Source organism: Mycobacteriales bacterium (genome assembly GCA_035533475.1).
Lineage (GTDB): Bacteria > Actinomycetota > Actinomycetes > DATLTS01 > DATLTS01 > DATLTS01.
In genome coordinates this window covers 57,275-169,685 of record DATLTS010000018.1, presented here as the reverse complement: position 1 = coordinate 169,685, position 112,411 = coordinate 57,275, and the positions used below count along the sequence as shown (strand labels likewise).

Genomic DNA, 112,411 nt, shown 5'->3' with positions numbered 1-112,411 from the left:
ACCAGCACCGCCGTCGGGAAGGGCGCCACGGTGCCCCAGGTCGGCAGCTGGCCGGCCAGCACGACGTAGGCGGACACCCGCCGGTCCCGGTCCGCGGGCACGACGAGCATGGCGGCGACCGTCTCGGCGCCGTCCGAGTGGCCGACCACGCCGATCAGCGCCGGGTTGACCGCGCCGGCGAGCCACCCGCCGGGCCGGCCGGCGTCGAGCATTGCCGTGATGACGACGGACAGGTCGGCGGGCTGGTTCGGCAGGTCGTCTTCCCGGGCCGGCCCGGGAAGACCGGCGCCGCTGATCGGGAACAGCGGGGCCGCGACGACGTAGCCGTCGGCGGCGATGTCCGCCAGCAGGAGCCGGTAGGTGTCGGGGGTGACGTCGAAGCCGTGCGCGAACACGACGAGCGGGAACGCCCGGCGCAGCGGCACGGTGCCGGCGATCGGGTACCAGACGGTGGTCGTGAGGGTCCGGGCCGGATGGGCGCCGGACGGGCCGCGGGCGGGCGTCGACCTGGTCGGGTCGACGATGGTGACCGTGCGGATGCCCACCGCGAACGGCGGCCCCAGCCGGGGCGGGGTGGGTCGTGGCGGGGCGGCGGGGCTGCGGGTCACGGCGGGGACCGGCGTCGCGACCGGCAAGGGCAGCGCCCGGGGTGCGCTTGCGCAGGCGGTCGCCGTCACGGCCAGCACGCCGACCCCGGCCGCGCGCCGGATCAGCCGGTCCACGGGTGGGTTGGCGCGGTCCGGTTGTCCGGGGCGAGCAGGTCGAACCCGTCCGGGGTGTGCAGCAGGCCCGGGCCGGCACCGGGATGGTCGTCGATCCCGTACTGCCACACGATCGTCATGGTGCGGGGATCGATGATGACGACCCGGTCCCGGTAGTCGTCGTTGGCGGCGATGAAGCCGCCGGGCAGCATCTCGGCCAGGCTCGGATGGTTGAGCATGCCGTGCCCGGCGACCGGGCGGTAGGTCCAGAGGATCTGGCCTTCGCGGTTGAACTCCAGGATCGCGCCGGGTTTGGCGTAGTCGGCGATCAGGTAGCGGTCCGGGCCGATCTGCTGCGGGTCCGACGGGTAGGCGATCGGCAGGTGCACGGTCCAGCGCAACGCGCCCTGCGGGGTCAGGTCGGTGACCCAGGACCCGATGATCTCGGAGACCAGGATGTCGCCGTCGGCCAGCGGCGTGTCGCCGTTCGGGTAGCCGAGGCTGGTCGGCGGGTCGTGCACGCAGCTGCCGTTGCCGACCTGGCGGACCGGGTGGCCGCTCGGGTCGATCCAGAGGATCCGGCAGTTCAGCGCGTCGGCCACGATCACGTCACCGTCGGCGAGCAGGAAGGCGTCGTCGGGCTGGTTGAGGTAGCCGGGCGCGCGGCCGGCCACCCGGGGGTGCCCGTAGCTCCAGAGCACCCGCCCGGAGGGGAAGCCGAGCTCGACGATCGTGTTGTTCTCCTCCTCGTTGGAGATCAGCCCGGTCGCCTGCCGGATGAAGAACGCGTCGTCGGGGAAGTAGAAGCCGCCGGCCGGGGCCGCCGCGCTGTGCGAGGGGAAGACCCACAGCACGCGCTTGCCCACCGTCACCTGTAGGAGCCGGTTGTTGCCGCGGTCGGCGATCAGCAGGGTGCCGGCGAACGGCACCGCGTCGGTCGGAACGAAGGCCGGGCTGGCCGACCCGCTGGGCCGACCCGCCCCGTGGTGCGCGGCGGCCGGTGTCGCCCCGGACGCGCAACCGGCGACAGCGACCGCCCCCCCGAGCAACATCGTCGCCAGCCGGCGGCGGGTGGATCCGTTGGTCTCAGTCGACACGGATGTTCCCGTCCACGATGTGGACGGGAATGCTCGGCAACGGGCTCGGCGGGGGACCGGCGATGACCTGGCCGGTGAGCGCGTCGAAAACACCCCCGTGGCACGGGCATTGGAACTGCAGGCTGGGCTGGTCGAACTGTACCGAGCAGCCGCCGTGCGTGCAGACCGCGCTGAACGCGACGAACTTCACCCCGGACGGATGCACGATCCAGGCCGGTTGCCCGGACGCCGGGTCGGTGAACGAGGCGGCCTGGCCGACCGGGACCTGGCTGGTCCGGCCGATCGCGGTGCCGGGGGCGTTAGCCGATCCGCTGGCGGGTGGGCTCGACGGCTGCGCCGATCCGGTGGCGGCGGGAGTCGACCCGGGCGGGTTCGCCAGCGGGTTCCCGAGCGCGCTGCCCCCGTGCGTGCCGCCGAGCACGCGGCCGGCGGCAGCGGTCAACCCGCCCAGGACGACGCCGGCCCCGGCCACGACCGCGGCCAACTGGCCGCCGCGCAGCAGCGTCCGGCGGTTCACCTCCAGCGCGAGGTCCGCGCGGAGCGTTTCCGGATGTCCGAGGACCGGACAGCGGCTGACCCGGTTGCAGCTGCCGTCCCGGCCGAGGCCGCAGTGCTCCTGGCGGGGGCAGATCTCCCGGACCCGGGTCGCGGTCAGTCCGATCACCGCGGCCTCCGGGCGCAGCTTGAATTCGCGCCGGGCCCGGGCGGCGACGACGGTGTCTAGCGAGAGCACCCCGGCCGCACCGGTGACGATGAAGGGGGTCCAGGCGAACAGGAAGACGATGTCCGCCCCGTAGTAGTACGGCGTCGCGTTCCAGCTCACGGTGAGGAAGAAGGTCAGCGAGAGCAGCGCCCCGGCGACCGCCGCGGCCCGGGCCCACAGGCCGAGCGTCGTGGCCAGCCCGACCGCGAGCTCGCCGACCGCGATCAGCAGACCGAGCAGCGCCGCGTGATGTGCGGCGATGCCGACGAGGCCCCCGATCGGGCTGTTGTGCTGGAAGGAGCGGGTCTGGGCCTGGATCGAGGTCGGGTCGTGCGCGTTGAAGAAAGCCGGGTTGGCCAGTTTCTGCAGCGCGGCCACGGTGAACGTGACGCCGAGGAAGGCACGCAGCGGCAGCAGCAGCCAGCCGGCCTGCCGGAAGCCGCGGGTGCGCCACTCACGGCCCAGCAACCAGTCGGGGGTCATTGCGCCAGGCTCCCTGTCTTCGGGTAAAGGCTCGGTCTACGGCGGGCCAAGCGCCGCCCAAGCGCCGCTCGGCCGGCTAGGCCCGGGCCGGCGGGCGGTACTGCCGGCGCCAGCGGCCCCGGTGGCGGACGAAGCCGAGCCGTTCGTGGCGCAGCTCATCCTCCTCGGTGTCGTCGAGCGGGGCGAGCGGCCCGAGCACCCGGGCGAGGATCAGGTCGGCCAGTGCCGGGTTGCGGGCCAGGGCGGGGCCGTGCAGGTAGGTGGCGACGATCTGGTCCTGGGTGGCGCCCTCGCCGCCGTCGCCGTTGCCGATCCCGCGCTCGACCCGGGCGAGAGGTCGGGCCAGCGGTCCGAGCGTGGTCCGACCCCCATGGTTTTCGTACCCGGTGAGCATCGGCAGGCCGGCCTGGCGTGGGCGGGCGAGCAGTTCGCCGACCGCCCGCGGGCCGGGCAGCCGGTCGGTGCGGGCGTCGAGGAGACCGAGCCCGGGGTGAACCGCGCCGCTCCCGTCGAGGAAGGTCTCGCCGAGGATCTGGAATCCGGCGCAGACCGCGAACACCCCCGCGGTGGTCCGCCCGAGCGTCCCATCGGCGGCGAGCCGCGCGACCGCGATCGTCTGCGCGGAGTCCTCGCCGCCGCCGAGAACGTAGATGTCGGCGGACGCCGGCAGCGGGTCGTCGACGTCGACCGTGACCACCCGGCCCGGCGTGCCGCGCCACTCGGCCCGCCGGGCCAGCACGCTGGCGTTGCCACCGTCCCCGTAGGTGCCGAGCAGGGTGGGGTAGATCAGGGCCACCGCCAGCTGCGAATCAGCGCGCATCCCGCACGACCCGTCGCAGCTGCTGGAACGCCGTGTAGTTCCCCAACGCCTCGATCCTCGTGCCGTCCGCGGCGGCGAGAGCGCGTCGGAGGTCGTCGACGCGCTCATGTTCCACCCCGGCGTAGCGCAGCCGGACGGCGACGTCCCGGGAGCGCTCCCCGCTGGCGATTACCGGCCGGCCGGCGAGCGCCTCGAACGGGACGTCCCAGAGCCACGCCGGGTCCCGGCCGTCGGCCGCCCGGGCGTTGACCGCGACGACCAGCCCGGCCGGCGCCGGCCTGAGGTGCGACAGCGCCTCCTGCCAGCCGGCGGGGTTCTTCGCGAGCAGCAGGCGCACCAGGCGCCCCTCGTGCCGCGTTTCGACATAGCGCCCCTCGACACCGGCCACCCCCGCGATCGCCGGCAGCGCCGTGGCGGGCGGCACGCCGAGCTCGGCGGCGGCGGCGGCGGCGAGCGCCGCGTTCCCGCGGTTCGCCGCTCCGGGCAGTGCGAGGCGCAACGGGTGCTCGACGCCGGCCGGGTCCCGCAGGCCGGTCGCGGTGAGCACCCAGGCCGGTTCCGGACGGCGCAGGCCGCAGCCGCTCGACCAGCCGGCCCCGTCGGATCTGATCACGTCGCCGCAGGCGGGGCAGGCCACCGCGTCCTGCCGCCAGGCGAGCCCGGCCCCCACCCAGCGCACCGCCGGCGCCACCTCGGCGGCCCAGACCACGAGCGGGTCATCGGCGTTGGCCACGACGACCGGCACCGCGGGCACCGCGCTGCGCCAGATGCCGGCCAGCCGGCGGACCTCCGCGTAGCGGTCCAGTTGGTCCCGGGTCAGGTTGAGCAGGACGGCGACCCGTGGCCGGACCGCTGCCACCACCGCAGGCAGGTACGGCTCGTCGACCTCCAGCACACCGAGCGGGCTGATCCGGTCCGCCGTGAGCGCCGCCACCAGCCCGGATGGGAGGTTGGCGCCACCGTCGTTGGAGACGACTGTTCCGTTGGTGCGCAGGGCGGCGACGAGCAAGGTGCGGGTCGTGGTCTTGCCGTTGGTCCCGCTGACGACCGCGAGATCGCGCCCGGCCGCCGCGGTCCGCAACGCGTTCGGGTCCAGGGCGAGCGTGATCCGGCCGCCGACCGTGGTCCCACCGCCGAGGCCGGCGAGCTGCGAGGCGCGACCGGCCGCCCGGCCGAGGGTCCGCGCCAGGGCGTGGCGTGCGGACGACGCCATCTGCGGCTAGCGGTTGATCCGGGCGAAGTAGACGAGCACGCCGAACGCGGACAGGGTGGCGGCGGCGATCAGCGGGAAGGCGAAGCGAACCACCGAGTTCGCCGCGGTCGACAGCCATTTCCCGACCACCACGCCGGCGACGAGGACGCCGAGCGACAGCAGCAGCAGGGCGATCGACGAGACGGTCTCCGGGGCGAGCGCGAGCACGGTCACTCCTTCCACGTTCCGGACCAGCGACAGCCTAGTGTCGGCGCGGCCGGCCTCAGCCCTCGGTCCGCTTGCGGTGTTCCACATGGTGCGGCGGGGCGGGACGGTGGGTGCGCCCGGAGCCGGCGCCGTGCCGGGACATCTGCCTGGCCGTGCTCACCAACCCGACGTGGCTGAACGCCTGTGGGGTGTTGCCGAGCTGGCGACGCCGCTCGATGTCGTATTCCTCGGCCAGCAGGCCGACGTCGTTGCGCAGGGTCAGCAGCCGTTCGAACAGCTTCCTGGCCTCTCGGCGCCGGCCGATGAGATGCAGGTCGTCGGCCAGCCAGAACGAGCAGGCGAGGAAGGCGCCCTCCTGCCCGGCCAGGCCGTCCAGGCCGGACGAGGTGTCGTAGCGGCGGACGAAGCCGTCGACGTAGAGCTCGTCGAGGATCGCGTCGACCGTGCCGACGACCCGTTCGTCCTTGGGCGGCAGGAAGCCGACCTGCGGGATCAGCAGCAGCGCGGCGTCGAGCGTCTTCCCGCCGTAGTACTGGGTGAAGGTGTGCCGGTCCGCGTCGTAGCCGTTGCGGCAGACGTCGTCGTGGATCTCCTGCCGGATCGCGCGCCAGCGATCGACCGGCCCGTCCAGGCCGCTGGCTTCAACGGTCTGGACCGCACGGTCGAAGCCCACCCAGGCCATGACCTTGGAGTGCACGAAATGCCTGGGGTCACCGCGGATCTCCCACAGGCCCTGGTCGGCTCGCTGCCAGTTGCCCTCGAGAAAGTCCAGGATGTAGCGCTGAAGCGTCCAGCCTGAGGCCAGCGGCGCTACGCCGGAACACCGGGCCGTGTGCAGGCCGTCCAGGACCTCGCCGTAGACGTCGAGCTGGAACTGGTCGGAGGCGGCGTTGCCGACCCGGACCGGCGTCGACGCCTCATAGCCGGACAGCCAGTCGATCTCCCGCTCCACCAGGTAGCGCTCGCCGGCCAGGCCGTACATGATCTGGAGCTTGGCCGGGTCCCCGGCGATCGCCCGCAGCAGCCACTCCCGCCAGGCCTTGGCCTCCTTGATCAGGCCGGTGTAGAGGAAGGCCTGCAGCGTCATCGTCGTGTCGCGCAGCCAGCAGTAGCGGTAGTCCCAGTTGCGGGACCCGCCGATGGATTCGGGCAGCGAGCTGGTGGCCGCCGCCACCACGCCGCCGGTCGGCGCGTAGGTGAGCGCCTTCAAGGTGATCAGCGACCGGATCACCGGCTCGCGCCATTCGCCGTCGTAGTGGCAACCGCGGATCCAGTTCGACCAGAACCGCTGGGTGTCCTTGAGTGCGCGCTCCGGGTCGACCTCGGTCGGCACCGGGAGGTGCGAGGCCCGCCAGGTGAGCACGAACGGCACCCGCTCGCCCTTGCTGACGTCGAACTCGCTCACCGTCGTGAAGTCCTGACCGCGCAGTGGCGCCGGAGTGCGCAGCGCGACGAGATTCGGTCCGGCGATCGCGACGATCCGGTGGTCCTGGCGGCGCACCCACGGCACGACGGATCCGTAGTCGAAGCGCAGCGCGAGCTCACCGCGCATCGGGACCCGACCGGAGACCCCTTCGACGATCCGGACGATGTCCGGCGCCTCGCCGCGGGGCGGCATGAAGTCGATGACCCGGACGGTCCCGTCGGGGGTGTCCCACTCGGTTTCGAGGATCAGCGTGTCGCCGCGGTAGCGGCGCCGGGTGCAGCTGCCGCCGCGGGCGGGCGCGAGGGTCCAGTGCCCGTTGTCCGCCTCGCCGAGCAGCCGGGCGAAGACCGCGCTCGAGTCGAACCGCGGGACGCAGAGCCAGTCGACGGCGCCGGTCTTGCCGACCAGCGCCGCGGTTTGCATGTCGCCGATCAGGGCGTAGTCCTCGATGAGCTCGGCCACCGGTCCTCCCCTGGGTGCGCGGCCTACCCTAGAGGTGTGGGTCTGCGGATGGTCGTCGGCGCGGTGGCCCTGGGACTGCTCACCGGCGGCTGCAATTCCCATCTCACCGGCGGCCTCGGGATGCGCGAGGAGGTCGTCTATTTCGCGCCGTCGGCCTCCCCGGCGGATCACGTGACCGCGCTGCGCCGGTGCAGCGGGCTGCCCGGCACCACCGCCGAGCCGCTACCGGGTCCCGGCGCGCCGAGCTCCAGCCGGTACTACGACGTGCGGTTCCGGGTCGACCACGCCAACGACTTCCAGCTCAACCAGCTGTTCGAATGCCTGTACCGGCAGCCCGGCGTCGTCGGCGTGGGGGAGTCGAACCCGACTGAATAGCTCAGGACACGCGGCGGGCGCGGACCAGCGGCTCGCGCTGTTCCGGCGTCGTCCCGCCCCACACCCCGTACTGCTCGCCGTTGTCCAGCGCGAGGTGCAGGCAGTTCGCCTGCACCGGGCAGGATTCGCAGACCAGCAGGGCTCGCCGGCTGCTGACCACCCCGCCGCCACCGGGTGGGGCGAAGAAGAGCTCGGTGTCCATGCCGCGGCAGGCGGCCTCGTCGATCCATGCGTTCACGGCGACCAGCCTGCGCCGCCAACCTGACCCGAACCTGAACGGGCGGGCCTCCCTTCGACGCCGCCCGGGTTCTTCCTTCCGCCGGATGTACCAACCCGATGGCGCCCGGATTGCGCCGGATACCGGATCGGGGCAGCGGCGCGCAACGGTTACCGTTAGCGGGAACGCCGGCGAACTGTCGGTGGCAGGGCGGCCGACACGCCGCCCTGGGACGCTGTGATCCGAACGGTCCTCACCGGCCGGCCATCGGGAGAGACCCGTGGTGCGGCGCGGAGACATCCGGTTGCCTAGACCGTTCGGGGAGCGAGTGGCGAGCCAGGCCCGCCCGTTTGGCTGTGCCCGCCTGGCCGCGGGTCGGCCCCCTGGTCACCGGGAGCACCGGATGTCCGAGCTGGACGCGAGCGCGGCGCCGCCTGCCGACCTTGTACTGGCGACGATGCCGCAGCTGCTGCTCGCCATCGACAACCGGGGCCGGATCGTCTTCGAGACCTTGTCGGCGCGCCGGCTGCACCCCGGCACCCTGGTCGCGACACCGCTGATCGACGTCGTCGTCGTCGAGGATCGCCCCCGGCTCGCCCAGCTCGTCCTCGCCGCCTGCGGGCAGCCGGGCAGCGGGGCCCGGGGCCGGCTGCGGTTCCGGATGCACGACGGGCCTCCGCGGCACCTCGACGTCGTCCTCTACGACCACGCCCACAACCCGGACGGGCTGCTGCACCTGCACGCCTGGGACATCACCGATCTCGCCTGCGAGCTCGAAACGATCCGCCACCGAGCCCTGCACGATCCGTTGACCGGGCTGGCCAACCGCGCCCTGTTCCTCGACCGGCTCTGCCTCGAATTGCGCCGCCGCCGGCGGACCAGGACGCCGCTCGCCGTGCTCTACGGCGACGTCGACGCGATGAAGCAGGTCAACGACCGGTTCGGCCACGCGGCCGGTGACGAGCTGCTCACCCGGCTGGCCGGCCGGTTGACCAGCCATCTCCGCGCGGCCGACACCGCCGCCCGGCTCGGGGGCGACGAGTTCGCGATCCTCTGCCCCGACCTGGCTGCCCCGGCCGACGCGCATCTGCTCGCCGGGCGGCTCGTCACCGCACTCGCCGAGCCGATGCTCTTCGACGACCAGGAGGTCTTCGTGACCTTCCCGGTCGGTATCGCCCTGGCCGACGACGCCGATCCCGACGACGGGGCGGCGCTGCTGCAGCGCGCCGACCTGGCCATGTACCGGCACAAGCGGGAGCAGGCCCGTGGCAGCGGCCCGAAACGGGGCACCTAGGGGTTGTCCACCTCTCCGTGATCCGGCTCGAGGCTCGCTGCATGGCGACGCCGTCCCGACGGATTCGCACGCTGGCAGATGCCCCACCTGGCCGGCCTCGGGGCGCCGCGACCGGTCCGGGCGAGCGGGGCTTTCCACGTCGAGCCCGGTTGACGGCGCTCGCGCCGGGGGAGGAACCGGGTATGGCAACCGATCGCGCCCCCAGTCCCGCCGTGGCGGAACGAAATCAGCGTCGCAAGCTCGCCTTCATCCCGGTCTGGCCGGTGGTCGCGGCGATCATCGTCGTGGTCGCGTTCGTGCTGTTCGGACACTGAGCTCGGCCGGCGCCGCTGCGCCGTTGGGCCGCAGCGCCCAGGTCACCGACATCTCGGCGGTCGTGTTCCCGGCCAGGTCCCGGATCGTCACGGCGACCGGGATCCGCGGCGGCTTGCCGGTCCCGGCCGCGGCCGCATCGAGTTCCGCGAGCACCTCGGCGCGGCCCCGTTGTGGCACCGCCTCGGCAGTGACCTCCCCCTGGGCGATCGCCCGGTACCGGATCTCCCCGCCCGCCGCGACCGGGAGCGCCCGCTCGATCAGGTCCGCATAGGCGGCCAGGATCACCGCGCCGGAAGCCGTTTCGCCCAGCGAGAACAAGACGCCGGCGTGCGGGCCACCGACATGGTTGTGCAGGTCGGTGCGGTCGGGGAGCCGCGCCACCGCTCGCCCGGCGGAGACCTCGTCGAAGCTCACCCCGAGGGTTCGGGCAAAGGGCACCAGCGAAAGCAGCATCTCCCCGGGGTTGCTCATGCCGGCCAGCCTAGGCCTGGCCGGCCGGCGGCCCGCTCAACCGAACGCCAGCGAGCTGGCTGGCCTGGCCGACCAGCCGTCCCGAGCTGTCCCAGATGTCGCAGACCTCGTCGACGTACCCGGACTGCACCAGTCGGGCCCGTTGCCGGACCCGCAGCGGTCCGGGTTGCGGAAGCGCCCGGATGTAGCAGGTGAGCTCGAGGGTCGGCACCCAACCGGTCGTGCCGAGCTCGAGGGTGGCCGGCGGGAGCCCGTCGAGGGCCATCAGCAGCCCGAGCGGGTCCGGGGCCCGGCCGTCGGCGAAACCGAGCCAACCGCGCATCTCGGGCCGCCCGGTGGGTCGACCGGAGGCGAAGCCGAGGCAGGCCGGATCGAGCCACTGGTCGACGACCTGATGGATCGCCAGCTCCACCCCGATCCCCGGGCCCGGCGCCGGCAGGTGCACGCATTCGGCGAGCGGCGGCAGTTCGACCGCCGGCTCGTCCACCCACCACGGCTGGTCCGACGGTTCCAGCCGGCCCATCGTGAACAGGGCCTCCACGCGGGTGCGGCCGCCCTGGCTCAGCCGGGCCCGAAGCTGGCTTGCCGAGCGCCCGACCCGCAGCAACTCGGTCTCGATCTCGGCCGGCCCGGCGGCCGGCGAGGACACGTAGTGCGCGCTCCCGGCCCAGGGATGCGGATGCTCGGCACCGGCCGCGGCGAGCGCCGACCCGGCGGCCCGGCCGAGGACCGCTAGCAGATAACCTCCGTGCGGCCGGCCGCCGATCGACCACTGCGGGTCCAACTCGGCCAGGTAGCCGCCGCCGGACGTGGGGCGAACCGCGGTCGCCGCATCGAAGTTCACCGGGGAAAGCGGGATGGGTCAGGCCACGGAATCGGGATCGATACCGCCCTCGGCAACGACTTGTTGCAGCGCGGCCCAGGCCACTTCCTCCGAACGCCGCAACTCCGCCACCCGCACGAACACCGTGCGGGTTGACCCGCGGTCGGCGAGGAAGTCGTCGAGGGCGTGATCGAGGGCGCGGCGGGCGCCCTGCCATTGCTCGAAGGCCTGTCCGGCGTCGTCGGTGGACACCGATTCATCATGCCCTACCACCGTGGGTCAGCCGCGATCACAGGCCGAGGCCCCGGCCCACTATCTCTTTCATGATCTCCGTCGTGCCGCCGTAGATGGTCTGCACCCGGGAATCGACGAACGCTCGGGCGATCGGGTATTCGAGCATGTAGCCATAGCCACCGTGCAGTTGCAGGCAGCGGTCGATCACCTTGAGCTGCAGCTCCGTACACCACCACTTGGCCATAGCCGCGGTCTCCACATCGAGTTCGCGGGCCAGGTGCGCGCGCAGGCAGTCGTCGAGGAACACCCGGGCGATCCGCACTTCCGTGTGCAGCTCGGCGAGCAGAAATCTATTCGCCTGAAACGAGCCGATCGGCCTTCCGAACGCCGTGCGCGACTTGACGTATTCGAGGGTGCGCTCGAGGACGTTCTCCGCGCTCGCGACCGCGGCGACCGCGATCGTCAGCCGCTCCTGCGGCAGGTTCCCCATCAACGCCAGGAAACCGTCGCCCTCGCTACCGAGCCGGTTGGCGACCGGCACCCGGACGTCGTCGAAGCTGAGCTCTGAGGTGTCCTGGGCGTGCATCCCGATCTTTTCCAGGTTGCGGCCGCGGACGAACCCGGGCATGTCGCGCTCGACGACCAGCAGGCTGAGCCCACGGTGGGGTTCAGCGGGGTCGGTCCGGGCGACGACGATGACGAGGTCGGCGAGCTGCCCGTTGGAGATGAACGTCTTGGCCCCGGACAGCAGATAGCTGTCGCCGTCGCGGACCGCGGTCGTCCTGATGCCGGCGAGATCGCTGCCGGTCCCCGGTTCGGTCATGGCGATCGCGAGGATCGCCTCGCCGGCGGCGACCGCGGGTAGCCAGCGGGCCTGCTGTTCCTCGGTCGCGTATGCCAGCAGGTAGGGCAGTACGACGTCGTTGTGCAGGGTGAACATCACCCCGGAGGCTCCGGCCCGCACCAGTTCCTCGCCGATGATCGCGTTGAAGCGGAAGTCGTCGATCCCGGCGCCGCCGAATCGCTCGGGGATGGCGATCCCGAGGAAGCCGGCGGTGCCGGCGGCCCGCCATGCGGAGCGGTCGACGATGCCCGCCGCCTCCCAGGCCCGATGGAACGGGGTGATCTCCCGCCCGACGAAGTCGCGGAACGACTCGCGGAACAGCCGGTGTTCGGGCTCGAACAGGCGCCGTTCCGGGGATTTCATCCGACCTCCGGGGTCGAGGCTATCGATGCCGCGGACCGGTCTGCGACGCTGACCGGGTGCGGAACCTGGACGTGGCTGTGGTCGGCGGCGGCCCGGCCGGTCTGTCCGCGGCCCGGGCGGCCGCGGCCGGCGGCCGGCGGGTGGTCGTGTTCGAGCGTGGCTCCGCGATCGGCGAGCCGGTCCGGACCAGCGGCGGGAGCTTCATCGGCCCGCTGCGCCGGCTCGGTGTCCCCGCGGAGTGCTGGTGGCCGGTGCGGCGGATCAGGATGGTCGGGCCGGGCAGCCAGCTGGTCATGAGCTACCGCCGGCCGGTCGCCTGCGTGCTCGACGTCCGGCGCACCTACCAGTGGCTGGCCCAGCGTGCGCTCGACGCGGGGGCGGGCATCCGGCTCCGCGCGCACGTCATGGGGCCGCTCGTCGAGGCCGGCCGGGTGCGCGGCGTACGGGTACGCGATCCGTTCCACGCCGCGGAGGACCTGCCCGCCCGCACCGTTATCGATGCGAGCGGTCAGACCGGCCTCGTGGCGCGGGCGGCCGGGCTGCGCGGGGTGGCGGCGCGCAGCGCGGTGGGGATGGAGGTCGAGCTGCACGCGCCGCGCTACGACCAGGACGAAGCGATGCTCATCGTCGGGGACGAGGCCGCCCCCTCCGGGTACGGCTGGGCCTTCCCCTGCGGGGCCGGGCGGGTCCGGGTCGGGGTCGGCGTCCTGCGTCCGGACACCGCGGCCGAGCCCCGCGTTCTGCTGGATCGGCTCCTGGGCCGGATCCCGGCACTGGCGGCGTCGGACTCCGGCCCGCTCGAGTTGCACAGCGGGCTGATGCCGGTGATCGCGCCTGGGGCGGCCGGGCTCGTCACTGACGGCGTGCTGGCCGTCGGGGATGCCGCCGGGCAGGGCTCCGCGCTGGTCGGGGAGGGGATCCGCTACGCCATCCTGGCCGGGCAGCTGGCCGGAAGAGCGGTCGCGGCCGGCCGGGAAGCCGAATACCCGGCGGCCTGGCAGCGCGCCGTGGGCCGCGACCTGGAGCTCGCCTATGCGCTGCACACCCGGATCAGCGCATATCGGGACGACGACTGGGATCGCGCCCTGGCACTGCTCGGGCGGCTCGGCCCGCGCCAGTTCAGCCAGGGGCTGGCCGGCCGATTCACCCTCGGTTGGGCGCTCGGCGTGCTGGTGACCAGGCCCCGGCTGGTGCTGACCGGTGGGCGCCCGCTCGCGCGGGCCGCCCTGGCCCGGCGGGCTTGACGGTCGTGGACATTGTCGACCTCGGGGATGCCCGGCCCGTCCGGTCGGGACCGGTCCGCCCGATCGCCGCCCTCTGCTCGCTGACGCTGCTGGTCGCGCTCGTCAGCCTCGGGGTACGGCTGGAACGGCCGGATCCGCCGGACACCTCCCCGGCCGCCGCCGTGTCACTGCGGACCGCGCTCTGGCGGAGCTTCGCCGGGTCGTTCCATTTCGTCTCGACGGTGACCACGACCTTCCCGACGGCCGGCCCCTCCGCCGCCGGTGAGCCGGCGCCGGTGCGGTCCAGTGGCGACGTGGACCTCCTGGCCGGCAGCCTGCGGATCGTCGAGCGGGTCGGAGGCGCCGCGGCGACCGAGCAGCGGGTGGTGGGCAACGTGTACTACAAGAGCATCGATCCGGGCCTGCGGGCCACGTACGGGCTGGCCGCCGATGCCCGCTGGGTGCAGGTCGGGGTCGCAGATCCCGGGGCCGTCGTCGGGTCGGTCACCGGCGACTTCGACGCGATCCCGATCGGGATGGTGAGCCGCACCGGACGGCGCTACCTGGTCCCACCGGCGGCTCCGACCGGGCCGGCGGTCCCGGGAATGGCGACCACCACGATGATCATCGATCTCGACGGGTCGGCCCTGGTGCGGCGGATCCTGGTGGTCCAGCGGATGCCCGGCCCCACCGCGGGGGCGGTCACGGTGTCGACGGACGTGACGATCAGCCGGATCGGCGAGGCGGTACGCGTCTCGCCGCCACCGCCGGATCAGACGATCAGCGAGGCGGAATACCAGGCGGCCCAGCGGCGGGCCGCCCCGCTAGCCCCGGGCCTGGGCTCCGGCTGCCCGGCGGAGCCCATGCCGGCGGGTTCGACCTGCACGTCGAATGTCGGGTTCCTGCGGTTGTCGGGCGGTCTGCGCCCCGCCTCGGCCGAACGGACGGAACCTGCTCCTCCCTTCGGTCACTGAAGACCGGCCCCCCCGGTTGTCGATGAACAATTAAGTCCCCGGGGTCGACCTTGGGTCAGGAGGCTTTCCGTGCTGCGTCGCCGTCTGCTCGTGCTGCTCACCGCCCTTGCCGCCCTCGGGCCGGCCGTTGTCTCGCTGGCGCCCGCCGCGCACGCCAGCGGCTGCGCGGGGTCCAGCGGAAAGCGCCTGTCCGGGATCCTCGCCGGCCAGGACGGTCGGGACATCAACGCCCAGGTCGGGTTCGACATCGTCGACAGGTACAACCACAAGATCGGGTTGAACGGCTGCGCGACCAGCGCCTACGGAATCGATCTGTGGTTCAACAAGGGGATCTCCGGGCAGGGCGTGCCGAACCCGCCCGGCAAGTCGCAGTCCTGGATCACTCCACCGCTGCCGTCGAACGCGGCCGCGGTGTGGATCGAGGTATGGACCCGCACGAACCAGCCGAAGAACTGCGCCACCTGCGACGGCCCGATCGACACCAGCCGCTACGGGTTCGTCAACCGGCGTGCGATCAAGCCGGGCACGTCCAACATCCGCCTGCTCGCGCCGCTGAAGTGCGGCGTCAGCGGCGGCACCGCCGGCACTGTGCAGGGCAAGCTGTACGACTTCTCCGGCCACCCGACCTCGAGCGGCTGGACCATCTACGCGTGGAGCCAGCTGACCCCGGACGGCTCGAAGCCGTTGCAGGGCTGGGGCGTCGCACAGATGTACGGCGACGCGTACATGATCTCCACCCTCGCCTCGGGCCAGCCCTACGTGCTGTGGGCCACCTACCACGGGGTCACCCAGAAGCACACCTTCACCGTCAAGTCGTGTCAGAACGTGCCCGGGAGCATGCGCGCCTGAGTGGGGTCGGCCCCTACCAGTGCACGCCGGGGAGCAGCCGGATCAACGCGTGCGCGGCCCGCGGCATCGTCGCGGCCGGCGGGCGTCCGGCCGGATCCCCGGTGGCCGCCGCGGAGTCCGGGAAGGTCCGGTACGCCACGTGGAGCACGGCATCGACCGCCCGCGGTGCGAGCGCGTAGAGCACCTCGGCGGTCGTCCCCAGCTTCGTGCCGATGTGCTTGGGACGTCCCACCAGGGCATCGAGGACCAGGTCCGCCGCCTCGTCGGGGCTGATCGCCGGGAACGCGTCGTAGAGCTTGGTGGGGCTGATCATCGGAGTCCGGACCAGCGGCATGTGCACGGTCGTGAAGGTGATTCCGTCGCCGTAGGTCTCGCTCGCGACCACCTTGCTGAAGGCGTCGAGCGCCGCCTTGGAGGCCACGTAGGCGGAGAACCGGGGCGGATTGGCCTGGACCCCGATCGAGGAGATGTTGACGACGTGGCCGAAGCGGCGCTGGCTCATGTGCGGGAGCAGGCCGAGGATCAGCCGGACCGCCCCGAAGTAGTTGAGCGACATGGTGCGCTCGTAGTCGTGGAAACGATCGTAGGACAGCTGGACCGAACGCCGGATCGACCGACCGGCGTTGTTCACCAGCATGTCGATGCCCTCGTGGTCGGCGAGCAGCTCCTTGAGCAGCGCGTCGACCGACTCCGGCTGGGTGATGTCGCAGGAGTAGACGTAGGCACGCCCGCCGGACCGCTCGATCTCCCCGCGCACCTCCTCGAGCGCTTCGGTCCGCCGGGCGACGAGCAGCGGCACCCCGCCAGCGCTGGCCACGCCGAGCGCGGCGGCCCGCCCGATGCCGGACGAGGCGCCGGTGATGATGACCGTGCGCCCGGCGAGCGGGCCGCCCGGCCGGCGCCGCCGGGCCCGGTCCGGATCCAGATGTTCGGCCCAGTACCGCCACAACCGGTCGGCGTAACTGTCGAGTTCGGGCACCCGCAAGCCGCTCCCGGCGAGTGCCCGCGCGGTGGCCGCGGTGTCGAAGTCGGACGGGAAGGTCAGGTGGGGGAGGACCTCAGCCGGGATGCCGAGTGCGTCCACGACGAGATCGGCGACCAGGTCGGCACCGGGCAGCGCGGCGACGCCACCGGCCAGCCCGCCGACGATCCGGCCGAGCCCGACCCGGTCGGCCAGGGTCCGCGCGGTGCCCACCGCCCGGCCCCCGATCCGCACCGCGACCCGGGGCGCGCCGGCCGCGGCGGCGAACGCGTTGTAGACGTCGAGGAAACTCTGCGCTCGCGGAGCGACCAGGTGGAAGGCGCGGCCGTCGAGGCCCGGTTCATGGATCAGGTAGTCCATCGCGTCGGCCACGTAGTCGACCGGGACGATGTTGGTGTTCCCGATCTCCGGGAGGACCAGGGGCAGCCGGCCGGGGAGCCCGGCGAGCCGGCGGAAGGTCGGGAAGAAGTAGTACGGGCCGTCGATCTTGTCCATCGCCCCGGTGTGGGAATGGCCGACGACGATCGCGGGGCGGTAGACCCGCCAGGGAACCGTGCCCTGCTCGCGAACCAGCCGCTCGGCCTCGAACTTCGTCCGGTGGTAGGCCGAGGGCAGGCCCTGCCCGGTGTCGAAGTCGGCCTCGGAGAAGCGGCCGCGGTGGTCCCCGGCGACGGCGACCGAGGAAACGTGGTGCAGGCAGCCGACCGCGAGCCGCGCGGCCACCTCGACGACCCGTCGGGTGCCTTCGACGTTGACCCGCTCGTTCGTCGCGGTGTCCTGGGTGAGGTCGTAGATGGCGGCGAGGTGGACGAAGTGGTCGACCTGGCCGGTGAGCCGGCCGAGGGCGGCCCGGGTCAGGCCGAGCTGCGGCTTGGTGAGGTCCCCCTGAAGGGGCGTGACCCGCTCGCCACCCGGCCAGCCGCGGGCCAGTTCGGCGAGCCTGGTCCGGGATCCGGCGCGGACGAGGGCGATCACCTCGGCGTCGTCGCGGCCGAGCAGGCGTTCCACGAGATGCCGGCCGACGAATCCGGTCGCCCCGGTCACGAGATAGCGCGCCATGCTCGTCCTCCCATCGATCGGCGCATCGTCCCACTAGTCGGCGCATCCTGTCCGGGCCAGGGCGCCGCCGAGCTATTGGAAGCCGACGTCGACGGTTTCCTCCGCCGTTCGCTCCTCGACCTTGCCGTAGCTGGTGAGCGCCGCCTCGTCGGTGCCGGTCCGGGCCGGTCCGAGGAAGGTGCGCGGCCACAGGCGCCGGGTGCGCACCACGTCGATCTGGACCGCGTACAGGGTGAGCTGGGCCTGGATGTACATCCACGACATCAACCCGAGCACCAGGCCGAACAGTCCGTAGACCTCGCTGGCGTGCTTGAGGTAGCGCGCGACGAGGAAGGCGCCCAGCCACTGGAGGACCTGCCAGACCACAGCGGTGAGCAGCGCTCCGAGCCGCAGGTCGCGGGTCGCCACCTCCGGTGCGGTTGCCAACCGGAAGGCGAGCAGGAACAGCCCGACGTTGAGTACGAAGGCCACGGCGACCGCGCCGACCCGCAGACCCACCCCGAACGTTCCGGAGCCACCGCCGAGCCCGGACAGCGCCGTCGTCACGATGATTCCGACGCCGACGATGAGAACGAGCGCCACCGAACGCAGCAGGTTCTTCGGGAAGCCCGGGCGCTGCTTGTAGGGGACCTCCCAGATGCTGTTGAAGGCGTTCTGCGCCGCGTTGGCTATGCCCCGGGCCCCGATGAAGGTGCCGACCAGGCCGACCGCGAGTCCGAACCCGGCCCGGTTCAGCGAGTGGATGTTGTTGTGCAGCTGCGTACCGATGATCGGAAAATGCACGAAGGTCGAGTGGAGCACACTCGCCTGGAGCCCGGGATCCCCGCGCAGGACGATGCCCAGAACGGTGACCAGGACGAGGAGCAACGGGAACACCGATGCCAGCGCGTACCAGGCGAGCAGCGCCGCGAGGTTGCCGGTCTGGTCGTCACCGTACTTCTTGATTACGGCGAGCGGGAAGCCCAGCGCCGGATGCGCCTTCTGGAACCCGTCGACAGCGCCGAGCACCCGGTCCACGCGCTTCATGCGGTGGGTGTACCCCGCTTACGTCGGGGTGTACTCCTGCGCGGGCTCGCCGTTCAGGCTCACCGCCGGTTTCACCGGCGGCGCGGTTCCACCGGCGGCGCGGTCGAGGAAACGCAGCAGCTCCACCGGGAACGGCATCACGAGGGTGCTGTTCTTCTCGGCCGCGACCTCGACCACGGTCTGGAGCAGGCGGAGCTGGAGCGCGGCGGGGTCGGCGGCCATCGCCGCTGCCGCCTGGGCCAGCTTTTCCGAGGCCTGGAACTCCCCGTCGGCCGCGATGATCCGGGCTCGCCGTTCCCGCTCCGCCTCCGCCTGGCGCGACATCGACCGCTTCATCGTCTCGGGGAGGGCTACGTCCTTGAGCTCGACCCGCTCGATCTTGACCCCCCAGGGCCCCTCGGTCGGCGCGTCGATGATGGCGGTCAATTCGGCGTTGAGCTTCTCCCGGTTGGACAGCAGTTCGTCCAGCTCGCTGCGCCCGATGACCGATCGCAGTGAGGTCTGCGCTACCTGGGAGACCGCGTAGAGGTAGTTCTGGACGTTTACCAGCGCCTTTGCGGCGTCCACCACGCGGAAGTAGACGACCGCGTCGACGCGGACGCTGACGTTGTCCCGGGTGATGCCGTCCTGGGCCGGGACGCTCATCGTCGTGATCTGCATGTTGACCTTCTGTAGCCGGTCGACGAACGGTGCGATGACCGCCAGCCCCGGCTGGCGGACGCCCTCACGGAGCCGACCGAGCCGGAAGACGACGCCCTGCTCGAACTGTTGGACGACCCGGACCGACAGCGCGACGCTGATCAGGCCGATCACCGCGAGCACTCCGATGACGATGCCGATCGCGAGAATTGCCAAGTGCATGTCCATCACCCTCGGGCCGGGATTCGGATCCGGCCTGCTCCAGCATGCGCCGTACGTCCGGAGAACGCCATAGCGGTCGGCCTCCGCCGGGCCTCAGGGGGATTCCACCCGCAGCAGGAAACCCCGCGCGCGCAGGAATGCGCCGAGTGACGCGCGGTGCTCGTCGCAGGCGCCCCAGCGCTTCTCCCGACCGGCGGTGTGCAGCCGGGGGTTCCGCCAGACCAGCCACCAGGTCGCCGCGGCTCCGCAGCCGCGTGCCGAGCACACCGGCGACGTCGTCACCGGTCCAGTCTGTCAAGCGGCCGGGCGGTGTCGGGCGGCCACGGGGGCAGCCGCCCGACACCGCGTCCGGGGGTCGGGCGGCACTGAGACTTTTTATACACGGCGCCCCGGGCCCCGTACAGGGCAGCCGGGCAGCCGGTAGCGTCCGGTCCTCTACCCCAAGGCACATGGAGGTGTCCGGTGAGCAGCCATACCTACGGCATCACGGAGATTGTCGGGACCAGCGAGGAGTCGCCCGCGCAGGCGATCCGCAACGGCGTCGCCCGGGCGTCGCAAACCGTCCGCAACCTGGACTGGTTCGAGGTCGTCGCGACCCGCGGCTACATCCGCGACTCCGAGGTCAATCACTTCCAGGTGCAGCTCAAGCTGGGCTTCCGGATCGAGGACACGGCCTGAGCCCACAGTTCAGTCGGTCGCCGGGCGCGGTGCCGGAACAACCTCGGCCGGCTCGAGGTCAGGGAGCTCCCCGTCCAGGCCCAGCTCGGACAGTCGGGCGCTGACGATCGTGGAGGCGGCGCTCAGGGTGAACGTGGCCTCGTTCTCCTCGATCCAGACCAGGCCCGCCCACAGCAACGCCAACAGGTCGTCGGTGAGACCGGTCACCTCGGCCGCGTCCACGATCACCTCGGCTCCGCGCGGATGAGCGCCGAGCAGCGTGCGACGGAGCAAGTCGAGGTCGTCGCCCGCGTTCACCTCGCCACGGAGCTGGACGAAGGTGCCGTGCGGGCGCTCTTGGATTGACACTGGGGCGCGGCTCGGGCTCATGGTCGGGGTCCTTTCTGGGGGCTCACCTTGGTTTCGGCGGGGCCACGGCCGGGCGCGGAGATCCGGCCGGCCGCAGCCGTGCCGCCGACCGGAGGGGTCCGCGGGGGGCGCCATTCGGCGGATTCCGCGGATCGAAACCGTCCGGGCTGTCCCGATCCGCTCCGGTTGGTCACCCCCCGGATGCCGCGCGGCAGCCGCCGGATGGCCGCCTAGACTCCGCCCGGTGGGACAACGCTCGGTGCTGGTCACCGGAGGCACCCGGGGGATCGGCCTCGCCGTCGCCCGGGCCTTCCTGGCCCAGGACGACCTGGTGACGGTGACCTACCGCGACTCGGCGCCCCCCGATGGGCTGCCCGCGGTGCGCTGCGACGTGACCAAGCCGGACGAGGTCGAAGCCGCCTTCGCCGAGGTCGAGGCCGGGCAGGGTCCGGTGGAGGTGTGTGTCGCCAATGCCGGCGTCACGGACGACAGGTTGCTGCTGCGGATGACCGAGGCGAGCTGGGCCGCCGTGCTCGACACCAACCTGTCCGGGGCCTACCGGGTCGCGCAGCGGGCGGCAACCCGGATGCTCCGGGCCCGCTGGGGCCGGCTGCTGTTCATCTCCAGCGTCGTCGGACTGTCGGGCTCCCCGGGGCAGGCCAACTACGCCGCGAGCAAGGCCGGCCTGGTCGGTTTCGCCCGCTCGCTCGCCCGTGAGCTCGGCTCCCGCTCGATCACGGCGAACGTCGTGGCGCCGGGTTACGTGGACACCGCCATGACCGCGGGGCTGACCGCCTCGCGCAAAGCGGAACTGCTGGCGTCCATCCCGCTCGGCCGCTACGCCACCCCGGCGGAGGTGGCCGGAGTGGTCACCTTCCTGGCCAGCGACGCGGCCGCCTACATCACCGGTGCCGTCGTCCCGGTCGACGGCGGTCTGGGCATGGGGCACTAGACACACGGAAGGAACCCGCACGTGGCGTTACTCGAGGGCAGGCGGCTGCTCGTGACCGGGGTGCTCACCGAGGCTTCGATCGCGTTCGGGGTGGCCCGGATCGCGCAGGAGCAGGGGGCGCAGGTGCTGCTCACCGGGTTCGGCCGGGGCCTTTCGCTCACGACGCGGGTGGCCCGCCGGTTGCCCGAGCCCACCGAAGTGCTCGAACTGGACGTGACCGACGGTGCTCAGTTGGACGGGCTAGCCGACGTGCTGCGGGCGCGCTCGTTCGCTCTCGACGGGGTCCTGCATGCCATCGGATTCGCGCCGGACACCGCGCTCGGCGGGAACTTTCTGCACACCGGCTGGCCGGACGTGGCGACGGCGGTCCACGTGTCGACCTACTCCCTGGTCGCACTGGCCCGAGCCTGCCTGCCGCTGCTCGGCCCCGGCTCGTCGCTCGTGGGGCTGGACTTCGACGCCCGCATGGCGTGGCCGGGGTACGACTGGATGGGGGTCGCGAAGGCCGGACTCGAGTCGACCGCGCGTTACCTGGCCCGGGAGCTCGGGCCGCGCGGGATCCGGGTCAACCTGGTCGCCGCCGGGCCGTTGAAGACGATGGCGGCCAAGAGCATCCCCGGATTCGAGCAGTTCGAGGCGGTGTGGGGTGAGCGCGCCCCGCTGGGCTGGAACGTTGCCGACACCGGGCCGGCGGCGCGGGCTTGCGTGGCCCTGCTCTCCGACTGGTTCCCGGCCACGACCGGGGAGATCGTGCACGTCGATGGCGGGGTGCACGCCGTCGGCGCCTGAGCCCGGCGCCGTCGGTTGGACTACTCGCCGCGAACCTCGTACAGGGCGACGGTCGCCGAGCCGCCCACCGCAGCGAGCTCGCCGGACGGGATGAAGATCGTCAGCCGGGCCCCGGACACCCGGTCGGCGGCCGGCACCACGAGCCCGACCCAGCTCGGTCCCGGGGTCAGGTCGATGACACCGAGCCGGACCCGGCTGTTCGGGGTGGCCAGGTAGACGATCGCGGGGAGCGCCACGTGCCGCGGGTCGCTGGCCGCGACGTGCAGGCTGAGTGTGCCCCGGCCGGTGAGGTTCATCGGGTCGTGACCGAGGAAGGCCACCCCGCCGGTGCGGCCGGCCCGCATCGCCCAGCGAACCGCGGTGCCCAGGGTGGTCGGAGCGAAGTACGGCTGCGTGCTGGTGGCCCCACCGCCGGCGAGGGTGCTGAACTGGGCGATCCCGGCGCGCAGGTCGACGATGTCGCTCGCGCTGCTCGCGGCGCGGGTGGCGAGCGGGTTCTCCAGGTTGACGCCCGGGCCGCTGTAGCTGTCGACGAAGTCGAGCGTGTTGAACTCGGTGGCCGCGCCGTCGAGGTTGGTGCTCACCGCGCCGACGCCGAGGTAGCGGGCCTGCGGGGCGAGGATGTTCGCCCGGTGCGGCGCGGAGTTCATGTAGGCGGTGAAGAGCGTGTCGGCGCTGCTCGCCGGGCCGAAGCCGACGTTCTCGGCGGCGAAGGTCCAGTTCGGCGAGCCGTGGCTCGCCAGGTCATCGACCAGGTTCGGGTTGTGCGACAGCGCGCCCGCCGCGGCTAGCTGTCCGGTCCACGTGCGGGCGACCTCGGTGGTCCCCCCGGCGACCGTCAGCGGCGGCAGACCCGCGTGGGCCCGGGCGGCGTTGACGTCGACGACGAGGCGGGCTTCGAACGGGTTGAGCGTGATCCCGGTGGCGGCCGCCGCCGGCAGCGCGCTGGCCAGCGTCGGCGCCGCGACGAGCGCGGCGGCGGTGGCGAGTCGGGTGAGGCGCCGGAATCGCATGGGCCGGGAGTCCTAACGCTGGGTGACTATCCGTCACTCCGCGTCATCGACCGCTGACCCGTGCGCTTGAGCGCCCCGGTGGTTCTTCGGACGAAAAGGACCCGAAAGGGCTAACGCCGGCTGCCCCGCTCAGTCGAGCAGGTCGGGCTGCTCCCGGACGATCAGGTCGTACAGGGGCTGGAACTGCACCCAGCCGGCGAGCTCGGTGCCGACCTGCGTGTAGGTGAGCTTCGCCTGATCCGGGTCGATGTGGACGACCTGTCCGGCCGCCTTGGCGAGCAACTGGGCCTGGCAGGACCGGTCCATCGTGATGAACCACCAGACCGTCGAGTCGACCGACTCGCCGACGGTGAGCAAGCCGTGGTTGCGCAGGATGACCGCTTTGTTCTCGCCGAGCGCGTGCGCGATCCGCTTGCCCTCCTCGACGTCGAGCACGACCCCGGTGTAGTCGTCGAACAGTGCGTGGTCCTCGTAGAACGCGCAGACGTCCTGGGTGATCGGCTCGAGCTTCTGCCCGAGCGTGGACAGCGCTTTGCCGGCCATCGAGTGGGAGTGCGCGGCGGCGACCGCGGTGGGCCGGGCCTGGTGGATCTGCGAGTGGATGGCGAAGGCTGCCGTGTTCACCGGGTAGCGCCCTTCGACGACCTCGCCGGTGTGGTCGACCAGGATCAGGTCCGACGCCTTGACATGGGCGAACGGCACCCCGAACGGGTTGACCCAGAAGTGGTCGGTGCGCTCCGGGTCGCGGGCGGTGATGTGCCCGGCGACCCCCTCCTCGTAGCCGAACTTGGCGAAGAGCCGAAAGCCGGCGGCGAGCCGTTCCTTGCGGTACTGGCGCTCCATCTCGACGGACTCGAACGTCGGCGGTAGCCGGAAGATCAGATCGACCATGACGGGCCTCCTCGGCGGAGCGGACCAGAACACCACCGTACCGCGCGTCGGGCCGGCCGTCAGGGCTGGTTGGGCAGCGGGCGGGGGGAGCCGGACAGCGTGGCCCGGGGGCACGTCGCCAGCGACAATCCGGCCAGCGCGAGGGCCGGCGGCTCCACGCCGTAGCCGAATGGGTAGGCCGTGGTACTGGTCTTCTCCGATCCCGGCCGCCTAGCCTGCGGGCGATGACTCTGTGGCTACGGCGGCTCGGGGCCGCCTGCGCGCAGCACCCGTGGCAGACGATCGGCGGGTGGCTGGCCTTCGCCGTCCTCGTAACCGTCGTCGCGGCTGTCTACGGCGGCTCCTATACGACCGGCGGCTCGCTACCCGGGTCGGCTACCCAACGCGCGGACGCCTTCCTGGCCCGCCACTTCCCGGGCGCGAACGACGAGAGCGCGATCGTCGTCGTGCACGCCGCCCGCCCGCTCGGCGGTTCGGCCGGGCTCGCCGCGGTGACCGCCGCGGTGCGCCGGCTTCCGCTGGTGGCCCCGGGCGGCCTCGGCGTCGAGTTGAGCGGGGACCGGCGGACCGCGCTGGTGTCCGTGCCGTACACCAAGCCGCGCTTCCAGGTACCGGACAGCGCCCTGGCCGGTCTGCAGCGGGCCGCCGACGCCGGTCAGGCCGACGGCGTGCGCGGATACGTGACCGGCTTGCTGGCGTATGACCTCGCGTCGGCTCCGACCGGCACCGCGGAGATCGTCGGAATCTGCATCGCCCTGCTGGTCCTGGCCGCCGGCTTCGGCTCGGGGGTGGCTGCCCTGCTGCCGATGGTCGCGGCCGGATTCAGCATCACGGTCGGGCTGGCCCTGGTCCGCCTGCTCGCGACCGGATACATCGTCAACGACGCCGCCCCGTCGCTGGCGACGATGATCGGGCTCGGGGTCGGCATCGACTACGCCCTGTTCATCGTCACCCGGCACCGGGAGTCGCTGGCTGCCGGAAGCCCTCCGATCGAAGCGGCTGCGGCGGCGACCGCGACCGCCGGCAGCTCGGTGCTCTACGCCGGGATCACCGTGATCGCGGCGATCGTCGGGCTGAGCTTCGCCGGCATCCCCGTCGTCACCAGCCTCGGTGCCGCCGCGGCGCTGGTCGTCGCGGTGACCGTGATCGCCGCCCTCACCCTGCTGCCCGCGCTCCTCGCCCTGGCCGGCCACCGGATCAACGCCCTGCGGCTCTACCACCTGCCGTTCGTGCACCACCGGGACGCCCGGCTCCCGACCCCCAGCTGGTGGGGCCGCTGGGCTCGCCACGTGGAGCGGCGGCCCAAGCGCTACGCCGTCGCCAGTGCCGGGTTGCTCATCCTGCTCGCCCTCCCGCTCGCCGCGATCCGGCTCGGTCAACCGGATGGCGCCAGTGCTCCGGTTGGCAGCGCGGACCGGACGTCCTACCAGCTCGCGGTGGCCAACTTCGGGGCCGGCGCGCTGGACCCGATGGCCCTCGCCGTCGCGCTCCCGGGCACCGGACGGATCCCGGCGATCCTCACCGAGATCCGGCGCGGCGTAGCCGCCGCACCGGGCGTCGCCTCCGTCGGGCCGGCCCGGCTCGACGCCGCCGGCGACGCCGCGCTCATGTCCGTCCAGTCCGCCACGTCGATTGCCGCGCAGGCCAGCCTCGACCTGGTGAGCCGGCTGCGGGCCCAGGAGTTGCCGCGCCTGGCAGCGGCCACCGGTAGCCGGCTGTACCTCACCGGCCGGATCGCCGGCCAGCGCGACATCGCCGCCCAGGTGGGCCGCCGCCTGCCGCTGTTCGTCGGCGTCGTCCTCGCGGTTTCCTTCCTGCTGCTCCTGATCGTTTTTCGTTCCGTCCTCGTGCCGCTGAAGGCCGTCGTTATGAATGTATTGTCCATCGCCGCGGCCTACGGGGTCACGGTTGCGGTGTTCGAATGGGGCTGGCTGCGCGACGTCGTCGGACTCTCCGCACCGGTGCCGATCGTGCAGGTCGTCCCGATGTTCATGTTCGCGATCGTCTTCGGATTGTCGATGGACTACGAGGTGTTCCTGCTCTCCCGAATCCGCGAGGAGTGGACGCACAGCCGGGACAGCCGGGGAAGCGTCGTGATCGGACTCACCGCCACGGCGCGGGTCATCACGGCCGCCGCGCTCATCATGATCACGATCTTCTGCTCGTTCATCACCTCGACCGAGGTCGTCGTGAAAATGATGGGCTTCGGGCTAGCCATCGCGGTGCTCGTGGATGCCACGGTCATTCGGCTGGTCCTGGTGCCGGCGACGATGGCCCTGCTCGGCGACCTCAACTGGTGGTTGCCCGGCTTCCTGGACCGGATCCTCCCGCACGTCGACATCGACGGCTCCGTCCCGATCACCTACCCGCCGGGCGTGGCGGATGGCATCCTGGGTGCGGATCGATCCGTCGAGGAAGGGGTGCCGCGGTGACCACTACCGAGACCGAGCAGGTCACCGGGACCGGTGATGCCACCGAGGTCGAGACCGCACCGCGGACGAGTCACGGCGGCGGAGACCACGACCGGTTCTCGCACTACGTGCTCAAGGACAAGATCGTCGAGAGTGCGGTGACCGGCACGCCGGTAACCGCACTCTGCGGCAAGGTCTGGGTTCCCAACCGGGACCCGCAGCGCTACCCGGTCTGCCCGGAGTGCCAGCGGCTGCACGATCTCGGGCCGGAGGGCCGCCGCCGGGAATGGGACGAGCGCGCCCGGGAAACCCCCCGCTGAGCACCGACCGGCCGCCGGTGGCCGTCGTGACCGGCGCCGGTGCCGGGATCGGGCGGCAGGTCGCCGCCCGGCTCGCCGCGCGGGGCTACCTGGTCATCGCGACCGATCGAAACGGCGCGGACGTCGAGCTCGACGTGCGCGACCCGGCGGCGCACCGGGCGGTGGCCGAGCGGGCCGCGAAGGCCGGCCGGTTGGCCGTGTGGGTGAACAACGCCGGCGTGCTCTGGGTCGCCGACGGGTGGGGCGGCGAGGACGAGCAGGTCCGCGCGATGGTCGAGGTCAACCTGCTCGGCGTCATCCATGGCTGTCGGGCCGCGCTCTCGGTGATGACCGGGCGCGCGGACGTCGTCAACCTGGCCTCGATGGCCGCCTTCGGGCCGGTCCCGGGGCTGGCCGTCTATGCCGCGACCAAGGCCGCGGTGGCGAGTTACACGGTGTCCCTGGCGGCGGACCTGCGGGCGGTGCGCTCCAAGGTCCGGGTCCACGCGCTCTGCCCGGATCCGGTGGACACCGGGATGGTCCGCGCCGTCGCGGGAAACCCCAAGGCCTACCTGCAGTTCAGCGCGCCCCGGATGCTGGCCGCGGAGGAGGTCGCCGAGGCGGCGGTAGGCCTCGTCGGTAGTCGGCGGATCGTGCGCAGCCTGCCGGCCTGGCGCGGCGCGGTCGCCCGGGGGAGCGGGCTCGCCCCGCGGTCGGCGATGCCGTTGCTCCCGGTGCTGCGGAAGATCGCCGAGCGCCGGGCGGCGCAACGACCGTGAGAGGCTGACCCGGTGCGCCCGACCGCTGCTTCGATGCGCCGCTCCCTGCGCCGGGCCCGCGACGGGATGGCGCTCGACGGGGTCGAGGCCGAGGTCCTCCTCCATGCCCGCGAGGACGATCTCGTCGACCTGTCGGCGAGCGCGGCGCGGGTCCGCGACGCCGGCCTCGAAGCCGCCGGACGGGCCGGTGTAATCACCTACAGCCCGAAGGTCTTCATCCCGCTGACCCGGTTGTGCCGGGACCGCTGCCACTACTGCACGTTCGCCACGACACCGGGCCGGCTGACCGCGCCCTTCCTGTCCCCGGAAGAGGTCCTCGAGATCGCGTCCGCCGGTCAGCGGGCCGGGTGCACCGAGGCGCTGTTCACCCTCGGCGACCGGCCGGAGGCCCGCTGGCCGGCGGCGCGCGACTGGCTCCACGAGCGGGGTTACGACGACACCCTCGCCTACGTCCGCGCGACGGCGATCCTGGTCCTGGAGCGCACCGGCTTGCTGCCGCATCTCAATCCCGGGGTGCTGTCCTGGGCCGACTTCCAGCGACTCAAGCCGGTCGCGCCGAGCATGGGGATGATGCTCGAGACGACGAGCCGGCGGCTGTTCGAGACACCGGGCGAAGCGCACTACGGCAGCCCGGACAAGGATCCCGCGGTCCGGCTGCGGGTGCTCGAGGACGCGGGACGTTCGGCGGTCGCGTTCACCACCGGGATCCTCGTCGGGATCGGGGAGAACTACGCGGAGCGCGCCGATTCGCTGTTCGCCATCCGCCGGATCGCCCGGGCCTACCACGGGATCCAGGAGGTCATCGTCCAGAATTTCCGGGCCAAGCCGGATACCGCCATGCGGCTGGCCCCGGACCCCTCGCTCGAGGAGTTCCTCGCGACCGTCGCCGTGTCCCGGCTCGTGCTCGGGCCGCGGATCCGGCTCCAGGCGCCGCCGAACCTGCTCGACCCGCCGGGATGTCGCCGGCTGCTCGACGCCGGGATCGACGACTGGGGCGGGGTCTCCCCGGTCACTCCGGACCACGTCAATCCCGAGCGCCCCTGGCCGGCTCTCGACGCGCTGCGCGAGTTGACCGAGCAGGCCGGGTTCCGGCTGCGCGCGCGGCTCACCGCCTACCCGGACTACCTCGGCGAGCCCTGGCTCGACCCGCGGCTCGCCGCGCACGTCGGGGCGCTCGCCGGTGCCGACGGGCTGGTCCGCGACGACGTCGCCCCGGTCGGCCGGCCGTGGCAGGAGCCGGACGGCGGGTGGGCGCCGACCGGGCGGATCGACCTGCACGCGGCGATCGACGGCGCCGGCCGGTTGACCGAGCGCCGGGCCGACTTCGGCTCGGTGTACGGCGACTGGGAGGCGGTCGCCGAGCAGGCCCGGCGGACCGCCGTCCCGGCCCGCTTCGATCCCGACGTCGCGGCCGCGCTGGGCAAGGCCGCGGCGGACCCGGCCGGCCTCTCCGACGCCGAGGCCGTCACCCTGTTCGCCGCCCGGGGCGCCGAGCTCGACGCGCTCGCGCGCCTCGCCGACGACCTGCGCCGGGACGCGGTGGGCGACGACGTCACCTACGTGGTCACCCGGAACATCAACTTCACCAACGTCTGCTACACCGGCTGCCGGTTTTGCGCGTTCGCCCAGCGGCGCAGCGACGCCGACGCCTACACGCTGTCCGTGGAGCAGGTCGGGGTCCGGGCCGAGGAGGCCTGGGCGGCCGGCGCGACGGAGATCTGCATGCAGGGCGGGATCCACCCGGACCTGCCCGGCGACGCGTACTTCGCGCTGGCCCGCGAGGTGAAGCGGCGGGTGCCCGAGCTGCATCTGCACGCCTTCAGCCCGATGGAAGTCGTCAACGGCGCGACCCGCAGCAACCTGTCGATCGGCGAGTGGCTGACGGCGGCCCGTGAGGCCGGGGTCGACTCGCTGCCCGGCACGGCGGCCGAGATCCTCGACGACGACGTCCGGTGGGTGCTCACCAAGGGCAAGTTGCCGGCCGCCGCCTGGGTGGAGGTTGTGACGACCGCGCACCGGCTCGGCATCCCGACCACGTCGACGATGATGTACGGGCACGTCGACAACCCGGCGCACTGGGTGGCGCACCTGAGGTTGCTCGCCCGGATCCAGGCCGAAACGGGTGGCTTCACCGAGTTCGTCGCGCTGCCCTTCGTCCACCACAGTGCGCCGCTCTACCTGGCAGGGGTGGCCCGGCCCGGGCCCACGCTCGACGAGAACCGCGCGGTGCACGCACTGGCCCGGGTGCTCCTGCACGGGTGGATCCGCAACATCCAGTGCTCCTGGGTGAAGCTCGGGGAACCCGGCTGCGTCGAGGTGCTGCGCGGGGGTGTGAACGACCTCGGCGGCACCCTGATGGAGGAGACGATCAGCCGGATGGCCGGCAGTGAGCACGGCTCGGCGAAGCCGATCAGCGAACTCGAGGCGCTCGCCGTCGCGGCCGGCCGGCCGGCCCGGCAACGCACCACGCTTTACGGCAGCCCCGCCGCGGAGCGGCTCGTCGCTGGCCGGGCGAGCGACGGGGTGCTGCCCCGCGGGCCGCTCGCCCTCCGCTAGCGCCTCGAACCGTGGGTCCAAACCCACCGGGGCGGTCGGCTGACCGGGCCGCACCTTGATCACCGGCGAGTGTGCAATTTCCGACGGAATTCCGGTCGCTCCACGCTCGGCCCGTGTCGGAAATTGCACACTCGCCTCCTGCGGGAGGGGGCACTCGCGTCCTGCGGGAGGCGGGCCGGGCCTACTCGCCCGCCCAGGCGGCCAGCTCCTCGAGCCGGCCCTGCAGCCGCCGCCCGGGCGGGGAGAGCCGAAGCTGCCCGCTCTCGGGTACCTGCTCGACCGCACCGAGCCGGCGCAGCTCCTCCACCCGCTGGCTGACCGTGCCGGGGGCGAACCCGGGCAGCCGGCGGACCAGCGCGCGCTCGGCGAGAGGCCCGGCCTCGAGCGCGTGGAACACCTCGAGCGCTCCCCGGCGGCCGAGAAGGTCCAGCAACCGGGCGAGCGGTTCGGGGGAGACGGAACGGCTCACGGCGGCACCCTACGCAGCAATGCCAGCTGACCGGATCCGGCCTATGCTCGACAGGTGATCTTGGCGTTGTTCGTCGTGCTGGTCGTGATCTTCGTCGTCCTCCCGCTCGCCGGTGCCGCACTCGCCGAGCTGGTCAGCACGCTCGTGGTCGGGCTGTTGATCGGGGCACTCGGCAGATTGCTCGTTCCGGGACGGCAGCCGATCGGGCTGATCGCGACGGTTGTCGTCGGTCTGGTCGGCTCGATCCTCGGTACCTACCTGAGCCATCTGTTCGCGGTCGGGCAGCTCGCCCGGATCCTGCTCGAGATCGGGGTCGCCGGGCTGCTCGTCGCCGGGCTGGTGGGGGCGAGCCGCAGCCGCCTGGTGTCCCGCCGGCGCAGCCTCCGAGGTTAGGGCGGATTCGGAAGTTCATCCCTTCTGCCCTAAAGGCGCGCAATCGTTCCGCCGAATGGATGAGGGTGGCTCCTCCGAACGGTGGCCGGGATTTATCGCCATTCGGGCGTGCGGTGGGTTGGCTACGCCGGCACCGCCCCGAGCAGTCAACGCCCGGGGACGAGCCCGGCACTACCCCCCCGGACAGCCGGATCGTGCTCGGCGGGTACCTCGACCTGGCCGCCGCCGGGCGCGTCCGGGCGCTCGCTTCGACGGGCGCGCACCGGATCGTTCTCGACGTCGGTCAGCTCAACGGGTTCGATTCAGCCGGTCTTGACACCCTGCTCCAGTTGCAGGCTGATCTCGGCGCGGAGCGGCTCCGGATCGACGGTCTCGAGACCGCCACCTCCCGCATCGTCGGCCTCGACCCCGCCCCGATCGACCTCGACGAGCCAGCGGGCCGAGCGGCTCGGGTGCGGGTGAGCGTCCTCAACCATGTCGCCGTCGTGCGGCCATCGGCCCACGCCCCCTCCGACGGCGCGCTCGCGGCGGCGTTGCGCGACGCCACCCGGCCGCTGGTGACGACCGTCGTCCTGGACCTCGTCGACGTCACGACCCTCTCGCCGAGCGCGCTGTGGGAGGTGGCGGAAAGCGCGGCGGAGCTCAGCCGCCGCGGCCGGCACGTCCTGATCGTCAATGTGGCCCCGGCGCTGATCGGGGTCCTGAACAACACCGCCATGCCGGCCGACGTCTATATCGCCGCCGGCCCCGACAGCTGACCCCGACAGCTGCTCCGACAGCTGACCCCGACAGCTGCTCCGACAGCTGCTCCGACAGCTGATCCCGCCCCGGTGGCGTCCCGCGCGGGCGCGTACACGAGACTGGGCGGGCACAGGACGGGGAGCGGAGGAGCGGTCGTGGCGGATGCTTTCATCGTCTCGGCGGTGCGGTCGCCGGTAGGTCGCAAGGGTGGTGGCCTCGCCGAGGTGCACCCGGCGGACCTCGGGGCGCACGTCCTGAAGGCGGCGGTCGATCGGGCCGGGGTCGATCCGGGCGCCGTCGAGGACGTCATCTTCGGCTGCGTCGACCAGGCCGGGGCGCAGTTCGGCAACATCGCGCGCACCGCCTGGCTCTCCGCGGGTTTCCCGGAGGAGGTCCCGGGGACGACGATCGACCGCCAGTGCGGGTCCTCGCAGCAGGCGGTGCACTTCGCCGCGCAGGCGGTGATGTCCGGGGTGCAGGACCTCGTCGTGGCCGGCGGGGTGGAGGTCATGAGCCTGGTGCCGCTCGCGAGTCCCGGCATCCTCGGCGCGCAGAACGGGCTCGGTCTGCCGTTCGACGGGGTGGGCTGGCGCGACCGGTACGGCACGCAGGAGATCTCGCAGTTCCGGGGTGCCGAACTCATCGCCGAGCGATGGGACATCTCCCGCGCCCGGATGGAGGAGCTAGCGCTGGCGAGCCATCAGCGGGCGCTCGCCGCGTGGGACGCCGGCGTTTTCGAGGCGGAGGTCGCCCCGATCGCGGGGGTGGTCCGCGACGAAGGCCCACGACCTGACACGTCGCTGGAGAAGATGGCCGCGCTGCGGACGATCACCGATGGCGGCCGGCTGACCGCGGCGGTGTCGAGTCAGATCTCCGACGGCGCGGCGGCGCTGGTGGTCGCGTCCGAAGCGGCGGTGCGCCGCCACGGCCTGACCCCGCTGGCCCGGGTGCACACCATGACGGTCGTCGGCGCCGATCCGGTGTTCATGCTCACGGCACCGATCCCGGCGACCCAGCTGGCGCTGAAGAAGGCCGGCCTCGGCGTCGACGAGATCGGCCGCTACGAGATCAACGAGGCGTTCGCCCCGGTCGTGCTCGCCTGGCTTGAGGAAACCGGGGCGAGCTGGGAGGCGACGAACGTCAACGGCGGCGCGATCGCGCTCGGGCACCCGCTCGGCGCGACCGGTGCCCGGCTGATGACCACGCTCGTGCACGAGATGCGCCGGTGCGGGATCCGCTACGGCTTGCAGACGATGTGCGAGGGCGGCGGGATGGCGAACACGACGATCCTCGAGCTGAGCTGACGGCTTGAGCGTGCCGGGGCTTCGGATCGCTCTGCTGTCCTACCGGAGCAAGCCGCACTGCGGCGGCCAGGGCATCTACCTGCGCTACCTCAGCCGCGAGCTGGTCCGGCTCGGCCACCGGGTCGAGGTGTTCTCCGGCCAGCCGTATCCGATCCTCGACCCGGGGGTCACGCTGACCCCGGTCCCGAGCCTCGACCTCTACCGCGAGCCGGACCCGTTCCGGGTGCCGCACCCGCGCGAGTTCCGGGACCTCATCGACGTCCTCGAGGTCGCGACGATGTGGACCGCCGGTTTCCCCGAGCCGCTGACGTTCAGCCTGCGGGCGGCGCGCGAGCTGGTCCGACGGGCCGGCGACTTCGACGTCGTCCACGACAACCAGTGCCTGGGTTACGGGCTGTTGCGGATCCGCCGGCGGGGCCTTCCGGTGGTCGCGACGATCCATCACCCGATCACCGTCGACCGTCGGCACGAGCTTGCGGTGGCGACCCGGTTGAAGCGGATCACCACCCGGCGCTGGTACGGCTTCGTCCGGATGCAGCGTCGCGTCGCCCGCCGCATCGACCACGTCATCACGGTGTCCGAGAACTCGCGCCGGGACCTGGCCCGGGACTTCGGAATCGACGAGCAGCGGATGCGGATCGTCCCGGTCGGGGTCGACACCGACGTGTTCACGCCGGCCGCTGCCGGTGAGCGCGTCCCGGGCCGGGTGGTCGCCATGGCGAGTGCGGATGTGCCGCTCAAGGGCACGGCCAGCCTGCTCGAGGCGCTGGCCAAATTGCGGACCGAACGCGACGTCCGACTCACCCTGGTCGGGCATCCCCGCCGCGGCGGACGCACCGAGCGCCTGGTCGCGGAGCTCGGCCTCACCGACGCGGTCGACTTCGTCTCCGGGCTGTCCGACACCGAGCTTGCCTGCCTGCTCGCCTCCGCCGAGGTGGCCGTGGTGCCGTCGCTGTACGAAGGGTTCTCGCTGCCCGCGATCGAGATGCTCGCCTGCGGCACCGCGCTGGTCGCGACCGCGGCCGGTGCGCTGCCCGAGGTGGTCGGGGACTGCGCGCGGCTCGTGCCACCGGCGGACCCGGAGGCGCTGGCGGCCGCGATCGGCGATCTGCTCGACGATCCGGCGGCCCGCGCCCGGCTCGGCACGGCGGGGCGGGACCGGGTTCATGAGCTGTATTCCTGGCGCAGCATCGCCCTGGCTACCGCGGAGTGCTACGCGGCCGCCATCGCGTCCGCGGCGGCGCGCCACGAGGGCCGGGGCGCACGAAACGCGGAAGCCGCTCTGGACGGCGCATGCTGACCGTCGACTTCAACAGGCTGCCGCTGCGCGCGGGCGAGAACGTCCTCGACCTCGGCAGCGGCAATGGCCGGCACGCCTTCGCGGCGTTGCGGCACGGGGCCGATGTTGTCGCCTGCGACCACGACCCGGCCGGCCTCGCCGAAGTCGCGACGATGTTCGCGGCCATGCGGCTGGCCGGCGAGGTGCCACCGGAGGCTCGGGCCACGACGGTGTGCGCGGACGCCCGGCGCCTGCCGTTCGCAACGGCCAGCTTCGACCGGATCATCGCCGCGGAGGTGCTCGAGCACATCCACGACGACGAGGTTGCGATGCGCGAGCTGTTCCGGGTGCTGCGCGAGGGCGGCCTGGTGGCTGTCACCGTCCCGCGCTGGTTCCCGGAGCGGGTGTGCTGGGCCCTCTCCGAGCAGTATCACCGGGTCGAGGGCGGTCACGTCCGGATCTACACCCGGCGCACCTTGCGCCGACGACTCACCGCGACCGGCCTGGTCGGCTACGCCCGGCACCACGCGCACGCCCTGCACTCGCCGTACTGGTGGGTGAAGTGCGCGGTCGGCGTCGATCGCGACCACGCCCTGGCGCGGCTCTACCATCGGCTGCTGGTCTGGGACATCGTGCGCCGGCCCTGGATCACGCGGACCACCGAGCGGGCGCTCAACCCGATCCTCGGCAAGTCGCTGGTCGTCTACTTGCGCAAGCCGGAAGGGGCGGGGCGTGCGGCCTGACGTCCCATCCCTGCCCGGGCTGCTCACCGCCGCGCAGGTCGCGGACACCGCCGCGACCATCGCCGCCGTCCAGGAGCCGTCCGGCGCGATCCCGTGGTTCACCGGCGGTCACGTCGATCCCTGGGATCACATCGAGTGCGCGATGGCGCTGACCGCCGCCGGGCGGATCGAGGAAGCTCGCCGGGCCTATGCCTGGCTTCATTCCACTCAACGAGCAAACGGCTCCTGGCCCGCCCGGGTCCGCGCCGGCGTGGTCGAGGATGCCGGGGGCGAGACGAACCAGTGCGGCTATCTCGCGGTCGGCTTGTGGCACTACCGCCAGGTCACTGGCGACGAGGCGCTCGTCCGGCAGCTGTGGCCGACGCTGCGCCGGGCGGTGGACTACGTCGTCGACCTTCAGGGTCCCGGTGGGGAGATCGGGTGGCGCCGCGACGAGGCGGGCGATCCGGTCAGCGACGCCTTGCTCACCGGATGCTCGAGCCTGCACCAGAGCCTGCGCGCCGCGGTCGCGGTGTCCCGGCTGGTCGGGGAGGAACGGCCCGACTGGGAGCTGGCCGCCGGGCTGCTCGCACACACCGTCGCCGAGCACCCCGAGGCGTTCCTCGACAAGTCGCTGTTCTCCATGGACTGGTACTACCCGGTGCTCGGCGGGGTCGTTCGCGGACCGGCCGGTCGGGCCCGGATCGACGGGCGCTGGTCCGAGTTCGTCTACCCCGATCTCGGGGCGCGCTGCGTCGCCGACCGGCCGTGGGTGACCGGCGCGGAGACCTGCGAGCTGGCACTCGCCGTCGACGCGCTCGGTCAGGCGGACCGGGCCCGCGACCTGCTGGCCTCGATGCAGCATCTGCGGGCGGACGACGGCTCGTACTGGACCGGCTACGTGGTCGACAACGACGTGCGCTGGCCGGCCGAGCAGAGCACGTGGACCGCGGCGGCGGTCATTCTCGCGGTGGACGCGCTGTCGGGGACCACGCCCGGCAGCGGGGTGTTCCGGGCGAACGACCTGCCCGAACCGATCCGGATCGAGTCGGACAGCTGCGGGTGTTCGCGCCGGTCAGCCGACGCCGTCGGAAACCCGGCGGAGCACCCTTAGCGATCCGGTCTGCTCCTCGTCGACGAACCGACCGCTGTCCAGCGCCCGGCAGTAGATGCCGAACGGAGCCTGTCCGCCGTCGGCCGGGTCCGGGAAGACGTCGTGAATGGCGAGCCGGCCGCCGGGCATCACCCAGCCGGACCACTGTTCGTAGTCGGTGTTCGCCTCGGCCTCGGAATGCCCGCCGTCGATGAACAGGAAGGCGAGCGGCGTGCCCCAGAGCCGGGACAGCGTCGACGAGCGCGCCACCACGGTGACCACGTGCTCCTCGAGTCCGGCATCGTGCAGCGTCGCCCGCAGGAACGGCAGCGTGTCCATCCGACCCACCCGCGGGTCCACCAGGGACGGGTCGTGGTGCTCCCAGCCGGGCTGGTTCTCCTCGGACCCCCGGTGGTGGTCGACCGTGACGAGCAACCCGCCGCGCTCGGCCGCCGCCGACCCCAGGTAGACCGCGGACTTCCCGCAGTACGAGCCGACCTCGAGCAGCAGGCCGGCCGGCGCCCGGTGCGCCGCGGCATACAGGGCCAGCCCTTCGACCGGCGGCATGAAGCCGATCGCGGCCTCGGCGAGCCGGCGCCGCTCGGCGGACAGCATCGCCACCGTCAGGCGCTCGTCCTGAGTCAACGTGGTTCTCCTTCGTGGTGGCACCCAACCCTGGCACCTGACCCTGAATCCGTCGAGAAAGCGGCCTGGACAGCGGGGCGTCGCCGAGGCCAGACTCGGCGGACCGACCGACGAGGGGAGACAGCATGTCTGCAGGTGTTCAGCGGGTGCCGATCGATTCCGGGGAGACGAGACGGTTCGAGGGTGGCAGTGGTCAGGTCGAGCTCGTCGAGACCGACCGGGGCGTGGTGGGGCGGGCGACTTTCCAGCCCGGCTGGCGCTGGTCGCAGCACGTGAAGCCGGTGGCCGGCACGGAGTCGTGTGAGGTGGCGCACGCCGGGTTCGTCATCTCGGGCGCGATGACGGTGCGGATGGACGACGGCACTACGGAATCGTTCGGGCCGGGCGACGTTCAGATCGTCGGCCCCGGTCACGATGCCTGGGTCGACGGAGACGAGCCGTGCATCCTGCTCGACTGGCAGGGGATGGCCGACTACGCGAAGGGCTGACCGGGCGCGACTTGCCCGCCGGTAGGTCCGGGTCTACCTTCAAGGAAGCAAGCAAGAAGGTCCAGGTCCCGACTGTGCGCCGTGGACTCCCGCTCGGAGTCGAAGGTGCGTGCGCGATGGTCGTCGATGTCGAACCCAGACCGGCGGAGCTCATGCCCCGCGGGCAGTACTCGTCGGATCGACCGTTCCCGGACCCCGGATGCGTCCGTCGCAGCTTCGCCCAGCGCCTCCAGGTCGGGATCACCGTCCTGCTCGTCGTCGGACCGCTGGTCGGGCTCGGCGTGGCGGTGTGGTGGCTCTGGGGGGCCGGGGTCAACACCACGGACCTCGTGCTGGCAGCCGCCCTCTACGTGATCACCGGGCTCGGGGTGACGGTGGGTTTCCACCGCTACCTGACGCACCGCAGCTTCACGGCCGTCCCGGCCCTGCGGTGGGCGCTGGCGGTCGCCGGTTCGATGAGCTTCGAGGGCGACGTGATCGGTTGGGTGGCCGCCCACCGGCGCCATCACGCGTTCACCGACGAGCCGGGTGATCCGCACTCGCCGTACCGGTACGGCGTCGGACCCTGGGCGCAGCTGCGCGGGCTGCTCTTCGCGCACGTCGGCTGGCTGTTCCGCAACGATCCGACACCGGCGCGGCGCTACGCCCCGGACCTGCTCGCCCGCCGGGACATGCGGGTGATCTCCCGCGCCTTCCCGGCGCTGTGCGTCGCGTCGCTCGCGCTGCCGTTCGGGTTGGGCTGGGCGTTGGCCGGCGGCTGGCACGGGGCGGTCGGGGCGATGATCTGGGCGGGCCTGGTGCGGGTCGGTGTGCTCCAGCACGTGACGTGGAGCGTCAACTCGCTGTGCCACGTTCTCGGGACCCGCCCGTTCGTCACCCGACGCTTCGACCGGGCGACCAACCTGTGGCCGCTGGCCCTGGTCTCCTTCGGGGAGAGCTGGCACAACGGTCACCACTCCGACCCGAGCTGCGCTCGGCACGGGCTGGACCGCTGGCAGGTCGACGTCTCCGCCGGGCTGATCCGCCTGTTCGAGCGGATCGGCTGGGTCCGCGACGTCCGGTGGTCGAGCCCCGCCCGGGTGAACGCGCGCCGGCAGCCGCAGCCCGGCTGATCCTCCGGAGGACCGTCCCGTGGCGGCGGGCACATCGGTCACCATGCGCAGCCGCGGGAGCCCTACCCGTCCCGGGCAGCCGCCTCGAGTGCGGTGACGTCCGGCCGCCGGCGGTGCGCTCGGGCGGCGACGGCGTCCGGGACGTCGATGTCCATCCGCAGCAGCGCCCCGCCCAGGGTCTTCCCGAGGGCGTCCGAGCGCAGCGAGCGGGGACCGCCGCCACCGAGCGCTCTCGTCATGACGAAGTTGAGCGCCAGCACGTTGGGCGCCTCGTAGCGGGTGACCGAGCCCAGTACGAGGTCCCCGAGGAAGGCGGCCACCCGCTCGGCGGTCAGCCCCGCGACCAGCGCCGTGTAGGTCTCCTCGTCGTAGCCGAAGATGGCCACGTTCGACGTGTCGCCCTTGTCGCCGGCGCGGGTCGCGGCGCAGTCCCGGAGCTGGATCCGCGCCATCTCAGGTCCGCACGATGTCGATCGCGACGTGTTCGTCGACGAAGCCCTTGGCCACCAGGCACGGCCACAGCCCGAGCAGCTGCGAGGGGCGGTTTGCGCCGCCCCGCCCGGTGGTCGTCATTCCCCAAGGGGGCGCGGACAGGCTCAGCGGGACCAGTTCGCGGGCGACCCTCCCCGCGACCGCCGGATCCGCGCAGCGCCAGGCGACCCGCAGGATCACCTCCGGCGCCTCGTCCGCGCCGTCCAGCGGCACCACCGGCCCGTGCAGGGCGTTCACCCCCCAGTACTCCTCGAGCCACTCGTCGGTCGCGAGGCCGGCCATGCGCACCCGCCGCGCGAAGATGGCGGCCGTGGCCCGGGCCTTGGCCCGGGCGTCGGGCCAGCCGAACGCGACCCGGGCCTCACCGGACCAGCCCGCCGGGTGCGCTACCAGCGCCTTGTAGGTCGTCGTCGCCGGTCGCCCGCGGACCCCGGAGATCCGCACCCGGTCCGCCCCGAGGTCCTCGAGCCGCACCGAGGTGAAGTCGGCGGTCACGTCGGGGGTGAGGTAGCTCGTCGGATCGTGCACCTCGTAGAGCAGCTGCTGGCGGACGGTGTCCACGTCGACCCGGCCACCCGTGCCGGGTGGTTTGGTGAGGATCGCGGTGCCGTCCGGTTCGCACTCGGCCAGTGGGTAGGCCAGATCCCACGGGTTCGGAACGGTCCACCACTCGCCGGAGAAGTTGCCGCCGGTCGACTGCCCCGAGCACTCGCAGAGATGCCCGATCACGATCCCGGCGGCCAGCCGGTCCCAGTCGTCGGCGGCCCAGCCGAACTCGTGGATCAGCGGGGCCAGGAACAGCGATGGGTCGGCGACCCGGCCGGTGATCACGACGTCGGCCCCGTCGGCCAGGGCGCGGACGATCGGCGCCGCCCCGAGGTAGGCGCTGGCGAACAGCACCTCGCCGGGGAACTGCGACCAGGCTTCCCCGGTGTCCAGGTTGTCCAGCGCCGTGAGCTCGCCCAGCCGGCCGGTCAGGTCGTCGCCCACCACGGTGGCGATCCGCAGCCCGTGCAGCCCGAGGTGCTCGGCGACCCGGGCGGCCGCCCGGCCCGCCGCGACCGGATTGATCCCCCCGGCGTTCGTGATGACCTTCGTCCGCCCGTCGGCGACGTACGGGAGCGCGAGGCCGAGGTAGTAGGGCAGGTCCTTGGTGTAGCCCTGGGTCTCGTCCTTCGCCCGATCCTTCGCGAGGATCGCCAGGGTCAGTTCGGCGAGCGCCTCGAGGCAGAGGTAGTCGACCCCGGCGTCGAGCAGCGTGCTCGTCGACGTCACCGAGTCGCCGTAGAACCCCTGTCCGCCGCCGAGCCGGACAGTCACCGGTTCCCCCCCGGGCCGGGTGGTACCGGGGAATTACGCTGCCGGGGATGCCGACCTTGCTGATCGTCCACCACACGTCCTCCCCGGCCCTCGAGGCGATGTTCGACGCCGTGGTCGCGGGTGCGGGCGACCCGGAGATCGAGGGGGTCGACGTGGTCCGCCGCCCGGCTCTCGCGGCGACCGCCGTCGACGTGCTCGCCGCGGACGGGTACCTGCTCGGCACGCCGGCGAACATCGGCTACATGTCGGGCGCGTTGAAGCATTTCTTCGATCAGGTCTACTACCCGTGTCTCGATGCGACCGGTGGGCGCCCCTACGGCTGCTACGTCCACGGCAACCTCGACGTCACCGGTGCGGTGCGCGCCATCGAGTCGATCGCGACCGGGCTGGCCTGGCGACGGGCCTGCCGCCCGGTGACGGTGCTCGGGGCGCCCGGACCCGCGGACCTGTCCGCCTGCCGGGAGCTCGGGGCCACGTTGGCCGCCGGCCTGACCCTCGACACCGGCAGGTCCTAGACCATGCCGGCGGCGGTGAGCACGACGACCTTGCCCTTCGCCCGGCGCCGGCCGAGCTCGGCGATGGCCTCGGCACCGCGCTCGAGCGGGTACGTCGCGCTGACGTGCGGATGGATCGCCCCTTCGGCCCACCAGCGGCGGAGCTGCTCGACGTTCTGCCGGTTCCGCTCCGGCTCCGCGGCGGCGAACGCGCCCCAGAAGACCCCGACGATCGAGCAGCCCTTGAGCAGCGCCAGGTTGAGCGGGATCCGCGGGATCTCCCCGGCAGCGAACCCGATGACGAGGAAACGGCCGTTCCAGGCCATCGATCGCAGCGCGGCCTCGCTGAGCGAGCCACCGACCGGGTCGTAGACGACGTCGACGCCGCGGCCGCCGGTCAGTTCCTTGAGCCGGGACCGCAGGTCCTCCTCCGCGTAGTTGATGGTCTCGGTCGCCCCGTACTCCCGGCACAGCGCGAGCTTGTCCGCGCTGGACGCGGCCGCGATGATCCGGGCGCCGAGCACCCGGCCGATGTCGACCGCGGCCAGGCCGACCCCACCGGCGGCGCCGAGGACGAGCAGGGTCTCGCCGGAGGCCAGCTGCGCCCGGTTGACCAGCGCGTGCTGCGAGGTGCCGTAGGCGTAGAGGAACCCGGACGCGGTGGCCAGGTCCATGCCGTCCGGCACCGGCTGCACCGAACCGGCGGCGGCCACGACCTTCTCGGCCAGCCCGCCCCAGCCGGTTGCCGCGATCACCCGGTCGCCGACGGCCAGCCCGCCGACGGCCAGCCCGCCGACGTCCGGACCGAGCGCGGAGACGATCCCGGCGACCTCGCCGCCCGGCGAGAACGGCAGGTCCGGCTTGAACTGGTACAGATCCTGGATCATCAGCAGGTCCGGGAAGTTGACGCCGCAGGCGTGCACGTCGATGACGACCTGACCGGGCCCCGGGATGGGGTCGGGCACCTCGTCGACGATCAGGGACTCGGGCGGCCCGAAGGTCGTGCACAACACCGCTTTCACGGGGGCAGCCTACGGGTGGGGCCGGCGGCGCCGAGCGAGCAGCCCGAACGCGGCCAGTCCGAGCCCGGCCAGCGCCGCTCCGGCCGCGCCGGTCCGCCAGCTGCCCCCGGTGTCCGCCAACGTCCCGGCCGGGCCGCCGGCACCGACCGCCCGTACGGCGCCGGACCCCCCGGACCCCCCGGCCCCCCCGGCCCCGCCGGACCCGCCGGCGGCGGAACCGAGCGTCACCACGTACCGGCCGCCGGTGGGATAGACGTACGCGATCCGGCCGGCGCCGTCGGACACCACCGTGACGGTGGCGCCGGTGGCGACGAGGGCACCACGCGACCTCGGTGGCACTTGGAGAACGGTGGCCCGATCGGTCGCCCCCGGCCGCACCGCAGGTGACGTGGCGACCAGCGTGAAGTCGCCGCTGGGCGGGTCGTAGCTCAGCCGTTCGAGGACCCCCGCGGTCGCCACCGGGTAGGCGCGATCGGTGAACTCCACGCGGCTCGGGAAGGGCGCGCCGACCCCGAACGGGCCGTGCTCCACGCTGAACTGCGCCGAGGTGTCCGCCTTCCACACCCACAGCGAGCTGCCGATCCCGAGACCGTCCTGGTTGGTGTAGTGCGCGGCGAGTTGCACCGGGTCGTCGGGGACGCCGTTGCCGAACTCGCCGACCCACAGCGGCAGGCCGAGCGCCTTCGCGTCCCGCACCGCACTCGCATAGCCCTCGGACATCGGCAGGAACGTGGGGGTACCCGCCGCCGCGTTCAGGTCGGCGTCCGGGGTGAAGACCCGGGTGTACACGTGGGGTGCATACACGACGTTCGGGTAGCTGCTGTAGACCGACCACGGAGCGACGATCAAGCTCTGGTCGGTGACGTCTCGGGTGATGTCGGGCTCGACGAAGAACAGTTGGCGAAAGCCCGGGCTGCTGGCGGTCACCGCGGCGATCACCTTGGCGTAGAAGGGAAACAACTCGCTGGCGTCCATCACAGCCGGTGCCATGAAGCCGGGGGAGGGCTCGTTGAAGAGCTCGTAACCGGCCACCGCAGGATTGTCGTGGAACCGTTGCGCCAGCGCGCGGACCACGCCGGCGAAGTGTTCTTGAAGGCCGATCCCGTCCGGCCCGGCGGTGTCGGACCAGAACCGCTGGAAGTCCTCCTGGACGGCGGCATCCAGCTCCCGGACACCGTGCAGCGCGCACACCGGCGCATCGTGGGCGCTTGCCCAGGCCGGCGCGCCGTCCGACTCGTGGAACCCGCTGACCCCGGTGAATGGCGGTGGGCAGAGCGCTCCGCTCGGCGTGTAGAGGTATTTGCTCCACGCGTCCTGATGCAGGTCGAGGATCGAGTAGATGCCCTGACCGGCCAGCCAACCGACCGCCTGCGCGATTCGGTCGACGTATCTCGGGTCGATCCGTCCGGGGGTTGGTTCGAGCAGCGACCAGCTCACGGCGAGCCGCACCGAGTCGTAGCCGAAGGCGTGCAGCTGGGGCGCGTCCAGGGCACACAGCGCCATGGACTCGACCGCCGGGTCGCGACTGGGGCAGCGGCCGCCGGCATACGCCGCCGGATCGCTCGGGTACGGGACGGCCAGCGGGGTGGACGAGTCCTGCCAGTAGTCCTCGAGACCGTTCACGTTGACGCCGCGCAGCATGACCTCGCGGCCCTCGCCGTCGAGGATCTGCGGCAACCCCGCCGGTCCGGCGGCCGGTCCGACATGCAGGAACGACAGCGGGGGTGGGGGCGCCGCCGCGGCGGCCCCGGCCGGACCCGCGCCTCCGGCCAGCGCGACCAGACCGGCGGTCAGACCGGCGACCAGACCGGCGACCACACCGGCGGCCAGCGCAGGTCGCCCCAGCCTCGGTCCGGCCATGACCGGCAGGTTACGCGGTCACCGGCAGGACGAGCGTCGCCACCGCACCTCCGTCCGGGGCGTTCGCCAGGTGCACCGACCCGCCGTGGTTGTCGGCGAACTGCTTGACGATCGCCAGCCCGAGCCCCGACCCGGGCAGCCCGCGAGCCTCGTCGGCCCGGTAGAACCGGTCGAACACGTACGGCAGCGCGTCCGGCGGCACGCCCGGTCCGTGGTCGCGCACGGTCAGCCGACCGTCCGCGGTCAGCCGCACCTCGACGACCCCTGCGGGCGGCGAGAACTTGGCGGCGTTGTCGAGGAGGTTGGTCACTGCCCGGTCGAGGCGGGCGGCGACCGCGGCCACCGTGACCGGCTCGACCTCGACCGCGAAACGAACCTCCGTCCAGTTCCGGCGCCCGCGCTCGACGGCATGGTCGACGAGCCGATCCCAGCCGACGTCGTCGAGATGCTCGGGATGCTCGTCGCCTCGGGCGAGCTCCACCACGTCGGAGACCAGCGCGGTGAGCTCCTCGAGCTGCCCGACGATCCCGCCCAGCACCTCCTCGCGCTCGACCGTGGAGAGCTCGTCGACCCGGCGCAGGACCTCGACGTTGGTCCGCAAGCTGGCCAGCGGCGTGCGCAGCTCGTGCGAGGCGTCGGCGACCAGTTGCCGCTGCGCGGTGACCGAATGGGCCAGCGCGTCGAGCATCTTGTTGAAGCTCGTGGCCAGCCGCCCCAACTCGTCGTCGCGGGTCTCGCTGATCCGGGTCGTCAGGCTGCGGGTCGCGGCGATCTCCTCCGCCGTTTCGGTGAGCTTGCCGACCGGGGACAGCGCCCGCCGGGACAGCAGCCCGGCCAGCCCGGAGGAGAGCGCGACCGCGGCTAGCCCCAGCCCGAAGAACGCCAGGGCCAGTCGATGCAGCTGCCCCTCCATCGAGCCGGTCGGCAGGGCCACCTGGACGGCGACGTCGGGGACCACCTGGCCATTGAGGGACAGCTGGGTGGTGAGGATCCGCACCCGGGTGCCGGCGATCCGGCCGTTTTCGAAGCTGGCGTCACGCCGGCGATCCGACGCGATCGCCGCGTCGCTCGCACTCACCGGCAGGATGACCGCCTGGCCGAGCGGCTGCTGGGTCTGCCCATCGGCCGAGACGAGCTGTATCCAGCCCCGGGTCTGCCCGAACGCCTGGGTGTCGATCCGCAGGTGGCCCAGCGGGTCGAGGTGCGCACCGGTCGCCGCGGTTTGCAACTGGCTGTCGATCTGGCCGATCAGTTCGTGCCGGACGGCGAAGTAGGAGATGCCCACCGCGGCACTCACCGCGAGGAGGACGGCGAGCCCGACGGTCCCGACCAGCCGCCAGCGCAGCGGCCGCTCGCGCCCCCACCCCCGCGCCTCCGCCAGCCAGGACCGCGACGGGCGAAACAGATTCACGGCCGTTCGCGCAGCTGGTAGCCGATGCCGCGCACCGTGTGGATGAGCCGTGGCTCGCCGCCGGCCTCGGTCTTGCGCCGCAGGTATCCGATGAACACCTCCAGCGAGTTCGAGGCTGGCTCGAGCTCGTAGCCCCAGACCCGGTCCATGATGACCTCCCGGGTCAGCACCCGGCCGGCGTTGCGCAGCAACAGGTCGAGGAGCGCGTACTCGGTGCGGGTGAGATCCACCTCGCGCTCCCCCCGACGCAGGCTCCGCGAGGCCGAGTCGATGGTGAGGTCGCTGTAGCTGAGCACCTCACCCGGTTCGCCCACGGGAGGGTCTTTGGCCCGGCGCAGCAGCGCGCGCAACCGGGCGAGCAGTTCCTCCAGGGCGAATGGCTTGACCAGGTAGTCGTCGGCGCCGGCGTCCAGGCCCTCCACCCGGTCACTGACCTGGTCGCGCGCGGTGAGCACCAGGATCGGTGTCCGGTCGCCGGCCGCCCGCATCCGCCGGCAGACCTCCAGACCGCCGACGAAGGGCATCATCAGGTCCAGGACGAGAACGTCCGGTGGCGTTTCCGCGACGAGATCGAGGGCCTTGGACCCGTTCCCCGCCGTGAAAACCACGTAGCCGTCGAGCTGGAGCGCTCGGGTCAGCGCCGCCCGCAGCGCCGGATCATCATCTACAACGAGCGCCGAGGCTCCCCCGGCCTCGGGCCCGGAACCCATGGTCGGGTTCAGCCCTGGCTCGACGCCGAGTTGCCGAGGCGAACCGTGAAGGTGCGCTGGGTTCCACCCCGGATGACGGTCACGGACACATTCTGGCCCGGTGCGTCGCTGCGGATCGTGGCGATCAGCGCATCGGAGTCGGCGACCGGGTGTCCGTCGAGTCGCACGATGAGGTCCCCGGTCCGGATCCCTGCGCTCGCCGCGGGGCCGCCGGGGGTGACCGCCTGCACGAGCACCTGGGTCAGCCCGCTGTTGTCCGTGGCGTCGGTCACCGACACACCCAGGATCGGGTGGCTGGCATGCCCGGTGGCGATGAGCTGGGCGGCGGTGGTGCGGGCCTGGTCGATCGGGATCGAGAAGCCGAGCCCGATGTTGCCGGACTGGCCCGTGACGCCGCCGTTGACCGTGGCGATCGCCGAGTTGATCCCGATGACCTGGCCGGCCATGTCGACCAGCGGCCCGCCGGAGTTCCCCGGGTTGATCGGCGCGTCGGTCTGGATCGCGTTGATGACGGTCGCGGTCGCGCCGCCCTGGCCGCCGCCCTGGCCGCCGAACGGGCTCGCGGACTGCGAGGTCTGCACCGGCCGGTTAAGCGCGGAGATGATGCCGGACGTCACGGTCCCGGACAGCCCGAGCGGAGACCCCACGGCGAGGACCGGGTCGCCGACGCGCACCGTGGACGAGTTGCCCAGGGTGGCGGCGTCGAGACCGGTCCGGGCGACCTTGATGACGGCGAGGTCGTAGGCGGCGTCGTAGCCGACGATGGTCGCGGGTGCGGTCGAGCCGTCGTTGAACGTGACGTTCACCGATCCGCTGTTGTCCTCGTCGGCGGCCACCACGTGGTTGTTGGTGAGAATGTATCCGTCGGCGCGCAGGATGACGCCCGAGCCGGTGTCCTGCTGGTTGTCTCCGGTGACCGTGATCGAGACCACCGACGGCAGCACGTGCGCCGCGACCGCGGCGAACGAGGTCGGGTTGCTCGCCGGCGAGACGATCGCGCCGGTCGAGCTGCCCACCTGGACGACGGTCTGCGGGTTGGCGAGGCTCGCCCCGATGGCGACACCGGCCGCCCCGCCGACCAGCGCCCCGACGGCCACCAGGGCGACCAGGCGCAGCCCGCGCCGCGGTGAGCCGCGGGTCGGTTCGGGGGTCACGGGCGCCGGATCCGGTTGGTCCGGCCAGCCGGTGGGCTCGGCCGCCGCAGCGGGCAGGCCCTCGCTGGTCAGCCAGCCGGGCAGATCGTCATTCGTCGGGTTCATCGGTTCCTCCACGGTCCGTCCCGACCAGACTGACCCGGGCAGATGAAGTGAAGCTGAACCGGGGCTCGGTTACGGGTCCACCACGCGGTGCCCGGAGGGCAGCAGCTCGCCGGGCGGCGCGTCGGCACCCTGCCCGCAGCGACAGTCGCCCGGGGCCTGCGCCGCGACGGTGAACCAGACGCTCTTCATGTTGTCCTGGCGGGAGACCCCCCAGCTGTCGGTGAGCTCCTCGACCACCAGGAGCCCGCGGCCGCCGGTGATCGGCCCGGATGCCCCGACGTGCGACCCCGGATCCCGGTCGTCCGGGGGGTCGGCCGCCGCCGCGCGCAGGCTGCTGTCGATATCGCCCAGCAGGTCCAGCCGGCCGGGTCTCGGGTCGGGCCGGCCCGGCCCCCGGTCGGCGACCGCGACCTCGAGTATCTCGCCCACCTGGCTGACCGTGACGCGGCAGTCCGTCCGGGCGTACAGCACCGCATTGGTCACGAGTTCGGAGACGGCGACGACCGCCGCGTCGGACGCTTGGGTCTGCCCCCAGTCGGCGCAGGCCCGGGCGACGAACTGCCGGGCGCGGGCAGCGGACTCCGGGCGCGGGGGGAGCTCGAGTGCCCGGTGGTGGCACACCTGGGCCTCCTCTCGCTAACGCCCTCGCCCTGGTCATACCCGGCCCGGGGTCCGCTGATCGCAAACAGCCCGACAAATCGGACTCCCTATCGGGGTCCGGACACCACTAAGGCCGGTGCCGTACGGCACCGGCCTTAGTGGTGCATGGCTCAGATGACTTCGCGGTCCCGGACAACCGTGCGCTCGGTGGTGTACGGGTCGGCCGCGACCGCCGTCCCCACCCGCCGGCGCGGCATGAAGATTGCCATGTCGATGACCAGGCCGAGCGCGCCGACGATCATGAGGATGACCCCGACCGTCGAGATGCTGATCCCGGACACCGTGGTGTGCACGGCGAACGTGAGCACCGCCCCGACCGCGAGCAGGAAGATGCCGATGCCGATACCCATTGCGAGCCTCCCAGTCGTGTCCGACCTCTCCGGTCGGTACTGACTCGTCTATACCCGGATCGCGGCTGTTTCACGCCTCGTCGCGGTCGGGCACGACCGCGGTTACCCGGAGGACGTTCGGCGGTGCCAGGGTCGGTCGGCCGTTCGGGTGTCGACGGCGATGTGCGCGAGGTTCCGGGTCAACGGCAGGGGTCCGGGGCGGCTGAGGTGAAAGCCCTGCCCGTAGTTGACCTGCAAGTTCCGCAGGGCGTCCAGCTCGGTTGCGGTTTCGACGCCTTCGGCGACGATGGTGGCGTCGATCTCGGCGGTGAAGGTGAGCAGGGCGGCGGCGAGTGCCCGGCGCACCGGGTCGGTGTCGATCCCGCGGGTGAGGGCGATGTCGAGTTTGACGATCTCCGGACGAAGCCGCAGGACATGTTCGAGGCTGGCGAAACCGGCCCCGGTGTCATCGATGGCGAGCCGGATCCCCCGCTCGCGCAGCGGGCCCATCGCCTGGATGATCGCCGCATAGTCGTCGACCGGGGCGTGTTCGGTGAGTTCGAGGACGAGCCGATCTCCGGGCTGGCCGGCCAGGACGGGGTGGATCGCGCCGGAGAGCAGCGCCGCGGGTGAGGCGTTGACCGAAAGGTAGGTGCCGGGGGGGAGCCGATCGAGCTCGGTGACGGCGGAGCGGATCGCGGCGAGCTCGAGTTCGACGCCGAGGCCGACGCTGGCCGCCTCGGCGAACCATAGGTCCGGGGCGCGCGGCGGTTCGCTGGGGAACCGGGCGAGAGCTTCCGCTCCGACGACCTCGCCGCTGCGCAGGTGCGCGATCGGTTGGAACACCATGTGAACCGCGGAGCGGTCGAGCACCGATTGGATCCGTCGGCGTCGCTCCTGATGTTCCGCCACCGCCCGCCGCCGCGATTCGGCCTGCTCGCGGAGTTCGTCTTGGAGTGCGCGGTTGTGGTAGCTCAGCCGTTGGTGCAGGAATCTGGTCTCGAGCAGGTTGGCGATCCGGAGCAGGACCTCCGTGCGGTCGAAAGGTTTGGTCAGAAAGTCGTTCGCACCCGCTTGCAGCGCCCGGTCGCGGGCGTCGGTGGTGATGTCCGAGGTGAGCACCAGGATCGGGACGTAGCCGTCGACCGCGGTTGCGGTCTTGAACGCCGCGACGACCGCGAACCCGTCGAGGTACGGCATCTGGAGGTCCAGGAGGACCAGGTCCGGGGAGAACGTGTCGTACAGCTCGGCCGCTTGCCGGGAGTCGGAGGTCGATTCCAGCCGGGTGTACCCCTCGCGGTGCAGGATCCGTTCGAGCAGGGTGACGTTGGCCGGTTCGTCGTCGATGATCAGGATGCGGGCGGCGGTTCGGATGATCGGCGTCATAGGGCGGCGCCCGCGGTCAGGATGGCTTCGATCACGTCGACGAGCCGTGTCAGGTCCAGTGGCTTGGTCAGGTAGTCGGAGGCACCGGCGTCGAGCAGTCGTTGGATCTGGCCGGCGCTGGCGTCGGCGCTGAGCACGACCACCGGTGTCGCCGCCGTGTCGGGCTCGGAACGGAGCCGGCGGAGCACCTCCTGCCCGTCGATGCCGGTCAGGTGCAGGTCGAGCAGGACCAGGGCCGGGCGGTGGCGGCGGACGAGCTCCCCCACCGGCTCCCCGGCGGCGGTGGCGACCACCCGCAGGCCGCGGGGGACCAGCAGGCGTTCGACGAGGCGTTGGTTGGCCGGGTTGTCCTCCACGTGGAGGATCGTGCGGCCCTTACCGGTCGGCCCGCGTGTGGCCGGGGGCCGTTTTGCCTGTGCCTGAGTGGGGAGGTGGAAGGGCGCGGCGGCCTGGCTGAGCTCCAGGGTGAACGTGCTGCCCTGGCCGGGACGACTCTCCGCGGTGAGGCTGCCGCCCATCGCCTCGGCCAGCCGGTGGGCCAACGCCAACCCGATGCCGGTGCCTTCCACCGCGGTCTGCTCGGCGCCGAGCCGATCGAACGGGACGAAGAGCCGCTGCATGTTCTCCGCCGCGATGCCTGGGCCCGTGTCGGTCACCGCGATCGCCAGCCGATCCTCGCCATTTTGCCGGCAGGAGACCGCGACGGTGCCTCCCGGACGGTTGTATTTGATCGCGTTGGAGACCAGGTTGAGCAGGATCTGCTTGAGCCGCTGCCGGTCCGCCTGGACCAGCCAGGGACCTGAGTCCGGGGCTTCGAGCCGGAGCCCCGCTCCGCCGGCCAGCGGCCGAAGCAGATCGAGGGTCTCGGCGAGCAACTCGGCCACCGCCACCGGCTCGGCCGACAGCGTCAGCTTGCCGGTTTCGATACGGCTGATGTCGAGGACCTCGTTGATCAGCGCCAGGAGGTGCCGGCCGCCCCGGTCGATCTGCTGCACGCTCTCCCGCTGGTCGGCGGTGAGCTGGTCCAGTTGCAGCAGTTGGCCGAAACCGAGGATCGCGTTCAGCGGCGTGCGCAGCTCATGGCTCATCCGGGAAAGGAACTCGCTCTTGGCCCGGTTGGCCCGCTCGGCCTCCAAGGTGGCCTGCTCGGCCGCCTGCCGGGCCGCCTCGGCATCCATCGTCGCCCCGTGCAGGGCCGACTCGATCCGCTTGCGGTCGGTGATGTCTTCGGAGATCCCGAGCAGGTAGGCCGGGTTTCCCTCGGCGTCGAGGATCGCCACCTTCTTGGTGTGCAGGATCCGGGTCTGCCCACTGGCGTCCTGCATCGGCTCCTCGGCGATATCCACCAGCGTCCCTTCCGTGAGCACCTGGCGGTCCTTCGCCTCGAAGAACTCGGCCTGGTCGGCCGGGAACAGGTCGAAGACGCTCTTCCCGAGCAACTCGGCGGCGGGCACCCCGACCAGCTCCGTACCCGCGCGATTGAAGAGGGTGAACCGCAAGTCTTCGGCGTCTTTGGCGAAGACCATGTTCGGAAGGTTCTCGACGACCGAGTGGAGGAACGCCTCCGAGCTGCGGCGCCCCCGCTCGCTCTCCGCGAGCAGCGTGTTCACCTCGGCCAGGGTCCGGCCCAGCCGGCCCAGCTCGTCGGCGCCGGCGATCGGCAGCAGGTCCACGCCCTGGTTCAGCCGCCGGGCGTTCTCGTCCAGCCGGCGCACCCGCCGGAGGACACCGGCGCTGAACAGCAATGCCGCCAGGCAGCCGCCGACGAGTGCGATCAGGCCGCTGCTCGCGGCGGCGATCAGTTGCCGGTGCCGCAGGACCGCGTCGGAACGGGTCCGGGCCAGTAGCAGCTGGTGCTCGACCTGGTCCATCGCCGCCAGCCCGGCCCGAATCGAGGAGGTGCCGACCCGCAGCCGTCCGAGCAGGGCGCTGCCAGCCCGGCTGGGGACGCCCGGGGTTCGGGCCGCCAGCACCTCGCCGACCAGGGCGAGTTGCCTGTTGACCAGGCCGCTGAGCAGCTTTGCCCGGGACGCCTCGGCCGGATTGTCGCGGACCAAGCTGGCCAGAACGGCGACCTCTCCGGGCAGGCTTTGCGCCGTCTGGCGCGCCTGGAGCAGCCCCTGGGCATCCCCGGTCAGCAGGTAGCTCTGCGCGCCGGTCCCGGCAGCGCTTACTGCGGCGTCGGCCGTCGCGATCGTCTCTCGCACCTGAAGGGTGTGCTGCACCCACTTTTCCGCCCGCAGCGCCTGGGCGTTGACCCAGACCGCCGAGCCGCTCGCGACCACGACACCGAGCAGCGGCGTCGCCACGACCAGGAGCACCTTGGCGCGCAGCGACCGGCCGTTCCACCAGCTCGACACGCGCCGTTTCGGACCCAGACTCATCGGACAACCCGGCTCTTTTGAGGGAGATTCCACCCGGATCATCGGCGGCTCGGACTGAGCGCTTGAGCTGGCCGGACGTCCGGGCACGCTCACTCCGCCGCCACACCCGGTTGGCGCCGGCGGCTCAGAACGGGCCGGACTCGGCGAGTTCCCGGACGTACAGGCCGTACCCCGAGGAGCCCAGCTGGTCGGCCAGGACGGCGAGCTGCGCGGCGTCGATGAAGCCCATCCGGAACGCGATCTCCTCCACGCACGCGATCCGGATCCCGGTGCGGTGGGTGAGCACCTGCACGAACTGTCCGGCCTCGAGCAGGCTGTCGTGGGTTCCGGTGTCGAGCCAGGCGGTGCCCCGGCCCAGGTCGACCAGCCGGGCCCGGCCCTGCCGGAGGTATTCGAGATTGACGTCGGTGATCTCCAGTTCCCCCCGCGGTGAGGGCCGGAGCTCCGCCGCGATGTCGAGGACCGCATTGTCGTAGAGGTACAGGCCGGTGACGGCGAGGTTGGACGGCGGGACGGCGGGCTTCTCTTGGATCTCGAGCAGCCGTCCGCCCGGGTCGAGCACGGCGACCCCGTAGCGCTGCGGGTCCTTGACCCGGTAGCCGAACAGGGTCGCGCCGTCGAGGTCGGCGACCGCCTTTCCGAGCAGGGCGCCGAGACCGTGCCCGTGGAAGATGTTGTCACCCAGGACGAGGGCGACGGAGTCGTCTTCGACGAACCCCCGGCCGACCCGGAACGCGTCGGCCAGCCCGCGGGGCTCGTCCTGCGCGGCGAAGCCGAAGCGCAGGCCGAACTGGTCCCCATCGCCGAGCAGCCGCCGGAACAGCGGCAGGTCGTCCGGGGTCGAGATGACCAGGATGTCGCGGATCCCCGCGAGCATCAGCACGGACAGCGGGTAGTAGACCATCGGCTTATCGAAGACCGGCAGCAGCTGCTTCGACACGACCTTGGTGACCGGATGCAGCCGGCTGCCGCTGCCTCCCGCGAGGATGATTCCTTTCACCGGCCGACCCTATTTCGCCCGGATCCCGCGCGGCAGGTGGTCGGTGACCTCCACCGCGAACACCCGGGATCGCCGGGTGCTGATGGCGAACAACGCGTAACGGCCGGAGCCGCTGGCGCCGGAGACCTGGCCGGCGGCGTATGGCCCCAGGTAGACGACGAGACAGATCGTGGGTGCCGCGGCGGCCCGGGGCGTTCGGCGAGCATGGTTCTTCAGCGCCGGGAAGTCCGCGATCAGCTGGGTCCGGTCGATCTGGCGGATGTAGATGACGTGGCCGCGGTCGTGCACGGCGTCGGTGGTCAGCGGCACGACCGGGACGCAGATGTCGACGGCGCGGTGCACCGGGCCGCCCCGCGGCACGGCGCAGCCGGCCGAGAGCAGCAGCACGCCCAGGGCCGCGGCCATGCCGAAGTTCAGAGGGCTCCGCCGGAGTCGGTTCATGTCGGCACCACCACCGGATCCTCGGCCGCGGCGGCGGATGCGTGTCGCCGCCGGATGAGCAGATGGGCGGTCAGCCCGGCCGGGAACACCGCCCAGTAGCTGAACAGCCGGTAGAGCAGGACGGCGGCCAGGGTGTTGCCCTCCGCGCCCCCGAAGATGACGAGGGCGGCGGTGAGGCTCTCCTCCACCACGCCGAGGCCGCCGATCGAGATCGGGATCACGTTGGCCAGCTGCCCGGCGCAGTAGGCGAGCAGCAGGCCGCGCATCGGCGGGGCCGAGCCCACCGCCAGGAAGCCGGCGGCGAGGCAGCCGCAGTCGAGTACCCAGCTGCCGCCGGTCCACAGCGCGGCGGAGACCCATTCGCCACGAGTCGGCGACAGCTCGCCGGCGCCGGCGATCATCCGATCGGCCGCCGCCGGATCGGAGGCGATCCGCCTCGCCAGCCAACGCCAGGCCCGCAGGTCCGCCCCGCGCCGGTGCAGCCAGGCCCCTGCCGCGATGACCAGCACGGTGAGTCCGAGCAGGCCGAACGCGATGTACTGGAGGTCGGGGATCTGCTGCACGGTGCCGCCGCTGCCGGCGATCTCCGCGCCGGCCAGGGCGAGCACCGCCAGCGTGGCCATGTACAGCAGGGTCTGGGCGATCTGCACCTCCCCGCTCACGAGCACGCCGATCCGGCGGCGGAGCAGTTGGCGGAAGGTGTAGATGGTCGACGCGGCGATCCCCGCGGGCAGGCAGTTGGCGAGCGCCTGGGCGGCGGTCACGATGCCGGTCATCGGCAACAACGGCACCGCGCGCCGGGCCGCCCGAAGCAGCGTCCGCTGGCCCTGCGCGTAGGCGACGAAAGAGGCGGCCTCGGCCGCGGCGGCGAGCCCGAGATAGCCCGGCTCGATCCGGGTCAGCGCATCTTTGGCCTCGGTGAGCTGGCTGGTGCTTCCCGCGATGGCCCAGATCGCGAGGCCGAGCAGTCCCGCCAGGCCGATCGCGTACAGCAACCGCCGCCAGCGACGTTGACGGAGCCAGCCCGGTGCCACACCGGCAGTCTGGCCTACCGGAACTCCGGCCGGGCTACTTGCTCAGGCCGGCCACCAGATTGATGGTGATCGCGACGATGACCGCGCCGAACAGGTAGGACAGCAGCGCGTGCCGGAGGGCGGTGGCCCGGATATCGGTGGCCTCCAGGTTGGTGTCCGAGACCTGGAACGTCATTCCGATGGTGAACGACAAGTAGGCGAAGTCGGCGTAGCGGGGCGGCGCGTCCTGGTTGAAGTTCACCCCGCCCCGCGCACCGGTGTAGTACAGCCGGGCGTAGGACAGCGTGAACACGGTGTGCACGACAGCCCAGGCGAGCACCACGGACCCGACGCCCAGGGAAACCCGGATGATCTCGTGGGTCCCCCCGCCGTGACCGGCCCGGAAGATCACGGCGCCGACGGCGATCAGGCTGGCCACCGCCGCGGCGAGCAGAACGGCGTCCGTCCACCCCCGCGACGGATCCTCGCGGACCGCCCGCGCGGCGGTGCCCACACCGTCGAGCGGCCAGACCCGGCTCCAGGTCCACACCAGCAGCACCGCGGCGGCCACATCCCAGCCGACCAGCGGGGCCAGGCCGGGGGAGCCGAGCAGCGCGGTCAGGGTCGCGACCGCGACGAATGCGCCGGCGGCGACCAGCAAGCGGGTCCGGGTCGGCGACCCGCCCCGCGCCCGCGGCCGGGTCGCGGTCGTCGTCATGGATGGGCATGTACCCGCTGGGGTCGGTTTCGACCGTCGCCGAGCGGCGGGCCGCCCCAGGCCTCGCCGCCCCCTACCTGCGTTCCCGGGCCGGACTGCGCTACTTCGCGCCGCTGTGGGAGTTGCGGAGCCAACTCTGAGCGGGCTCACACCTTCCGGAACCGGGCCTCGAAGCAGAGGTAGATGCCGTAGGTGAGAAGCCCGAAGGCCACCGGGAACAGCAGGTACGGTCCGAACCATTGCCGGGCGAGCAGCCGGAGGGAGCCGTCGACGCCCTGCCCCCTTGCCGGGTTGCCGGTAACCGCGGCCGAGAAGATCACCGCACCGACGATGAGGAACACGACCCCGCGGGCGATGTAACCGACGGTCCCGAGGACCTGGATGACCAGCCACGTCCGGGCCCCGATCCGGCGCCGCGGGAAGCGCTCGTCGAAGCTCTCCGTCAGCGCGTTGTGGACGAGGATCCCCCCGGCGACCGCGATGACCACGCCGAGCAACCCGACGAGTTCCGGGCCGAGCGGCCAGGACAGCAACCGGGCCGTCCAGCCGCTGCTGGCCTGCTGCGACCGGGCCGAGCTGCCCTTCGACGACGGGGACGCCACCACCGACGCGCTCCAGCCGGCGAGACCGCCGTAAAGGCCGGCGGCCCCCAGCGAGCGCAGGCGCAGCACCCAGCGTTGCATCGGTGAGGGGTCGTCGTTGTGGTGGAGGACCGCGTCGATCACGCTGAAGACCGCGTAACCGACCAGCCCCACCACCAAGATTGCGAGCCCGATCCGGCCGCCGGGCTCGTCGGCCACGGTCCGCAAAGCGCCTTGGGGACTGACCCCCCTAGACGTACTGCCCTGGCGGTCGCCCGAGGAATCGAGCGCGAGCCCGACGACGAGGTAGCCGAGGATCAGGTACACCGCCGCCCGGGTGGCGATCCCGAATCGGGCGAAGCCGTCGCCCCACCTGTTCCGCGCCACCCGCGCCGTGGTCCGGCGGCCGGCCCGCATCGTCTTGCGGGTGCCGGTGGCGGTCATGGCCGAAGTCTGCTCAGTCTGGAGCGTGGTAAGCCTGCCGCCATGGACAGTTTCGATGTCGTGGTGCTCGGTGCCGGTTCGGCCGGCGAGCTCGTCGCCGGCGAATTGGCGAGGGCCGGCCGGCAGGTGGTCGTCGTGGAGGCCGCCCGGGTCGGCGGGGAGTGCCCGTATGTGGCCTGCATGCCGAGCAAGGCGATGCTGCGCAGCGCGGAGGCCCGCAGCGAGGCCCGCCGACTCGTCGAGCTGGGCGGCAGCGCGACCGCCCCCAACCTCGGCGACGACACCGCCGGATTCGCCCGGGCGGTGGCCCGGCGGGATGCGATCGCCGAGCACCGCTCCGACTCCGGCGCCGCGGATCGCCTCCAGCGGGACGGCGCCACGCTGATCCGCGGGATCGGGCGGGTGGCCCGCCCGGGGGTCGTCGACGTCGACGGCCGGCGCCTCGGCTACCGCGATCTGGTCGTCGCCACCGGCTCGAAGCCGGTTCGCCCGGACGTCCCCGGCATGGACGAGGTCCCGATCTGGACGAGCGACGAGGCGCTGTCCAGCCCGCACCGGCCGGCGACGCTGATCGTGCTCGGCGGCGGTGCGGTGGGCTGCGAACTCGCGCAGGTGTACGCCCGGTTCGGGACCGGGGTGACCCTGCTGGAGACCGCGGAGCGGCTGCTCGGCCCGGAGGAGGAGAGCATCGCCGCGCTGATGGCCGAGGTCCTCGCCGCGGACGGGATCGACGTCCGGCTGGGGGTGGACCTGACCGACGGCCTGCCGATCAGCGCTGAACGGCTCCTGCTCGCGGCCGGTCGTTCGCCCGACACCGGCGACCTCGGCCTCGACCGGCTCGGCGTCGAGCCCGGGGACAAGGGGGAACTGCGCACCGACGGGTACTGCCGGGTGGTCGGCCAGGAGCACGTCTGGGCGGCCGGCGACGTCACCGGAATCGCCCCGTTCACCCACGGGGCGAACTACCAGGGCCGGGTGATCGTCGACAACCTGCTCGGCCGGCCGCACCGCGCCGACTACCGGGCGATCCCGCGCGCGGTGTACACCGACCCGCCGGTGGCCAGTGTCGGGGAGACCGCCGCGAAGCTGCGCGGCCAGGGCCGGCCGGCACGCTCCGCCGCGATGGATCTCAGAACGACCGCGCGGTCGGCAAGCGACGGGCAGGGCCTCGGCCGGCTGGTGCTCACCGCCGACCCGGTGGAGCGGGTCCTGCTCGGAGCCGCCGCGATCGGGCCGCGCGCCGACGAGTGGCTGGCCGAGGCGGTGCTAGCGATCCACGCCCGCATCCCGCTCGAGGTGCTGACCGAGGTGGTGCACGCCTTCCCGACCTTCGCGGAGGCCTACGAGCCACCACTGCGCGAGCTGCGCGCGGCGTGCGGGCCGGTGGCCGGGTAGGCTCCGATGTCGCGTCATTCGGCGGGGTCGGGCGCGACAGTCGACCGGCGGGAGGCGGCAGGATGAGCAAGACGGCGGGGGCCCCGGCGCCATGGAAGGCATGGACGGTCGCCGTGCTCGTGATCATCGGCTTCACGGTCGGCGGCTGCGGGGTGATCTTCGGCTGGCCGATGTTCTGGACCGGCGTCGCCATCATCGTCGCCGGCTTCCTGCTCGGCTGGCGGGTGCGGATCATGGCGTTCACCGAGGAGTATCTGGTGGCCGGCGAGCGAGCCGAGCCGGAGACCCGGGCGCTGCACGGCTGAGCCGGGCACTCCCGGAAACTAAAGCGGCGGTGGGAAGCGCTCCATCGCCACCAGGTCCGGACCGGCCGCCACGTGCAGCACCCAGAACCCGCCCTTGCGAAGGGTCGCCTCGTCCGGGGCCGGGGCGCCGAGCCGCTCGGCGAGCCCGGTGATCAGGCCGGGTATGGCCTTGCCCTGGCTACAGACGACGGTGGCTTCCGCCGTCGCGCACACCTCGACCATCCGGTCGAGCGCCGGTCCAGGTGCCATGGCGTAACCGCTCTCCGACACCAGGGGCTCGCTGGTGACCGTGTGCCGGAACTCGCGGGCGTACGGGGCCACCGTCTCCAGGCAGCGTGCCACGTCCGCGGAGAGCACCCGGGTCACCCCGAACGCCGACAGCAACGGCGTCAGCGCATGCGCCTGGCTGCGCCCGGTCCCGTCCAGCGGGCGGTCCCGGTCGTCCCCTGTCCACCCGCCTCTCTCGCCGGCACTGCCGTGGCGGACCAGGATGATCGGCCAGGTCGGCCGGGTGTCCTCGGCGTAGCCGGCCAGGATGGTGCGATCCCGCTCGGGCAGCAGGTGGAGTTGTCCCTCCCGCGGCGGTAGCCACATCAGCTGGTCCACCTCGAGCGAGGATTCGAATCGCCCGCCGACGACCTCGCAGGCCCAGTACCGCACCCGCTTCGGCAACCCGTCCTTGAGGTAGCGGATCTCTCCGAGCGGTCGACCTGGGTGGGCCGCGAAACCGGTCTCCTCCTCCACCTCGCGAAGCGCGCCGAGCAGCGGGTGCTCGTCGCTGCCGAGCTTGCCCTTGGGCAGAGACCAGTCGTCGTATTTCGGCCGATGGACGAGGCAGACCTCGACGCCGACCGGTCCGGGCGCGGAGCGCCAGAGCACTCCGCCGGCGGCTTCGATCGGCCGCGTTTCCGTCGAGGCCATTCGTTCAGCCGTCGAGCCACTGCCGCAGGGCCGGCTGGCTCACCTTCGGCCACTTGCCGGCGAACTCGCAGCGGGCCCGTTTCGCGGCGTCGAGCTGGCGGGCGCAGAGCAGGCCCAGGGTGAACGTTGCCGCCCGGCCGCCCGGCGCGCTGGCCAGCCGGCGCAGCAGGGCCGCGGCGACGACGGCGTCCTGGTGCTCGCCGAGGATGTCCTGGATCGACGTGATCGCGGTGGCCAGCCGGCGGGCCGGCTTCCCGAAGACCGGGGCGGCCGCCTCGACGGCGTACCGCGCGTGCTTGGCGGCGATCCGGGCCCGGTGGTACTCCTCGGCCGGGCCGGCCGGGTCGAGCGCGGACACCCGGCGGGTAAGCCGGCGCCAGCCCTCGGCGACGAGCCCCGGGACGATCTCGGCGCAGGTCCCCGTCCCGAGCATCCGCGGGAAAGTCGCGCCGTCGACCCCCCGCTGCAGCAGGGCGATGTAGCGCTCGGACCCGAGAACCTCGTCCACCAGCGGGGTGACCCGGGCGAGTTCGGGGCCGAGCTCCGCTTCGATCAGCTTCCCTACCGGTCCGCGGACGTCGGTCGGGTCGAGCCGCTCCACCTCCGCCGCCAGCCGGGCCAGGAGCACTTCGGCGTCCCGGGCGGGGGAAAACTCCCGGGCCAGCCAGCCGAGTTCCTCGCGCAGTCCGGCGACCCACTCCGGGTCGAGCACCGGCGCGAAGGTCTTCAGACCGCTGCGCAGCCGGCGGGTGGCGACCCGCAGCTGGTGGACGGAATCCGGTTGACCGCGCCGGATTCCGAGGTCGGCCCCCATCAACGCCCGCACGTGCCGGCGCAGGAAGGCGGCGATCGCGTCGGTGACCGGGTCGTCCGGACCGACCGGGCCGGGGACCGGCGGGTCGGGCGGTGCGCTGGCCCGCGGCCCGAGCGCCCGCACCGCCTTCGGCACGAACTCGCCGCCCACCGCGCCGGCACCGCTGAGGACCCCTCCGACGAGGGTGAGCACGGCCTGGCCGCCGCCTTTGTCCTCCACCTCGATCTCGCGGAAGCGGGCCACCGCGTGGTCCCCCTCGCGCACCTCGACCCGGTCGTCGACGAGCTCGGCGACGAGCTCGCCCGCTGGGCCGAGGAGCGGGAGCAGATGCCGGTCGGTGACGAGCGTGGCAACCGGGAGCAGGGGGGCGAAGCGGGTCCACGCGGTCACCAGCGCGGTGAGGGCGCCGGGCGGGCTCTCACCGGGATCGGGGTCGTGCAGCTCGTCGCGTACCCCTTCGCCGGCATCGAGGACCGGCAGCTTCAGCTGCCATCCGTCCTGGCCGTCTCCGACCCGTCGGCGCAGGGTGATCCCGTCCCGGGCGAGTCGCAGGTCGCCGGTGTCCACGTACTGGGCGACGAGTTCGTGATGAGCCGGTGGGCCGGTCCCGGACAGCCCCGCTATCCCGGTCAGCTCCGGAAGCTCGAAGTTCGGGTGCACCCGGAACTTGACCTCTACCTCTCTCACGTGCGGGCGCCTTCCGCCGCCCGTTCGATGGCCAGCCGGTTCTCGCGGATCAGGTCCAGCTGGTAGTCCACGGCGCCGGCGCCGCAGTGCCGCACCCACCGGCCGTCCGGGCCGAGCGCCCAGGCGGCGACGTCTTCGGTCAGGGCCAGGTCGAGCAGGTTGGCGAGCATCCGGCGGGCTGCGCGGTCGCGCACCGAGACCAGCGCCTCGACCCGGCGGTCGAGGTTGCGGTGCATCATGTCGGCGCTGCCGATGTAGTAGAGGTCCTTGCCGCCGGCGACCAGATGCAGGATCCGGGAGTGTTCGAGGAAGCGGCCGAGGATGCTGCGAACCCGGATGGTGTCGGACAGGCCGGCCACGCCCGGCCGCAGCGCGCACATCCCGCGGATGACGAGATCCACCGGCACCCCGGCTCGGGACGCCCGGTAGAGCGCGTCGATGATTTCCTCGTCGACCAGGCTGTTCAGCTTCATCCGGACCCCGGCCGGGTCCCCGGCCCGCGCGTGCTCGATCTCCGCGTCGATCAGCCCGACGATCGCCGGCCGGAGCGCGTCCGGCGCCACCAGCAGGGTCCGGTAGCTCCGCCGCCGGGTGTATCCGGACAGGTGGTTGAACAGGTCGCTGAGATCGGCCCCCACCTCGGGGTCGGCGGTGAGCAGGCCGAGGTCCTCGTAGATCCGCGCGGTCTTCGGGTTGTAGTTGCCGGTGCCGATGTGCGCGTAGCGACGCAGGCTGCCGTCGGCGAGCTGGCGGACGACGAGGCAGAGCTTGGCGTGCGTCTTCAGCCCGATCACGCCGTAGACGACGTGGCAGCCGGCCTGCTCCAGCGCCCGGGCCCAGCGGATGTTCGCCTGCTCGTCGAACCGGGCCTTGATCTCCACCGAGACGAGGACCTGCTTGCCGCATTCGGCGGCGTCGATGAGCGCGTCGACGATCGGCGAGTCGCCGCTGGTCCGGTAGAGGGTCAGCTTGATGGCCAGCACCGACGGGTCGGCGGCGGCTTGTTCGACGAAGGCCTGCACGCTGGTGGAGAACGAGTCGTAGGGATGGTGGACGAGCACGTCGCCACCGTCGAGCACCGAGAACAGATCCGACGGGGTCGCCGTGTCCAGCCCGCGCAGCCGCGGATGGGTGGCCGGCACGAACGCCGGGTATTTGCAGTCCGGCCGGTCGACGTCCGCGAGCGCGCTCAGCCCGGACAGGTCGAGCGGGCCGGGGAGCCGGTAGACCTCGGTCGCGGTGACGCCGAGCTCGCGGACCAGCAGGTCGAGCACCCGCTCGCTCATCGACTCGTCGACCTCGAGCCGGACCGGTGGGCCGAACCGGCGCCGGGACAGCTCCCGCTCCAGTGCCTGGAGCAGGTCCTCGGCGTCGTCCTCTTCGACCTCGAGGTCCTCGTTGCGGGTGACCCGGAAGGTGTGCGTCTCCACGACGTCCAGACCGGGGAACAGCTGGGGCAGGTGCTCGGCGATCAGGTCCTCGAGCGGGAGGAAGCGTCCCGGATCGACCGGAAGGAACCGTGGAAGGAGCGGGGGCACCTTGACCCGGGCGAAGCGGTCCTCGTCCTCCGCCGGGTCGCGGACGACGACCGCGAGGTTGAGCGAGAGCCCGGAGATGTAGGGGAACGGATGCGCCGGATCCACGGCGAGGGGCGTGAGCACCGGGTACACCCGGTCCCGGAACAGGATGTGCAGCCGCTCCCGGTCGGCGTCGGCCAGCTCGGCCCAGTGCACCAGCCGGACGCCGGCCTCGCCGAGCTGCGGGGCGAGCCGTTCGGCGAAGACCATGGCATGTTCGGCGACCAGGTCGTGCGTCCGCGCCGCGATCAGCTCGAGCTGCTCGCGGGGGGACAGGCCGGTGGGGGTGGTGACCGCGATCCCGGTCGCGATCCGCCGCTTGAGCCCGGCCACCCGCACCATGAAGAACTCGTCGAGGTTCGTCGCGAAGATCGAAACGAAGCGGGCCCGCTCGAGCAGTGGCACCTCCGGGTCGGCGGCCAGCGCCAGCACCCGGGCGTTGAAGTCCAGCCAGCTCTGCTCGCGGTCGAGGAAGCGATCGCTCGGGAGCGGGTCGCCGCCGGCCGGGACCGCGATCCGCTCCGCCACGCCGATCGTCGGCCGCGTCTCGGAAGGGAACGGGGCCATGCCCTGAATACTGCCCGAGCCGGAGGGCTCACCTCGGGCCGGGGCTGGCGCCGCGTGCCGCGATTCGGCAGAGTGCGCGGGATGGAGTACGGCGGACAGATCGCGGTCGTCACCGGCGGGTCGTCCGGGCTCGGCCGGCGACTCGCGTTGGACCTGGCCAGGGCCGGCGCCGACGTCGTCGCGGTAGCTCGCCGGGAGGACCGGCTCGCCGCGCTCGCCGAGGAGATGCGGGCGGCCAATCCGCGCTGCCGTTACCAGGTCTGCGACCTCACCGATGTCGCTGCATTCGTGGCGCTGCTCGGCGACGTCGAGCGCGACCGGGGCCGGATCGACATCCTGCTCAACATCGCGGGCATCGGGGGTATCGACCGCACCCAGGAGCCGACCCTCGACGGTCTGCGCGAGGTCCTCGAGATCAACTTCGTGGCCCCGTACGCGGGCATGCTGACCGTCCTGCCCGGCATGCGCCGGCGCCGGCACGGGGTGATCGCCAACATGAGCTCCGACGACGGCCGCGCCCCGGGCCCGGGCGCCGGGGATTACGCGGCGAGCAAGGCCGCGCTCTCCGCCGCCACCGAATCCATCTTTTACGACACCCGCTCGGACGGCGTGACTGCGCATGTGATCTACCCCGGTTGGGTCCCGACCGAGATGGGTCTCGAGGCGGTCCGCGAGGGTGGCATGCCGATGCCGCCGCGGGCGGTCCGGCGCAGCGAGGAGCAGGTGTCGTCCCTGGTCCTGCGCCGGCTCGGCGCTCCCCGGGTGGAGATCAACGCGGCGGCTCTCCCGATGCTGGCGCCGCTGCTCCGATCCGTGGCGCCGCGCAGCTATCACCGGCTGCGGGCCGCGCGCTGAGCCGGCCGCTGGTCCGTTCGGGCTAATCACGTTGCGCCCTCCGGCCGCTTGGCCGGTGGGGTCCTCGCGTCACGGGGCATGGCCCGGACTGATCATTTCTGCTCAAAGCGGTGCGCTTCGGGCTTGGCGCGGCCGATAGTGCCTGGGATAACGATGCATGCTGCCCTCCGACCGTCGCGGGGCGCCGCATCCTGGGGGACCGCAATGCGTATAGGACTGGGGCGCTTCGCCCCGCTGGTGGCGGCCGGCGTGCTTGTCGCCGGGTTCGGCGCCGCCGCCATCGCCGCCCAGCTGGCCGCGGACCACCGGGTCGCCTCTGTGCACCAGGCGGACCGCACCGGTGAGCAGCTGGTGCTGGCCGGGCTCACCCAGCAGTACCTCGAGTTCACCGAGCTTCAGACCGCCAACGCGACCGCCGGCTCCTGGCGGCTCTCACCCGGCAACGCCGCGGACCGGGCCCGCCTGGCGGCGATCGTCGCCGGTTCGCCGTTGACCAACCTCGGCGCGGCCCTGGTCAGCCTCAACGGGACACCGCTCACCGTCTACCCGAACGCTTCGGTCGCCCCGTCGCCCACCGATCCGGGGCTGCTCCCGCTGGAGAGCGGCCTGCTCCACGGCCAACCCGGGCTGTCCTCGGTGATGCTCGTGCACGGTCGGGCGGTGGTGGCCTTTGCGGTGCCGATCGGCTCGGCGGGAAGCTACCGGGCCCTGCTGGTCACCTTCGCCGACGCCCGCACCTGGCCGCTAGAGGGCTACACCCAACGGCTCACCCTCGGCGCGACGGCGAGCCCGCTCATCATCGACTCGTCGGGCACGGTAGCGGCCGCGCTCGACCCGAGCCTGGTCGGGCACCCGGCGCCGGCGAGCCCGGGCGTGCGCGCCGCGCTGGCCGGGCACTCCGGCTTCGCCACGTTCAAGCGCGGATCCACGGACTACATCGTTTCCTACGCACCGGCCGGGTTCGGCGGGTGGGCGGTGCTCACCGAGCAGCGGGTCGGCGCCTTCTCCGGCGCGCTTACGGCCGACCTCACCCGAACGGTGTTTGCCCTGCTCGCGTTCCTCGTGGTCGCGGTCGCCGGGCTCTTCCTGCTCAACTTCAAGCGCCAGGAGGCCCTGAGCAAGCTCGCCGACGAGGCGCTCTACGACCCGCTCACCGGCCTGGCCCAGCGCCGGTTGTTCACGATCCGCTACGAGGACGCGCTTGCCCGGCACCGCCGTACGCATACGTCGCTGGCGCTGCTCTACTGCGACCTCGACTCGTTCAAGCAGGTCAACGACCGGTTCGGGCACAACCGGGGCGACGAGCTGCTCACCACGATCGCCAAGCGGCTGAGCGAGACGGTGCGCGACACCGACCTGGTTGCCCGGCTCGGCGGCGACGAGTTCGCGATCCTCTGCGAAGCCGGCACGGACCCGCAGACGGTCCTCACGCTGGCGCGCCGGCTGCGGAGCACGATCTCGGCGCCGGTTCAGCTCGGCCCGTCGTCGTACACCCCGTCGATCAGCGTGGGCGTCGGAATCCTCGGCGCCGACGCGTCACCGGACTCGGATCTGATCCAGACCGCGGACTTCGCGATGTACGAAGCGAAGGGAGGCGACAGCGGGATCGCGGTGACCGTGATCGGCGGCTCGCCCGCTCCGCAGGCAGTGACCGTCCCCAGCCAGGACGAGCGGGCGACCACCAGCTGAGCCGGCGGCCTGGGCGGTTCGGGACGAGAACCCGGCCCTTCAGCCCCGGAGCACGGCCTCGAGGCCGTCCTCGATCATCGTCCTTGGTCTTGCCCACTTGCGCAGGAGCTCCGGAGAACCCACGCGGCACTCCTCGCCCGATGGCTTACTCGCGTCGCCAACAATCCGTGGGCTGTACTCCATAATCTTGGCCGCGAGCGTGGCGACGGCATAAAAATCCGTCCCGATCCCGGTGCACAAGTTCATGGCGCCGCCGAGCGTCGCCTGGTCATGGGTGGCCAGGATTCCGGTCACCGCGTCGTCGACGTGAAGAAAATCCCGCACCATCGGGTAGTCGGCGTCCTGGCCCGGTCCGTAGACGGTGAAAGGTCGGTAGCAGATCCTCGAAATCCCGAAGCGATCCGCGACGGTCTGGGCCAACACCTCGCCGGTAAGTTTCACCCATCCGTAGATCCCATCCGGCCGCCCATGTGCCACGGTGACTTTGCCGCCTGCCAAGGATTCGCCCCGAATGGGATCGTTCTGCCGTCAGGGAACGCCCTCGATCCCGCGGACGTGGAGTCCATCGCCAGCGCGATACTGGCCTACCGGTAGATAGAGGTGCCCCGCACTCTCAGACGGAACGCAGCGCGACGCCGACCTGCTCGGCGGCCTCCCCGCGGCCGAACGGGCATTCGACCTGCGTTATCACGCCGCCGCCCGGCTGTATCTCGATGCGATCCGACCGGAACGGCGCGCGACCGTCGTCGTCGACAACGACGATCTCGACGCACCGACCGTCCATCTGCGCCGACGGGTCTACCCAGTCACCTCCGCTGGGCAACACCGGGGTGGGCACGGCATGATCGGGACATGCCCGATGTCAGCGTGAGCCAGTCGATCGCCTGTGACCCGCAGACCGTCTACCGCTTGGTCAGCGACGTGACGAGGATGGGGGAGTGGAGTCCGGAGACGGTTTCCTGTCGCTGGCTGGCCGGCGCTCCCGGGCCGGTCGTGGGGGCACGCTTCAAGGGCACCAACCGCAAAGGGTTCCGGCGCTGGTCGACCACCTGCACCGTCACCGAAGCCGAGCCGGGCCGGCAGTTCGCGTTCCGGGTGGCCTCCGGTCCGATGCCGGTCGCCTTGTGGAGTTACGAATTCGCTGACGACGGTGCGGGTTGCCGGGTCACCGAGTCGTGGGTGGACCGGCGGCCGTCCTTCCTGCGCCGCCTTGCCGGTCCGGTTATGGGTGTCCGCTCCTACCCGGAGCACACCGAGCGGGGGATGCGGAGCACGCTCGCCGCGCTCGCGCGGGCCGCGGAATCCACCCGCGGGTAGCCGGCCGCGATGACCGGGGCCCAGCGGAGGAACACCGACGCGCTAGGCCGCTTCGAGTTGTTCCTCGCGCGAGATCGTCCTGCGCCGCGACCTCACCGACGCCCAGCGCCTGGACATCGGGGCGACCGCGGTCTCCGACCTCGCGCTCGGGCAGCTCGACGCCGACTCCCGCCGCCGGGCGCTCGATGTCCTCGACGGGGTCGCGGGGCATCCGCAGCTGACCGCGGCGGTGCGGAGCGCGTTGCTCGCGGAATCGCCGCGGACAGCCGGACCGGAAGGGCGGATCACCCGGCTGCGGGACGCCTTGGGCCATCGGATCCGCGCCGCCACCGTGCACCCGCGGTTCACCCACGGGCTCGTCGTCGTGTTCCTCGTTCAGATCGCCGGGATCCTGACCGAGCTCGCGCTGGTTCTCTTCCAGCCGCACGCCGGCCGGAGCGCCGGCTCCACCGTCACCGACTGGGGGGCCGGGCTCTGCACCGGACTCAGCGCCGCGTACACGACGTTCGGCGCGGTGCGGCTGCTCCGCGGCAACCGGGCCGGCGCGCTGCGGGTGCTGTTCCGCTCGGTGCTAGTCACCGTCCTGCTCACGCAGATCTTCGTGTTCGCGAGCTACCAGACGAGCGGGCTGATCGGTCTCGTGTTCGAGCTGCTGATCTTGGATGCTCTGCGCACGGCCGCCGAGGCTGACCACGAGGTCTTCCAGGTGCCCGCGCAGCCCGGTCAGTCGTCCCAGGGGCCGTAGTCGTCGATATCCATGACGCCGTCCTTTCCTGGCGTCTGCCGGGTGCTCCCGAAGGGCACTCCATGGAAGACGCCGATGTCTGAGGTCCGCCCTGTGGCGGAGCAATCGGGAACCGGTGCTGGAACCGCGACCGGACGGCCACTGGCTGGGCCGTGACACCAGGATAGCGCAAGGCGTGATATGACCGTCGGCGTGAAACCGCGAACCGTCTCAGCAAACGGCGTCGAGATCGCCTACGAAACGTTCGGTGCTGCCGAGGACCGACCGTTGCTGCTCGTCATGGGGCTGGGCACGCAGATGCTCGCCTGGCACGACGACTTCTGCGCCGACCTGGCCGCTCGCGGCTTTCGCGTCGTCCGGTTCGACAATCGTGACTGCGGTCTGTCCACCCACCTGCACGCGGCCGGCGCGCCCGACCTCGAGACGCTGCTCGCCGATCCCCGATCGGTCGCGACCTACACGGTCGAGGACATGGCGGACGACGCCGCCGGGTTGCTCGAGGCACTGGGCATCCCGGCGGCGCATGTCGTGGGGGCCTCGATGGGCGGGATGATCGCCCAGGCGCTCGCCGCCGGGCACCCGGACAAGGTCCGGTCGCTCACCTCCATCATGTCGACCCCGAGCCCCGCGATCGGAGCGCCGACCCCGGAGGCGATGGCGGCCCTGCTGGCCCCGCCGCCGACCACCCGAGCCGAAGCGGTCGAGCGGGCCGTGCTCACCTACCGGGTCATCGGCTCGCCCGGCTTCCCGTTGGAGGAGCCATGGCTTCGCGACGTAGCCGCCCGGGCCTTCGACCGCAGCTTCGACCCGGCCGGGGTGGTCCGGCAGCTCGCCGCGATCCAGGCGTCCGGGGACCGGACCGAAGCGCTGCGGGCGATCGCGGTCCCGACCCTGGTGGTGCACGGTGACGCCGACCCGCTTGTCCAACCGGACGGTGGCCGGGCCACCGCGGCGGCCATCCCCGGGGCGGAGCTCATTGTGATCCCCGGCATGGGCCACAACCTGCCCCGTGAGATCTGGCCGGACCTCGTGGCCCGGATCGTCAAGACCGCCGACGCGGGGGACGCCCGGTCGGGCTGAGTCCCGCTCAGGCCACCCGGCTGGCCGGGCCGGCCTGGGCGTAGCGGCGGTCGAACCACGCCTTGTGCACGGCGCAGAGCGCGATCGCCACCGGCCCGAGGCGCACCGTGGGCGCCGGCCGCCCGCAGTCGGGGATCAGGCAGTGCGGGTGGGGACGGGCCGGGCTGGCCGCCTGACGCAGCTGGCACTCCTGACGGCGGGCCTGCGCCCGACGCTCGACCCGTTCGGTTCGGGAAGACATCTGCGTTTCCTTCCCACGGCCGGGCGTAGTTATGCCTCGTCCGGTGAACCGAATCGCGCCGGCCGGCGTCATATCGGGGACTGCGGACCGGGGAGGGCGCGTGGACGAGTTGGCGAGCTGGGTCGGCGACGGCTACCCGATGGCCTTTCGGACCGCCTGCCTCATCCTGCGGAACCCGGCCGACGCCGAAGAGGCCGTCCAGGAGGCGTTCCTTCGCGTGTGGCGCTTCCGGGCGGCGATCCCGCCGCCACCGGCGCGGAACGCGTGGCTCTACCGGGTGGTCGTGAACTCCTGCCTGTCCCGGCTGCGGGCCGACGCCCGCCGGCCGCGGACCGGGGACGGCGCGGAGGTGACTCACCTGCCGGCGCCGGATCCCGACCCGGGGCAGGCGGCCGAGCACGCGGGCCTGGCCGCGGCCGTACTCGGCGCGCTCGCCGACCTCCCGGAGCACCTGCGCGTGCCGTTGGTGCTCCGCTACTACAGCGGTCTGGCCGAGCGGGAGATCGCCACGGCGATCCAACGCCGCCCCGGCACCGTGAAATCGCGGCTGGCCGAGGCTCGTCGCCGGCTCGCCCTGGACCCGGCGCTCGCCGCCTGGGTGCAGCCCGAAGAGGAGGCTCGATGATCAGCGAAGATGTGGTGCGCGAGGCCCTGACGGCGGCCGCCGAGGGCTATCCGGTCCCCGCGGACGGTGCCGAACGGATCATCGAGGCGGCGGCGGGGCACGCCACGCCGGCGCGGGCCACCCGATCCCGACGCCCGGCCCTGCTCGCCGCCGCGGCGGCGAGCGTCGTGCTCGCCGTCGGACTCACCGCGCTCGGGTCGTGGCACGGCTCGCCGCGTCCGGCCGGCGGAACCGAGCTGGGGGCCACGACAGCCGGAACCGGCGGCGCGACCGGCCTGTCACCCGGCGCCGCCCGGTCGGACATCAAGGGTGCGTCGCCCCTGTCTTTGGTCGGCGGAAGCGCCGGCGTTGAAGCGGGCGCCGCCCCCGCGGCGCCGCTGCCGGGAGCGGGCACCGCCGGCGGCGGTGGCAACTCCGGCGCGGGCCCCGGCTCGGTCTCCTCCGTGCCGGTGGCGGGGCCGCGGGTCGTGAAGACCGGAAGCGTGGATCTCACGGTCGGTCGGACCCAGGTCGGGCCGACCCTGACCCGGATCGAGTCGGTCGCCGCCGGCGACGGGGGCTACGTCGCCTCCAGCGACAGCCAGGAGGGTGGCACCGACCCGTCCGGGCAGGTCACCTTGCGGGTCCCGGCCGGGCAGTTCGAGTCGGCGGTAGCCGCGATCCGCGGGCTCGGGAAGGTCACCTCGGCCGGGGAGTCCGGGCAGGACGTCACCGCCCAGTACGTGGACCTGGGGGCCCGGATCTCCGCGCTGCAAGCCAGCCGGAGCACCTACCTGGAGATCCTCGCCAAGGCCACCACGATCGGCGACATCCTCGCCGTCCAGCAGCAGATCGACGCCGTGCAGCAGCAGCTCGAGCAGCTCCAGGGGCAGCAGAAGCTGCTCGGCGACCAGAGCGACTTCGGGACCCTCACGGTCTCGGTTTCGGTCGCCGGCACGGCCCCGGCCGGCCCCCCGTCCGGGCTGCACAAGGCCCTCGACCGTGCCCTGCACAGCTTCGTCGTGGGCCTGGAGGACCTCGTCGCGGCGCTCGGCCCGCTGCTGCTCGTCCTGCTCGGCCTCGCCGCCCTCGCCCTGCTCGCCCGGATCGGTTGGCGGGTGACCCGGCGCCGACTCGTGTAGGCGGCCCCGGACGTACCCTGGACCGCGACACCAACCCGGGGTGAGGAGGGGGCCATGCCGCCGACGCCGGTCCCCCGCCAACCCGGCGGGTACACCGCGCCCGGGCTGACCCTGGGCCCCGCCGCCCGGATCTTCCTCCGCTACCGCAACATTCAGCTGATCGCGCCGCTGGCGCTGCTCGCGCTCGGAGCCCGGCTCGCCCTGGGGCACTGGCAGCCCGGCGATCTGCTCGTCGCCGGAGTCGTCGTCGGGCTGGAGTCGTTCACCGAGTGGGTCATCCACGTGTTCGTGCTGCATTTCCGGCCACGGCTCGTTGCCGGGCGCCGCTTTGACCCGCTGGCCGCCCGCAAGCACCGGGCGCATCACCGCGACCCGAAGGTGATCGAGCTGGTGCTGATCCCGTTCCCGGTGCTCGCCGGTTCGTTGGCCGTCGCGGCCGTCGGGTTCCTGTTGGCGATGCCGACCTGGCAGCTCGCCTGCACCGCGATCGCGGCGACGTTCACGATGCTCGGCGGCTACGAGTGGACGCACTTCCTCATCCACTCGAGCTACCTGCCGCGCTCCCGCTACTACCGCTACATCTGGCGGGCGCACCGGCTGCATCACTTCCGCAACGAGCGCTACTGGTTCGGGATCACCGTCCACCTCGCCGACCACCTGCTCGGCACCTTCCCGGACCGGGACGCGGTGCAGGTTTCGGCAACGGCCCGCACCCTCGGGGTGGAGCAGCCGGTCGGCCCGGTCGGGCAGTTCAGTCGATGACCGGCTCGTCTTCGCTGTCGTCGAGGTCGACGCCCGCCTCGCGCGCTTCGGTCCGGTCGAGCGTGAACAGGTCGCCCAACTCGCCTTCGTCCCCGGCGGCCTCCTCGGTGTCGCGTAGCGAACCCGAACGGTCGCTGTCGGGCGGATCTTCTGGGGAGTCGGTCATCCGGGAAGTGTGCGGGTCCGGATCCCCCCACTGTCAAATGTGAGGGGCGGCGCGGCATGGCGAAGGCATACGTGATCTGCGATATCGACGTCACGGACCCGGCGGCCTACGAGGAGTACAAGGCGCTGTCCGGGCCGGCCCTCGAGCTCCACGGCGGCCGATTTCTGGTCCGCGGGGGCGCGGTGGCGACCCTGGAAGGCGACTGGTACCCGAGCCGGGTGGTCGTCGCCGAATTCGCCGACTCCGACGCCGCCCGGCGCTGGTGGGAATCTCCGGAGTACGCCGCTGCGCGCCGGGCCCGGCAGTCCGCCGCCATCGCCCGATTCGTCCTCGTCGAGGGCCTCTGAGCTCACCACGAACACCACGGTTGGGCTGCCTTTCCGGTGGGTAGACGCACAATCGGATCACCAGGGGTGTCACCTCGCGCTCGGGAGGGTCGCGGCGTGCGACCCTGGAGATCCGCCCGGTCGGCTGTCGGCCGGGCAGCGCGGAGCCGCACCGAGGAGGACCGCGTCCCAGCGGTGAGCCGATGACCAGCGTGACAGCTGCCCGCACCGAGGCTGGCGAGTTCAGCCACGAGGCGCTGCTCTACCGGGGCGAACGGGAGTTCGTCGACGGGACGGTGTCGTTCCTGCGGGACGGGATCGCGGCCCAGGAGCCGACGCTCGTTGTCGTCGGCGCCGAGAAGATCGAACGCCTGCGGGCCGAGTTGGGCCCGGACCGTGACCGCGTGCAGTTCGCCGACATGGCGGAGGTCGGGGCCAACCCGGCGCGGATCATCCCGGCCTGGGAGCGGTTCGTCAGCGACCACGCCCGGCCCGGCCGCGGTCTGCGCGGGATCGGCGAGCCGATCTGGGCCGGCCGCACCCCGGCCGAGCTGGTCGAGTGCCAGCGCCACGAGGCGCTGCTGAACCTGGCGTTCGCCGACACCCCGAACTTCCGGTTGCTCTGCCCGTACGACACGCGCGCCCTCGGCGGCGACGTCATCGAGGAGTCGCACCGAAGCCACGCGCTGATCGCCGAGGGCGGCCGGCGGCGGGGAAGCGTCGCGCTCCGCGACCTCGGCGAGGTGGCCGCGCCGTTCGACCTGCCGCTGCCGGAGCCGGTCGCCGCGGAGGAGATGCCGGTGCTTCCCGGATCACTCGTCGCGGTCCGCCGGTTCGTCGCCGACCGCGCCACAGCCGCCGGGGTTCCCGCCCACCGGGTGGCGGATCTCGTGCTCGCGGTCAACGAGCTCGCCACCAACAGCCTTCGCCATGCCGGCGGGAACGGCACATTGCGCATCTGGACCGAGCCCTACACGATGCTCTGCGAGGTCCGCGACCGCGGCCTCATCGCCGATCCGCTGATCGGCCGGCGCCGGCCGCCGCGCGGGCAGGAGGGCGGCCGGGGGCTCTGGCTCGCCAACCAGCTCTGCGACCTGGTCCAGGTGCGGTCCGGACCGAACGGCAGCGTCGTGCGGCTGCACCTGCGTCGCGCCTGAGCGCGGGCGCGCCCCGAGCTAGAGTCCGGCGTACTGGGCCAGCAGGGCCACCGCCGCGGCGGCCATCAGGCCGAAGGCCAGCCAGCCCACCACATTCGCAAGGCGCCCGTTCGTCGCCTTGCCCATGATCGAGCGATCCCGGGCGATCAGCATGACCAGCACGAGGAACGGGGCGGCGGCGATCCCGTTGATGACCGCGACGATCACCAGCAGATGGATCGGGTCGGAGGCGGTCAGGCTCAGCACGGTTCCGCCCAGCGTGCCGGCGGCGAGCAGGGAGTAGAAGACCGGCGCCTTGCGGACCGACCGGGAGAAGCCCCACCGCTTGCCGAGCAGCCCGGCCATCCCGGCGGCGCCGGAGCCGGCGAGGACCGGGATGGCGAGCATCCCGGTGCCGATGAAACCGAGGGCGAACAGGCCCGCCGACCAGTGCCCGGCCACCGGCCGCAGCGCGGCCGCCGCGTCGGCGGCGGTGTTGATCGTCTTGCCGTGCAGGGTGATCGCGGTAGAGACGATGATCGCGAACATCACGGCGTTGGAGAACGTCATGCCGGTGAACACGTCGCCGCGGCTGGTGCGCTGCTTGTGCCGGGCGGCGGCCGGGCTGCGGCCCTTCAGCGGCACCGCCCGGTCGCCGCCCTCCGGTTCGGCGCGCAGTTCCTCCAGCCGGTGCGCCGACTGCCAGAAGAACAGGTAGGGGCTGATCGTGGTGCCGAGCACCGCGACCAGCAGGGCCAGGTATGCCTTGCTGAAGGTGAGCTGCGGGATCAGGGTGTGCTCGGCGACCTGGCCCCACTTCACATGCACCGTGAACAGCACCACGAAGTAGGCGAACAGCGCGAGGCAGAGCAGCTTGAACACCCGGGCGATCACCGCGAAGCTGCCGAGCAGCAGCAGCCCGGTGAGGATGCCCCCGGCGATCAGCGCCCACAGCCAGGTCGGCCCGGCGTGCAACAGGTTCATCCCGCTGCCGACCGCCACCAGGTCGGCCGCGATGTTCAGGGTGTTCGCGACGATCAGCGCCCCGATCAGCAGGACGAGCAGCGGCCGCGCGCGGCCGGTGAACCGGCTCGCCGCCAGCTCGCCGAGCCCGCGCCCGGTCGCGAGCGCCGTGCGATCGCAGATCTCCTGGACACCGGCCATCAGCGGAAGCGTCACCAGCGACACCCAGAGCAGGCCGAGCCCGAACTGGGCACCCGCCTGGGAATAGGTCGCGATGCCCGACGGGTCGTCGTCGGAGGCCCCGGTGACCAGCCCGGGGCCGAGCGCCCGCAGGTAGCTGCGCCAGCCCCGCGAGGCCGTGCTGGACGTGGTGTCCAACTGCGACGGCCGTGCCCCCCGGGGTGCTCGCTTCGGTCTCGCATGCTTGACCGCGGACACCACGGCACCGTGCCCGGCGGTAGCCGGTTGCAAACGCAGGGTGTCCCCGGGTTCAGCGCCCGGTCAGGAAGGCGGTGAGGCCGGCGGCGATTCCGCGGGCGGCGGACTCCCGCCACGCGGGGTCGGTGAGCCGGGCCGCGTCCGCCGAATTGCGCATGTTCGCGCATTCGATGAATACCTTCGGCACGGTGGACAGGTTGAGCCCACCGAGGTCGGTCTCCGTGGTGTACCCGGTGCCGCCCCCGAGGTAGCTCGCGAACGGCTCGCCGGCCGCCGCCCGGAACGCGTCGTGCACGTCCGCACCGAGCCGTCGCGACGGGGAGATGATCGCGGCGTTGGGCCCCACGTCGCCGGGCAGGATGACCTGGAAGCCGAGGCCGTCGGCCGGGCCGCCGTCGGCGTGGATGCTGATCGCGGCGTCGGCGTGCGCCTGGTTGGCGATCGCGGCCCGCTCGTTTATGCACGGCCCGACCCCGTCGTTGGAGTCGCGGGTGAGGATCACCCGGGCTCCTTGGGCGCGCAGGATCGCCGCGGCCCGCTCGGCGACGTCGAGGTTGAACGCGGACTCGGCGTAGCCGGCGTCGGTCGCCGTCCCGGTCGTGTCGCACGCCTTGTAGCCGTTGACGATGTAGACCTGCCGGTTGATCTGGTCCGGGTGCGCGTAGTTGTCACCGTTGTGTCCCGGGTCGAGGACGATCACCCGCCCGGCGAGGGAGCCATCGGCGAGCGGGACGGCGGGCGCTACGGTGCGGGCCGCCGTGGCCGAAGGGGTGGGCCCCGAAGGCCGCGCGGAAGGCGACGGGGAAGGCGACGCGGTGACCGGCGCCGGGGTGGTCGTCGGCCGCGACGCCGCCCCACACCCCACGACGCCGAGCAGTGCTGCCGCCGCGATGGCCAGACCGCGTCCCATCCGGCCAGTCTGGCAGCCTGGGTGGGCCCGCCGGGCCAATTTAGACTCGGCGCCTCGGGTCGGGCGGAGGAGCAGACGTGAACCTAGGCGTGGCGGCCGCGGTGTTCCCGGTGCTGTTCCTCGGCGAGCTGCCGGACAAGACGATGTTCGCCAGTCTGGTGCTCGCCGCCCGCGGGCGGCCCGGCGCGGTCTGGGTCGGCGCGGCCGCCGCGTTCGCCGTGCACGTGGCGATCGCCGTGGCGCTGGGTGGGCTGTTGGCCCTCGCACCGCGCCGCGTGGTCGACGCGGTCGCGGCGGCGATGTTCCTGGGCGGGGCGGTCTACGCCTTCCGGACCACCCCGGCGGAGGAGGCGGCGGTCGCCGGGCAGGAGGTCGCGCGCGCCCCGCGCTGGCGGCACAGCGCACTCACCGCGTTCGGGGTGATCTTCCTGGCCGAATGGGGCGACCTGACGCAGGTGCTCACGGCGAACCTCGCGGCGCGCTACCGGGACCCGCTCTCGGTCGCCGTCGGGGCGCTCGCCGCGCTGTGGCTGGTGGCCGGGATCGCGGTGGCCGGCGGCCGGCTGCTCACCCGGCTGCCGCTGGGCCTGGTCCGCCGGGTGACCGCGGCCGTGCTGCTCGCCCTGGCGGCGATTGCCGCGCTGGACGCGGCGACCGGGGCCGGGGTCGGCGGCCTCTAGCCCGGCGAACCAGGACGGCCACAGCTCGCTGGGGTGCCGCCCCAGCGCGCACGCGACCCGGTCGGCGGTGGCTGCGCGGAGCAACACCCCCTCGAGGCAGTGCCGGACCACGCCGCGCGGGAGGCCGAGGCTGGCGGCGACCTCGGTGATGGACAGGCGGCGTTCGGCGGCGTAGCGGCGCAGCGCTGCCGCCGCCGGGCCGGTCGGGAAGCTCGAGGTCATCGGGCCACCGTGCCCGGCCGAACCGTGCCCGCGCCGTGCGCGTGCCGTGCGATCCGCACAGGTCCGCACAGGTTCCGCACAGGTCGGCGGGGGCGCCCCCCGAACCGCCCGGAAACCGGCCAACCGCGGGGCATGCTGCACGTCCCCCCGTCGGAAGGAGCCGCGCCGTGTTCGACCCTTGGGGCGCCGCCGGTGCGGCGCTGACCGCGCTCCGGCTGGGCCTCACCCGGGCCCTCGCCGGGCCGCTCGCCGGCTACCTGCTGCACACCGGGAACCTCACCGCGGACCCGCGGCTGGTCGGGCTGTGGCGGACCAGCCTGGCTTGCCTGGCCGCGTGCCTGGTCGTGCCGCTCGCCGTGGCCGGACTCGCCCTGATCAGCGGGCACCGCGGCGGCGCCTCCGCGCGCGAGGCGCTCACGCCGACCGGGCGGCAGCTGGCGCCGCTGGCGACCGCGCTGGCCGCGCTGCCGGCCACGGCCCTCGAGGTGGGGCTGGCCAACCGGCTCGTCGACGCGCTGCTGCCGGCCGGGGAGCAGGACGGTCTGTGGCAGCGGATGGCGCTCGGCGGCCCGACCGGGAACCTCGCGGTCGCCGTCGGCTCAACCCTCCTCGTCGGCATCCTCGTGGTCGTCGCGGTTCTCGCGCTCGCCCGCTGGGCCACTTTGTGGCTGCTCGTCGCGCTGGCGCCGATCGCCATGGGATTCGCGCTGCTCCCGGGGCCCGGGGCGGCCCGGCTGACCTCCACCTGGTGGCGGTTGCAGGCGGCGGCGGTGTTCCTCCCGGTCGCGCAGGCCACCGCGCTGGCGGCCTACGTCGCGATGTTCCTCGGCTCGCGTGACCCGGTCGCCGGTGCCTTCGCCGGCGTGGCGGTGCTCGTGCTGGTCGCGAAGCTGCCGTCCTGGGTGGCCGGGGTCGCCGCCGGAGCCGAGTTCCGGGACTTCACGCTGCGGCTGCGCGGCACCTATCTCGCCGGGCGGGCCGGCCGCGACCTGGTGCGGCCGTGAGCGCGCTGCTCGCGGCCGGTGGCATCGGGCAGGTCGCCGCGTTCGCCGGCCGGCTGGCCGGCGACGTCGCCGCCGTCGCGGGCAGCATCGCGGTGCTGTTCATCGCCGTCAACGGGATCCGTTGGGCGGCCTCGAACGGGAGCCCGCACCGGCAGGCCGAGGCCAGGGCCGGGCTGGTCGCGGCCGGGATCGGTCTCGCGGTGACGCTGTCCGCCGGCCTGATCGCCGGGCTGGTCACCGGGGCGCTGCGATGACCGACGGGCCGGTGGTGGCGGTGCCGGCCGACCTCGCGGTGCGCGACCGGCTCACCACCTGGTGCACCCTGGGCCAGGCCGGTCATCTCAGCGTCGCCGCGGCCGGTCTCGCGCTGGCCACCGCCGGGCCGCGGGCCGCGCTGGTCCCCGGGGTCCTGCTCGCCCTCGCCGCGGTCGGCGGCGGCTGGCTGCGTCCGCAGGGGCGCTCGCTGGCCGGCTGGGTCGGACCGTGCCTCGGATTCCTGCGCCGCCGGGTGACCGGGTGATCCGGACGGTCGCCCTAGAACTGCGGGCCGGGCCTCGGCTGCTCTCCGAGCCGGAGCGCGCCCGGTTGGCCGCGTCGCTGACCGCCGCCGTCGCCGGGATCCGCGCACCGGTCCGGGTCTGGCACGGCCCGCGGGCCGGCAACGCCGGGCGGGGGACCTGGCTCACCGGGGCGGCGCTGCCGGCCGCCGGTCCCGACGGCGATCTGGTCCGCCTGGTCACCGACGGGCATCTGCCGGGGCTGCCGGCGGTGTGCGGCGAGAACCGCGGATCCGTGCGCCTGGCCGGCGGCCGGGCCGGGCGGCTGCTCTTCCTGGACGGCTGGCCGGCCGCCGTCGGGCTCGACTGGCTCGCCCGGCTGACCGCGGACCCGGCCCTGGGTGCCCTGGTCGTCGCCCTGCTGCCGGTGCCCCCGATCGCCGCGGAGCGGATGCTGCGCCGCCGGCTCGCCGCCCTCAGCGCCTCGGCGCTGCTCGCCGACCGGGCCGGCCGGCTGGCCGATCCGCAGGTCGACCGGGCGATCACCGCCGCCGGCGACCTGCGCGCCCGGCTGGCCGCCGGCGAGACCGCGCTGATCGGGGTGCGCGTCACGGTCGCGCTGGTCACCGAACCGGGCCGGCTCGACGACGCGACCGACCGGACGGGGCGGCTGCTCGCGTCCTCCGGTCCGGCGGCGCGACTGCGGGTGTGCAGCTACGAGCAGCGACCGGGATGGGCCGCGTTGACCGGCCCCGAGCGAGCCGGCCGCGGTCGCGGGGTGCGGTTCGTGGACGCGGAGACCGCGGCGATGACGATCCCGCTCCCGCATCCTGCCTTTCTTCCCTTCAACGAGCCCCTCCTCGGCACCGACCCGGACAGCGGAGCCGTGATCGGCCATGACCGGTTCGCCGAGCCCAACCCGACCCGGCTCGTCGTCGGTGCGTCCGGGGCCGGTAAGTCGTTCGCCGCGAAGCTCGAGGTGAGCCGCTGGCTGGACCGGGGGGCGGCGGTGCTGGTCGTCGACCCGGAGGGGGAGTTCGGTGCCCTGGCCGCCCACCGCGGCGGGCTCGTCGTCGACGGCGGGATCGACCCGGTGCGGCTCGCCGCCGACCCGCGGCTCCCGGCCGGCGAGGCGCTGGAACTGCTGGCCACGGTCGTCACCGCGCTGCTGGGTCGACCGCCCGGCCCGCGGCGGCTGGCCGAGCTCGACTCGGCGCTGACCCGGCTGCGGTCCGATCCGGAGGGTGCGGTCGGACTGATCGGGCTGCTGGGCGTTGCCCGGGCTGGCAGCGTTGACGGCACCGTTGCTGGGCTGTTCCGGGCCGACCCCCGGCTCGACGATCCGCCGCCGCTGGTCGTGAGCGATCTTCGGGGCACCCCGGCCCGGTTGCGTGCGGCGGTGACCGCCTGTGCGCTGGCCTGGGCCTGGACCGGGGCAGCCGCGCCCGGGCCGGGGCCGGTCCGGGCGCGGCTGGTCGTTATAGACGAAGCTCACCTGCTGCTCGGGGACGCCGCCGCTGCCGAGGTGCTGGCCGGGTTCGCCCGGCGAGCCCGCAAGTACGGGGTGGGGCTCGAGCTGGTGACCCAGCGGCTGTCGGATTTCCTCGCCGGCCCGTCCGGTCAGGCCGTGCTGGCCAACGCTGCGACGCTGCTGCTGCTCGGCGCCGCGGAGCACGAACGGGCGGCGACCGCCGACGGCCTGGGGCTGTCCCCCGGGGCGGCCCGGCTGCTCGTGGCGGGCACCCCCGGGCTCGGCCTGCTGGTCAGCCGGCGCGGCCTTCAGCCGGTGCTGGTGACCGCGGCCCCCGGCGAACATGCGCTCGCGGCGGCCGGGCCCCGGCGGATCGGCGGGGTGTCGTGCTGAGGACCGCCGGGTTGGTGGCGCTCGGGCTCGCCGCCGCCGCGCTGTCCGCGGTGCCGGCCGGCCCGACCGGTGGCGCTCCGGGCGTGCCGGTGCCGTACCGGCCGTGGTTCGCCGCGGCGGCGGCCCGGTTCGGCGTCCCCGCGCCGCTGCTCGAGGCGGTCGCCGAGGTCGAATCCGGCTTCGACCCGGCGGCCGTCGGGCCCCCCACCCGGTACGGCCGGGCGGAGGGGCTCATGCAGTTCCTGCCCTCGAGCTGGCCGCTGTTCAACGTCGTGGCCGGGGCGACGCCGTTCGAGCCGCGCCCGGCGATCCTCGCCGCCGCGCACCACCTCGCCTACTCCGGCGCGACGCCGACCGGCTTCGATCCGGCCCGCGCGCTCTACGGCTACAACCACTCGTCCGCCTACGTCGCCCTCGTCCTTCGGGTCGCGGCCGGCTACGGCTACCACCCGCCCGGAGGCGTGACATGACCTGGCTCACCGTCCTGGCCCCGAGCGGGCCGACCGAGCCCCCGGAGCTGGCGGCCGGCCGGCTGGCCCCGCTGCTCGCCCTGGCCCGCTCGGCGGGACCGGTGCAGCTCGCGCTGGTCGGCCGGCCGCGGCGGGTCGGCCTGCACGCCCGCGCCGCGGCGGCCGGCCCGCTGGCGGGCCTGCTACGCGCCGGGTACCCCACCGCGGACGTCGCGCCCGGCGCCGAGCCCTTCGACGACGATCCGCCCCGCCACGCGGTGGGGGCGAGCTGGTGGCTGCCGGCCGAACGCGCGCTGCCCGACCTGCTGCCCCGGCTGCTCGCCGGGCTGGCGGAGGTCGGGCTCGGGGAGTCGGGCGTGGTCTCCGCGGTCATCGAGCCGGCTCCGGCCGCCGCCGTGCGCCGGCTCGCCGCCGGCGCGGCCCGGCTCGAGGCCGGTCTCGGCGGCGCCGAACCGCTGTGGTCCCGCTGCCTGACCGCGCCCGCCCTCGCCCTCGGCGAGGTGCTGTCCGCGGCGCTCTCCGCGGCACCGGCCGGGCCGGCCGCCCGGCCCCGCCCGCGGGCGACGGCGAGCGAGCTGGCGGCGGCCCGGGTCGCCCAGGCCAGGTTGGCCGGCGGTTGCGCGGCGGTGACGCTGCGGACCGGGTGGGCGGCGACCGATCCGGACCGGGCCGCCGCCGGTCACGCCACGCTCGCCGCGGTGCTGGCCGCGGGGGGCCTCGAACGCACCGGAGCGGATGGGGCGAAGGTGTGGGCGGCGATCCGGTCCGGGCGGCCGGAGCGGCGGGCCCGGCGCCGATGCGTGCTGGGTGCGGCCGAGATCGCCGCGCTGGTGCGCCTGCCCGGCGCCGACGAGCCGGTGGCGCCGCTGGCCCGGGCGGGCTCCGCCCGGCGACCGGCGGCCCGCCCGCTCGACCCGGCGGGTATCCGGCTCGCCGTGTCGCACGGCCCCGGCGCCGGCGAGCCGGTGGGGGTCAGCGTGGCGCAGCTGATGACCCACGCCTACGTCGTCGGCCCGTCCGGGACCGGGAAGACCGCGCTGCTCACCCGGCTCGTCCTCGGCCTGGCCGAGCAGCGGGTCGCCGCCGTCGTCCTCGACCCGCACGGCGACCTGATCCGCCAGGTCCTGAGCCGGCTCCCGGACGCGGCGCTGGGTGCGACCAGCGTGCTGAACCTCACCGCGACCCGGGGGCTCCCGACGCTGAACCCGCTCTGGGTCGACCGGGGCCCGGACCCGGAGCTCGTCGAGCGGTTGCGCACCCGGCGGGTCGACGCGGTGGTCAAGGTCTTCGCGGACCTGTGGGGGTTGAACCCGGCGAGCACGCCGAACCTGCTGCACTTCCTCAAGGCCGCGCTCACCGCGCTGGTCGCGACCGGCTCCGGATGCCTCGCCGACCTCCCCCGCTTCCTCACCGATCCGGTGTTCCGCGGTTACGTCCTCCAGCTCGCGGACAGCCCGCGGGCCACCGCCCGGTGGGCCGAGTTCGACGGCTTCGACCGCGGGGAGAAGACCCGGACGGTGCGGGCGATCCTCAACAAGGCCGCCGCCTTCGACTCCGATCCGGTGCTCGGCACCGTCTTCGGCGATCCCGGTCCGGGCCTGCGGCTGGAGGACTGCATCGACCACGGTCGGCTGCTCCTCGTCGACCTGCCCCGCGGCCTGGTCGGGCCGGCCACCGGCGCGCTGGTCGGCAGCCTGCTCGTCACCATGCTGCACCTGACCGTGCTGGCCAGGGAGGAGCTGGCGCCGGGGGAGCGCCGGCCGGTGGTCGCGGTGATCGACGAGTTCCAGGAGTTCTCGCTGACGAGCTTCGCCGAAGTCGTCACCTCGGCGCGCAAGTACGGGCTCGGTCTGGTGGTGGCCAACCAGAACCTGGCCACGGTCGCCGCGTTGAACCCGACCGTGCTCGAGACGCTGCTCGCCAACGCCGCCACCTACTGCGCCTTCCGGCTCGCCGCCGGGGACGCGGCGCGGCTGTTCCGGTCCTTCCCGGGGCTGCGGCCGGAGGACCTGGCCGGGCAGGGTTCCTTCGAGTGCTACTGGCGCCATTCCGGGCCACGCGGCCCCGAGGTGACCAGCGCCCGCACCGAGCCGCTGGTCCCGCCGGTCCGGGACCACCCGGCGCTCGCGGGGCTCCGGGCCGCCCTGCGCCCGGCGGCGGTCGCCGGGCCGGCCCGGCTGTCGCTGCCCACCCCGGCCGCGCCGCAGGACGACTGGTGATGCGCCGCTACGTCGAGGACGTGGCGATCCTGCGTGCCGTCTGGTCGTTCGGGTGCCTCACCCGCCGGCAGATCGCCGGCCTGGCCGGGTTCACGGAGCAGACGGCGCAGAGCCGGGTCCACCCGCTCTGGGTGGCGGGCGCCCTGCGGCGCGACCGGCCGCGCTACCACGGCCCGTACCTGTACCGGATCGGTCCGGCGGTGGACACGATCGCCGCCGAGCTGGGGCACGGCTGGCATCCCCGTCCCGGGCAGATCCAGCACACGATGCTCACCGCCGACCTCGTCGTCGCTCTGCTGCGGCGGTGCTCGGTGCCGGTCACCGGTTGGGCCGGCGAGGCCGAGCTGCGCACCATGGCGACCGCCGGCGAACCCCGCCCGGATGCGGCGCTCACCTGGCGGTTCGGGGAGGCGTCCGGCCGGTGGCTGCTCGAAGCGGATCGCGGCACCGAGAACCACCAGATCTGGCGCCGGAAGCTGTACGGCTACCGGGGCCTGCGCCCGGACGAGGTGGTCCTGGTCGGGGCGCCGAACCGGCACCGGGCGGGGCGGATCGCCGCGGCGGCGAACCAGGCGAACGTGGCGCTGTTGGCGGCGGTCAGCGCGGACCTGCTGGCTGGTGGCGACCCGATCGTCTACGACGCCCGGGTGCACCGCCGCCGCCCGCTGACCGAGGCCAGCACCGGCATTGTCGCGAAGGTCTAGTTTGCGGCACCCTTCCCCCATGCGGATCCTCGCCGTCGACGACCACCCGCCCACCCTCGAGTTTCTCGACATCTACCTCGGCCGGCACGGCTACGACGTGCTGACCGCCGCGTCCGGGACCGAGGCACTGTCGCTGCTCGACCGCCAGGGGGTGGATCTCGTGGTCCTCGACCTCGGGCTGCCGGACATCGACGGGCTGGCCGTCTGCCGGGAGTTGCGCCGTCGACCGGGCTACCTGCCGGTGCTCATGCTCACCGCGCGGGACACCGTCGCCGACGAGCTGTCCGGCTTCGCCGCGGCGGCCGACGACTATTTGCGCAAGCCGGTGCTTCCGGAGGTGCTGCTGGCTCGGGTCCGCGCGCTGGAGCGCCGCGCCGTCACCCGCGACGTGCTCCGGCTGGTCGAGGGCTTCGAACTGGACCTGGCGATGCGCGAGCTCCGCCGGGCCGGCGAGCGGGTGCGGCTCACCCCGCGGTCCTTCGACGTGCTGCGTTTCCTGTGCGAGCACCCCGGCCGGTTGTGGAGCAAGAACCAGCTGCTCTTCCACGTCTGGGGGGCGGACGGGCCCGCCGATCCGTCCGCCGTCGAATGGCATGTCGCCCGGATCCGGGAGGCGCTCGGCGACAGCGGCCGCGAGTTCCGCTTCGTCCTGACCCGGCCGCACGAGGGATACGTGATGCCCCGGGAGGTGGTGCTCTCGTGACCGGAACCCGGATCGGGCTGCTCGCCGCGTGGCTCGTCCTGCTCGCGCTGCCCCTCGGCTGGTGGCTGCTCCGCAGCCGGGGCCGGGTCGACGTCTGGCGGCATCTGCCGGTGCCCGGCGCCGTGCTCGACCGGGAGGGGCGGGTCCGGGCGCGGGGCGGCCCACCGGGGCCGGTGAGCTGGCCGCCGGCGGACCGGTTGCCCGCGCCCGGCGCGATCCGCCGCACGGCGGGACCGGACGGAACGCCGGTGGCGCTGGCCGGCGTCCCGGGCGGCGCCCTCGCGTTCGCCGTCGAAGCCGACCCCGGTCTGAGCCGGCGGCACCGGCAGGTCACCACGTTGGTGCCGCTGCTCCAGCACGAGATCCGTGGGGGCCTGCAGGGCGTCCTCGGCCACCTCGGCCTGGTCGCCGAGGCGGGGCTCGACGAGTCCGGGCGACGCTCGGTGGCCCGCTGCCAGCGCGAGGTCGGGCGACTGCTCGAGGTAGTGGACGGGGCCGAGCTGCTGGCCCGGATCGCCGGCACGCAACCGGCCCGCGAGGTCGTCGAGGTCGGCTACCTCCTCGAGGAGGCCACCGCCGGGCTGGAACAGGTGTTGCTCGACCTGCCCGAGGCGACGGTCCGGGTGGAGGTGGTGGCCTGGCAGCTCATCCGCGCGCTGCGCAACCTGGTCGAGAACGCGCTGCGCCACGGCGCGCCACCGGTCGCCGTCGCCGCGCGGGTGGTGGGGGAGGAGGTGCGGTTCACGATTCGCGATGCCGGGTCGGGCATCCCGGCCGCGGACTTCGAGCGGCTGGCCGCGCCGTTCGCCCGCGGGGCCGGGGGGGCGCCGGGCAGCGGCCTCGGCCTGACCATCGCGGTCGAGGCGGTGTCCGCGCACGGCGGGGCCCTGGCGACGCTGCCCGGCGGGGCGCTGGAATTCGGCCTGCCCCGCGCCCCGGCGTGACCCCCCGCCTGCGGCCGGGGCCGCTCCGCCGACCGGTCGTGGCCGCCTGGGCGTTGCTGGTCGCCGGGCTCGGGCTCGCCCTCGCGCTGCTCGGCCCGCCGCCGCCGCCGCCACCGGGCCTGGGACCCCGGACGGTCCTGGCCGCGATGCGCCAGCGGCTGCCGGCGGCGGCCGCGGACATCCGGGTCGCCGAACTGCTCGGCTGGCAGGTGGACGGCCGCTGGCGGTTCACCGGCACTTTCGTGTACCGATCCGGCCGCGGGCTGGTGAAGGTGTCGGTGACCCTTCCGGCGCCGCTCGACCCGGCCGCCGCGGTGTTCCCCTGGCCGGGCCGGGTGACCGACGCCGGGGCCTGGCCACTGAGCCGGGTCGAGGCCCGGCTCGCCCGCGATTCGCCGTCGGCGACCACGGTCACCTTCGAGGCCTGAGTCAGACCCCCAGCTCGTCGAGCTCCTTGCCCATCCACTCGAGGAACGGCCAGACGTCGCTGATCTGCCCCCGGTCCGCCACCACCCCGATGTCCATGCTTCCGCAGTAGCTCATCACCGTGATGTTGAGCCCCATGCCGTGGGTGATCACCGAGATCGGGTAGTTGGCGACCAGCCGGGCGCCGGCGCAGTAGAGGTCGAACTGCGGGCCGGGAACGTTGGAGATCACCAGGTTCCAGGCCGGCCGGCCGGCCGCGGAGGTGTTGAGGGCGAACGAGAGCCGGGCGGCACGGGAGAACACGGCCGGCGGGATGAAGTGGTTCACGTCCTGGAGCAGCTCGGCGGGCAGCGCCCGGTGCTGCTCCTTCATCTCCAGCAGCGCCTCGGAGGTCCGCTGGAGCCGGGTCACCGGGTCCGCCTCCGTCGTGAACAGCGGGACGCCGAGCATCAGGATCCGGTTGCCGAACGTGCCCGCCTGTTCCGGGGTGCGGACCGAGACCGGGATCTGGGCGACCAGCGGGATGTCCGGCAGCTCGTCGTGCTCGATCAGCCAGCGCCGGACCGCGCCCGCGCAGAGCGCGACGACCACGTCGTTGACCGTTCCGCCGTGGATGTTCTTCGCGGCCTTGATCCGCTCGAGCGGCAGCTGGCCGAAGGCGAACCTGCGGTGCGCCGAGATCGGCCCGCTGAAGGTGGTCTTCGGGGCCTTCAGCGCGTGTCGGACCCCCTGGTCCCCGTCGGCTCCGACCCCGGGGATCAGGCGGGCGGCGCGGCTGAGCAGGCCGGCGCCGGGGATCGTCGCGAAGCTGGTCTCGTCGAGGTTGGGCACGGCGCTGGGCAGCGCGCGCAGGACGCGCAGGGGATAGCGCGGGATGCCGATCAGGCCCCGGGCCAGCATCTCGAGCGATCCGGGGGCTCGCCGGGCCCGCGCCCCGCCCGCGGGCGGCGGGAGCTCGCGGCCCGCCGGCTCGAGGTCGAGGAGCAGGCCCATGATCTCGGCGCCCGACATCCCGTCCACGACCGCGTGGTGGATCTTGGTGAGCAGCGCCACGTGTCCCGAGTCCAGTCCGGAGATCAGGTAGAGCTCCCAGAGCGGGCGCTGCCGATCCAGCGGGCGGGAGACGATCCGGGCGGCCTGCTCGGCGAGCTGATGGTCCGTGCCGGGGGCCGGGAGCCCGAGCTCACGGACATGGAACTCGAGGTCGAAGTCGGGGTCTTCCACCCAGTACGGGTAGTCCAGGCCGAGCGGCACGGTCGCGAGTCGCTGGCGCAACGGCGGGAGCAGGTGCAGCCGCTGCTCGAGCAGGCCGATGATGTCGCCCAGCGCCAGCGGCCCGTCGGTGCGCCGGCTGGCATCGAGGATCATCAGCCCGGCGACGTGCCCGGTCTGCCGGGCGTCCTCGAGCGCGAGGAACTGAGCGTCGAGGCTGCTCAGTTGCCGCATCAGCGGACGTTAGCCGATGCCCCCAACCGGGCGCCACCACCTGCGCGTAGCCGTTCCGCTGCTGCCTGCTGTCAAGTGATCGCGCCCGGTGATGACGGCGCCGCTCGGTCTTCATTCCGACCCGACCCCCCACCCCCCGCACCACCGAGTGTGCAATTTCCGACGCCCCGTACCCGCCCGTGAGCGTGACCTCCGGTCGGAAATTGCACACTCGCCGGCGGCTGGGCGCGCTGGGCGCGCTCGATCGCGACTCCGTTCCCGGGTGGTGCGCTATTTCGGCGGCAGGGTGCGGGCATGGGAGATGCCGCGGGACACCCAGGCGCGCAGGACCTCGTCATCGGTCAGGACGTCCGGGCTTACCCGGAGCCAACCCCGCATCGGCCCGCGCTCACCCATCTCGAACTCCTCGGCTCCCGGCTCGGCGAGCAGCCCGTCCTGGTGCGCGGGATCCACCCGCACCAGCAAGCCGCCCTGTCCGGACGCGGAAACGCCCATGTTGCCGCGCAGCAGGAACGCCAGCCCGCCGAACATCTGCTTCTCGACCACGGGCTCTTGCGCCAGCAGGCTCCGTATGCGGTCGGCTAGCTCGGGGTCGTATGCCATGGCGCCACCCGTCCGATCCGGGATCTGCTGCGTGCTGGGCGGAGGCTACCCCGCCGGTGGGCCGCGCCGACTCCGGGCCAGTTTGGACCGGCCAAGCCGGAGCAGGGTCAACGCCAGGGCCAGTGCGCCGAGCGCGATGATCGGCAGCCGCGGGTCCAGCCCGGTCTCGGGGAGTGCCCCGTTGGCGGCGGGGGCGGTTGCCGCGGTCGGGTGGGTCGCCGTCACGGGCGGGTGGACCGTCACGGCAACCGCTGCCGGGAAGCAGCCGCTGGTCTGGCGGGTGACGAAGTTCCAGGTGCCCTTGGCCTCCCCGCCCAGTGCCGGCGGGTTGCCGGCGAAGGTGAACAGCGGGCAGCCCTGGCCGTCGAGCGTCGCCGAGGTGAAGTCGAGCAGGCTCCGGTCGCTGGGGCCGCCGGGGACCGCCCCGCACAGGATGCCCAGGTTGCAGATGTCGCCGACGTGGTAGAGGTAGCCCGGACGCACGTCGGTGTAGCCGAAGGTCGGGTTCGGCGACGTCGCGTTCGTGGTCTCGGCGGTGGCGTAGGTCCAGTGACCGGACGTGAGGTTGGGATCGGTGACCCCGTTCACCGTGCGGAAGTAGCCGATCGCGAGCTGGCCGGAGCGCGGTCCGCCGATCGCCGAGGGCATCATCTTGGCGGCGCCGGCCGGCCCGAGTTCGATCGGCCCGGTCCAGCGGGTCCCGTGGTCGGTTGAGCTGAAGAGGTAGAGCTTCGCGACACTGTCGAACGTCTTGTGACCGACGTAGCCGGCCGCGACCGCGTAGAGGTTCCCCGCCCCGTCGACGGTCAGCGCGTTGAAGATGTCACCGAACTGGACGTCGTTGGTCCCGAACAGCGTCGCCCCGTCGAAGACCGTGTGGTCGGTGAAAGTCTGGCAGTGGTCGGTGGATACGGCCAGGTAGATCTGACTGAACGTGCCGCTCGGTTTACCGGCGGCCGCCGCCGCGGCGTTCTCCGCCTGCGTCGTCGTCGTGAACATGACGTACAGGTTCCCGGCAGCGTCGGTAACCGGCTTCGAGACCAGGGTCCCGCCGGTGATGTCCGTCGGCACGTTCGCCTCGATCGTCGGATCGGTGATGATCGATCCGCACGGGCCGGCGCCAAACAGGTCAGCGCCGCCGTTGTCGCTGCGGAAGATCAACGGTTGGGCGCTGACGAACTCGTGGTAGGTCAGGTAGAGCCGACCGTGCGGCCCGCTGTTCAGCCACGGCCGGTCGTCGGAGGGGCCGACCTGACCGTAGGGCAGGCTGGAGCAGTTCGTCGGGTCGGGTACCGGTCCGATCGAGGTGAACGTCTTCCCCTTGTCGGTGCTCTTGCAGACGTCCGTGGCGGCGGCCTCGAGATCGTCGGTGAAGACCGTGCCCTTCGGGTCGACGATGACGTCGGAGTCCCCCCCGCCGGCGAACGAGCCGATGTGCTGGGCCGGACCGAAACTCGTCCCGTCGTTGTGCGAGGCCCAGAAGCCCACGCCAGGCTCGTCGTTCACGCCCGCGGGGATGCCCTGGGGCCCGTCGACGTAGACGTTGCCGAGCCGGTCGGTGGCGATGCTCGGCTCACCTCCCGAGGCGCCGAGGAGCTGCACCGGGACGGTAAACCGCGCGACCGGTGCGCCGGCCGCCTGGGCGGGGCCCGCGGCGAGGACGGCGGCCAAGCCACCCAGGGTCGCGATCAGGCGTCGAGTTCTCATACCGGACACTTCCGCGCGCAGCCGAATTTTCCTGCCGGCCGGTGCCGGAGAACAATGGCGGCATGAGCGTCGTGCTGGTCACCGGTGGCACCGGTGGACTCGGGAGCAAGCTCGTGCCCCTGCTGCGGGCCCGTGGCGACGACGTGCGCGTGCTGTCCCGGTCCTCCGCCGGGACGCATCGCGGGGATCTGACGAGCGGGGTCGGGATCGGCGACGCCGTCGCGGGCGCCGAGCTCATCGTGCACGCCGGCAGCGATACCCGACGTCTCGGCAAGGCGGATCTCGCGCAGACCCGCCACCTGCTCGGGGCGGCCACTGCGGCCGGGTGCCGGCATCTGCTCTTCATCTCGATCGTCGGCGTGGACGACCATCCCTTCCCCTACTACCGGCGCAAGCTGCGCTGCGAGCAGGAGATCTCGGCGAGCGGCCTGCCGCACACGGTCCTGCGGGCCACCCAGTTCCACGAACTGTTGGCGATGCTGTTGCGGGTCGCGGAGCGACTGCCGGTCGCGCCGCTGCCGACGGTGCTCCCGTTCCAGCCGGTCGCGGCGGAGGAGGTCGCGGAACGGATCGCAGAGCTGATCCATGGCGATCCGGCTGGCCGAGCCGAGGACTTCGGCGGACCGGAGGTGTTGACCCTGGGCGCGATGACCCAGACCTGGCGGGCGCATCGGGGACGCCCCCGCCGGACGGTTCCGCTGCGCGTGCCGGGGCGCAGCTACCGCGCGTTCCGAGCGGGCCGGCACACCTGCCCGGACCATGCCGCCGGCCATCAGACCTGGGCGGACTTCGTTTCGGCGTTGCCGGCTCGCGAGCGGGGAGTGACGTGACTGAAATGAGCGACTGGAACGCGAAGGTCATCGCTGAGTTCCCGGCGAACGAAGGCCGGGTGGGTGGCGCGTTCGAGGGCGCGCCGATGGTCCTGGTGCATCACCGGGGGCGGCGAAGTGGCCGGGATCGCGTGTCGCCGATGATGTACCTGGCGGCCGACGGGGCTCCCGGCACCATCTACGTCTTCGCCTCGAAGGGCGGTGCGCCGACCCACCCGGGGTGGTACCACAACCTGGTCGCGGCGGGGGTCGCCCGGATCGAGGTGGGCAGCGAGAGCTACGACGTGACCGTCACCGAGCTCACCGGCGAGGAACGCGACCGCGTGTTCGCGGAGCAGGCCCGCCGCTACCCCGGGTTCGCGGAGTACGCACAGAAGACCGCAGGCATCCGCACGATCCCAGTGCTCGCGCTCCAGCGCGGCTGACGACGAACCCGGGGGAGGGAACATGCTTCAGGTCGTGGGCGCGGGTGTCGGCCGGACCGGGACCAACTCGCTCAAGCTGGCCCTCGAACAGTTGCTCGGCGGCCCCTGCTATCACATGCTCGAGCTCTTCGAGCATCTCGAGCACGTGCCGACCTGGACCGCTGCGAACCGCGGCGAGCCGGTCGACTGGGGGCCGGTGCTGGGCGGTTACGTGGCCGCGGTCGACTGGCCCGCGGCGGCCTGCTGGCGCGAGCTCGCGGCGGCCAATCCGGACGCGCTGGTGTTGCTGTCGATGCGGGCCGACGCCGAGACGTGGTGGCGCAGCGCGGACCAGACGATCTTCGCGGGCATGCGCACCGGCGGCGATCCCGACCCGGCCTTCGCCGAGTGGCGGGTGATGGCTGCCGAGATGCTCGGGCGACTTGACCCGCGCTGGGCCGAACACGACCCGGCGGTGGCCGGTTACGAGCGGCACAACGCCGAGGTGCTGGCGGCGGTCCCGCCGCGGCGCCTGCTCGTCTGGCACCCGGAGGACGGCTGGCCCCCGCTGTGCGCGGCGCTCGGCGTGGACGTGCCCGACACCCCGTTTCCGCGGGTCAACACCACCGCCGACTGGCGGGCCCGAGCCGACGCTGCCGGTGCCGACTAGTCGCCCGACCAGTCGGTGTGGGTCGGGGTCCCGGTCAGACCCTGCATGCCCAGCCGCTGCCCGGCGACGAGCCCGAGTTTTGGATCGAGGCTGGCCAGCGGATGCGGATCGTGCGCCCGGGACGCCTCCGCCGCGAGGGCCGTCTCGGCTCTGGCCGAACGGGCTGCTCGCCGCTGGCTCAACCAACCGCGAAATCCGTCGCCTGCCATCCCGAGGCCTCCTCTGGTGGGCCCGCTCAGTCTGGCATGAGGCAGGAACCGCATCGGTACCTGCTAGGTTGTAGGCAAGGCGGCGGCCAGATCGCCGTCGCACTCCCGCGGGCGAGCCGCCCGCGAGGTCGCTTCTGTGACGTGCCCCGTACGGGGCGGGATCGCCCGCCCCGATCGTGCCGCTGTCCAAGTACCGCGGCCGGCACCAGATGGAGTTTCTCTTGTCCCGTTCTTCCCAACGTCACAGACCAACCGTGCGCCGGCAGCCGGAGAGCGATCTCGAGCGCGCGCTCGACGCCGCTCTCGCCGCCCCGGCTCCCGAAGCCCGGAGCTTCGCCGGCCTCGGTTTGCCGCAGCGCCTGGTGACCGCCCTCGAGCGGGCCGGGATCGGTGCGCCGTTCCCGATCCAAGCCCGCACGCTGCCTGATGCGCTCGCCGGGCGGGACGTGCTGGGCCGAGCGCAGACCGGTTCCGGCAAGACGCTCGCGTTCGGCCTGCCGCTGCTCGCCCGCCTGGCCGGCGGATCGCGGCGCCCCGGCGCGCCGCGCGGACTGGTGCTGGTCCCGACCCGGGAGCTGGCGAACCAGGTCACGACCGTCCTCGCCCCGCTGGGGCAGCCGGTGGACATCCGCATCGCCGCGGTCTACGGCGGCGCATCCATGGGCCGGCAGATCGCCGCGCTGCGCCGTGGCGTGGACATCGTCGTCGCGACACCGGGCCGGCTACTCGACCTGATCGAGCAGCGCGAATGCCGACTCGACGAAGTGTCGGTCAGCGTTCTCGACGAGGCGGACTACATGGCCGACCTCGGCTTCCTGCCCGCAGTGACCAAGCTGCTCGACATGACCCGCCGCGACGCGCAACGACTGCTGTTCTCCGCCACCCTCGACCGCGGTGTCGACCGGCTCGTCCGCACCTACCTGACCGATCCGGCGGTGCATGCCGTCGCGCCCGCCTCGACGCCGATCGAGACGATGGACCACCGCGCCTTCACCCTGCGTGCCGAGGACAAGGTCGCGATTGCCGCCGAGGTCGCGGCCCGGCCCGGTCGCACGCTGCTGTTCGTCCGCACCAAGCACGGCGCCGACCGGCTGGCCAAGCAGCTCGGCCGGGCCGGCGTCGAGGCCGCGGCCATCCACGGCAACCTGGCCCAAGGCGCTCGGCAGCGGGCGCTCGACGCGTTCGCGGCCGGCCGGGTCCGGGTGCTCGTCGCGACCGACGTCGCCGCCCGCGGGATCCACGTCGACGACATCGACCTCGTCGTCCACGTCGACCCGCCCGCCGACCACAAGGACTACCTGCACCGCTCGGGCCGCACCGCGCGGGCCGGCGCGTCCGGCGTCGTCCTGTCGCTGCTGCTCCCGGAGCAGGTCCGCGACGCGGCCGCCCGGTTCGACCGCGCCGGGGTGACCGCTACCTCGACCGCGGTCGGACCGGGGCATCGGGCGGTGCGGGAAGTCGCGACCTCCGGAACGGCGGTGGTCGCGGTCCCCGCCGGCCGGCCGTCGGGCCCGCGCCGCCCGGCGCCCGCCGCGCGGAGGGCTAGCTGAGCGGCGCGACACCCAGGTAGAGCCGGCTCGGATAGCCCGGACCGAAGTAGAGCGTGTCCAGCCCGGCGCCGTTGGCTTCCCCGCTGAGCGTCGAGGCGGTGTCCAGCCGGTGCGGACTGTCCCCGCTCATCACGACGACCCGGATCCGGTGGCCCTTCGCGATCATCGCCGTGGTGGGGAAGATCTCGATCTGGAGGTCGTAGCCGATGTTGGGCTCCAGCGGCTGTTGGGCGTCATAGGTGTACGGGTGCCACGGTTCGATGATCTGCCCGCCGGCGTACACGGAGCAGTACTCGGTCCGCGCCCCGCAGGGGGTCGTGGTGACCGCCCGCTCCGACGCGATCAGCGACCCCCCGGTGATCGAGGTCGACGTGCCATCGGGGGCGACGTCGGTGACAACCGCGGTCAGCGAGGTGTCGCTCGCCAGGGAGCTCGTGAACAGGTGCAGATCCATCGGCCCGGACAGCGTGTAGTTGCGCGACATCGCCGGGGTGGTGAACGTGAGCGATTGGGCCTCGTTCTGGCGGTTGTCCTGCTCGCAGGGGGTCCCGGGCACGGCGAGCGCGGACAGGCCCGCGCTCCACTGGACCGTCTGACGTGAGCAGGCGTCGTTCGCCGGGAGCCACGGCAGCATCAGGCTGGACCCTTGGGCCGGCATCACCGCGGCAAGCGAACCGTCGTGCAGCGAGTTCGCGCCGGATCCGGAGGTCCCCGGCGACAGGTACCAGCTGTGGTAGGTGGTGCCGGCCATCGGGAACGACCGGTTCGGCACCCACTTGTCCAGGCCGAGCACGTAGGTCTCCACCGATGGGAAGGCGTCGATGCCGTTGTGCTTGCCCTTCAGCCAGCGGTCGAACCAGGCCAGCGCGAGATAGTTGCTGTCCGGGATGACGCGGCCGGTCACGTCCCTGGCGGGCAGCCCGGTCCCGGCGGTGACGTGGTACCAGGGTCCGAGGATCAGTTTCTTCTCGCTCGGCGGCAGGTTGAGCGCCTTGTAGAGCGCGGGCTCGCCGCGCTGGAAGATGTCGTAGGTCCCACCCATGATGAAGGTAGGCACGTGGATGTTGGCGATCCGATCGATCGGTGAGCTCAGCCGGTACCGGGCGCTGTCGTATGCCGAGTCGCGGTAGTTGCAGGAGAAGGCGGAACCGCCAGTGGCCTGGCACAGCGCGTGCTGGTAGGCCCCGAGCAGGTTTCCGGCGAGGTCGGGTGCGGTGTAGGAGTAGACGTCGACCAGGTGCTGCGACTCGGTGTTGAGAGCCACCTGCGGTTGTGTGCTCGCGTTGTCGGCCGGCTCGAGCGACTCCCCGGTGACCAGGGCGTACCACCACGACATGAACGAGGAATCCCACGCGCCGCCGCTCCACGTGACGTCGCGGTACGCGTCGGACATCGGGATGATCGGGAACATCGCCTTGATCGCGCTCGTCCCCGGCTGCTCCGCGGTCAGGAACTGGTTGATCCCCAGATAGCTGCCGCCGTAGGTGCCGATCCGGCCGTTCGACCACTTCTGCCGGGTGATCCAGCGCACCACCTCGGCGCCGTCCCGCTGTTCCCGGGAACTGAACACGTCCCAGTACCCGCCCGAGGAACCCGTGCCGCGGACGTCGGTGACGACCTCGACGTAGCCGTGGCTCGGAAACACGTCGGGCGTCGTCGACTTGCGATACGGGGTCTGGCTCAACACCGTCGGGCACGGGCAGCCCTTGGTCGGGACGAACACGTTCGCCGAGATAGTCACGCCGTCGCTCATCGGGATGGCGACGTCCTGGTAGGTCGTGTACGTCGTCGCGTCGCTGCTCGGCGCCGCGCCGTACGCGACGATCGGCAGGCCGGTGGCGACGAGACCGGCGACGAGAACGAGGCGAACAGTCGATCCGCGCATGGCGTCTCCCTCGGAAGCGGCCGCTTGACGCACCCTCTTCTCCGGAGGCACCCGGATGTCCTGCCGACCGGACCAGATTTACCGCCCCGACCCCGTCGTGTCGCGACGACGAAACGGCGGCATGTTCGGCAAAATGGTGCGAGGCCCCTCCATGTATGAGATGGAGGGGCCTCGCTCGTAGCGCTGCACCGGCGTGCCGATCGCTCGGCGGCCGTGCGTTGCGCTACCCATCACCGGCTTCGGAGACCCACCTGATGCGCCGGTTGCCCGGCGCTTCCTGCGTTCCGGAGTCGCCCCCGGCTCGGTCTCCGTTTCCGGTGACAGGTGCAAGTTGTAGTGGATGCCCGCCCGCCGCACAAGGGCTTTTCGCAAGCAATCTCATGATTTTCGGGGCCGTCCACATGATGTCCACAGGATGCCCGTCGTTATCCCCAGCGGACCCGGTTCGTCCACCGGTTCGTCCACAGGCGGGCTACCGGGCGGGCTCAGCGTCGAGGGGGACCCCGAGTGCGCGGGCCGGCGTGAACCGCACCGGGACGTGTTCCACACCGCTGGCGAAGCTGTTCGGCCGGCGCGGCAGGACCGCGCCGTCGCTGAGCTGGATGTCGGGCAGCCTGGCGAGCAGTTGTTCGACGAGGATGCGGATCTCCAGCCGAGCCAGGCTGGCCCCGAGGCAGAAGTGGCTGCCGACCCCGAACGCCAGGTGGTCGTTGGGGGAGCGGCTGATGTCGAACCGGTGCGGATCGGGGAAGTGCGTGTCGTCGAAGTTGGCCGCCTCGTAGAGCAGGATCACCTGCTGCCCGGCCCGCAACGGCGCACCGAAGAACTCCAGGTCCGAGGTCACCGTGCGGGCCATCGTCTTCACCGGCGAGACCCACCGCAGCATCTCCTCCACGGCGCCGGGGAGGAGCCCGGGCTCGGCGCTCAGCCGGTCCCGCAGGTCGGGCCGGCGCAGCAGCTGCTCCATGCCGCCGGCGATGACGTGCCGGGTGGTCTCGTCACCGCCCACCCGGAGCAGGAGCAGCTCGTAGGCCAGTTCGTTCTCGCCGAGTTGCTGCCCGTCGATCTCGGCCCCGGCGAGCACCCCGATCAGATCGTCGGTCGGATGCTCGCGCCGCTCGCTGATCACCCGGCGCGCGTAGTCGTAGTACTCGCCGAACGCGCGGCCGGCGGCCGCCGTCACGTCCTCGGTGGTCGCCGACTGGCTGGCGACCATCGCGTCCGACCAGCGCAGCAGGTCGGCCCGGTCCTCCGGCCGGGCCCCGAGCAGGTCCCCGATCACGATCAGCGGCAACGGCGCCGCCAGCTCGTGCACCAGATCGCACTCGCCGCGGTCGCACACGCGGTCGATCAGCGCGTCGCAGATCTGGCGGATCCGGGGGGCGCGGGCCGCGACCTGGCGCGGGGTGAAACCGCGACTGACGAGGCGCCGTCGCTGACCGTGCGCCGGGTCGTCCATGTCGATCATGAAGGGCATCGGGCCGGTCGCCGGCCGGGCCCCACCGGCACTCGAGAACAGCGCCGGCTTGGTTGACGCGGCGACCACGGCCGCGTAGCCGGCAACCCCCCAGGCGCCGCTCGAGTCGTCGAACCACACCGGGCCCTGGTCGCGCATCCACGCGTACGCCCGCTGCGGGTCGTCGGCGTAGAACGCTCCGTCGAGAAGCGCCATCCGCGGTTGGTCGACGCTCAAGTGTGCTGCCTGTCCCATTCGAACCCGGGCGGACCGCCACCCTGCCACATGACCGCGGCGGCCGCTCGCCGGACGACGGTAGCCTCGGTCCGGAGCGAGGGGAGTCGAGCTGACCCGCACCCTGTACCTGCTCCGCCATGCGAAGTCGAGCTGGGGCGACGCGGAGTTGGCTGACCACGAGCGCCCGCTCTCGCCGCGCGGCCGGCGGGCCGCGGCCGCGCTGGCCGGCGAGTTCCGGGCCAGCGGGGTGTCGCCGGAGCTGGTTGTCTGCTCGACCGCATTGCGCACCCGGCAGACCCTCGCCGACGTGGCGCCCGGGTTCGCGGCTTCGCCCGCAACGCGCTTCGATCCCGCCATCTACGGGGCCGGCCTGGAGACACTCGTCGCCGCGCTGCGGGAGATCGACGACGACACCGGCTCCGTCCTGCTCCTCGGGCACAACCCCGGCGTCCAGGACCTCGCGCTGTTCCTGATCGGTGAGGATCGCCGCCCGCCGGCGCGTGCGTTGGCCGCGGGCTACCCGACCGCCGGGCTGGCCGTCATCGACCTCCCCGACGGCGCCTGGTCCGGCCTCGGCCCCGGATGTGGTCGGCTGGTCCGGTTCCGAACGGGTAGAGGCCCGGCGTGGCGCTGACCGACTGGTTCCTCGCCCCCGGTGAGCGGGGGAACCCGGGAACCCGGATCGACGCCCGTCGCGGCGACGGCCGCGCCTGGTCGGACGGCAACCTGGTTCGCCCGCTGATCCATGGCGGGACGTACTTCGCGGAGCTGTTCCGGGCGGTCACCGAGATGCGGGCCGGTGATCTGCTGCTGTTCACCGACTGGCGGGGGGACCCCGACGAATCGTTGACCGGCGAGCCGGCGACGGAGATTTCCCGGGTGCTCTGCGAGGCCGCCGAGCGGGGGGTCAATGTCCGCGGGCTGGTGTGGCGCTCGCATCTGGACCGGCTGGCCTTCTCCGCCTCGGAGAACCGGCATCTGGGCGAGGAGATCGAGGCCGCTGGTGGGCAGTGCCTCCTGGACATGCGGGTCCGCACCGGCGGGTCGCACCATCAGAAGTTCGTCGTGCTTCGCCACCCCGGCCGCCCGGGGGCCGACGTGGCGTTCGTCGGCGGGATCGATCTGGCGCACAGCCGCCGCGACGACGCCGGGCACGGCGGCGATCCGCAGCGCCAACCGATGGCGGCGGTCTACGGGCCGACTCCACCCTGGCACGACGTGCAGATCGCCGTGTCCGGGCCGGCCGTCGGCGACGTCGAGGCCAGCTTCCGGGAACGCTGGGACGACCCGCAACCGCTCAGCCGGAACCCGGCGCACCGAATCGCCGACCGGCTGCGGCGGATCGACCGTCGGGCCCGGCCCCTGCCGCCGCAGCTGCCCGACCCACCCCCGGCCGGGGGCGCCAGCGTGCAGATCCTGCGCAGCTACCCGCGCCGCCTCGGCGGCTACGCCTTCGCGCCGCAGGGCGAGCGAAGCATCGCCCGCAGCTACCGCAAGGCGTTCGCGAAGGCCGAACGCCTGATCTACCTGGAGGATCAGTACCTGTGGTCCCGTCCGGTCGCGGAGGTATTCGCCGAGGCCCTGACCGCCAGCCCGCAGCTGCGGCTGATCGCGGTCCTGCCGCCGCACCCGGACGAGGACGGGCGGATCTCCTACCCGCCCAACGTCATCGGCCGGCAGGCTGCCCTGGCGCTGATCCGAGCCGCGGGGGGCGCGCGGGTCGCCTTCTACGGCCCGGAGAACCCGCAGGGCACCCCGGTCTACGTGCACGCCAAGGTGTGCGTCGTCGACGACACCTGGGCGGCGGTGGGTTCGGACAACTTCAACCGGCGCTCGTGGAGCCACGACTCGGAGCTGAGCGCCGCCGTGCTCGGCGGCGGCTTCGCCGGCGAGTTGCGGCTCGCGCTCGCCGCGGAACACCTCGGCCGGTCGCCCGGCGACGTCGATGACCTCCGCGACCCACGTGCCGCGTTCGAGGCGTTCACCGTGGCCGCTCGGGACCTCGAGGCCTGGCATGCCGCCGGGCGGACCGGTGAGCGCCCGCCCGGCCGTCTGCGCCCCCTGCCGGAGCCACCGGTCGGCGCGCTCACCCGGCTGTGGGCGACCCCGCTCTACCGGGGGATCTACGACCCCGACGGCCGCCCCCGGCGGCTGCGCCGGCGGCACATCTACTGACCGGCCGGCAGCTCCAGCTCCCAGGTCTGCCAACGGTCCACCGGCCGGAAACCCAGCAGGTCGTTGATCTCGATCATGTACGTGTTGCTCGCCGCGTTCCAGGTGTTGAGCGAACGGGCGGCCGGCACCTCGCGGCCGAGCAGCTGGAGGTTGGCCGTCTTGAGCAACAGGCCGAGCCGGTGCCCGCGGTGCTCCGCGCGCACGATCGTGTCCCACTGGTAGCCGACGTCGGGTTGGCGCGGGTTGATTCCGATGTCGGTGTACCCGACCAGCCGTCCGGTCGCTTCGCAACGAACCGCGGTCGCCAGCCGGCGGCGACCCTGGGCGATCGCCAGGTCCTCGCCGGCCCGGTAGCGGGCGGCGTCCCAGGCCTCCGGCTCCCAGGCCATCTCGCCGAGCGGGGCATCGGTGCTCATCCGGGACTTCAGCTTGGCCAGGTCCTCGAGGTCGGACCCCGCGGCCCGGTCGACCCACGCCACGACGGTGTACCCGCTGGCCGCGGCCGCCGCGCGCTCGCGCAGCCCGGCCAGCCGCTCGGCGCTCAGTTCGGTCAGGTCGAGCATCCGGCGGACCTCGGCGAGGACCGGCCGGGCCCCGGCCCGGTGAGCCAGCCGCGAGCCGGGTGCGGGGGTGGCGGGCGTTTCGGCGACGTCGGCGAACAGCTTCCGCCGCCCCGCGTTGGAGACCCGGCCCAGCACGTGGCGCAGCACGTCGCGGCCATGGCCGAGGCGGCGCCGGTCGGGATGGACGAACAGCTCGAGGGTCGCGCCGTCCGGGTTGTCGTGGGTCGGGAATCGGAGGTCCACCGCGGCCACCGGCTCGGCATCGACCCGGCCGAGCCACAGTTCGACCCGCTCACCGGCGGCGGACCCGCCGAGCAGCGGCAGGAGCTCCTCGACCGGATCGGCCGGCAGCGCGACGTAGTCCGCCCGGTGGCTGGCCGCGACCACCCGGTGCCAGTCCTCGGCGCTGACCCGGTCGGCGACCCGCCCGATCGTCAATCCCGTCACCTGTCGGTCCTACCAGCCGGTGGGTGCGGAACACCACCGTTTTGTTTACCGGACGCAGATCTGGGCTTCAGCTGCGGCTCAGCTTCCGCGCGCAAAGTGCGGCCATGATGACCGCAACCGCCCGCAGCCTCGCCTGTCGCCGGGCAGCCCACCGCCAGCAGCGGGAGGTCTGGCTCACCGATGTCCCGCCGGTTTCCGCGGAGACCCGACGGCGGGTCGCGCTGCTGGTCTGCGGCCGGGCGGGAAGCGTCGACGAGGCCCGGTTCGTCCTGGACGCCCTCGGGCTGCTCGCCGACCCGGTGGTGGGCAGTCGCAGGCACGCCGGCCGGGGGGTGTCTCGTTGAGAAAAAGGGGCGGTCAGTGCCGGGCGAAGAACTCCAGGACCACGCCGTTGATCATCTCCGCGGCATCGAAAAGCCCGCCGTGCGTGGTGCCGGGGATCTCGACGAACTCGCCGCGCGGGATCTCCGCCGCCGCCTCGCGCCCGACGCGTGGCGGGAAGAGCAGGTCGAGCTCGAAGGCGGCGACGAGGCAGGGCTGGGTCAGGCCGCGGTACCGGTCCGGCGGCGGGCCGTCGAGCAGCCAGGACCAGGAGGCTTCGTACTGGCCGCGCCGCCCCGGGTCGACCCAGCCCTCCCGCAGCCCGAGCAGCTCGGCGGTCTCCAGGACCATGGCGTCGTCGTTCTGGAGGACCGTCGGCGGCAGGGCTAGGGTGACGTCGGACGCCAGCTCGAAGCGCTGCGGCGACGGGCTTGCGCGGATCACGTCCCGCTCGGCCTCGGCGAGCAGTCGGCAGTAGGCGGTGGTCCGACCGGCGCTGGCCAGCAGGACCAGCGAGCGGACCAGGTCGGGTCGCGTCCGGGCCAGGGGTCGTGGCGATGAAACCGCCCAGCGAGATCCCGAGCAGCCGGCACGGCGCCAGGTCGAGATGCTCGATGAGCGCGGCCGCGTCGGCGGCCAGGTCCGCAACCGTGTAGGGGCCCGGCGGGGACCCGGACGGGGCCATTCCCCGGTTGGTGAAGGTCACGGCCTGGTAGCCGGCGGCGGTCAGCGCCGGCACGGCGGTCATCTGCCAGGCCAGTGCGGGCATCCCGAGGCCGCACAGCAGCAGGACCGGCTCGCCGGCACCGTCGATCTGGTAGTCGATCGACACGTCACCGAGTTGCACTTCCATAGTCAGGCTCTCCGTCGTCGGGCGATAGTCCGGTGCGGCACGAACTCGAGTGTGAGCATGGCGAGCGCCACCCAGAGCAGCTCGCGCGGTCGCAGCGCGACGTAGCGGTTCTGTCCCATGGCGTGGAACTTGCGGAGGAACCGGTACAGCGATTCCAAACGGATCACTGCGTCGAACCGGTGCACCCCCCAGTGCGCGAGTCGCTGGAGCCCGGTCCGGTGGCGGATCGCGAACAGGTCCGGGAACGGGGCGAAGGCCAGCGAGAGCCGGGCCGCGCCGTGCTCCGCGGCCCACGCGACCATGTCCACGGCCAGCCGCTCGTCGATCCCGTTCGGGGAACCCGGCAGCCGCCACGGCACGTCCAGCGACAGCTCGCGACCGCGGTCGGCGCTGGCGAACCGCTGGAAGCCGACCACCCGCCCGGTCCGATCGCGGGCCAGGCAGATCAGCGTGCCGGGGTGCGTCCCGTCGAGCAGGTGGTCGAGGATCATCGTGAAGCCCCGGACCTGGCTGCCGCCGCGGGCGTGGCGCACCACGTTCTCGAGTTCGGCACGCAGTCCGGGGTCGAGGTCCGCTTCGGCCACAACCTCCGTCCGCACCCCCGCGTTCCTCGTCCGCTGCACCGCCTGCCGGAGGTTGCGGAACCTGCGGCCCAGCAGGCTGAACCGGGGGACGTCGATCAGCACCTCGCGGCCGACGCTCAGCGCCCAGTAGCCCCGGGACCGCCACAGTCCGATCCGCCGCTCGCTGACCCCGAGGACCGCGGTCCGCCACCCGTTCGCCGCGGCGTGGGCGAAGAACGCGTCCAGCGCCTCGGCCTGCGAATCGAGCGCCCCTACCGGGTCGCCGGAGACCACGGCGGTCCCGAACCGCACCCGGTAGGCGACCGCCGCCCGCCCGTCCGGGGCGAAGACGTAGGTCTTGTCGGAGCGCAGCGCGAACGGCGCGAGGGTGTCGCCCTGGGTGCGTTCGACGAGCCGCCAGATCCGGTCGCGCTGCTCCGCCCCGCCGCTCGGCGGCGGGCCCGACGGCAGCACGGCGACCGCGCCGGCGAGGCCGGTGGCGATCCAGGCCACGAGGTCACGGCCGGCCAGGTCCGCCGCGGTCCCGGCGATCAGGAAGGCGACGGCGATCAGCGCGTGCCGGGCGCGCAGCGGCCGGCCGAGCAGGACCCCCCTCGCGACGAGAACTCCGCCCGCCGCCACCGCGAGCATGTCGTGGCTCGGCTCGTGGATGCCGCGCAGGGCCGACCCGACTCCGGCGAGCAGGACCAGGGACGCCAGGAGCTGGCGCCGGTCGATCGCCCGAGCCGCCAGCTCGCGGACCGCGCCGACCCCGATGCCGTCGGCGAAGAACCCGCCCTCGTCGCCCTTGTCGGGCCCCATGCGTCCCCTCCATGTCGACGCCCGATCCAACCACTCCGCGCACGGTGTCAACGCGGATTTGGTGTCGTTTCCTTCCGTTCTTTCCCCTTTACGAGGCCCCCGCCCCACCGCGGACGGCCCGCGAACGGTGGCTGCGGGCAACCTACTTGTCCGGGGTCGCTGCTGGTCGGACGGTCGTCGGGACCACGGTGGATTTGATCGGCGGCTTCGGTTTCTTGTTCGCTTTGGGCTTTCGGCTCTCCCGGCCACCCTTGTCTTTCGAGCCCATCTCTTCTCCCCGTTGCTGGCTGCCCGGCTCTGCCGGATCCGACGATATCGGACGTTCAGTAGGCGCGGGCGGTGTAGGCGACCAGGTCGGGCTCGGCCGGGCTGTCCGGCACCGAGCCGTCCAGCCGGACCAGGCAGCGCACGCTGACGCCCTGCGCGTTGAGTGTCGTCTCGCCGGCCTCCCCCACGGCGGACCAGGGCAGGCGGGCCCATCCGGTGCCGGCCGCGGCGATGGCCTCGTCGACCGAGGCGACGTCGACGGTTCGCTGCTCGCGCCGGCGCAAGGCCTCGTCGTAGAGCGCCCGCTGGTCCTCGGCCAGCGCATCGACGACGGCCCGGGCCGCCCCGGCCAGCGCCACCGGGCCCTTGTCCCGCGACACCCGGCGGGCGAGCGTCGCCTCGCCGGCGGCCAGCTCCCGCGGGCCGACCTCCACCCGGACCGGCACGCCCTTCAGCTCCGCGTCGATCGCCCGGCGCCCGAAGGCCAGGTCGGCCCGCTCGTCGAGCCGGGTGCGGACGCCGGCCGCCCGGAGGTCGTCGGCGAGCCGGTGTGCGGCCGCGCCGACGCCGTCCCCGTCGCGCACCACCATGACCAGCGCCTGGACCGGGGCCAGCGCCGGCGGAAGGCGGAGCCCGTGGTCGTCCCCGTGGCCCATGATCACGCCGCCGATCATCCGGGTGGACGAGCCCCAGGAGGTGGTCCAGGCGAGCTCCCGACCGCCGTCCGGTCCGAGGAAGTCGATGTCGAAGGCCCGGGAGAAGTTCTGCCCGAGCTCGTGGCTCGTTCCCATCTGGAGCGCCTTGCCGTCGCGCATCATCGCCTCGAGGGTCAGCGTGGTGCTCGCCCCGGCGAACCGCTCCCGGTCGGTCTTGCGCCCCGCGACGACCGGCAGCGCGAGGACCGCGACCATGAAGTCCTCGTACACCTCGTGCAGGATCCGGCGGGCGTACGCGGAGGCCTCCGCCTCGCTGGCGTGCGCCGTGTGGCCCTCCTGCCAGAGGAACTCTGTGGTCCGCAGGAAGATCCGGGGTCGAAGCTCCCAGCGCACCACGTTGGCCCACTGGTTGATCAGCAGCGGCAGGTCCCGGTAGCTTTGGATCCACTTCGCGAAGTACTCGCCGATCACGGTTTCGCTGGTCGGCCGGACGATGATCGGTTCTTCGAGTTGCTTGCCGCCGGCGTGGGTGACGACCGCCAGCTCGGGGGCGAAGCCCTCGACGTGCTGGGCCTCCCGGCGCAGGTAGCTCTCCGGGATGAACAGCGGGAAGTAGGCGTTCTCCGCACCGGCGGCCTTGATCCGGGCGTCCATCTCCGCCTGGGTGCGCTCCCACAGGGCGTAGCCGGTGGGCCGGATCACCATCGTGCCGCGCACCGGTCCGGGCTCGGCCAGCTCGGCCTTGGCCACCACGTCCTGGTACCAGCGAGGGAAGTCCTCGTCCTGCGGGGTCAGCACGTTGGCCACGAGCGCGAAGCCTAACGGTCGCCGTGCCGGGGGACCACAGGGTTCCCACAACCTGTGGTTGGGTCCGTTTGCCGTCGGTGACGTGTGGTAGAGTCGAACACATGTTCGAGGGGATGCCGGGTCCGGAGCTGGCCGCGCTGCTTGCCGGCGCGGACCCCGAGCGCGTGTCCGACGCCGAGCTCCTCGACGGGGTCGCCGCCTGGGAGCGGCTGGCGTCGTGGGTGTCGGCGTCCGCGGCGAGCTGGCAACTGCGGGCCGAGCGGCGGCTCGGGGACGAGATCTTCCCGGACGCCGGCGAGTTGCAGATGGCCACCCGGATCCGGATCTCGGTGCGGAGCATGGGCAACCGCCTCGACTTCGCCCAGACGCTGGACCGGTTGCCGCCGGTGGCCAAGGCGCTGGCGGCGGGGGAGATCGGCTGGGGGCACGCGTCGACGTTCGGTTTGGAGCTGGCCGGCGTGCCGGGCCCGGTGGCCGCCGCGATCGCGGAGGAGACGATGGACCGGGCCCGCCGATGCACCCCGGGCCGGCTGACCCGGATCCTGCGCCGGGCTGTGCTCCGGGTCACCCCCGCGGTGATCGCCCCGACGGAGTTCATCCCCGAGCCCTGGCAGCCGCAGCCGCGGTTCTGGACCGATCGGAGCCTCGGGCTGCTGCACGCCGAGCTCGACCAGGTCACGCTCGCCTCGATCGAGGCGGCGGTGGAGGCCCACGCGGGCCGGTCCGGGCCCGAGGACGGCCGCAGCGTCGAGGAGCGCCGGGCCGACGCGTTCGTCGAGCTCATCCTGCAAAGACCGGACGGCAGCCCGCGGGTGGCCGCCACCGTGCAGGTCGTGGTCGGTGCCGACACCTTGTTCGGCAGCTCCCGCGAACCGGGCGATCTCGGTGGCTTCGGCCCGATCGGTGCCGAGACGACGGAGCAGGTCGCCTGCACCGCCGGGTGGTTCAGCCGGCTGCTGGTCGACCCGGTCGACGGGAAGCTGCTCGACCTGGGCCGGAGCCGCCGCGACCCCGACCTGCGGTTACGGGGTTACGTCGCGGCGCGGGACGGGACCTGCCGGTTCCCCGGCTGCGCCCGGGCGGCGACCTCCTGCGAACCGCACCATATGCGCTGGTGGGCCCGGGGCGGTGCGACCAGCCGGGACAACCTGGTCAGCCTGTGCGGGCGGCATCATGCCGCGGTGCACCTGGGTGGTTGGAAGCTGCGCGGGGGCGCCGAGGCCACCCTGACCTGGACCAGCCCGACCGGCCAGGACTACCGGAGCGACCCGCACGATTTCCACCGTCGGACCTGATCGCGCCGGAGCGCCGGGTCGCGAGCACCGAGCCGGCGAGGATCAGCAGGAACCCGACGGCCGTCGCGGTGGTGAAGGACTCGCCGAGCAGGCCGACGCCGAGGACGACGGCGACCGCCGGGTTGACGTAGGTGATGACGGTCGCGCGGACCGGACCGACCTCGGCGATCAGCGCGAAGAAGACCATGAATGCGAGCGCCGTGCAGATCACCGCGAGCACGACGACCGCGCCCGCGACGTGCGCCGACGGCCACCGCGCGGGCAGCTCGGTCAATCCGAACGGCGCGTAGACCAGCGCGGCGATCAGCAGCGAAGCCGCGACCACCCCCAGGCTGGGCAGATCGGCCAGGTACCGGGAGAACAGCCACGGACCGGTCGCGTATCCGACGACCACCACGGCGATCTCCCCGACCGACCCGAGATCGGCCGCGCCGACGTCGAATCCGACCAGCGCCGAGACCCCGAACAGGCCGAGCACCAGGCCGGCGAGCTGGCTCGGGCCTATCCGATCCCGCGCGCCAGTGGCCCGGGCGAGGACGACCCCGACCAGCGGAACCGCGGCGACGAGCAACCCGGACAGCGAGCTCGACAGCCGCCGTTCCGCGGCGGACAGCAGGAACCAGGGGACGACGATCTCGACCGCGCTGAACGCGAGCAACGGCCCCCACCGGGCCAGGAGCGGGCGAAGCTGGCGACGGCCGGCCGCGACCGGAACGAGCAGTAGGGCGCCGATGCCGGTGCGCAGGAAGACCAGCGCGGCCGGCGACAGGTCCCGCACCGCCACCTTGATCAGCAGGTAGGGCAGGCCCCAGATGACGCACATCGCGGCGAACAGCAACCAGCCCCGCCGGGACACCGCGCGCCCTCCGTTCGAGCCTGGGGTTGGGTCAGGTCAGCATACGGGTGGCGAAGCCTGCGTAGGTGTCCGCGACCTCTTCCGCGGTGGGGCCGAGCTCCGGGTCCCACCACTCGGCCACCCGGATCCCCATGGCGCCGATCGCGGCGACCGCGAGCAGCGGGTCGACCGGGGCGAAGACCCCCAGCCGCTGCCCGCGATTGACCACGTCGGCGAACAGCCGTTCGGATTCCAGCCGGATGTTCAGGATCTCCGCCCGGCCGTCCTCGGGCAGCGCGGCCAGCTCGCGGTTGCACACCCGGGCGAGCAGCGGGTAGGTCACGTGCAGCCCGACGTGGGCACGGGTCAGCGCCTGGATCTGCTCCCGCGGGTCGCTGTCGACCTCGAGCAGGGCCAGCCGCAGCCGGTCGTAGTGCTCCTCGTGGCCGATCCGGATCAGGTCGGCGAGCAGCTGCTGCTTCGACGTCACGTGCGCGTACAGCGAGCTGGCCTGAAGGCCGACCCGGCGGGTGATGTCGCGGACCGACACGGCGTGGAAGCCGCGCTGACCGAACTCGAGCAGCGCGGTCTCATAGATCCGGCGCAGCGTCCCTTCGGCGGTGGCCCGGGGCGGCAGCAGCGACGCGGCCTGCGGGGTCGGGGTCGCGGTGTTGCGGTTCGCCCGGTCGAGTAGCGGGAGCGGCGGGGTCAGCGGGACGGTCACGCTGCGAGCGGGAGTCTGGTCCGACACGGTATCCTTCCGAACGCTCGTTATGAATCGAGCCCCCAACCTGCCTTGACGCGCATCTCAGGGGACCACAGACTGGCGCGAATTCGCAAGGGGCGAACGGGCGTTCGTTGGGAGCGGGTGGGGATGGGGATCGCGACCGAGGCCCGCGGCCGGGTGCGCGGCGACGGCATCCGCCTCGGCTACGGCTTCTGGCCCGGCTCGGGCCGGCCGATCGTCGGCATCCACGGCATAACGGCGTCCTACCTGAACTTCGTCGGCATCGCCGAGCGGCTGGCCGGCCGCCGGGGCCTGCTGGCGCTGGACCTGCGCGGGCGCGGCGACGCCGACAAGCCGGCCGGACCGTACGGGATGCGCCAGCATGCCCGCGACGTCGCGGCCGCGATGACCGCGTTCGACCTGGGCGGCAGCATCCTGGTGGGGCACTCGATGGGCGCCTACGTCGCGGTCGCGCTCGCCGCCGAGTTCCCGGAGCTCGTCGCCGGCCTGGTGCTGATCGACGGCGGACCGCCGCTCGACCCGCCGCCGGGGATCGACGTCGACGATCTGCTCGAGGCGCTGCTCTCCGCCCAGGTCGGCCGCCTGAGCCAGACGTTCGGCAGCCTGGAGGAGTACTACCAGTTCTGGCGGGAGCTGCCGACGTTCCGCGGCGGTCGCTGGGGGCCGTGGGTCGAGGCCTATCTCGGCTACGACCTCGGCGGGGAGGCGCCGCGGCTCCAGCCGAAGGCCTCCGCGGCGGCCGTCCGCGCCGACTCGCTGGACGCGATGGACACCGCGGTCCTGCGCCGGCGGCTCGCCGGGTTGGCGGTGCCGGTCCTGTTGCTGCGGGCCGCGGAGGGGATGGCGCCCGGGCAACCGCCGCTGATGACCGACGACGTCGTCGACGAATGCGCCGGTCTGGTCTCCGCGTTCGAGCATCGGGTGGTTCCGGGCACCACGCACTACACGATCGCGTTGGGCGATCCCGGCGCGTCCGTCGTTGCGGACGCCGTAGTCGAGTTCGCGGAATCGTGCGGCCGGTGAGCACCCGGTGATGGAGATGCCGCTCAACGCGTGGACCATGTTCGACCACGCCGCGCGGCATTTCGGCGACGTCGACATCGTCACCGGTTGGGCGGACGGTCGGCGCCATCGCTACACCTACGGCGACTTCGCGGTCCGGGCGACCCGGCTGATGAACGCGATCGAGGCGCTCGACGTGGCGCCCGGCGCGGCGGTCGGCACGCTGGCCTGGAACAGCTACCGCCATCTCGAGGCCTACTTCGGGGTGACCTGTGCCGGTCGGGTCCTGCACACGTTGAACCTGCGCCTGTCGCCGGACGAGCTCGGCTACATCGTCGACGATGCGGGCGACCAGGTGATCCTGGTCGACGCGGATCTCGTTCCGCTGCTGGAAAAGGCGCGCGGTGCCGGGTTCCTCGACGGGGTCCGGCAGATCGTCGTGTTCGGCGAGGTTCCCGATTCGGATCTACCCCATCTGATCTCTTACGACGATCTCCTCGCCACCCAGCCGGCCACCTACCCGCGGCCGGACATCGAGGAGTCCGCACCCTTCGGGATCTGCTACACGTCGGGTACCACCGGACGGTCGAAGGGGGTCGTCTACACCCACCGGTCCTCGGTGCTGCACGCGCTCGGGGTGAGTTCCGGAGCCGGGTTGGCGATCGGTCCGAGCGACTGTGTCCTGCCGGTGGTTCCGATGTTCCACGCCAACGCGTGGGGGGCGCCGCACGCGGCCACCATGATGGGCGCCAAACAGGTGTTCCTCGCCGGCCCGTTCGAGCCCCGGCTGCTCGTCGACCTGCTCGCCGAGGAGCAGGTGACCGTGACCGCCGGGGTGCCCACGATCTGGCTGGAAACCGCCGACGAGCTGCGCCGGCGGGGCGGCGGGCTGCCGCGCCTGCGCCACATCGTCTGCGGCGGCGCCCAACCGCCGCGCGCGCTGATCGAGCGGTACCGCAGCGAGTTCGGCATCCCGATCCTTCAGGCCTGGGGGATGACCGAGACCTCGCCGCTGGCCAGCGTCGCCTGGCCGAAGCACCGGATGGCCGATTACCCCGCCGAGCAGATGGTCAGCGAGGCGGCCTGCCAGGCCGGCCTGCCGTTGCCGACGATCGACCTCGCGATCCGCTCCGAGCGGGGCGAGGACCTGGCGTGGGACGGCGCGGCGATGGGCCGGCTGTTCGTCCGTGGCCCGTGGGTCGTCGACTCCTACCTGCACGGCGCCGGCGCCGAGCAGTTCGAGGCCGGGTGGTTCGCGACCGGCGACGTCGCGGTCGGGTCGCCGAACGGCTACTTCCGGATCGCGGACCGCACCAAGGACCTGATCAAGTCCGGTGGCGAGTGGATCTCATCGGTCGACATGGAGGCCGCCCTGATGGCGATGCCGGGGGTGCTCGAGGCCGCGGTCGTCGCCATCCCGGATCCCAAGTGGCTGGAACGCCCGCTCGCCGCCATCGTGGCCACCTCCGGCGCCACCGTCACCCTCGCCGAGGTGCACGAGCATCTGCTCGGCGCCGGGTTCGCCCGCTGGCAGCTACCGGACCGGGTCGAGCTGATCGGCGAGGTCCCGCGGACCTCGGTCGGCAAGTTCGACAAGCTGGCCCTGCGGGCCCGGTTCGGCGAATGAGCACCCGTCCGCTCCGGCTGCTGCTCGGGATCGCCCTTGCCGGCACGGCGCTCGCCGCGCTGCCCGCCGGTGCCGCCGGTGCCGGTGCCGCCGGTTCCGGCTCCTTCACCTCCGGGTACTACCCGGCGCAGGGCGCGCCGGGCGCCCGGCAGTACTGGCTTTACGTGCCGCCGGGGCACCGCTCGGCACCGCGGCCGGTCGTCGGGTTCCTGCACGGCTGCAACCAGACCGCGGTCCAGGCGGCCGCGGCCACCCGCCTCGACGAGCTGGCCGACCAGCGGGACTTCGTCGTCGTCTACCCGCAGCAGAACGTGACGGCGCCGAGCACCGCGCCGCTCGCCGACGGCAACGGCATCGGCTGCTGGAACTGGTTCCTCCCGGCCGACCAGGTGCGCGGCAGCGGCGAGGCGTCGACGATCGCCGGGCTGGCCCAGTGGGTCGTCGACACCGAGCACGGGGATCCGCGCCGGGTGTACGTCGAGGGCATCTCGGCCGGCGCCGACATGTCGGTGATCCTCGCCGCGGCCTACCCGGACGTCTTCGCCGCCGCGGGGGTGATCGCCGGTTGCGCGTACGCCGCCTGCGCCGACGCCACCGGCCGGCTCGCGTACGAGGCGATGGGCCCGCGGGCCCGGCTGGTCCCGCTCTTCGTCGAGAACGGCAGCGCCGACACGGTCAACCCGCTCCCGCTCGCCGCCGGCCTGGTCCAGTCCTGGCTCGGCGTGGACAGCCTGGTCGAGACCGGTTCGCCGGTGAGCCCGGCCGTGCCGCGGACCCCGGCGGCGACCACGACCTACGGGTTCGGCCAGACCCCGGCCCCGGGGAGCGGGGACCTCTGCATCCACAACGACAGCTGGACCTGCCCGGGCGGGGCGATCGGCTTCCGGGGCAGCTACCCGTACTCGGTTTCCCACTTCACCGATGCCGGCGGTTGCGACCTGGTCGACCTCTGGGCCATCTACGGGATGGAGCACGCCTATCCCGACTCGCCGGGGGACGGCCCGTACACCGACCCGTTGGGCCCGGACGTGACCCAGGCCAGCGTGGACTTTTTCCTCTCTCACCAGCTCGGGGACGGCTGTCCAGGAAGGGGTCACCGATGAAGAGGCGCACCCTGGCGAGCGGACTGCTCGCGGTCGGACTGTTCTCCGGCCTCGCGACCACCGCGGTCGCCGCACCCGACTCCAGCGCGATTCCGCCGGACCGGCAGTCTTACGTCACCGACTCTCCCGTCGATCCCTACAACGGCGACCCCTCCTCCATCCACGTCTCGGTGAACGCCGGCCAGGAACTGGCCCGCTCCTACGTGCACTTCGCGCTCGACTACCTGCCCGCCGGGGCGGTCCCGCTCGACCTCGTTGCGACCTTCCACCTCACCAATCAGTCGGGCGCGTCGAACACCAGCGTCTACCAGGTCTACAACGTCAATCCCAGCTCGGCGATCGTGGAGGCCTGCGCCCTCGTCCATCCGATCCCGGCGAGCCTGACCGCCTCGAATGCCCCCGCCTACGACTGCGCGCACGGCTCCGCGATCGGCAAGCCGAACGCCGCCTACGACACCTGGGTCTTCGACCTGCGTGAGCTCGTCGGGTACTGGCGGGTGCACGGCAACACCGGGCTCGTCCTCATCCCGATCTCGTCCGGCCCGTCGGACGCCTGGGCCGTCGCGTATTACGTCAGCCTGACTACCGCGGTAGCCGAGTACGAGTTCCCGGCGACCCCGGCAGCGCCCGCCGCCCCGGTGACGCCCGCGACCCTGGCACCGGTCCCGGGCGCATCTGCGGTGACCCGGGCACCCGCGCCGGTGCCCGCGCCGCCGCCGGCCAGCGTTGCGACCAGCCAGGCGGCGGTGGCGCCGCCCGGCACCAGCCCGGCGCCGAGCCTCGCCCCGCCCGCCCCGGCACCGGCGGCCGCCGCCCCGGCTGCGCCGGCTTCGCGCGGCGGCGGCACCGTGTGGTGGCCCTGGGTCCTGCTCGGCTGCCTCCTGGTCGGGGCCGGCGCGATCGCGACCGCGCACCGCGACCAGCTGCGCTTCGTCCCGGCCAGGCTGTCCGCCTTCGCGGCCAAGGTCGGCCCGCCGTCGGTTGCCGCGTTCCGGGCCCATCCGCGGGCCTATTCGGTCGCGTCGGTCGCCGTGGTCTGGGGACTCGTGTACTCCGGGTACTCCCTCGACCAGAGCAGGCCGACGATCGGAACCGTCGCCGCGACCGGGTCGCCGTCGACCGCCCTGAACGGCGGGCCCGCGCCCGGGCCCACCGCGAGTGCCAGCGCGGGGCCCGGCGCCCGGTCCGGGACCGCGACCGGCGCCGTCACCGGAGTGGCCGTCACCGGGGCGGCTGGCTCCTCGTCGGTCGGTGCCCCGACCACCGCGTCGTCGACGGCGGCCCAGGCCAGCGAGTTCTCCGGGCCGGGGCACTACGAGACCATCGACGGCGTCCGGGTCTTCTTCCCGTCCAACGGCGGCCCGCCGGTGGCCCAGATGTACTCCGGCGCCGACGACACGATCGGCATCACCGCGAAGCAGATCACCCTGTGCGCGCACGCCGCCCTCACCTACGGTCAGGCGTTCGACATCAAGGCGAGCGACCTGAACGTGTACTGGGACTACATCCACGCCCACGGCGGCGTGTACGGGCGCACGGTGAACGCCAGCTACCAGAACGACAACTACGACCCGGGGACCGCCGTGCAGGCGGCACAGGCCTGCAAGGACGCCGGCACGTTCATGCTGCTCGGCGGGATCGGATTCGACCAGATCCCGGCCGTGCGGGTCTGGGCCGAGCAGAACCACGAGCTCTACCTGCACCACATCGCCACCGTGGAGGGGTCGGCCGGACTGCACTACAGCTTCACCGCCCTGCCCACGCTCGAGCAGATGGGCACCTGGTTCGGACAGCTCGCGCTGGCGAAGTTCCGCGGCCAGAAGGTGGGTGTGATCTGGCGGGACAGCCCGAACTGGCAGCCGGCGCGGGACATCTTCGAGCAGATGCTGCGCGCCGCCGGGGTGCAGGTCTTCGACTACCCGGTCCAGATCAACCAGGGCAACTACACCCAGGATCTGTTCCAGCTCAAGACCGCCGGGGTGACCGCCGTCTTCGCCCTGGAGAACGCGCTCGCCGCGACCGAGATGATCCAGCAGGCCGAGGGGCAGAAGTACTACCCCTCGTGGCTGGTCTTCCCGTTCAACCTCACGATCAAGACGCTCGGCGCGGCCGCGCTCCAGCAGCCGCTCTACGGGATCGCCGCCTGGGACCCCTACGACAGCACCTGGTCGGGCGGCCCGTACTCGTCCTACACGAGCGACATCCTCGAGTTCAACCGGGAGTACAAGGCCTACGACCCGGGAGCGAACCTGGGCGGGGACGGCGGTGACCTGCTGTTTCTCAACTGGGAGGCGCAACGCGGGATCCGCGACCTGTTCCTCGAGTGCGGGCCGAACTGCACGCGCAACCGGATGGCCGGCATCCTGCTCGCCGGTTACCACCGGACCGTGCCGCCGAACTGCGACGTCGACTTCAGCCAGGGCGACCACCACCACGGCGGCTACCTCACCGACGCCGACATGGTGGTGCGCGACCCGCAGGGCAACGCGGCGTGGATCCCGATCGACCGCTGCGTGTCGTCGGTCAGCTGACGATGGCCGAAATCCTGATCTTCGGGGTCGTCAGTGGCGCGATCTACGCCCTGTACGCGCTCGGGATCACGCTGGTCTACAAGACCTCGTCGGCGATCAACTTCGCGCAGGCCGAGATCGGCACGTTCGCGCTCTACCCGGCGACCTTCGTGGTCACCGAGCACCACCTGCCGTGGGTGCTCGGAGCGCTGACCGCACTGGTCGTCTCGGTGGCCATCTCGCTGGCGTTCGAGGAGGTCGTCATCCGCCGGATGATCTCCGCGCCCCGGGTGGCCGTGGCGGTGGCCACGGTGGGACTGCTCTCCGGACTGGTCGGTCTGGAGGCGCTGTGGTTCGGACCGTCGCCGCGGCAGCTGGCCCCGCCGCTGACCACCGGGAGCTTCTCGCTGGCCGGCGTCGTCATCCTGCCGAGCTACTGGCTGTCCCTGATCGTCGTGCTGGTCGTCACCGTCGTGCTGACCCTCTTCTTCCGCTACACGAGCTTCGGGCTCGCGGTCCGCGCCTTCGCCGACGATCCGGTGGCGGCCCGGCTGATGGGCATCTCGCAGGCCCGGGTGAGCCGCTTCACCTGGGCCACCGCCGGCCTGCTCGCCGGGCTGGCCGCCCTGCTGATCGAGCCGTCGATCGGGGAGATCGCTCCCGGCGTCTTCGGCAGCCTGCTGCTGTTCGGGCTGACCGCCGCCGTCATCGGCGGCCTGTCCAGCCTCCCCGGGGCCGTGGCCGGCGGTCTCATCGTGGGGATCGCGCAGGCCTTCTTCACCGCCCACCCGCTGACCACGAAGCTGGCCGGCGTGCAGTCGATCGCGATGCTGGTGATCATCCTGCTCGTCCTGCTGGCCCGGCAGCTGTGGCCCCGGATCGCCGTCGGCCTGCGGACCTCCGGATGAGCGGGGCCTGGGGGCGCCGGGCGAACCTGGC

Annotated in this window: 117 protein-coding genes and 1 pseudogene (2 of these 118 cut by a window edge); 60 read left to right on the top strand and 58 right to left on the bottom strand. The window is 72.8% G+C overall.

Going from position 1 to position 112,411, the window contains the following annotated elements; translation table 11 throughout:
- The 7 genes from VNG13_03690 to VNG13_03660 form a co-directional block, all read right to left on the bottom strand.
- Positions 1-722 carry the 5' portion of a hypothetical protein gene (locus tag VNG13_03690; GenBank protein ID HVA59626.1) on the bottom strand. The gene continues 274 nt to the left of window position 1, outside the view, so only the first 722 of its 996 coding nucleotides appear in the window; it begins with the start codon at positions 720-722; the stop codon falls past the left edge of the window.
- Positions 710-1,798 (bottom strand): hypothetical protein, encoded by a 1,089-nt coding sequence (locus VNG13_03685; protein HVA59625.1) that lies wholly within the window; start codon positions 1,796-1,798, stop codon positions 710-712. Before VNG13_03685 ends, VNG13_03690 begins: the two co-directional genes overlap by 13 nt.
- A complete protein-coding gene (locus tag VNG13_03680; protein HVA59624.1) occupies positions 1,788-2,984 on the bottom strand; it encodes a Rieske 2Fe-2S domain-containing protein in 1,197 nt (398 codons plus the stop codon). The genes VNG13_03685 and VNG13_03680 overlap by 11 nt, the downstream gene beginning before the upstream one ends.
- A gap of 76 nt (positions 2,985-3,060) precedes the next feature.
- A complete protein-coding gene (locus VNG13_03675) occupies positions 3,061-3,804 on the bottom strand; it encodes a glutamine amidotransferase (GenBank protein ID HVA59623.1) in 744 nt (247 codons plus the stop codon).
- On the bottom strand, positions 3,794-5,017 hold the full coding sequence (locus VNG13_03670) for a MurT ligase domain-containing protein (GenBank protein ID HVA59622.1): 1,224 nt from the start codon (positions 5,015-5,017) through the stop codon (positions 3,794-3,796). Before VNG13_03670 ends, VNG13_03675 begins: the two co-directional genes overlap by 11 nt.
- Before the next feature lie 6 nt (positions 5,018-5,023).
- Entirely contained in the window at positions 5,024-5,230 is a 207-nt protein-coding gene (locus tag VNG13_03665) for a hypothetical protein (protein HVA59621.1), read from the bottom strand.
- Positions 5,231-5,279: 49 nt separating this feature from the next.
- A complete protein-coding gene (locus VNG13_03660) occupies positions 5,280-7,112 on the bottom strand; it encodes a glycoside hydrolase family 15 protein (protein ID HVA59620.1) in 1,833 nt (610 codons plus the stop codon).
- A gap of 36 nt (positions 7,113-7,148) precedes the next feature.
- Between VNG13_03660 and VNG13_03655 the strand changes: the two genes are divergently transcribed.
- Positions 7,149-7,487 (top strand): hypothetical protein, encoded by a 339-nt coding sequence (locus VNG13_03655; protein HVA59619.1) that lies wholly within the window; start codon positions 7,149-7,151, stop codon positions 7,485-7,487.
- Position 7,488: 1 nt separating this feature from the next.
- On the opposite strand, the gene VNG13_03650 is transcribed toward VNG13_03655, so the two are convergent.
- The gene (locus VNG13_03650) at positions 7,489-7,725 is read right to left on the bottom strand and encodes a WhiB family transcriptional regulator (GenBank protein ID HVA59618.1); all 237 of its coding nucleotides are present in this window, start codon (positions 7,723-7,725) and stop codon (positions 7,489-7,491) included.
- A gap of 382 nt (positions 7,726-8,107) precedes the next feature.
- On the opposite strand from VNG13_03650, the gene VNG13_03645 reads away from it, so the two are divergent.
- Both VNG13_03645 and VNG13_03640 read left to right on the top strand, forming a co-directional pair.
- A complete protein-coding gene (locus VNG13_03645) occupies positions 8,108-8,998 on the top strand; it encodes a GGDEF domain-containing protein (GenBank protein HVA59617.1) in 891 nt (296 codons plus the stop codon).
- A gap of 182 nt (positions 8,999-9,180) precedes the next feature.
- Positions 9,181-9,312 carry a hypothetical protein gene (locus VNG13_03640; GenBank protein ID HVA59616.1) on the top strand — a complete coding sequence of 44 codons (132 nt, stop codon included), beginning with the start codon at positions 9,181-9,183 and terminating at the stop codon, positions 9,310-9,312.
- On the opposite strand, the gene VNG13_03635 is transcribed toward VNG13_03640, so the two are convergent.
- From VNG13_03635 to VNG13_03620, 4 genes are read right to left on the bottom strand one after another with little or no spacing between them, the layout of a single operon-like run.
- A complete protein-coding gene (locus VNG13_03635; GenBank protein ID HVA59615.1) occupies positions 9,275-9,784 on the bottom strand; it encodes a DUF4442 domain-containing protein in 510 nt (169 codons plus the stop codon). The two genes, VNG13_03640 and VNG13_03635, sit on opposite strands and share 38 nt — an antisense overlap.
- 10 nt (positions 9,785-9,794) lie before the next feature.
- On the bottom strand, positions 9,795-10,628 hold the full coding sequence (locus tag VNG13_03630) for a thioesterase family protein (GenBank protein HVA59614.1): 834 nt from the start codon (positions 10,626-10,628) through the stop codon (positions 9,795-9,797).
- A gap of 18 nt (positions 10,629-10,646) precedes the next feature.
- Positions 10,647-10,859 (bottom strand): hypothetical protein, encoded by a 213-nt coding sequence (locus VNG13_03625; protein HVA59613.1) that lies wholly within the window; start codon positions 10,857-10,859, stop codon positions 10,647-10,649.
- Positions 10,860-10,896: 37 nt separating this feature from the next.
- Complete coding sequence (locus VNG13_03620; protein ID HVA59612.1) at positions 10,897-12,048, bottom strand: acyl-CoA dehydrogenase family protein; 1,152 nt, start codon at positions 12,046-12,048, stop codon at positions 10,897-10,899.
- A 56-nt stretch (positions 12,049-12,104) separates the two neighbouring features.
- Here VNG13_03620 and VNG13_03615 point away from each other — a divergent pair, with 56 nt between their 5' ends.
- The 3 genes from VNG13_03615 (at position 12,105) to VNG13_03605 (ending at position 15,094) form a co-directional block, all read left to right on the top strand.
- Positions 12,105-13,292 carry an NAD(P)/FAD-dependent oxidoreductase gene (locus tag VNG13_03615; protein HVA59611.1) on the top strand — a complete coding sequence of 396 codons (1,188 nt, stop codon included), beginning with the start codon at positions 12,105-12,107 and terminating at the stop codon, positions 13,290-13,292.
- Positions 13,293-13,297: 5 nt separating this feature from the next.
- Positions 13,298-14,245, top strand: coding sequence for a hypothetical protein (locus tag VNG13_03610; protein HVA59610.1), 948 nt, complete (start codon positions 13,298-13,300; stop codon positions 14,243-14,245).
- 69 nt (positions 14,246-14,314) lie between these two features.
- A complete protein-coding gene (locus VNG13_03605; protein HVA59609.1) occupies positions 14,315-15,094 on the top strand; it encodes a hypothetical protein in 780 nt (259 codons plus the stop codon).
- A gap of 13 nt (positions 15,095-15,107) precedes the next feature.
- On the opposite strand, the gene VNG13_03600 is transcribed toward VNG13_03605, so the two are convergent.
- The 4 genes from VNG13_03600 to VNG13_03585 all read right to left on the bottom strand — a co-directional run bounded on the left by VNG13_03600 (position 15,108) and on the right by VNG13_03585 (position 19,304).
- Positions 15,108-17,135: an SDR family oxidoreductase gene (locus VNG13_03600; GenBank protein HVA59608.1), complete on the bottom strand. Its 2,028-nt coding sequence runs from the start codon at positions 17,133-17,135 to the stop codon at positions 15,108-15,110.
- A 72-nt stretch (positions 17,136-17,207) separates the two neighbouring features.
- Positions 17,208-18,161 carry a YihY/virulence factor BrkB family protein gene (locus tag VNG13_03595; GenBank protein ID HVA59607.1) on the bottom strand — a complete coding sequence of 318 codons (954 nt, stop codon included), beginning with the start codon at positions 18,159-18,161 and terminating at the stop codon, positions 17,208-17,210.
- Positions 18,162-18,179: 18 nt separating this feature from the next.
- Positions 18,180-19,016 (bottom strand): SPFH domain-containing protein, encoded by an 837-nt coding sequence (locus VNG13_03590; protein HVA59606.1) that lies wholly within the window; start codon positions 19,014-19,016, stop codon positions 18,180-18,182.
- Between the two features lie 99 nt (positions 19,017-19,115).
- Positions 19,116-19,304, bottom strand: coding sequence for a hypothetical protein (locus tag VNG13_03585; protein ID HVA59605.1), 189 nt, complete (start codon positions 19,302-19,304; stop codon positions 19,116-19,118).
- A 180-nt stretch (positions 19,305-19,484) separates the two neighbouring features.
- Here VNG13_03585 and VNG13_03580 point away from each other — a divergent pair, with 180 nt between their 5' ends.
- Entirely contained in the window at positions 19,485-19,700 is a 216-nt protein-coding gene (locus tag VNG13_03580; protein ID HVA59604.1) for a dodecin, read from the top strand.
- 9 nt (positions 19,701-19,709) lie between these two features.
- On the opposite strand, the gene VNG13_03575 is transcribed toward VNG13_03580, so the two are convergent.
- Positions 19,710-20,069 (bottom strand): hypothetical protein, encoded by a 360-nt coding sequence (locus VNG13_03575; protein ID HVA59603.1) that lies wholly within the window; start codon positions 20,067-20,069, stop codon positions 19,710-19,712.
- A 223-nt stretch (positions 20,070-20,292) separates the two neighbouring features.
- Here VNG13_03575 and fabG point away from each other — a divergent pair, with 223 nt between their 5' ends.
- The gene (fabG, locus tag VNG13_03570; GenBank protein ID HVA59602.1) at positions 20,293-21,000 is read left to right on the top strand and encodes a 3-oxoacyl-ACP reductase FabG; all 708 of its coding nucleotides are present in this window, start codon (positions 20,293-20,295) and stop codon (positions 20,998-21,000) included.
- Positions 21,001-21,021: 21 nt separating this feature from the next.
- Positions 21,022-21,789: an enoyl-ACP reductase FabI gene (fabI, locus tag VNG13_03565; protein ID HVA59601.1), complete on the top strand. Its 768-nt coding sequence runs from the start codon at positions 21,022-21,024 to the stop codon at positions 21,787-21,789.
- A gap of 20 nt (positions 21,790-21,809) precedes the next feature.
- On the opposite strand, the gene VNG13_03560 is transcribed toward fabI, so the two are convergent.
- Positions 21,810-22,802 carry a CAP domain-containing protein gene (locus VNG13_03560; GenBank protein HVA59600.1) on the bottom strand — a complete coding sequence of 331 codons (993 nt, stop codon included), beginning with the start codon at positions 22,800-22,802 and terminating at the stop codon, positions 21,810-21,812.
- Between the two features lie 129 nt (positions 22,803-22,931).
- Positions 22,932-23,693, bottom strand: coding sequence for a class II aldolase/adducin family protein (locus VNG13_03555; GenBank protein HVA59599.1), 762 nt, complete (start codon positions 23,691-23,693; stop codon positions 22,932-22,934).
- A gap of 224 nt (positions 23,694-23,917) precedes the next feature.
- Here VNG13_03555 and VNG13_03550 point away from each other — a divergent pair, with 224 nt between their 5' ends.
- Genes VNG13_03550 through VNG13_03535 form a run of 4 tightly spaced genes read left to right on the top strand, consistent with a single transcriptional unit; the run spans position 23,918 to position 29,738 of the window.
- Complete coding sequence (locus VNG13_03550) at positions 23,918-26,125, top strand: MMPL family transporter (GenBank protein HVA59598.1); 2,208 nt, start codon at positions 23,918-23,920, stop codon at positions 26,123-26,125.
- On the top strand, positions 26,122-26,424 hold the full coding sequence (locus VNG13_03545; GenBank protein HVA59597.1) for a DUF3039 domain-containing protein: 303 nt from the start codon (positions 26,122-26,124) through the stop codon (positions 26,422-26,424). Before VNG13_03550 ends, VNG13_03545 begins: the two co-directional genes overlap by 4 nt.
- A 26-nt stretch (positions 26,425-26,450) precedes the next feature.
- Positions 26,451-27,182: an SDR family NAD(P)-dependent oxidoreductase gene (locus tag VNG13_03540; protein HVA59596.1), complete on the top strand. Its 732-nt coding sequence runs from the start codon at positions 26,451-26,453 to the stop codon at positions 27,180-27,182.
- 12 nt (positions 27,183-27,194) lie between these two features.
- Positions 27,195-29,738, top strand: coding sequence for a bifunctional FO biosynthesis protein CofGH (locus VNG13_03535; GenBank protein HVA59595.1), 2,544 nt, complete (start codon positions 27,195-27,197; stop codon positions 29,736-29,738).
- Between the two features lie 181 nt (positions 29,739-29,919).
- Here the strand turns inward: VNG13_03535 and VNG13_03530 are convergent, their stop codons facing one another.
- Positions 29,920-30,207 carry a transcriptional regulator gene (locus VNG13_03530; GenBank protein ID HVA59594.1) on the bottom strand — a complete coding sequence of 96 codons (288 nt, stop codon included), beginning with the start codon at positions 30,205-30,207 and terminating at the stop codon, positions 29,920-29,922.
- Between the two features lie 54 nt (positions 30,208-30,261).
- Here VNG13_03530 and VNG13_03525 point away from each other — a divergent pair, with 54 nt between their 5' ends.
- From VNG13_03525 to VNG13_03500, 6 genes are all read left to right on the top strand, one after another.
- Entirely contained in the window at positions 30,262-30,600 is a 339-nt protein-coding gene (locus VNG13_03525) for a hypothetical protein (protein ID HVA59593.1), read from the top strand.
- 65 nt (positions 30,601-30,665) lie between these two features.
- Positions 30,666-31,358 (top strand): hypothetical protein, encoded by a 693-nt coding sequence (locus VNG13_03520; protein HVA59592.1) that lies wholly within the window; start codon positions 30,666-30,668, stop codon positions 31,356-31,358.
- A gap of 138 nt (positions 31,359-31,496) precedes the next feature.
- Positions 31,497-32,645 (top strand): acetyl-CoA C-acetyltransferase, encoded by a 1,149-nt coding sequence (locus VNG13_03515; GenBank protein HVA59591.1) that lies wholly within the window; start codon positions 31,497-31,499, stop codon positions 32,643-32,645.
- 73 nt (positions 32,646-32,718) lie between these two features.
- On the top strand, positions 32,719-33,945 hold the full coding sequence (locus VNG13_03510) for a glycosyltransferase family 4 protein (protein HVA59590.1): 1,227 nt from the start codon (positions 32,719-32,721) through the stop codon (positions 33,943-33,945).
- Positions 33,939-34,667 (top strand): class I SAM-dependent methyltransferase, encoded by a 729-nt coding sequence (locus tag VNG13_03505; GenBank protein HVA59589.1) that lies wholly within the window; start codon positions 33,939-33,941, stop codon positions 34,665-34,667. Before VNG13_03510 ends, VNG13_03505 begins: the two co-directional genes overlap by 7 nt.
- Positions 34,657-35,760, top strand: coding sequence for a prenyltransferase (locus VNG13_03500; protein HVA59588.1), 1,104 nt, complete (start codon positions 34,657-34,659; stop codon positions 35,758-35,760). Before VNG13_03505 ends, VNG13_03500 begins: the two co-directional genes overlap by 11 nt.
- Here VNG13_03500 and VNG13_03495 read toward each other — a convergent pair.
- The gene (locus VNG13_03495; protein HVA59587.1) at positions 35,722-36,354 is read right to left on the bottom strand and encodes a class I SAM-dependent methyltransferase; all 633 of its coding nucleotides are present in this window, start codon (positions 36,352-36,354) and stop codon (positions 35,722-35,724) included. The two genes, VNG13_03500 and VNG13_03495, sit on opposite strands and share 39 nt — an antisense overlap.
- Before the next feature lie 176 nt (positions 36,355-36,530).
- Between VNG13_03495 and VNG13_03490 the strand changes: the two genes are divergently transcribed.
- Positions 36,531-36,872: a cupin domain-containing protein gene (locus VNG13_03490; protein ID HVA59586.1), complete on the top strand. Its 342-nt coding sequence runs from the start codon at positions 36,531-36,533 to the stop codon at positions 36,870-36,872.
- Between the two features lie 116 nt (positions 36,873-36,988).
- Complete coding sequence (locus VNG13_03485; GenBank protein HVA59585.1) at positions 36,989-37,984, top strand: acyl-CoA desaturase; 996 nt, start codon at positions 36,989-36,991, stop codon at positions 37,982-37,984.
- A gap of 62 nt (positions 37,985-38,046) precedes the next feature.
- On the opposite strand, the gene VNG13_03480 is transcribed toward VNG13_03485, so the two are convergent.
- Together VNG13_03480 and VNG13_03475 are read right to left on the bottom strand one after the other, a co-directional pair.
- On the bottom strand, positions 38,047-38,436 hold the full coding sequence (locus VNG13_03480) for a hypothetical protein (GenBank protein HVA59584.1): 390 nt from the start codon (positions 38,434-38,436) through the stop codon (positions 38,047-38,049).
- Position 38,437: 1 nt separating this feature from the next.
- Positions 38,438-39,796 (bottom strand): acyclic terpene utilization AtuA family protein, encoded by a 1,359-nt coding sequence (locus VNG13_03475; GenBank protein HVA59583.1) that lies wholly within the window; start codon positions 39,794-39,796, stop codon positions 38,438-38,440.
- A 47-nt stretch (positions 39,797-39,843) separates the two neighbouring features.
- Between VNG13_03475 and VNG13_03470 the strand changes: the two genes are divergently transcribed.
- Entirely contained in the window at positions 39,844-40,311 is a 468-nt protein-coding gene (locus VNG13_03470) for a flavodoxin family protein (GenBank protein HVA59582.1), read from the top strand.
- Here the strand turns inward: VNG13_03470 and VNG13_03465 are convergent.
- The 13 genes from VNG13_03465 to VNG13_03405 form a co-directional block, all read right to left on the bottom strand.
- On the bottom strand, positions 40,308-41,312 hold the full coding sequence (locus VNG13_03465) for an NADPH:quinone oxidoreductase family protein (GenBank protein ID HVA59581.1): 1,005 nt from the start codon (positions 41,310-41,312) through the stop codon (positions 40,308-40,310). The genes VNG13_03470 and VNG13_03465 overlap by 4 nt on opposite strands.
- Before the next feature lie 9 nt (positions 41,313-41,321).
- Positions 41,322-43,172, bottom strand: a complete 1,851-nt coding sequence (locus VNG13_03460; protein ID HVA59580.1) for a cellulase family glycosylhydrolase — start codon at positions 43,170-43,172, stop codon at positions 41,322-41,324.
- Between the two features lie 10 nt (positions 43,173-43,182).
- Complete coding sequence (locus VNG13_03455) at positions 43,183-44,583, bottom strand: HAMP domain-containing sensor histidine kinase (protein HVA59579.1); 1,401 nt, start codon at positions 44,581-44,583, stop codon at positions 43,183-43,185.
- Complete coding sequence (locus tag VNG13_03450) at positions 44,580-45,293, bottom strand: response regulator transcription factor (protein HVA59578.1); 714 nt, start codon at positions 45,291-45,293, stop codon at positions 44,580-44,582. Before VNG13_03450 ends, VNG13_03455 begins: the two co-directional genes overlap by 4 nt.
- 8 nt (positions 45,294-45,301) lie before the next feature.
- Positions 45,302-46,552: a trypsin-like peptidase domain-containing protein gene (locus VNG13_03445; protein ID HVA59577.1), complete on the bottom strand. Its 1,251-nt coding sequence runs from the start codon at positions 46,550-46,552 to the stop codon at positions 45,302-45,304.
- Between the two features lie 69 nt (positions 46,553-46,621).
- The gene (locus VNG13_03440) at positions 46,622-47,173 is read right to left on the bottom strand and encodes an ATP-binding protein (GenBank protein HVA59576.1); all 552 of its coding nucleotides are present in this window, start codon (positions 47,171-47,173) and stop codon (positions 46,622-46,624) included.
- A 149-nt stretch (positions 47,174-47,322) separates the two neighbouring features.
- Complete coding sequence (locus VNG13_03435; protein HVA59575.1) at positions 47,323-47,562, bottom strand: DUF6458 family protein; 240 nt, start codon at positions 47,560-47,562, stop codon at positions 47,323-47,325.
- A 102-nt stretch (positions 47,563-47,664) separates the two neighbouring features.
- Positions 47,665-48,927, bottom strand: a complete 1,263-nt coding sequence (locus VNG13_03430) for an EAL domain-containing protein (GenBank protein ID HVA59574.1) — start codon at positions 48,925-48,927, stop codon at positions 47,665-47,667.
- On the bottom strand, positions 48,924-51,311 hold the full coding sequence (locus VNG13_03425) for an ATP-binding protein (protein ID HVA59573.1): 2,388 nt from the start codon (positions 51,309-51,311) through the stop codon (positions 48,924-48,926). Before VNG13_03425 ends, VNG13_03430 begins: the two co-directional genes overlap by 4 nt.
- A gap of 124 nt (positions 51,312-51,435) precedes the next feature.
- Entirely contained in the window at positions 51,436-52,311 is an 876-nt protein-coding gene (gene rfbA, locus VNG13_03420; GenBank protein ID HVA59572.1) for a glucose-1-phosphate thymidylyltransferase RfbA, read from the bottom strand.
- Positions 52,312-52,320: 9 nt separating this feature from the next.
- A complete protein-coding gene (locus tag VNG13_03415; protein ID HVA59571.1) occupies positions 52,321-52,752 on the bottom strand; it encodes a hypothetical protein in 432 nt (143 codons plus the stop codon).
- A complete protein-coding gene (locus VNG13_03410) occupies positions 52,749-53,786 on the bottom strand; it encodes a lysylphosphatidylglycerol synthase transmembrane domain-containing protein (GenBank protein HVA59570.1) in 1,038 nt (345 codons plus the stop codon). Before VNG13_03410 ends, VNG13_03415 begins: the two co-directional genes overlap by 4 nt.
- 34 nt (positions 53,787-53,820) lie before the next feature.
- Complete coding sequence (locus VNG13_03405; GenBank protein HVA59569.1) at positions 53,821-54,483, bottom strand: DUF1345 domain-containing protein; 663 nt, start codon at positions 54,481-54,483, stop codon at positions 53,821-53,823.
- An 8-nt stretch (positions 54,484-54,491) separates the two neighbouring features.
- Here VNG13_03405 and VNG13_03400 point away from each other — a divergent pair, with 8 nt between their 5' ends.
- Entirely contained in the window at positions 54,492-54,623 is a 132-nt protein-coding gene (locus VNG13_03400) for a hypothetical protein (protein HVA59568.1), read from the top strand.
- 6 nt (positions 54,624-54,629) lie between these two features.
- On the opposite strand, the gene VNG13_03395 is transcribed toward VNG13_03400, so the two are convergent.
- A complete protein-coding gene (locus VNG13_03395) occupies positions 54,630-55,508 on the bottom strand; it encodes a DUF1206 domain-containing protein (GenBank protein HVA59567.1) in 879 nt (292 codons plus the stop codon).
- A gap of 42 nt (positions 55,509-55,550) precedes the next feature.
- Between VNG13_03395 and VNG13_03390 the strand changes: the two genes are divergently transcribed.
- On the top strand, positions 55,551-56,903 hold the full coding sequence (locus VNG13_03390) for an NAD(P)/FAD-dependent oxidoreductase (protein ID HVA59566.1): 1,353 nt from the start codon (positions 55,551-55,553) through the stop codon (positions 56,901-56,903).
- A 62-nt stretch (positions 56,904-56,965) separates the two neighbouring features.
- Positions 56,966-57,208 carry a hypothetical protein gene (locus VNG13_03385; GenBank protein ID HVA59565.1) on the top strand — a complete coding sequence of 81 codons (243 nt, stop codon included), beginning with the start codon at positions 56,966-56,968 and terminating at the stop codon, positions 57,206-57,208.
- Between the two features lie 18 nt (positions 57,209-57,226).
- Here VNG13_03385 and VNG13_03380 read toward each other — a convergent pair whose 3' ends face one another.
- The 3 genes from VNG13_03380 to VNG13_03370 are packed head-to-tail and all read right to left on the bottom strand — an operon-like array spanning position 57,227 to position 61,774.
- Positions 57,227-58,129 carry a bifunctional NUDIX hydrolase/histidine phosphatase family protein gene (locus VNG13_03380; GenBank protein HVA59564.1) on the bottom strand — a complete coding sequence of 301 codons (903 nt, stop codon included), beginning with the start codon at positions 58,127-58,129 and terminating at the stop codon, positions 57,227-57,229.
- A 4-nt stretch (positions 58,130-58,133) separates the two neighbouring features.
- Positions 58,134-59,630 (bottom strand): CYTH and CHAD domain-containing protein, encoded by a 1,497-nt coding sequence (locus VNG13_03375; protein ID HVA59563.1) that lies wholly within the window; start codon positions 59,628-59,630, stop codon positions 58,134-58,136.
- A complete protein-coding gene (locus tag VNG13_03370) occupies positions 59,627-61,774 on the bottom strand; it encodes an RNA degradosome polyphosphate kinase (protein ID HVA59562.1) in 2,148 nt (715 codons plus the stop codon). Before VNG13_03370 ends, VNG13_03375 begins: the two co-directional genes overlap by 4 nt.
- An 81-nt stretch (positions 61,775-61,855) precedes the next feature.
- On the opposite strand from VNG13_03370, the gene VNG13_03365 reads away from it, so the two are divergent.
- A complete protein-coding gene (locus VNG13_03365) occupies positions 61,856-62,629 on the top strand; it encodes an SDR family oxidoreductase (GenBank protein ID HVA59561.1) in 774 nt (257 codons plus the stop codon).
- 204 nt (positions 62,630-62,833) lie between these two features.
- Positions 62,834-64,318, top strand: coding sequence for a sensor domain-containing diguanylate cyclase (locus VNG13_03360; protein HVA59560.1), 1,485 nt, complete (start codon positions 62,834-62,836; stop codon positions 64,316-64,318).
- 39 nt (positions 64,319-64,357) lie between these two features.
- On the opposite strand, the gene VNG13_03355 is transcribed toward VNG13_03360, so the two are convergent.
- On the bottom strand, positions 64,358-64,816 hold the full coding sequence (locus tag VNG13_03355) for an NAD-dependent epimerase/dehydratase family protein (GenBank protein HVA59559.1): 459 nt from the start codon (positions 64,814-64,816) through the stop codon (positions 64,358-64,360).
- A gap of 115 nt (positions 64,817-64,931) precedes the next feature.
- The gene (locus tag VNG13_03350; protein HVA59558.1) at positions 64,932-65,156 is read right to left on the bottom strand and encodes a hypothetical protein; all 225 of its coding nucleotides are present in this window, start codon (positions 65,154-65,156) and stop codon (positions 64,932-64,934) included.
- A 14-nt stretch (positions 65,157-65,170) separates the two neighbouring features.
- Between VNG13_03350 and VNG13_03345 the strand changes: the two genes are divergently transcribed.
- From VNG13_03345 to VNG13_03335, 3 genes are all read left to right on the top strand, one after another.
- Positions 65,171-65,635 (top strand): SRPBCC family protein, encoded by a 465-nt coding sequence (locus tag VNG13_03345; protein ID HVA59557.1) that lies wholly within the window; start codon positions 65,171-65,173, stop codon positions 65,633-65,635.
- A 229-nt stretch (positions 65,636-65,864) separates the two neighbouring features.
- A complete protein-coding gene (locus VNG13_03340; GenBank protein ID HVA59556.1) occupies positions 65,865-66,380 on the top strand; it encodes a hypothetical protein in 516 nt (171 codons plus the stop codon).
- Between the two features lie 180 nt (positions 66,381-66,560).
- Positions 66,561-67,460 carry an alpha/beta fold hydrolase gene (locus VNG13_03335; protein ID HVA59555.1) on the top strand — a complete coding sequence of 300 codons (900 nt, stop codon included), beginning with the start codon at positions 66,561-66,563 and terminating at the stop codon, positions 67,458-67,460.
- 7 nt (positions 67,461-67,467) lie between these two features.
- Here VNG13_03335 and VNG13_03330 read toward each other — a convergent pair whose 3' ends face one another.
- Positions 67,468-67,701, bottom strand: coding sequence for a hypothetical protein (locus tag VNG13_03330; protein ID HVA59554.1), 234 nt, complete (start codon positions 67,699-67,701; stop codon positions 67,468-67,470).
- Positions 67,702-67,801: 100 nt separating this feature from the next.
- Here VNG13_03330 and VNG13_03325 point away from each other — a divergent pair, with 100 nt between their 5' ends.
- The 3 genes from VNG13_03325 to VNG13_03315 are packed head-to-tail and all read left to right on the top strand — an operon-like array spanning position 67,802 to position 70,209.
- Positions 67,802-68,326 carry an RNA polymerase sigma factor gene (locus VNG13_03325; GenBank protein HVA59553.1) on the top strand — a complete coding sequence of 175 codons (525 nt, stop codon included), beginning with the start codon at positions 67,802-67,804 and terminating at the stop codon, positions 68,324-68,326.
- Entirely contained in the window at positions 68,323-69,447 is a 1,125-nt protein-coding gene (locus VNG13_03320) for a DUF4349 domain-containing protein (GenBank protein HVA59552.1), read from the top strand. Before VNG13_03325 ends, VNG13_03320 begins: the two co-directional genes overlap by 4 nt.
- Before the next feature lie 54 nt (positions 69,448-69,501).
- Complete coding sequence (locus tag VNG13_03315; GenBank protein ID HVA59551.1) at positions 69,502-70,209, top strand: sterol desaturase family protein; 708 nt, start codon at positions 69,502-69,504, stop codon at positions 70,207-70,209.
- Here VNG13_03315 and VNG13_03310 read toward each other — a convergent pair.
- The gene (locus tag VNG13_03310) at positions 70,199-70,375 is read right to left on the bottom strand and encodes a hypothetical protein (GenBank protein HVA59550.1); all 177 of its coding nucleotides are present in this window, start codon (positions 70,373-70,375) and stop codon (positions 70,199-70,201) included. The two genes, VNG13_03315 and VNG13_03310, sit on opposite strands and share 11 nt — an antisense overlap.
- Before the next feature lie 56 nt (positions 70,376-70,431).
- Here VNG13_03310 and VNG13_03305 point away from each other — a divergent pair, with 56 nt between their 5' ends.
- Positions 70,432-70,722: a DUF1330 domain-containing protein gene (locus VNG13_03305; GenBank protein ID HVA59549.1), complete on the top strand. Its 291-nt coding sequence runs from the start codon at positions 70,432-70,434 to the stop codon at positions 70,720-70,722.
- A 182-nt stretch (positions 70,723-70,904) separates the two neighbouring features.
- Complete coding sequence (locus tag VNG13_03300) at positions 70,905-71,858, top strand: sensor histidine kinase (GenBank protein ID HVA59548.1); 954 nt, start codon at positions 70,905-70,907, stop codon at positions 71,856-71,858.
- A gap of 18 nt (positions 71,859-71,876) precedes the next feature.
- Here the strand turns inward: VNG13_03300 and VNG13_03295 are convergent, their stop codons facing one another.
- Together VNG13_03295 and VNG13_03290 are read right to left on the bottom strand one after the other, a co-directional pair.
- On the bottom strand, positions 71,877-73,178 hold the full coding sequence (locus VNG13_03295) for an Nramp family divalent metal transporter (protein ID HVA59547.1): 1,302 nt from the start codon (positions 73,176-73,178) through the stop codon (positions 71,877-71,879).
- 112 nt (positions 73,179-73,290) lie between these two features.
- Positions 73,291-74,148 carry an N-acetylmuramoyl-L-alanine amidase gene (locus VNG13_03290; GenBank protein HVA59546.1) on the bottom strand — a complete coding sequence of 286 codons (858 nt, stop codon included), beginning with the start codon at positions 74,146-74,148 and terminating at the stop codon, positions 73,291-73,293.
- 77 nt (positions 74,149-74,225) lie between these two features.
- On the opposite strand from VNG13_03290, the gene VNG13_03285 reads away from it, so the two are divergent.
- The 11 genes from VNG13_03285 to VNG13_03235 all read left to right on the top strand — a co-directional run bounded on the left by VNG13_03285 (position 74,226) and on the right by VNG13_03235 (position 83,883).
- Positions 74,226-74,828 carry a TMEM165/GDT1 family protein gene (locus VNG13_03285; GenBank protein HVA59545.1) on the top strand — a complete coding sequence of 201 codons (603 nt, stop codon included), beginning with the start codon at positions 74,226-74,228 and terminating at the stop codon, positions 74,826-74,828.
- A 389-nt stretch (positions 74,829-75,217) separates the two neighbouring features.
- Positions 75,218-76,054 (top strand): hypothetical protein, encoded by an 837-nt coding sequence (locus tag VNG13_03280; protein ID HVA59544.1) that lies wholly within the window; start codon positions 75,218-75,220, stop codon positions 76,052-76,054.
- Positions 76,051-76,308 carry a hypothetical protein gene (locus tag VNG13_03275; protein ID HVA59543.1) on the top strand — a complete coding sequence of 86 codons (258 nt, stop codon included), beginning with the start codon at positions 76,051-76,053 and terminating at the stop codon, positions 76,306-76,308. The genes VNG13_03280 and VNG13_03275 overlap by 4 nt, the downstream gene beginning before the upstream one ends.
- Positions 76,305-76,574 carry a hypothetical protein gene (locus VNG13_03270; GenBank protein ID HVA59542.1) on the top strand — a complete coding sequence of 90 codons (270 nt, stop codon included), beginning with the start codon at positions 76,305-76,307 and terminating at the stop codon, positions 76,572-76,574. The genes VNG13_03275 and VNG13_03270 overlap by 4 nt, the downstream gene beginning before the upstream one ends.
- Positions 76,571-78,415, top strand: coding sequence for a DUF87 domain-containing protein (locus tag VNG13_03265; GenBank protein ID HVA59541.1), 1,845 nt, complete (start codon positions 76,571-76,573; stop codon positions 78,413-78,415). The genes VNG13_03270 and VNG13_03265 overlap by 4 nt, the downstream gene beginning before the upstream one ends.
- Entirely contained in the window at positions 78,409-78,885 is a 477-nt protein-coding gene (locus tag VNG13_03260) for a transglycosylase SLT domain-containing protein (GenBank protein HVA59540.1), read from the top strand. The genes VNG13_03265 and VNG13_03260 overlap by 7 nt, the downstream gene beginning before the upstream one ends.
- Positions 78,882-81,104 (top strand): type IV secretion system DNA-binding domain-containing protein, encoded by a 2,223-nt coding sequence (locus tag VNG13_03255; protein ID HVA59539.1) that lies wholly within the window; start codon positions 78,882-78,884, stop codon positions 81,102-81,104. The genes VNG13_03260 and VNG13_03255 overlap by 4 nt, the downstream gene beginning before the upstream one ends.
- Entirely contained in the window at positions 81,104-81,808 is a 705-nt protein-coding gene (locus VNG13_03250) for a replication-relaxation family protein (GenBank protein HVA59538.1), read from the top strand. Before VNG13_03255 ends, VNG13_03250 begins: the two co-directional genes overlap by 1 nt.
- Positions 81,809-81,827: 19 nt before the next feature.
- Complete coding sequence (locus VNG13_03245; protein ID HVA59537.1) at positions 81,828-82,511, top strand: response regulator transcription factor; 684 nt, start codon at positions 81,828-81,830, stop codon at positions 82,509-82,511.
- Entirely contained in the window at positions 82,508-83,455 is a 948-nt protein-coding gene (locus VNG13_03240; protein HVA59536.1) for a HAMP domain-containing sensor histidine kinase, read from the top strand. The genes VNG13_03245 and VNG13_03240 overlap by 4 nt, the downstream gene beginning before the upstream one ends.
- Positions 83,452-83,883, top strand: a complete 432-nt coding sequence (locus VNG13_03235) for a hypothetical protein (protein HVA59535.1) — start codon at positions 83,452-83,454, stop codon at positions 83,881-83,883. Before VNG13_03240 ends, VNG13_03235 begins: the two co-directional genes overlap by 4 nt.
- A 1-nt stretch (position 83,884) precedes the next feature.
- On the opposite strand, the gene VNG13_03230 is transcribed toward VNG13_03235, so the two are convergent.
- The 3 genes from VNG13_03230 to VNG13_03220 form a co-directional block, all read right to left on the bottom strand.
- Complete coding sequence (locus tag VNG13_03230; protein ID HVA59534.1) at positions 83,885-85,327, bottom strand: wax ester/triacylglycerol synthase family O-acyltransferase; 1,443 nt, start codon at positions 85,325-85,327, stop codon at positions 83,885-83,887.
- 270 nt (positions 85,328-85,597) lie between these two features.
- Complete coding sequence (locus VNG13_03225) at positions 85,598-85,930, bottom strand: TfoX/Sxy family protein (GenBank protein ID HVA59533.1); 333 nt, start codon at positions 85,928-85,930, stop codon at positions 85,598-85,600.
- Between the two features lie 45 nt (positions 85,931-85,975).
- Entirely contained in the window at positions 85,976-87,637 is a 1,662-nt protein-coding gene (locus VNG13_03220; protein HVA59532.1) for a hypothetical protein, read from the bottom strand.
- A gap of 62 nt (positions 87,638-87,699) precedes the next feature.
- On the opposite strand from VNG13_03220, the gene VNG13_03215 reads away from it, so the two are divergent.
- From VNG13_03215 to VNG13_03205, 3 genes are read left to right on the top strand one after another with little or no spacing between them, the layout of a single operon-like run.
- Entirely contained in the window at positions 87,700-88,467 is a 768-nt protein-coding gene (locus VNG13_03215) for an NAD(P)H-binding protein (GenBank protein HVA59531.1), read from the top strand.
- Positions 88,464-88,892 (top strand): nitroreductase/quinone reductase family protein, encoded by a 429-nt coding sequence (locus VNG13_03210; protein ID HVA59530.1) that lies wholly within the window; start codon positions 88,464-88,466, stop codon positions 88,890-88,892. The genes VNG13_03215 and VNG13_03210 overlap by 4 nt, the downstream gene beginning before the upstream one ends.
- A gap of 22 nt (positions 88,893-88,914) precedes the next feature.
- Complete coding sequence (locus VNG13_03205; GenBank protein HVA59529.1) at positions 88,915-89,541, top strand: sulfotransferase; 627 nt, start codon at positions 88,915-88,917, stop codon at positions 89,539-89,541.
- On the opposite strand, the gene VNG13_03200 is transcribed toward VNG13_03205, so the two are convergent.
- The gene (locus tag VNG13_03200; protein HVA59528.1) at positions 89,538-89,750 is read right to left on the bottom strand and encodes a hypothetical protein; all 213 of its coding nucleotides are present in this window, start codon (positions 89,748-89,750) and stop codon (positions 89,538-89,540) included. The genes VNG13_03205 and VNG13_03200 overlap by 4 nt on opposite strands.
- 254 nt (positions 89,751-90,004) lie before the next feature.
- Here VNG13_03200 and VNG13_03195 point away from each other — a divergent pair, with 254 nt between their 5' ends.
- Positions 90,005-91,300, top strand: coding sequence for a DEAD/DEAH box helicase (locus VNG13_03195; protein ID HVA59527.1), 1,296 nt, complete (start codon positions 90,005-90,007; stop codon positions 91,298-91,300).
- Here VNG13_03195 and VNG13_03190 read toward each other — a convergent pair.
- Together VNG13_03190 and VNG13_03185 are read right to left on the bottom strand one after the other, a co-directional pair.
- Complete coding sequence (locus VNG13_03190; GenBank protein HVA59526.1) at positions 91,293-93,185, bottom strand: CocE/NonD family hydrolase; 1,893 nt, start codon at positions 93,183-93,185, stop codon at positions 91,293-91,295. The genes VNG13_03195 and VNG13_03190 overlap by 8 nt on opposite strands.
- A 472-nt stretch (positions 93,186-93,657) precedes the next feature.
- The gene (locus tag VNG13_03185; GenBank protein ID HVA59525.1) at positions 93,658-94,896 is read right to left on the bottom strand and encodes a cytochrome P450; all 1,239 of its coding nucleotides are present in this window, start codon (positions 94,894-94,896) and stop codon (positions 93,658-93,660) included.
- A 91-nt stretch (positions 94,897-94,987) separates the two neighbouring features.
- Here VNG13_03185 and VNG13_03180 point away from each other — a divergent pair, with 91 nt between their 5' ends.
- The gene (locus tag VNG13_03180) at positions 94,988-95,512 is read left to right on the top strand and encodes a histidine phosphatase family protein (protein HVA59524.1); all 525 of its coding nucleotides are present in this window, start codon (positions 94,988-94,990) and stop codon (positions 95,510-95,512) included.
- Complete coding sequence (locus tag VNG13_03175; protein HVA59523.1) at positions 95,503-97,053, top strand: phospholipase D-like domain-containing protein; 1,551 nt, start codon at positions 95,503-95,505, stop codon at positions 97,051-97,053. Before VNG13_03180 ends, VNG13_03175 begins: the two co-directional genes overlap by 10 nt.
- Here the strand turns inward: VNG13_03175 and VNG13_03170 are convergent.
- Complete coding sequence (locus VNG13_03170) at positions 97,047-98,063, bottom strand: GNAT family N-acetyltransferase (GenBank protein ID HVA59522.1); 1,017 nt, start codon at positions 98,061-98,063, stop codon at positions 97,047-97,049. The two genes, VNG13_03175 and VNG13_03170, sit on opposite strands and share 7 nt — an antisense overlap.
- Positions 98,064-98,170: 107 nt before the next feature.
- Between VNG13_03170 and VNG13_03165 the strand changes: the two genes are divergently transcribed.
- Entirely contained in the window at positions 98,171-98,407 is a 237-nt protein-coding gene (locus VNG13_03165) for a hypothetical protein (protein HVA59521.1), read from the top strand.
- A 13-nt stretch (positions 98,408-98,420) separates the two neighbouring features.
- Here VNG13_03165 and VNG13_03160 read toward each other — a convergent pair whose 3' ends face one another.
- The 3 genes from VNG13_03160 to proS form a co-directional block, all read right to left on the bottom strand.
- Positions 98,421-99,032 carry an alpha/beta hydrolase gene (locus tag VNG13_03160; GenBank protein HVA59520.1) on the bottom strand — a complete coding sequence of 204 codons (612 nt, stop codon included), beginning with the start codon at positions 99,030-99,032 and terminating at the stop codon, positions 98,421-98,423.
- A gap of 207 nt (positions 99,033-99,239) precedes the next feature.
- Entirely contained in the window at positions 99,240-100,622 is a 1,383-nt protein-coding gene (locus tag VNG13_03155) for a phosphatidylglycerol lysyltransferase domain-containing protein (protein HVA59519.1), read from the bottom strand.
- Between the two features lie 323 nt (positions 100,623-100,945).
- On the bottom strand, positions 100,946-102,352 hold the full coding sequence (gene proS, locus VNG13_03150; GenBank protein HVA59518.1) for a proline--tRNA ligase: 1,407 nt from the start codon (positions 102,350-102,352) through the stop codon (positions 100,946-100,948).
- Positions 102,353-102,453: 101 nt separating this feature from the next.
- On the opposite strand from proS, the pseudogene VNG13_03145 reads away from it, so the two are divergent.
- A pseudogene (locus VNG13_03145) lies at positions 102,454-103,389 on the top strand (DUF222 domain-containing protein).
- 115 nt (positions 103,390-103,504) lie between these two features.
- Here VNG13_03145 and VNG13_03140 read toward each other — a convergent pair.
- Both VNG13_03140 and VNG13_03135 read right to left on the bottom strand, forming a co-directional pair.
- The gene (locus tag VNG13_03140) at positions 103,505-104,503 is read right to left on the bottom strand and encodes a DMT family transporter (protein ID HVA59517.1); all 999 of its coding nucleotides are present in this window, start codon (positions 104,501-104,503) and stop codon (positions 103,505-103,507) included.
- A 31-nt stretch (positions 104,504-104,534) separates the two neighbouring features.
- A complete protein-coding gene (locus VNG13_03135; GenBank protein HVA59516.1) occupies positions 104,535-105,206 on the bottom strand; it encodes a TetR/AcrR family transcriptional regulator in 672 nt (223 codons plus the stop codon).
- 150 nt (positions 105,207-105,356) lie between these two features.
- On the opposite strand from VNG13_03135, the gene VNG13_03130 reads away from it, so the two are divergent.
- The 6 genes in view from VNG13_03130 to VNG13_03105 are tightly spaced (at most 10 nt apart) and all read left to right on the top strand, a layout consistent with a single transcriptional unit that may run on beyond the window.
- A complete protein-coding gene (locus tag VNG13_03130; GenBank protein ID HVA59515.1) occupies positions 105,357-106,253 on the top strand; it encodes an alpha/beta hydrolase in 897 nt (298 codons plus the stop codon).
- Positions 106,254-106,263: 10 nt separating this feature from the next.
- Positions 106,264-107,859: a long-chain-fatty-acid--CoA ligase gene (locus VNG13_03125; GenBank protein HVA59514.1), complete on the top strand. Its 1,596-nt coding sequence runs from the start codon at positions 106,264-106,266 to the stop codon at positions 107,857-107,859.
- On the top strand, positions 107,856-108,962 hold the full coding sequence (locus tag VNG13_03120) for a PHB depolymerase family esterase (protein ID HVA59513.1): 1,107 nt from the start codon (positions 107,856-107,858) through the stop codon (positions 108,960-108,962). The genes VNG13_03125 and VNG13_03120 overlap by 4 nt, the downstream gene beginning before the upstream one ends.
- Positions 108,959-111,493, top strand: a complete 2,535-nt coding sequence (locus tag VNG13_03115; GenBank protein HVA59512.1) for an ABC transporter substrate-binding protein — start codon at positions 108,959-108,961, stop codon at positions 111,491-111,493. The genes VNG13_03120 and VNG13_03115 overlap by 4 nt, the downstream gene beginning before the upstream one ends.
- Positions 111,454-112,380, top strand: a complete 927-nt coding sequence (locus VNG13_03110) for a branched-chain amino acid ABC transporter permease (GenBank protein HVA59511.1) — start codon at positions 111,454-111,456, stop codon at positions 112,378-112,380. Before VNG13_03115 ends, VNG13_03110 begins: the two co-directional genes overlap by 40 nt.
- Positions 112,377-112,411: the 5' end (the start) of a branched-chain amino acid ABC transporter ATP-binding protein/permease gene (locus VNG13_03105; GenBank protein HVA59510.1), read on the top strand. It continues 1,810 nt past the right edge of the window; only the first 35 of its 1,845 coding nucleotides appear in the window; the start codon lies at positions 112,377-112,379; the stop codon falls past the right edge of the window. Before VNG13_03110 ends, VNG13_03105 begins: the two co-directional genes overlap by 4 nt.

Bases quoted from the DNA above. Each gene is read 5' to 3' on its own strand.
- VNG13_03680 (HVA59624.1), bottom strand. From the start codon at position 2,984: ATGACCCCCGACTGGTTGCTGGGCCGTGAGTGGCGCACCCGCGGCTTC.
- VNG13_03675 (HVA59623.1), bottom strand. From the start codon at position 3,804: ATGCGCGCTGATTCGCAGCTGGCGGTGGCCCTGATCTACCCCACCCTG.
- VNG13_03670 (HVA59622.1), bottom strand. From the start codon at position 5,017: ATGGCGTCGTCCGCACGCCACGCCCTGGCGCGGACCCTCGGCCGGGCG.
- VNG13_03645 (HVA59617.1), top strand. From the start codon at position 8,108: ATGTCCGAGCTGGACGCGAGCGCGGCGCCGCCTGCCGACCTTGTACTG.
- VNG13_03640 (HVA59616.1), top strand. From the start codon at position 9,181: ATGGCAACCGATCGCGCCCCCAGTCCCGCCGTGGCGGAACGAAATCAG.
- VNG13_03635 (HVA59615.1), bottom strand. From the start codon at position 9,784: ATGAGCAACCCCGGGGAGATGCTGCTTTCGCTGGTGCCCTTTGCCCGA.
- VNG13_03620 (HVA59612.1), bottom strand. From the start codon at position 12,048: ATGAAATCCCCGGAACGGCGCCTGTTCGAGCCCGAACACCGGCTGTTC.
- VNG13_03600 (HVA59608.1), bottom strand. From the start codon at position 17,135: ATGGCGCGCTATCTCGTGACCGGGGCGACCGGATTCGTCGGCCGGCAT.
- VNG13_03595 (HVA59607.1), bottom strand. From the start codon at position 18,161: ATGAAGCGCGTGGACCGGGTGCTCGGCGCTGTCGACGGGTTCCAGAAG.
- VNG13_03575 (HVA59603.1), bottom strand. From the start codon at position 20,069: ATGAGCCCGAGCCGCGCCCCAGTGTCAATCCAAGAGCGCCCGCACGGC.
- VNG13_03560 (HVA59600.1), bottom strand. From the start codon at position 22,802: ATGCGATTCCGGCGCCTCACCCGACTCGCCACCGCCGCCGCGCTCGTC.
- VNG13_03555 (HVA59599.1), bottom strand. From the start codon at position 23,693: ATGGTCGATCTGATCTTCCGGCTACCGCCGACGTTCGAGTCCGTCGAG.
- VNG13_03550 (HVA59598.1), top strand. From the start codon at position 23,918: ATGACTCTGTGGCTACGGCGGCTCGGGGCCGCCTGCGCGCAGCACCCG.
- VNG13_03505 (HVA59589.1), top strand. From the start codon at position 33,939: ATGCTGACCGTCGACTTCAACAGGCTGCCGCTGCGCGCGGGCGAGAAC.
- VNG13_03495 (HVA59587.1), bottom strand. From the start codon at position 36,354: ATGCTGTCCGCCGAGCGGCGCCGGCTCGCCGAGGCCGCGATCGGCTTC.
- VNG13_03485 (HVA59585.1), top strand. From the start codon at position 36,989: ATGGTCGTCGATGTCGAACCCAGACCGGCGGAGCTCATGCCCCGCGGG.
- VNG13_03480 (HVA59584.1), bottom strand. From the start codon at position 38,436: ATGGCGCGGATCCAGCTCCGGGACTGCGCCGCGACCCGCGCCGGCGAC.
- VNG13_03470 (HVA59582.1), top strand. From the start codon at position 39,844: ATGCCGACCTTGCTGATCGTCCACCACACGTCCTCCCCGGCCCTCGAG.
- VNG13_03460 (HVA59580.1), bottom strand. From the start codon at position 43,172: ATGGCCGGACCGAGGCTGGGGCGACCTGCGCTGGCCGCCGGTGTGGTC.
- VNG13_03450 (HVA59578.1), bottom strand. From the start codon at position 45,293: ATGGGTTCCGGGCCCGAGGCCGGGGGAGCCTCGGCGCTCGTTGTAGAT.
- VNG13_03445 (HVA59577.1), bottom strand. From the start codon at position 46,552: ATGAACCCGACGAATGACGATCTGCCCGGCTGGCTGACCAGCGAGGGC.
- VNG13_03435 (HVA59575.1), bottom strand. From the start codon at position 47,562: ATGGGTATCGGCATCGGCATCTTCCTGCTCGCGGTCGGGGCGGTGCTC.
- VNG13_03430 (HVA59574.1), bottom strand. From the start codon at position 48,927: ATGACGCCGATCATCCGAACCGCCGCCCGCATCCTGATCATCGACGAC.
- VNG13_03425 (HVA59573.1), bottom strand. From the start codon at position 51,311: ATGAGTCTGGGTCCGAAACGGCGCGTGTCGAGCTGGTGGAACGGCCGG.
- VNG13_03415 (HVA59571.1), bottom strand. From the start codon at position 52,752: ATGAACCGACTCCGGCGGAGCCCTCTGAACTTCGGCATGGCCGCGGCC.
- VNG13_03405 (HVA59569.1), bottom strand. From the start codon at position 54,483: ATGACGACGACCGCGACCCGGCCGCGGGCGCGGGGCGGGTCGCCGACC.
- VNG13_03400 (HVA59568.1), top strand. From the start codon at position 54,492: ATGTACCCGCTGGGGTCGGTTTCGACCGTCGCCGAGCGGCGGGCCGCC.
- VNG13_03395 (HVA59567.1), bottom strand. From the start codon at position 55,508: ATGACCGCCACCGGCACCCGCAAGACGATGCGGGCCGGCCGCCGGACC.
- VNG13_03390 (HVA59566.1), top strand. From the start codon at position 55,551: ATGGACAGTTTCGATGTCGTGGTGCTCGGTGCCGGTTCGGCCGGCGAG.
- VNG13_03385 (HVA59565.1), top strand. From the start codon at position 56,966: ATGAGCAAGACGGCGGGGGCCCCGGCGCCATGGAAGGCATGGACGGTC.
- VNG13_03380 (HVA59564.1), bottom strand. From the start codon at position 58,129: ATGGCCTCGACGGAAACGCGGCCGATCGAAGCCGCCGGCGGAGTGCTC.
- VNG13_03370 (HVA59562.1), bottom strand. From the start codon at position 61,774: ATGGCCCCGTTCCCTTCCGAGACGCGGCCGACGATCGGCGTGGCGGAG.
- VNG13_03365 (HVA59561.1), top strand. From the start codon at position 61,856: ATGGAGTACGGCGGACAGATCGCGGTCGTCACCGGCGGGTCGTCCGGG.
- VNG13_03360 (HVA59560.1), top strand. From the start codon at position 62,834: ATGCGTATAGGACTGGGGCGCTTCGCCCCGCTGGTGGCGGCCGGCGTG.
- VNG13_03345 (HVA59557.1), top strand. From the start codon at position 65,171: ATGCCCGATGTCAGCGTGAGCCAGTCGATCGCCTGTGACCCGCAGACC.
- VNG13_03335 (HVA59555.1), top strand. From the start codon at position 66,561: ATGACCGTCGGCGTGAAACCGCGAACCGTCTCAGCAAACGGCGTCGAG.
- VNG13_03330 (HVA59554.1), bottom strand. From the start codon at position 67,701: ATGTCTTCCCGAACCGAACGGGTCGAGCGTCGGGCGCAGGCCCGCCGT.
- VNG13_03320 (HVA59552.1), top strand. From the start codon at position 68,323: ATGATCAGCGAAGATGTGGTGCGCGAGGCCCTGACGGCGGCCGCCGAG.
- VNG13_03315 (HVA59551.1), top strand. From the start codon at position 69,502: ATGCCGCCGACGCCGGTCCCCCGCCAACCCGGCGGGTACACCGCGCCC.
- VNG13_03310 (HVA59550.1), bottom strand. From the start codon at position 70,375: ATGACCGACTCCCCAGAAGATCCGCCCGACAGCGACCGTTCGGGTTCG.
- VNG13_03305 (HVA59549.1), top strand. From the start codon at position 70,432: ATGGCGAAGGCATACGTGATCTGCGATATCGACGTCACGGACCCGGCG.
- VNG13_03300 (HVA59548.1), top strand. From the start codon at position 70,905: ATGACCAGCGTGACAGCTGCCCGCACCGAGGCTGGCGAGTTCAGCCAC.
- VNG13_03290 (HVA59546.1), bottom strand. From the start codon at position 74,148: ATGGGACGCGGTCTGGCCATCGCGGCGGCAGCACTGCTCGGCGTCGTG.
- VNG13_03270 (HVA59542.1), top strand. From the start codon at position 76,305: ATGACCGACGGGCCGGTGGTGGCGGTGCCGGCCGACCTCGCGGTGCGC.
- VNG13_03255 (HVA59539.1), top strand. From the start codon at position 78,882: ATGACCTGGCTCACCGTCCTGGCCCCGAGCGGGCCGACCGAGCCCCCG.
- VNG13_03250 (HVA59538.1), top strand. From the start codon at position 81,104: ATGCGCCGCTACGTCGAGGACGTGGCGATCCTGCGTGCCGTCTGGTCG.
- VNG13_03245 (HVA59537.1), top strand. From the start codon at position 81,828: ATGCGGATCCTCGCCGTCGACGACCACCCGCCCACCCTCGAGTTTCTC.
- VNG13_03230 (HVA59534.1), bottom strand. From the start codon at position 85,327: ATGCGGCAACTGAGCAGCCTCGACGCTCAGTTCCTCGCGCTCGAGGAC.
- VNG13_03225 (HVA59533.1), bottom strand. From the start codon at position 85,930: ATGGCATACGACCCCGAGCTAGCCGACCGCATACGGAGCCTGCTGGCG.
- VNG13_03220 (HVA59532.1), bottom strand. From the start codon at position 87,637: ATGAGAACTCGACGCCTGATCGCGACCCTGGGTGGCTTGGCCGCCGTC.
- VNG13_03215 (HVA59531.1), top strand. From the start codon at position 87,700: ATGAGCGTCGTGCTGGTCACCGGTGGCACCGGTGGACTCGGGAGCAAG.
- VNG13_03205 (HVA59529.1), top strand. From the start codon at position 88,915: ATGCTTCAGGTCGTGGGCGCGGGTGTCGGCCGGACCGGGACCAACTCG.
- VNG13_03200 (HVA59528.1), bottom strand. From the start codon at position 89,750: ATGGCAGGCGACGGATTTCGCGGTTGGTTGAGCCAGCGGCGAGCAGCC.
- VNG13_03190 (HVA59526.1), bottom strand. From the start codon at position 93,185: ATGCGCGGATCGACTGTTCGCCTCGTTCTCGTCGCCGGTCTCGTCGCC.
- VNG13_03185 (HVA59525.1), bottom strand. From the start codon at position 94,896: ATGGGACAGGCAGCACACTTGAGCGTCGACCAACCGCGGATGGCGCTT.
- VNG13_03165 (HVA59521.1), top strand. From the start codon at position 98,171: ATGACCGCAACCGCCCGCAGCCTCGCCTGTCGCCGGGCAGCCCACCGC.
- VNG13_03155 (HVA59519.1), bottom strand. From the start codon at position 100,622: ATGGGGCCCGACAAGGGCGACGAGGGCGGGTTCTTCGCCGACGGCATC.
- VNG13_03130 (HVA59515.1), top strand. From the start codon at position 105,357: ATGGGGATCGCGACCGAGGCCCGCGGCCGGGTGCGCGGCGACGGCATC.
- VNG13_03125 (HVA59514.1), top strand. From the start codon at position 106,264: ATGGAGATGCCGCTCAACGCGTGGACCATGTTCGACCACGCCGCGCGG.
- VNG13_03120 (HVA59513.1), top strand. From the start codon at position 107,856: ATGAGCACCCGTCCGCTCCGGCTGCTGCTCGGGATCGCCCTTGCCGGC.
- VNG13_03115 (HVA59512.1), top strand. From the start codon at position 108,959: ATGAAGAGGCGCACCCTGGCGAGCGGACTGCTCGCGGTCGGACTGTTC.